General features: G+C 59.5%; 103 protein-coding genes and 2 pseudogenes (2 of these 105 cut by a window edge). 52 read left to right on the top strand and 53 right to left on the bottom strand.

Annotated elements, in window-relative coordinates; all coding sequences use genetic code 11:
* From glmS to JOE39_RS19515, 6 genes and pseudogenes are all read left to right on the top strand, one after another.
* Nucleotides 1-1,144 carry the 3' portion of a glutamine--fructose-6-phosphate transaminase (isomerizing) gene (gene glmS, locus JOE39_RS19540; RefSeq protein ID WP_010422860.1) on the top strand. It extends 692 nt beyond the left edge of the window, so only the last 1,144 of its 1,836 coding nucleotides appear in the window; its start codon lies off the left edge, out of view; the stop codon is at nt 1,142-1,144.
* 765 nt (nt 1,145-1,909) lie between these two features.
* On the top strand, nt 1,910-2,890 hold the full coding sequence (locus tag JOE39_RS19535) for a hypothetical protein (RefSeq protein ID WP_046722318.1): 981 nt from the start codon (nt 1,910-1,912) through the stop codon (nt 2,888-2,890).
* A gap of 290 nt (nt 2,891-3,180) precedes the next feature.
* Nucleotides 3,181-3,597, top strand: coding sequence for a hypothetical protein (locus tag JOE39_RS26395; RefSeq protein WP_236640214.1), 417 nt, complete (start codon nt 3,181-3,183; stop codon nt 3,595-3,597).
* 34 nt (nt 3,598-3,631) lie between these two features.
* Nucleotides 3,632-5,488: a type VI secretion system tip protein TssI/VgrG gene (gene tssI, locus JOE39_RS19525; RefSeq protein WP_210078412.1), complete on the top strand. Its 1,857-nt coding sequence runs from the start codon at nt 3,632-3,634 to the stop codon at nt 5,486-5,488.
* 354 nt (nt 5,489-5,842) lie between these two features.
* Entirely contained in the window at nt 5,843-6,115 is a 273-nt protein-coding gene (gene tnpB, locus JOE39_RS19520) for an IS66 family insertion sequence element accessory protein TnpB (protein WP_025388905.1), read from the top strand.
* 18 nt (nt 6,116-6,133) lie between these two features.
* A pseudogene (locus JOE39_RS19515) lies at nt 6,134-7,667 on the top strand (IS66 family transposase).
* Nucleotides 7,668-7,711: 44 nt separating this feature from the next.
* Here JOE39_RS19515 and JOE39_RS19510 read toward each other — a convergent pair.
* From JOE39_RS19510 to JOE39_RS19445, 14 genes and pseudogenes are all read right to left on the bottom strand, one after another.
* A pseudogene (locus JOE39_RS19510) lies at nt 7,712-8,122 on the bottom strand (isocitrate lyase/phosphoenolpyruvate mutase family protein); the annotation flags it as partial.
* A gap of 101 nt (nt 8,123-8,223) precedes the next feature.
* Entirely contained in the window at nt 8,224-8,949 is a 726-nt protein-coding gene (locus tag JOE39_RS19505; RefSeq protein WP_210078414.1) for an NAD(P)-dependent oxidoreductase, read from the bottom strand.
* Nucleotides 8,950-9,298: 349 nt separating this feature from the next.
* Complete coding sequence (locus JOE39_RS19500; RefSeq protein ID WP_210078416.1) at nt 9,299-10,279, bottom strand: SdiA-regulated domain-containing protein; 981 nt, start codon at nt 10,277-10,279, stop codon at nt 9,299-9,301.
* A 41-nt stretch (nt 10,280-10,320) separates the two neighbouring features.
* Complete coding sequence (locus tag JOE39_RS19495; RefSeq protein WP_210078419.1) at nt 10,321-11,850, bottom strand: glycosyltransferase family 39 protein; 1,530 nt, start codon at nt 11,848-11,850, stop codon at nt 10,321-10,323.
* The gene (locus JOE39_RS19490; RefSeq protein ID WP_003316004.1) at nt 11,847-12,131 is read right to left on the bottom strand and encodes a lipid-A-disaccharide synthase N-terminal domain-containing protein; all 285 of its coding nucleotides are present in this window, start codon (nt 12,129-12,131) and stop codon (nt 11,847-11,849) included. The genes JOE39_RS19495 and JOE39_RS19490 overlap by 4 nt, the downstream gene beginning before the upstream one ends.
* Nucleotides 12,128-12,871 (bottom strand): glycosyltransferase family 2 protein, encoded by a 744-nt coding sequence (locus JOE39_RS19485; protein WP_210078421.1) that lies wholly within the window; start codon nt 12,869-12,871, stop codon nt 12,128-12,130. The genes JOE39_RS19490 and JOE39_RS19485 overlap by 4 nt, the downstream gene beginning before the upstream one ends.
* 11 nt (nt 12,872-12,882) lie before the next feature.
* Nucleotides 12,883-13,878 (bottom strand): NAD-dependent epimerase, encoded by a 996-nt coding sequence (locus JOE39_RS19480; protein ID WP_210078423.1) that lies wholly within the window; start codon nt 13,876-13,878, stop codon nt 12,883-12,885.
* Nucleotides 13,875-15,203, bottom strand: a complete 1,329-nt coding sequence (locus JOE39_RS19475; protein ID WP_210078425.1) for a UDP-glucose/GDP-mannose dehydrogenase family protein — start codon at nt 15,201-15,203, stop codon at nt 13,875-13,877. Before JOE39_RS19475 ends, JOE39_RS19480 begins: the two co-directional genes overlap by 4 nt.
* A 183-nt stretch (nt 15,204-15,386) precedes the next feature.
* Nucleotides 15,387-16,430 carry an iron ABC transporter permease gene (locus tag JOE39_RS19470; protein WP_210078427.1) on the bottom strand — a complete coding sequence of 348 codons (1,044 nt, stop codon included), beginning with the start codon at nt 16,428-16,430 and terminating at the stop codon, nt 15,387-15,389.
* Nucleotides 16,427-17,377: an ABC transporter substrate-binding protein gene (locus JOE39_RS19465; protein WP_003432756.1), complete on the bottom strand. Its 951-nt coding sequence runs from the start codon at nt 17,375-17,377 to the stop codon at nt 16,427-16,429. Before JOE39_RS19465 ends, JOE39_RS19470 begins: the two co-directional genes overlap by 4 nt.
* Nucleotide 17,378: 1 nt before the next feature.
* Complete coding sequence (locus JOE39_RS19460) at nt 17,379-18,158, bottom strand: ABC transporter ATP-binding protein (RefSeq protein WP_046266555.1); 780 nt, start codon at nt 18,156-18,158, stop codon at nt 17,379-17,381.
* Nucleotides 18,159-18,432: 274 nt separating this feature from the next.
* Nucleotides 18,433-18,846: a VOC family protein gene (locus JOE39_RS19455; protein ID WP_004403352.1), complete on the bottom strand. Its 414-nt coding sequence runs from the start codon at nt 18,844-18,846 to the stop codon at nt 18,433-18,435.
* Nucleotides 18,847-19,005: 159 nt separating this feature from the next.
* Complete coding sequence (locus JOE39_RS19450) at nt 19,006-19,953, bottom strand: class I SAM-dependent methyltransferase (protein WP_004403351.1); 948 nt, start codon at nt 19,951-19,953, stop codon at nt 19,006-19,008.
* On the bottom strand, nt 19,950-21,401 hold the full coding sequence (locus JOE39_RS19445; protein ID WP_245227493.1) for an iron-containing redox enzyme family protein: 1,452 nt from the start codon (nt 21,399-21,401) through the stop codon (nt 19,950-19,952). The genes JOE39_RS19450 and JOE39_RS19445 overlap by 4 nt, the downstream gene beginning before the upstream one ends.
* A 140-nt stretch (nt 21,402-21,541) precedes the next feature.
* On the opposite strand from JOE39_RS19445, the gene JOE39_RS19440 reads away from it, so the two are divergent.
* Nucleotides 21,542-21,745, top strand: coding sequence for a hypothetical protein (locus tag JOE39_RS19440; RefSeq protein ID WP_139218901.1), 204 nt, complete (start codon nt 21,542-21,544; stop codon nt 21,743-21,745).
* Nucleotides 21,746-21,795: 50 nt separating this feature from the next.
* Here the strand turns inward: JOE39_RS19440 and JOE39_RS19435 are convergent, their stop codons facing one another.
* From JOE39_RS19435 to JOE39_RS19425, 3 genes are all read right to left on the bottom strand, one after another.
* Nucleotides 21,796-22,293, bottom strand: a complete 498-nt coding sequence (locus JOE39_RS19435) for a ferritin-like domain-containing protein (protein WP_032659628.1) — start codon at nt 22,291-22,293, stop codon at nt 21,796-21,798.
* A 105-nt stretch (nt 22,294-22,398) separates the two neighbouring features.
* Nucleotides 22,399-22,596, bottom strand: a complete 198-nt coding sequence (locus JOE39_RS19430) for a hypothetical protein (protein WP_003432767.1) — start codon at nt 22,594-22,596, stop codon at nt 22,399-22,401.
* A 36-nt stretch (nt 22,597-22,632) separates the two neighbouring features.
* Nucleotides 22,633-23,514 carry a manganese catalase family protein gene (locus JOE39_RS19425; RefSeq protein ID WP_010422832.1) on the bottom strand — a complete coding sequence of 294 codons (882 nt, stop codon included), beginning with the start codon at nt 23,512-23,514 and terminating at the stop codon, nt 22,633-22,635.
* Nucleotides 23,515-23,941: 427 nt separating this feature from the next.
* Here JOE39_RS19425 and JOE39_RS19420 point away from each other — a divergent pair, with 427 nt between their 5' ends.
* The 7 genes from JOE39_RS19420 to JOE39_RS19390 all read left to right on the top strand — a co-directional run bounded on the left by JOE39_RS19420 (nt 23,942) and on the right by JOE39_RS19390 (nt 34,038).
* Nucleotides 23,942-24,166, top strand: a complete 225-nt coding sequence (locus JOE39_RS19420; RefSeq protein WP_003316018.1) for a DUF6555 family protein — start codon at nt 23,942-23,944, stop codon at nt 24,164-24,166.
* A gap of 425 nt (nt 24,167-24,591) precedes the next feature.
* The gene (locus tag JOE39_RS19415; RefSeq protein WP_122220468.1) at nt 24,592-26,622 is read left to right on the top strand and encodes a methyl-accepting chemotaxis protein; all 2,031 of its coding nucleotides are present in this window, start codon (nt 24,592-24,594) and stop codon (nt 26,620-26,622) included.
* A 181-nt stretch (nt 26,623-26,803) separates the two neighbouring features.
* Nucleotides 26,804-28,726, top strand: a complete 1,923-nt coding sequence (locus JOE39_RS19410) for a methyl-accepting chemotaxis protein (protein ID WP_057444965.1) — start codon at nt 26,804-26,806, stop codon at nt 28,724-28,726.
* A 473-nt stretch (nt 28,727-29,199) separates the two neighbouring features.
* A complete protein-coding gene (locus JOE39_RS19405) occupies nt 29,200-30,954 on the top strand; it encodes an ABC transporter permease subunit (RefSeq protein WP_210078432.1) in 1,755 nt (584 codons plus the stop codon).
* Between the two features lie 22 nt (nt 30,955-30,976).
* Entirely contained in the window at nt 30,977-32,281 is a 1,305-nt protein-coding gene (locus tag JOE39_RS19400; protein WP_174208910.1) for a nitrate/sulfonate/bicarbonate ABC transporter ATP-binding protein, read from the top strand.
* A 51-nt stretch (nt 32,282-32,332) separates the two neighbouring features.
* Complete coding sequence (locus JOE39_RS19395) at nt 32,333-33,400, top strand: ATP-binding protein (protein WP_003421480.1); 1,068 nt, start codon at nt 32,333-32,335, stop codon at nt 33,398-33,400.
* Nucleotides 33,400-34,038 (top strand): response regulator transcription factor, encoded by a 639-nt coding sequence (locus tag JOE39_RS19390; protein WP_029572713.1) that lies wholly within the window; start codon nt 33,400-33,402, stop codon nt 34,036-34,038. Before JOE39_RS19395 ends, JOE39_RS19390 begins: the two co-directional genes overlap by 1 nt.
* Nucleotides 34,039-34,137: 99 nt before the next feature.
* Here JOE39_RS19390 and JOE39_RS19385 read toward each other — a convergent pair whose 3' ends face one another.
* From JOE39_RS19385 to JOE39_RS19375, 3 genes are all read right to left on the bottom strand, one after another.
* Nucleotides 34,138-36,021: an acyltransferase family protein gene (locus JOE39_RS19385; RefSeq protein WP_029572712.1), complete on the bottom strand. Its 1,884-nt coding sequence runs from the start codon at nt 36,019-36,021 to the stop codon at nt 34,138-34,140.
* Between the two features lie 95 nt (nt 36,022-36,116).
* A complete protein-coding gene (locus JOE39_RS19380; RefSeq protein ID WP_029572711.1) occupies nt 36,117-37,400 on the bottom strand; it encodes a membrane protein in 1,284 nt (427 codons plus the stop codon).
* Between the two features lie 376 nt (nt 37,401-37,776).
* A complete protein-coding gene (locus JOE39_RS19375) occupies nt 37,777-39,396 on the bottom strand; it encodes a glucan biosynthesis protein D (RefSeq protein ID WP_003316030.1) in 1,620 nt (539 codons plus the stop codon).
* Between the two features lie 528 nt (nt 39,397-39,924).
* On the opposite strand from JOE39_RS19375, the gene JOE39_RS19370 reads away from it, so the two are divergent.
* From JOE39_RS19370 to cfaB, 5 genes are all read left to right on the top strand, one after another.
* The gene (locus JOE39_RS19370; RefSeq protein WP_057444961.1) at nt 39,925-41,871 is read left to right on the top strand and encodes a protease modulator HflK; all 1,947 of its coding nucleotides are present in this window, start codon (nt 39,925-39,927) and stop codon (nt 41,869-41,871) included.
* An 11-nt stretch (nt 41,872-41,882) separates the two neighbouring features.
* Entirely contained in the window at nt 41,883-42,920 is a 1,038-nt protein-coding gene (locus tag JOE39_RS19365) for a protease modulator HflC (RefSeq protein WP_011269416.1), read from the top strand.
* Nucleotides 42,917-43,987, top strand: a complete 1,071-nt coding sequence (locus tag JOE39_RS19360; protein WP_024649891.1) for a protease modulator HflK — start codon at nt 42,917-42,919, stop codon at nt 43,985-43,987. The genes JOE39_RS19365 and JOE39_RS19360 overlap by 4 nt, the downstream gene beginning before the upstream one ends.
* Nucleotides 43,984-45,948, top strand: a complete 1,965-nt coding sequence (locus tag JOE39_RS19355; RefSeq protein ID WP_210078434.1) for a heavy metal translocating P-type ATPase — start codon at nt 43,984-43,986, stop codon at nt 45,946-45,948. The genes JOE39_RS19360 and JOE39_RS19355 overlap by 4 nt, the downstream gene beginning before the upstream one ends.
* A 237-nt stretch (nt 45,949-46,185) precedes the next feature.
* Nucleotides 46,186-47,373, top strand: a complete 1,188-nt coding sequence (gene cfaB / locus JOE39_RS19350) for a C17 cyclopropane fatty acid synthase CfaB (RefSeq protein ID WP_210078436.1) — start codon at nt 46,186-46,188, stop codon at nt 47,371-47,373.
* 46 nt (nt 47,374-47,419) lie between these two features.
* Here cfaB and cls read toward each other — a convergent pair whose 3' ends face one another.
* Nucleotides 47,420-48,859, bottom strand: a complete 1,440-nt coding sequence (gene cls, locus JOE39_RS19345) for a cardiolipin synthase (RefSeq protein WP_210078439.1) — start codon at nt 48,857-48,859, stop codon at nt 47,420-47,422.
* A gap of 169 nt (nt 48,860-49,028) precedes the next feature.
* On the opposite strand from cls, the gene JOE39_RS19340 reads away from it, so the two are divergent.
* Nucleotides 49,029-49,550, top strand: coding sequence for a DUF3617 domain-containing protein (locus tag JOE39_RS19340; protein WP_003316040.1), 522 nt, complete (start codon nt 49,029-49,031; stop codon nt 49,548-49,550).
* Between the two features lie 200 nt (nt 49,551-49,750).
* Nucleotides 49,751-50,977 (top strand): N-acetylmuramoyl-L-alanine amidase, encoded by a 1,227-nt coding sequence (locus JOE39_RS19335; RefSeq protein ID WP_003340262.1) that lies wholly within the window; start codon nt 49,751-49,753, stop codon nt 50,975-50,977.
* A gap of 5 nt (nt 50,978-50,982) precedes the next feature.
* Here JOE39_RS19335 and JOE39_RS19330 read toward each other — a convergent pair whose 3' ends face one another.
* On the bottom strand, nt 50,983-51,366 hold the full coding sequence (locus tag JOE39_RS19330) for a hypothetical protein (protein ID WP_024649894.1): 384 nt from the start codon (nt 51,364-51,366) through the stop codon (nt 50,983-50,985).
* Nucleotides 51,367-51,506: 140 nt separating this feature from the next.
* Between JOE39_RS19330 and zigA the strand changes: the two genes are divergently transcribed.
* On the top strand, nt 51,507-52,715 hold the full coding sequence (gene zigA / locus JOE39_RS19325) for a zinc metallochaperone GTPase ZigA (RefSeq protein WP_004403269.1): 1,209 nt from the start codon (nt 51,507-51,509) through the stop codon (nt 52,713-52,715).
* Nucleotides 52,715-53,365 carry a DUF1826 domain-containing protein gene (locus tag JOE39_RS19320; RefSeq protein WP_210078441.1) on the top strand — a complete coding sequence of 217 codons (651 nt, stop codon included), beginning with the start codon at nt 52,715-52,717 and terminating at the stop codon, nt 53,363-53,365. The genes zigA and JOE39_RS19320 overlap by 1 nt, the downstream gene beginning before the upstream one ends.
* Nucleotides 53,366-53,368: 3 nt before the next feature.
* Here the strand turns inward: JOE39_RS19320 and JOE39_RS19315 are convergent, their stop codons facing one another.
* Nucleotides 53,369-53,743: a hypothetical protein gene (locus JOE39_RS19315; protein WP_010422769.1), complete on the bottom strand. Its 375-nt coding sequence runs from the start codon at nt 53,741-53,743 to the stop codon at nt 53,369-53,371.
* A 52-nt stretch (nt 53,744-53,795) separates the two neighbouring features.
* On the opposite strand from JOE39_RS19315, the gene JOE39_RS19310 reads away from it, so the two are divergent.
* A complete protein-coding gene (locus tag JOE39_RS19310; RefSeq protein WP_210078443.1) occupies nt 53,796-54,767 on the top strand; it encodes a CobW family GTP-binding protein in 972 nt (323 codons plus the stop codon).
* Nucleotides 54,768-54,896: 129 nt separating this feature from the next.
* Here JOE39_RS19310 and JOE39_RS19305 read toward each other — a convergent pair whose 3' ends face one another.
* Nucleotides 54,897-55,289 carry a DUF3301 domain-containing protein gene (locus JOE39_RS19305; protein ID WP_003316050.1) on the bottom strand — a complete coding sequence of 131 codons (393 nt, stop codon included), beginning with the start codon at nt 55,287-55,289 and terminating at the stop codon, nt 54,897-54,899.
* 118 nt (nt 55,290-55,407) lie between these two features.
* Between JOE39_RS19305 and pdxY the strand changes: the two genes are divergently transcribed.
* Nucleotides 55,408-56,274: a pyridoxal kinase PdxY gene (gene pdxY / locus JOE39_RS19300; RefSeq protein ID WP_003340274.1), complete on the top strand. Its 867-nt coding sequence runs from the start codon at nt 55,408-55,410 to the stop codon at nt 56,272-56,274.
* A 46-nt stretch (nt 56,275-56,320) separates the two neighbouring features.
* Here pdxY and JOE39_RS19295 read toward each other — a convergent pair whose 3' ends face one another.
* Entirely contained in the window at nt 56,321-56,806 is a 486-nt protein-coding gene (locus tag JOE39_RS19295) for an acyl-CoA thioesterase (RefSeq protein WP_003316052.1), read from the bottom strand.
* A gap of 291 nt (nt 56,807-57,097) precedes the next feature.
* Here JOE39_RS19295 and JOE39_RS19290 point away from each other — a divergent pair, with 291 nt between their 5' ends.
* Entirely contained in the window at nt 57,098-58,861 is a 1,764-nt protein-coding gene (locus JOE39_RS19290) for a cation:proton antiporter (protein ID WP_096115543.1), read from the top strand.
* A 38-nt stretch (nt 58,862-58,899) separates the two neighbouring features.
* On the opposite strand, the gene JOE39_RS19285 is transcribed toward JOE39_RS19290, so the two are convergent.
* From JOE39_RS19285 to uvrD, 3 genes are all read right to left on the bottom strand, one after another.
* Nucleotides 58,900-59,307 carry an SMI1/KNR4 family protein gene (locus tag JOE39_RS19285; protein ID WP_003316056.1) on the bottom strand — a complete coding sequence of 136 codons (408 nt, stop codon included), beginning with the start codon at nt 59,305-59,307 and terminating at the stop codon, nt 58,900-58,902.
* Between the two features lie 131 nt (nt 59,308-59,438).
* Nucleotides 59,439-60,284, bottom strand: a complete 846-nt coding sequence (locus JOE39_RS19280; RefSeq protein WP_003421439.1) for a Tim44 domain-containing protein — start codon at nt 60,282-60,284, stop codon at nt 59,439-59,441.
* Nucleotides 60,285-60,484: 200 nt separating this feature from the next.
* Nucleotides 60,485-62,668, bottom strand: a complete 2,184-nt coding sequence (uvrD, locus tag JOE39_RS19275) for a DNA helicase II (RefSeq protein ID WP_003367943.1) — start codon at nt 62,666-62,668, stop codon at nt 60,485-60,487.
* Nucleotides 62,669-62,976: 308 nt separating this feature from the next.
* On the opposite strand from uvrD, the gene hexR reads away from it, so the two are divergent.
* Together hexR and JOE39_RS19265 are read left to right on the top strand one after the other, a co-directional pair.
* Nucleotides 62,977-63,843, top strand: a complete 867-nt coding sequence (gene hexR / locus JOE39_RS19270) for a transcriptional regulator HexR (protein WP_003316059.1) — start codon at nt 62,977-62,979, stop codon at nt 63,841-63,843.
* 144 nt (nt 63,844-63,987) lie between these two features.
* Complete coding sequence (locus JOE39_RS19265; protein WP_003316061.1) at nt 63,988-64,173, top strand: hypothetical protein; 186 nt, start codon at nt 63,988-63,990, stop codon at nt 64,171-64,173.
* On the opposite strand, the gene JOE39_RS19260 is transcribed toward JOE39_RS19265, so the two are convergent.
* Nucleotides 64,127-65,077: a LysR family transcriptional regulator gene (locus tag JOE39_RS19260; protein WP_096115544.1), complete on the bottom strand. Its 951-nt coding sequence runs from the start codon at nt 65,075-65,077 to the stop codon at nt 64,127-64,129. The two genes, JOE39_RS19265 and JOE39_RS19260, sit on opposite strands and share 47 nt — an antisense overlap.
* A 160-nt stretch (nt 65,078-65,237) precedes the next feature.
* Here JOE39_RS19260 and JOE39_RS19255 point away from each other — a divergent pair, with 160 nt between their 5' ends.
* Together JOE39_RS19255 and oadA are read left to right on the top strand one after the other, a co-directional pair.
* Nucleotides 65,238-66,653, top strand: a complete 1,416-nt coding sequence (locus JOE39_RS19255) for an acetyl-CoA carboxylase biotin carboxylase subunit (RefSeq protein ID WP_096115545.1) — start codon at nt 65,238-65,240, stop codon at nt 66,651-66,653.
* A gap of 100 nt (nt 66,654-66,753) precedes the next feature.
* Nucleotides 66,754-68,562, top strand: coding sequence for a sodium-extruding oxaloacetate decarboxylase subunit alpha (oadA, locus tag JOE39_RS19250; protein ID WP_210078445.1), 1,809 nt, complete (start codon nt 66,754-66,756; stop codon nt 68,560-68,562).
* A gap of 152 nt (nt 68,563-68,714) precedes the next feature.
* On the opposite strand, the gene JOE39_RS19245 is transcribed toward oadA, so the two are convergent.
* The 3 genes from JOE39_RS19245 to JOE39_RS19235 are packed head-to-tail and all read right to left on the bottom strand — an operon-like array spanning nt 68,715 to nt 70,480.
* On the bottom strand, nt 68,715-69,383 hold the full coding sequence (locus JOE39_RS19245) for a GNAT family protein (RefSeq protein ID WP_046271305.1): 669 nt from the start codon (nt 69,381-69,383) through the stop codon (nt 68,715-68,717).
* A gap of 15 nt (nt 69,384-69,398) precedes the next feature.
* The gene (locus JOE39_RS19240) at nt 69,399-69,845 is read right to left on the bottom strand and encodes a GNAT family N-acetyltransferase (protein WP_096133875.1); all 447 of its coding nucleotides are present in this window, start codon (nt 69,843-69,845) and stop codon (nt 69,399-69,401) included.
* Nucleotides 69,842-70,480 (bottom strand): FMN-binding negative transcriptional regulator, encoded by a 639-nt coding sequence (locus JOE39_RS19235; RefSeq protein WP_198710894.1) that lies wholly within the window; start codon nt 70,478-70,480, stop codon nt 69,842-69,844. Before JOE39_RS19235 ends, JOE39_RS19240 begins: the two co-directional genes overlap by 4 nt.
* An 89-nt stretch (nt 70,481-70,569) precedes the next feature.
* On the opposite strand from JOE39_RS19235, the gene JOE39_RS19230 reads away from it, so the two are divergent.
* The 3 genes from JOE39_RS19230 to JOE39_RS19220 all read left to right on the top strand — a co-directional run bounded on the left by JOE39_RS19230 (nt 70,570) and on the right by JOE39_RS19220 (nt 74,405).
* A complete protein-coding gene (locus JOE39_RS19230) occupies nt 70,570-72,132 on the top strand; it encodes a PLP-dependent aminotransferase family protein (RefSeq protein WP_210078447.1) in 1,563 nt (520 codons plus the stop codon).
* Nucleotides 72,133-72,186: 54 nt separating this feature from the next.
* On the top strand, nt 72,187-73,398 hold the full coding sequence (locus tag JOE39_RS19225) for a YeeE/YedE family protein (protein WP_024649904.1): 1,212 nt from the start codon (nt 72,187-72,189) through the stop codon (nt 73,396-73,398).
* A 119-nt stretch (nt 73,399-73,517) separates the two neighbouring features.
* The gene (locus JOE39_RS19220) at nt 73,518-74,405 is read left to right on the top strand and encodes a bestrophin family ion channel (protein ID WP_003316074.1); all 888 of its coding nucleotides are present in this window, start codon (nt 73,518-73,520) and stop codon (nt 74,403-74,405) included.
* Between the two features lie 55 nt (nt 74,406-74,460).
* On the opposite strand, the gene JOE39_RS19215 is transcribed toward JOE39_RS19220, so the two are convergent.
* The 3 genes from JOE39_RS19215 to aspA form a co-directional block, all read right to left on the bottom strand.
* Nucleotides 74,461-75,465 carry an asparaginase gene (locus tag JOE39_RS19215; protein ID WP_134942964.1) on the bottom strand — a complete coding sequence of 335 codons (1,005 nt, stop codon included), beginning with the start codon at nt 75,463-75,465 and terminating at the stop codon, nt 74,461-74,463.
* A gap of 29 nt (nt 75,466-75,494) precedes the next feature.
* Nucleotides 75,495-76,946, bottom strand: a complete 1,452-nt coding sequence (locus JOE39_RS19210; protein ID WP_024665744.1) for an alanine/glycine:cation symporter family protein — start codon at nt 76,944-76,946, stop codon at nt 75,495-75,497.
* Nucleotides 76,947-77,227: 281 nt separating this feature from the next.
* Nucleotides 77,228-78,652, bottom strand: coding sequence for an aspartate ammonia-lyase (aspA, locus tag JOE39_RS19205; protein WP_004419252.1), 1,425 nt, complete (start codon nt 78,650-78,652; stop codon nt 77,228-77,230).
* 314 nt (nt 78,653-78,966) lie between these two features.
* On the opposite strand from aspA, the gene JOE39_RS19200 reads away from it, so the two are divergent.
* A complete protein-coding gene (locus tag JOE39_RS19200; RefSeq protein WP_003316080.1) occupies nt 78,967-79,878 on the top strand; it encodes a LysR substrate-binding domain-containing protein in 912 nt (303 codons plus the stop codon).
* Between the two features lie 43 nt (nt 79,879-79,921).
* On the opposite strand, the gene JOE39_RS19195 is transcribed toward JOE39_RS19200, so the two are convergent.
* A complete protein-coding gene (locus JOE39_RS19195; RefSeq protein WP_004419251.1) occupies nt 79,922-80,557 on the bottom strand; it encodes a hypothetical protein in 636 nt (211 codons plus the stop codon).
* 353 nt (nt 80,558-80,910) lie between these two features.
* Here JOE39_RS19195 and purE point away from each other — a divergent pair, with 353 nt between their 5' ends.
* The 4 genes from purE (at nt 80,911) to JOE39_RS19175 (ending at nt 83,702) form a co-directional block, all read left to right on the top strand.
* Complete coding sequence (gene purE, locus JOE39_RS19190) at nt 80,911-81,402, top strand: 5-(carboxyamino)imidazole ribonucleotide mutase (RefSeq protein ID WP_003340324.1); 492 nt, start codon at nt 80,911-80,913, stop codon at nt 81,400-81,402.
* Between the two features lie 9 nt (nt 81,403-81,411).
* Nucleotides 81,412-82,494 (top strand): 5-(carboxyamino)imidazole ribonucleotide synthase, encoded by a 1,083-nt coding sequence (locus JOE39_RS19185; protein ID WP_016569335.1) that lies wholly within the window; start codon nt 81,412-81,414, stop codon nt 82,492-82,494.
* 336 nt (nt 82,495-82,830) lie between these two features.
* Complete coding sequence (locus JOE39_RS19180; RefSeq protein ID WP_002555896.1) at nt 82,831-83,076, top strand: GlsB/YeaQ/YmgE family stress response membrane protein; 246 nt, start codon at nt 82,831-82,833, stop codon at nt 83,074-83,076.
* Between the two features lie 83 nt (nt 83,077-83,159).
* Nucleotides 83,160-83,702 (top strand): DUF3299 domain-containing protein, encoded by a 543-nt coding sequence (locus tag JOE39_RS19175; RefSeq protein WP_003316084.1) that lies wholly within the window; start codon nt 83,160-83,162, stop codon nt 83,700-83,702.
* Nucleotides 83,703-83,722: 20 nt separating this feature from the next.
* On the opposite strand, the gene JOE39_RS19170 is transcribed toward JOE39_RS19175, so the two are convergent.
* Entirely contained in the window at nt 83,723-84,634 is a 912-nt protein-coding gene (locus JOE39_RS19170) for a D-hexose-6-phosphate mutarotase (protein ID WP_003316085.1), read from the bottom strand.
* 91 nt (nt 84,635-84,725) lie between these two features.
* Nucleotides 84,726-85,127 (bottom strand): acyl-CoA thioesterase, encoded by a 402-nt coding sequence (locus JOE39_RS19165; protein WP_003316086.1) that lies wholly within the window; start codon nt 85,125-85,127, stop codon nt 84,726-84,728.
* A 430-nt stretch (nt 85,128-85,557) separates the two neighbouring features.
* On the opposite strand from JOE39_RS19165, the gene JOE39_RS19160 reads away from it, so the two are divergent.
* From JOE39_RS19160 to JOE39_RS19125, 8 genes are all read left to right on the top strand, one after another.
* Complete coding sequence (locus JOE39_RS19160; protein ID WP_210078449.1) at nt 85,558-86,847, top strand: MFS transporter; 1,290 nt, start codon at nt 85,558-85,560, stop codon at nt 86,845-86,847.
* Nucleotides 86,848-87,013: 166 nt separating this feature from the next.
* Complete coding sequence (locus JOE39_RS19155) at nt 87,014-88,012, top strand: phosphate ABC transporter substrate-binding protein PstS (RefSeq protein WP_003316088.1); 999 nt, start codon at nt 87,014-87,016, stop codon at nt 88,010-88,012.
* A gap of 143 nt (nt 88,013-88,155) precedes the next feature.
* Nucleotides 88,156-90,441: an ABC transporter permease subunit gene (locus JOE39_RS19150; RefSeq protein ID WP_161421575.1), complete on the top strand. Its 2,286-nt coding sequence runs from the start codon at nt 88,156-88,158 to the stop codon at nt 90,439-90,441.
* Nucleotides 90,442-90,510: 69 nt separating this feature from the next.
* Entirely contained in the window at nt 90,511-92,127 is a 1,617-nt protein-coding gene (gene pstA, locus JOE39_RS19145) for a phosphate ABC transporter permease PstA (protein WP_168380327.1), read from the top strand.
* 66 nt (nt 92,128-92,193) lie between these two features.
* Nucleotides 92,194-93,027: a phosphate ABC transporter ATP-binding protein PstB gene (pstB, locus tag JOE39_RS19140; protein WP_003316092.1), complete on the top strand. Its 834-nt coding sequence runs from the start codon at nt 92,194-92,196 to the stop codon at nt 93,025-93,027.
* Between the two features lie 70 nt (nt 93,028-93,097).
* The gene (phoU, locus tag JOE39_RS19135) at nt 93,098-93,859 is read left to right on the top strand and encodes a phosphate signaling complex protein PhoU (protein WP_003340338.1); all 762 of its coding nucleotides are present in this window, start codon (nt 93,098-93,100) and stop codon (nt 93,857-93,859) included.
* Nucleotides 93,860-94,063: 204 nt separating this feature from the next.
* A complete protein-coding gene (locus tag JOE39_RS19130) occupies nt 94,064-94,954 on the top strand; it encodes a response regulator (RefSeq protein WP_003316095.1) in 891 nt (296 codons plus the stop codon).
* A 192-nt stretch (nt 94,955-95,146) separates the two neighbouring features.
* Nucleotides 95,147-96,049 carry a M23 family metallopeptidase gene (locus JOE39_RS19125; RefSeq protein ID WP_003316096.1) on the top strand — a complete coding sequence of 301 codons (903 nt, stop codon included), beginning with the start codon at nt 95,147-95,149 and terminating at the stop codon, nt 96,047-96,049.
* 60 nt (nt 96,050-96,109) lie between these two features.
* Here JOE39_RS19125 and JOE39_RS19120 read toward each other — a convergent pair whose 3' ends face one another.
* The 5 genes from JOE39_RS19120 to JOE39_RS19100 form a co-directional block, all read right to left on the bottom strand.
* Nucleotides 96,110-97,450 (bottom strand): hemolysin family protein, encoded by a 1,341-nt coding sequence (locus JOE39_RS19120; protein ID WP_003316097.1) that lies wholly within the window; start codon nt 97,448-97,450, stop codon nt 96,110-96,112.
* Between the two features lie 99 nt (nt 97,451-97,549).
* Nucleotides 97,550-98,836, bottom strand: a complete 1,287-nt coding sequence (gene phoR, locus JOE39_RS19115; protein WP_003316098.1) for a phosphate regulon sensor histidine kinase PhoR — start codon at nt 98,834-98,836, stop codon at nt 97,550-97,552.
* 96 nt (nt 98,837-98,932) lie between these two features.
* Nucleotides 98,933-99,622 carry a phosphate regulon transcriptional regulator PhoB gene (gene phoB, locus JOE39_RS19110; protein ID WP_002555882.1) on the bottom strand — a complete coding sequence of 230 codons (690 nt, stop codon included), beginning with the start codon at nt 99,620-99,622 and terminating at the stop codon, nt 98,933-98,935.
* Nucleotides 99,623-99,789: 167 nt separating this feature from the next.
* Entirely contained in the window at nt 99,790-100,680 is an 891-nt protein-coding gene (gene ubiA / locus JOE39_RS19105) for a 4-hydroxybenzoate octaprenyltransferase (protein WP_122220476.1), read from the bottom strand.
* Nucleotides 100,680-101,240, bottom strand: a complete 561-nt coding sequence (locus JOE39_RS19100; RefSeq protein WP_122220477.1) for a chorismate lyase — start codon at nt 101,238-101,240, stop codon at nt 100,680-100,682. The genes ubiA and JOE39_RS19100 overlap by 1 nt, the downstream gene beginning before the upstream one ends.
* Nucleotides 101,241-101,427: 187 nt before the next feature.
* On the opposite strand from JOE39_RS19100, the gene JOE39_RS19095 reads away from it, so the two are divergent.
* The 5 genes from JOE39_RS19095 to JOE39_RS19075 all read left to right on the top strand — a co-directional run bounded on the left by JOE39_RS19095 (nt 101,428) and on the right by JOE39_RS19075 (nt 104,508).
* Nucleotides 101,428-101,595: a rubredoxin gene (locus JOE39_RS19095; RefSeq protein WP_003316106.1), complete on the top strand. Its 168-nt coding sequence runs from the start codon at nt 101,428-101,430 to the stop codon at nt 101,593-101,595.
* Nucleotides 101,596-101,658: 63 nt separating this feature from the next.
* Entirely contained in the window at nt 101,659-102,807 is a 1,149-nt protein-coding gene (locus JOE39_RS19090; protein ID WP_016569328.1) for an FAD-dependent oxidoreductase, read from the top strand.
* A 191-nt stretch (nt 102,808-102,998) separates the two neighbouring features.
* On the top strand, nt 102,999-103,274 hold the full coding sequence (locus tag JOE39_RS19085; protein ID WP_003316110.1) for an HU family DNA-binding protein: 276 nt from the start codon (nt 102,999-103,001) through the stop codon (nt 103,272-103,274).
* Between the two features lie 247 nt (nt 103,275-103,521).
* The gene (locus JOE39_RS19080) at nt 103,522-103,965 is read left to right on the top strand and encodes a hypothetical protein (RefSeq protein ID WP_003316111.1); all 444 of its coding nucleotides are present in this window, start codon (nt 103,522-103,524) and stop codon (nt 103,963-103,965) included.
* Between the two features lie 165 nt (nt 103,966-104,130).
* Entirely contained in the window at nt 104,131-104,508 is a 378-nt protein-coding gene (locus JOE39_RS19075; RefSeq protein WP_003421390.1) for a hypothetical protein, read from the top strand.
* On the opposite strand, the gene JOE39_RS19070 is transcribed toward JOE39_RS19075, so the two are convergent.
* The 10 genes from JOE39_RS19070 to JOE39_RS19025 all read right to left on the bottom strand — a co-directional run bounded on the left by JOE39_RS19070 (nt 104,509) and on the right by JOE39_RS19025 (nt 114,291).
* A complete protein-coding gene (locus JOE39_RS19070) occupies nt 104,509-106,470 on the bottom strand; it encodes a DUF4105 domain-containing protein (protein WP_024665739.1) in 1,962 nt (653 codons plus the stop codon). It abuts the gene before it with no gap.
* Nucleotides 106,467-106,787 (bottom strand): DUF2388 domain-containing protein, encoded by a 321-nt coding sequence (locus tag JOE39_RS19065; RefSeq protein ID WP_003316115.1) that lies wholly within the window; start codon nt 106,785-106,787, stop codon nt 106,467-106,469. Before JOE39_RS19065 ends, JOE39_RS19070 begins: the two co-directional genes overlap by 4 nt.
* A gap of 38 nt (nt 106,788-106,825) precedes the next feature.
* Nucleotides 106,826-107,131, bottom strand: coding sequence for a DUF2388 domain-containing protein (locus JOE39_RS19060; RefSeq protein ID WP_003401226.1), 306 nt, complete (start codon nt 107,129-107,131; stop codon nt 106,826-106,828).
* 86 nt (nt 107,132-107,217) lie between these two features.
* A complete protein-coding gene (locus JOE39_RS19055; protein ID WP_003340363.1) occupies nt 107,218-107,535 on the bottom strand; it encodes a DUF2388 domain-containing protein in 318 nt (105 codons plus the stop codon).
* A 313-nt stretch (nt 107,536-107,848) separates the two neighbouring features.
* Nucleotides 107,849-108,064: a DUF1127 domain-containing protein gene (locus JOE39_RS19050; protein WP_003340365.1), complete on the bottom strand. Its 216-nt coding sequence runs from the start codon at nt 108,062-108,064 to the stop codon at nt 107,849-107,851.
* 319 nt (nt 108,065-108,383) lie between these two features.
* Nucleotides 108,384-109,877 (bottom strand): acetyl-CoA hydrolase/transferase family protein, encoded by a 1,494-nt coding sequence (locus tag JOE39_RS19045; protein WP_057444942.1) that lies wholly within the window; start codon nt 109,875-109,877, stop codon nt 108,384-108,386.
* Nucleotides 109,878-110,056: 179 nt separating this feature from the next.
* Nucleotides 110,057-111,511, bottom strand: a complete 1,455-nt coding sequence (locus JOE39_RS19040; protein WP_210078451.1) for an NAD(P)(+) transhydrogenase (Re/Si-specific) subunit beta — start codon at nt 111,509-111,511, stop codon at nt 110,057-110,059.
* Nucleotides 111,508-111,831, bottom strand: a complete 324-nt coding sequence (locus tag JOE39_RS19035; protein ID WP_002555867.1) for an NAD(P) transhydrogenase subunit alpha — start codon at nt 111,829-111,831, stop codon at nt 111,508-111,510. Before JOE39_RS19035 ends, JOE39_RS19040 begins: the two co-directional genes overlap by 4 nt.
* A gap of 10 nt (nt 111,832-111,841) precedes the next feature.
* The gene (locus tag JOE39_RS19030) at nt 111,842-112,963 is read right to left on the bottom strand and encodes a Re/Si-specific NAD(P)(+) transhydrogenase subunit alpha (RefSeq protein WP_057444940.1); all 1,122 of its coding nucleotides are present in this window, start codon (nt 112,961-112,963) and stop codon (nt 111,842-111,844) included.
* A 404-nt stretch (nt 112,964-113,367) separates the two neighbouring features.
* Nucleotides 113,368-114,291, bottom strand: a complete 924-nt coding sequence (locus JOE39_RS19025) for a LysR family transcriptional regulator (RefSeq protein WP_004403167.1) — start codon at nt 114,289-114,291, stop codon at nt 113,368-113,370.
* Nucleotides 114,292-114,444: 153 nt separating this feature from the next.
* On the opposite strand from JOE39_RS19025, the gene JOE39_RS19020 reads away from it, so the two are divergent.
* Nucleotides 114,445-115,343: the 5' portion of an acyl-CoA dehydrogenase gene (locus tag JOE39_RS19020; RefSeq protein ID WP_003340378.1), read on the top strand. Its footprint extends 283 nt past the window's final position; the window shows 899 of its 1,182 coding nt (coding positions 1-899); it begins with the start codon at nt 114,445-114,447; its stop codon lies beyond the right edge, outside the window.

The raw sequence follows: 115,343 nt of genomic DNA, 5'->3' as shown, positions 1-115,343 counted from the left end.
CGAGCGCGAAGTGGTGCAATACCATGAAGGCGCCGAAGCCGCCGACAAGGGCGAGTACCGCCACTTCATGCTCAAGGAAATTCATGAGCAGCCCAAGGTCGTACAGCGCACCCTCGAAGGTCGTCTGGGGCAGCAGCAAGTGCTGGTCCACGCATTCGGTCCACAGGCTGCCGAGCTGTTCGCCAAAGTACGCAACGTTCAGATCGTGGCCTGTGGCACCAGTTACCACGCGGGCATGGTCGCGCGTTACTGGCTTGAAGGCCTGGCCAGCATCCCTTGCCAGGTCGAAGTGGCCAGCGAGTTCCGCTATCGCAAGGTGGTGGTTCAGCCGGACACCCTGTTCGTCTCGATCTCGCAGTCCGGTGAAACCGCCGACACCCTGGCAGCGCTGCGCAACGCCAAGGAACTGGGCTTTCTGGCCAGCCTGGCGATCTGTAACGTGGGCATCAGCTCACTGGTGCGCGAATCCGACCTGACCCTGCTGACCCAGGCCGGTCCGGAAATTGGCGTGGCATCGACCAAAGCTTTCACCACCCAGCTGGTCGCCTTGTTGCTGCTGACCCTGTCGCTGGGTCAGGTCAAGGGATCGCTGGAGCAGGGCGTCGAAGCGCAACTGGTCGAAGAACTGCGTCGCCTGCCGACGCGCCTCGGCGAAGCGCTGGCAATGGACGGCACGGTCGAGAAAGTCGCCGAACTGTTCGCCGAGAAGCACCACACCCTGTTCCTCGGGCGCGGCGCACAGTTCCCGGTGGCAATGGAAGGCGCACTCAAGCTCAAAGAGATCTCCTACATCCACGCCGAAGCCTACCCGGCCGGCGAACTCAAGCATGGCCCGCTGGCGCTAGTCGATGCCGACATGCCAGTCGTCACCGTCGCACCAAACAACGAACTGCTGGAGAAACTTAAATCCAACCTGCAGGAAGTGCGCGCACGCGGCGGCGAGTTGATCGTATTCGCAGACGAGCAAGCCGGCATGAAGAACGGCGAAGGCACCCACGTCATCGCCATGCCACACATCATCGATGCCTTGGCACCGATTCTGTACACCATTCCGCTGCAGTTGCTTTCGTATTATGTGGCTGTGTTGAAAGGGACGGATGTTGACCAGCCGCGGAATTTGGCGAAGTCGGTGACGGTGGAGTGAGTTATCCACAGGGGTGAGGGGGCTGATTTTTGTGAATTAAAATTGCGTAGTCCGGGCCTGGTTGAGAGGCCTTTGGCCCTGCGGAAAGGAGATGCAAAGCAGTCGTCATGACCCCGAACGCTGCTGCTAATCAAGATGCTCCGCGGGTATCCAGTCCACGCTGACCCTGTGCCTCAAGCGGGAGCGCTTCTGCGGTCCCATAACCGCTCGGTTAGTGAGAAGGGCTATGTACTGAACAGGTTGACGATTCTGCAAAGCAGATGATCCTTGGGTTGGTCGCGTTTGAGTTCTCTCAGAGTTGACCCGCAAGCTCAGTAGTATTTTCTCATTGCAGCCGATGGTGTAACGTTTAAGCAACAGCAGTGACCAGTTTCTATTTTTGGAAGCACTGATGGCACTTTCACGCCTTATGCATGTCTGAACGTGTTCTGATTGGTGCAGCAATCCAGATTGACTCTGGGCGGGACCTAAAGCAAAGGCGATTGCTGTAGTTTTTGTTCTACGAAATTTCAGGGCTTTTGGCAGTGTTCTCGCGTGGTAAAACGCAGGATTGACGTCACGCCGGAGCATAGTATTGCTCGGCGGGAGGTCTAAGCAGCTCCAAGCTGCGTTTCTGCCAAGTCGTGAAGGCATACTGGTTTCTCGATGATTTCGTGATGTTGGATGTCGGCGTGTTGCCGCTACGCGTCAATTGGCATCTAGCCAGCGTATAAAGGGAGGTTGGTCGTGAGAGATGGACTCTATCCATGTACAGCTGCAGATCCCATGGGAACAGGTTCCCAGCAAGGACTATTGGGCGAAGGGTCATTGCCATGGCCAAGTGTTGTTGCCGCTAGGGCCTTCCCCTCATCCTTGGACATCGCAGGCACTTATGCCACTGACGATCTAAGTGCTGCGGAATTTCTCATCAACGAGCTTAGCTCTCCAGAAGCTGAACTCTCTCCTGAGGAAACCGAAGACTACTACACGACGCTGATTTTCTTGTTTGGTAAGCTAAAAAAAGCCCCAAACGTCGCAGCAAAACAGTTTTTGGAGCTAAAGGAGAAGGCGGAAAAAATTCCGGTCATAGGCTCTCCGCTATTTTCTACGGCTAACCTGCCAGGCACACTCGCGAGTGTGGGAGGTATTCTCCATGCAGGTTCGAAAGCAACCAAGGTTGAAGACCTACTCGATCTTAGTAAGTCGACAAAGACGCAGCTTAAAAAATGGGCGGCCTCCCGTGGAAAGCCAGGAAGTGTCTCTGCTCATCGGGCTTTTCGTGGCAGGATCAAGCTCATTCGTGTAGGCGGTAATTTATACTTTGAAATACCAGCAACGGCCAAAGCCAGTATCTATCGAGTGGGCGGTAACGTCGTAGGCAATACGATTCATGTCCCAGCATATAATGCAGCTAAAACGTTAAGATCGACTGCGCATGTCGACGGCGACTTGTATGGTCAGCGGGGGGTAGGGAAGATGCTTGTCGGGAAAGCAGCCGGCCCGATTCTCGCGTTCGGCCCACAATTAGTTATGGATATAAACAGCGCCACTAGTGGTAGGGATTTTTTAAAGAAAACTGCCTATAGCCAGCCCACGAATGCTTTAGTTTTTGCAAGTGGAGTAGCGATTGGTGCGACCGTGAGTGCGCCTGCGGTATTAGTAATTGCGATTGGATTAGGTGTAGGCCTCGTAATACAGATTGTTATGAGCGATGATGTAAGCGGGTGGGGTACCTCATTGGGTAATTTGCTGACGGGAAAAGACTAATAATGTTCCATACTGAACCGCATCGATACTTAGCCACCATATGGGGAGCTTGGTTTTTGTTCACCATGCTGGCCGTGTTTTCGGCGGCTGTCGTACCGAGTATATTGACTATTCCCTCCGCCGTATTTGTGATATGGGTAACTTACTGGTGCGTTGACTGCGCGTACCGGACTGAAAGGTTTAGTAAGTATGCCAGTCTTAGGCTGTTTACGAATTTGGGTGTTGCCCCTGGATTCGCTTTTTTAATGGCGTTAGTCGCGACTTATAAGCAGTTTAAGGTGGGGCTTGGCATGTCGTTACTGATCAGTTGTATGCCGCTAGTTCTCTGCACGATTATCTATTCGCTATTATGTGTATGGCGGAGTCCTAGAAAGTCTCTGGTCGTGCGCTCGCAGCGCGTCGAAGTCGTTGAGCCAAAGCAGGAGAATCGTTGGGCACTCGGCGCTGTTGGGGGCGGCCTGGGAATATTGATTTATCCAGTTTTCCACGCTTACAGATCGCCAGCGATGCTGCTCGTCTTTCTATTTATAGTTATTGCCCTATTTATGCTGTTTTACCATCGCACCAGTATCTCATCCCTGCGTAATTTGAAGGATCAAGAGGCGCGAGAACATCAGGAATACACATTCATGAATGTGGAAGAGCTTCGTTCAAGGCGCGCGGCGTCTTGGATTGGCCGCATTTTCGCTACCAAGGTAGACCGATGAGTTTTGCCAGTAACCAGTTTTCAAGGAGCGCACAATGTTGACGGACCTTCTTTCCATGCTGAGCCCGCAGAATAAAAGGCTTTTCAAGCTAAATACATTTGCGTCCGGCGGTGAAGAGGAAATGCTGCTGGAGCATTTTTCTGGTTCAGAAGGCCTCTCCCGGCTTTTTGAGCTGGATTTGGCGCTGCTAAGCCAGCGCTCCGATGTGAAACTAAAATCACTCATTGGCCGCCCCGCGACCGTGGAAATCGAACTTGCCGATGGTTCTAAACGCTACATCAACGGCTACGTGAACCGATTCAGTACTCAAGGTAGCGATGGTGGGCTTTCTCGCTACAGTGCGGTGCTTGGGCCGTGGTTATGGATGCTTACCTGTCGATTTGACACGCGAATATTTCAAGATAAAACAGTTCAAGATGTGTTGACTGAGGTATTTGGCAGCTATGGAGCATTTCCAAAATTTGAATTTCGCCTGAGCAAGTCCTTAAAAAATCATAGTTATGTCACCCAGTACCGCGAGAGTGACTTTAACTTTGTACAGAGACTACTTGAAAATGAGGGGCTTTTTTACTATTTCGAGCACACTGCCGACTCGCACGTGATGGTTTTGGTTGATGACTCCAGCACATTAGTACCTTTGGCGGAGCAGCCACAGATTCGTTTTCATACAGCCTCAGTGACCGAGACAGCTGACTCGATTACCCAATGGAGTGCGACACGCCAACTGCAGTCTGGCAAAGTTTCCGTACGTACCTTTGATTACCGCCAGCCAAATAATGCGCTGCCAGTCACCATGCAGAGTATGAATCAGCAGGGAGACATCGATAGCTTCGAGATATACGATTTCCCTGGGCAGTATACTCATGGAAACTATGAGGATGGTGAGGCAATGGTCCGTAACCGGATTGAGGCCTTGGAGTTATTGGGTAAAACATTTTATGGCGATAGCAACTGTCGTGTCATGAAGCCGGGCTATACGTTCGAGCTGACCCAGCACTATGAGCACGATGCTGGAACCGCTGAGAACCGGCAGTTCTTAATTATATCGGTTGACCATGTAGGTAGTAATAACTACTTGACTGGTGATCAGGCCGGTTACCTCAACAAATTTGTATGTGTTCGCAAAAAAATTGCTTATCGGCCTCAGTTAGCAACTCGCAAACCCTCAATTAACGGCCCACAAACCGCCATTATCGTTGGCCCCCCCGGTGAGGAGATCTACACCGATGAAATGGGCCGCGTGAAAGTGCAGTTCCACTGGGATCGCAGCGGCCAGTTCGACGACAAAAGCTCTTGCTGGGTACGCGTCGCCCAGTCCGGTGCAAGTGGCGGCTTCGGCAGTATTCAGATACCCCGTGTCGGCGACGAAGTCGTCGTTGTATTTCTTGACGGCAACCCTGACCGTCCGCTGATCATGGGCAGCCTCTACAACAGCCAGAATACCCCGCCATGGTCGCTTCCGGCGAACAAGACTCAGAGTGGTTTCTTGACCCGGTCGATGAAGGGCGACGGCGGTACGGCGAATTTCTTCCGGTTCGAAGACAAGGCCGGCGCCGAGCAACTCATCATGCACGCTGAGCGCAACATGGATACCGAGATCGAGCTCGACGAAACCCATAAAGTCGGCAACAACCGCACGATGACTGTCGATGGCAGGCAAACCGAGATCATCAAGAAAGACACTATGATGAACGTTCAGGAAGGCTCACTGACGATTCAGGTGGATAACCAGTTCATCCAGGTCAACGCCAAGCAACACATCATTCTCCAAGTGGGGGAAAGCAGCATCACCCTCACGCCGGATGGCATTGAGATCAAGGGCAACGCCATTACCACAGTGAGCAAGGGTACGACTCAAATAACCGGTGCGCCGGTCAGAGTCAATGACTGAGGTAAAGGGCTGTTAACGCTGATATAGAAGTGACCCATCTGCCGACTTGGCGATGCTCCATAAGTATTCAGTCTCAAATCAGACCTGCTAGCGCTGTATGAAGTAGAAGTTTGAGTCAGCGAAGCTTCGGCAGTAGGGTCAATTCTGTATCAGCGGCAGCGAGCTGCGGTCTGGCGCTTACGTCGTAAGCGCTCCATAAACCCCACATTCAAAGTGCTTAGCTGATCCCGGAAGCTGTGATCCCGATTCCCTCAGGAGCCAGCTCGCCATGATGCGACCCGATGCCAAAGTCGAAAAAGTGTATCTGTACCCAAGCCCGTGGACTTCCGAAAGTCTATCGACGGTCTGGCGGCATTGGTCGAACTGGACATCAAGGTCGCCGTCTTTGATCCAGTACTTTTCGTCTTCCTCAACAAGCCACGCAATCGCGTGAAGATCTTGTACTGGGAGCGCAACGGTTTTTGCCTTTGGCTCAAGCGTCTGGAGTCCGAACGATTCAAAACATCGCCAGACGCCACCGACGAAGCGATTGTACTGACGGTTCAGGAACTCAACTGGATGCTCGATGGCTTTGACCTCTGGCGCAACCGTCCTCATCAAGTTTTGACGCCGCGATTCGTAGCCTGATTCGGTATAATCCAGGGCATGAATTCCGTGCCCGAAAACCTTCCAGATGATCCCGTTCTGCTCAAGCAACTGCTTGGGCAGATGCTCGACGAGCGTCAGTTGGATAAGGGTAAGATTATTCGGCTAGAAGAACAGAATGCCCTTCTGCTTCAGCGTTTGTTCGGACGTAAGTCCGAGCAAACAGCTGATGCGGTAACGCCGCAACTGGCCCCTCTTCAATGAAGTAGAAAGCGTCGTCGAACCTGTGGACGAAGCCTCAGATGAAGAGGTCGTTGCTCCGACCAAGCGCCGTGGCAAGCGCAAACCTTTGCGTGCCGATTTACCCCGCGTCGAAGTCATCCACGAACTGCATGAGCACGAACTGACCTGCGTTTGTGGCTGCCGCAAACACACCATTGGCGAAGAAGTCAGCGAGCAGCTTGAAATCATGCCGATGCAGATCCGCGTGATCAAACACATCCGAAAAGTCTATGCCTGCCGCGACTGCGAAACAGCCCCGGTCACTGCTGATAAACCTGCGCAAGTGATCGAGAAGAGCATGGCCAGCCCTAGCGTTTTGGCGATGCTGCTTACCACTAAATATGTAGATGGTTTACCGCTTCACCGCTTTGAAAAAGTGTTGGGCCGCCACGGCATGGATATTCCTCGACAAACGTTGGCGCGCTGGGTGATTCAGTGCGGCGAGCATCTGCAACCCTTGCTCAACTTGATGCGGGATCGACTGCTGGAAAGTCGTGTCATCCACTGCGATGAGACGCGAGTGCAGGTTAATAAAGAGCCTGATCGAGAGCCCGCCAGTCAATCCTGGATGTGGGTACAAACTGGAGGCCCGCCTAATCAGTCTGTTGTTCTTTTCGACTACTCAACCAGCCGTGCGCAGGAAGTACCGACGCGTCTGCTAGAGGGCTATCGTGGCTACTTGATGACGGATGATTACGCCGGTTACAACGCGCTTGGCACGCAAGCCGGTGTCGAGCGACTGGGTTGCTGGGCGCATGCTCGTCGCAAGTTCGTAGAACCACAAAAAGTGCAGCTCAAGGGCAGAACCGGGCGGGCTGATGTTGCCCTGAATTTGATCAACAAGCTTTACGGTATCGAGCGGGCGTTGAAAGAAGGCAGCGATGAGCAGCGTTATGAAGCTCGCCAGCAAAACAGCGTACCGGTGCTGACTCAGTTGCACACCTGGATGGAGAAAACGCTGCCTCACGTCACGGCGCAAAATGCGCTGGGTAAGGCGATCAGTTATCTAGCCAACAACTGGCAAAAGCTGGTGCGCTATACCGAAGCTGGATTTTTGCCCATCGACAACAATGCGGCAGAGCGTGCGATCAGACCGTTTGTGATCGGACGCAAGAACTGGCTATTCAGCGACACCCCCAAGGGTGCCAAGGCCAGTGCTCAACTCTACAGCTTGGTCGAGACGGCTAAAGCCAACGGCCAAGAGCCCTATGCGTGGCTGCGCCACGCATTAGAACGGTTGCCACTGGCGACCTCGGTTGAAGATTACGAAGCTCTGCTGCCGTGGAACTGTACGCCTCGTTTGCATTCCTAGACGCACCGTCGTCTTTGGTTAGATGGGGTTTGTGGAGCGCTTACATTAATACCATGCTTGTCGGCCACTTCTCGGGCAACTTCGATTTTGCGCACAAGTACCTCCGGTGGTGCGGTACCGTCTTCGATGTTGATACCCACGGCACCTGCGGCGATAACCGCTTCGACAACGCTGGCGACGTGTTGGAGATCGTCGGAGTAACCTGCCTCAATGTCTACGGTCAGGGGGACGCGCAGTATTCGCGTCATAGATTCAACGCTGGCTGCCAGCCGCGTAAGGGGGAGCTGGTTGCCATCGGCGTAACCATGCGCCCACGCCATGCCCGCACTGCTGGTGGCGATCGCGGTGGCACCCAATGACTCTACGACTTTTGCCCCGCCTGCATCGCTGACATTGGCCAGGATCAAAAGACCATGGTTGTGTAACTCATGAAAAATATTGTCCAGTGATTTCATAACACTTTCCTGTCTGAAAAAAGTTGCCATCCATTGACCGTGGCAGGCAAGCGACTGGAGATAGAAAGCCTGCCTTCGTACGGAGTGGCTGCGTTGGGGCGTCAAGCCTCCACGGTAGGAGACCACCCCAGTATGCGCTTGGCTTTTTCGTTGCTGACGGTCGGGCTGTCGTGAGTGATATTGAAAATACCACTTTGCTCTGTTTGCAACGCCAGCAGTGCGGCGCGTGCAGCGTCTTGTACGTGCACAGGGCTGGTGCCGGTCGGCTCGTCAGTGCCAGTGTCGGGCCCGTATAACTGGCCATAGCGCAAGACGGTTCCGTTCAATGCAGGCTCGCTCAGCACTTGCTGTTCCAAGGCTGCCACACCCCCCACGCTGATGCCACGGCTGCCTTGTGCCTCGACGTCCAGAGGGCAGGTTTCCAGGTAAGGGGTGTCGCCTGAACGGTAGGCCCAGGCGATGCTTTGAGCTATCAGACGGGTAGCGCCAGCGGCTCGAGCGGCGGCTACCAGATTACGCGTTCCTTCTGTACGGATACGTGCGTTGTTCTCGACCGCTTTGGCCATCAATTCAGGACTCAGGCCACGAGGCAGATCTGTCAGTTGATGAACAACAGCCCATGGCTGTATGCGGACCAACTCTTCATTTAAACGCTCGGCGTCATAGACATCGACCACCACTGCCGTAGCACCTGTGGCCTCGATGTCCTTCACTTTTTCGGCGCGACGGGTAGCGCCATACACGGTGTAGTCCGCAGCCACCAATAGCTTGAGCAGGGCTCTGCCGATGACACCGGATGCGCCGGCTACAAAAACTTTACGCGACATTGCACTCATCTCCTTGAGGTTTCATTGCAGCGGAAGCAGTGCGCCAACTCGCCTGGTACTGTGTCAATACACTCTAACAAAAGCCGTGGGTTCTATCGGGTAGGTTATCGACTAGGCCTAGGAATAGGCCCAAGCTGACGGCACGCTTGAGGATGCTAGATTATTTGCTGTGATTAACTTTGAATCGAGTGACAATCAGGAGCACTTCATCATTGCAACCACCGCGAAAACCCGATCTGTCACGGCTCACGTTCCTGAGCAACTGGCACATTTTTCCGAATTCCGTAAGCTCTCCCAAAACAGACCCCACTCCCCGAAAGTCACCCTCAAGGCCTGGTTTCTTCACTACCTATTCCGGCACTTTCGAAAACTTGTAAAACAGATTCGGCTCACTGACGACGTACAGGTTGCCTGCGCGATCCATGGTCAGGCCTTCGGGTTGCGGGGCGCTGTGCTTGAGGTCGGAGAAGGTACCCAGCAGTGATCGAATGCTGACGAATCGTCCCTTGGTGTCCAGTTCCGTGATCGAGCGCGACTGGTCGCTGAGCAGCAGTAAATGGCCGGTTCGCGGATCGTAGTAACCGTCTGAAAGGTCGCGTGCGGAGACACTTTTCTCTATCCAGTCCAGCCGGTCGGCAATTTTGATCTGCAAGCGGCCCTGATCGATGGAGCGCAGGACGCCGGAAACCTCGAACATCTGGCGTGGATCGCGCTCTTTGATCGCGAACAGGCGGTCGTTGGCGGGATCGTAGGTTACGCCTTCGAATCCCTTGTTATGAATACTGGGGTTGATCAGTAGCGCAATGAACTGAGCTTCCTCGACGTGGATGGGGCGTGCTTGCGGCGGCAACGTGATGATTTCCAGTTGCTGGAGATCTTCGTCGCACAGCACGATGCGACCGTTGCCCAGATAAGCCACTCCTTCTGTGTCAGCGAAACCGATCAATGGGTAGCGGGCGATTATCTCGCCGTTCGCGTCCAGAGTCAGCAGTTGCATGGGGCCTTTGTTGGTCACTGCCAGCAGTCGGTCATTATCGTAGTCGTAGGTGATCCCGGAGATATTGGCGACGTCCGGGGCAAGTGGTTTGGCGTCGATAACGACATGGAAATCCGGCAGCCAGATATTCTTGTCGGCTGCCGTATTGCCCTTTAACCAGGTGCGACCGTACTGGTACAGCTGTTGGTGGACCTGAAAGTGTGTCGACACGGCATAGGCCAGGATCAGCAGCCCGAGAGCAGCTGCACTCAGCACGAGTTGTGCGAGTGATACCTGCCTTCGTGCGACGTTCGACCACGTCAGGCGCTTTGCCTTGATCGTTTCCAGCTGCATGGCTTCATTCACTCCCGCGTGTTGGGGGGCTGGGCGGGGGATTAATCAACATTCTGCTGCCAGGCGAAGCGATAGGCCTGCATCGGACTTTCCGGTTTACACAGGCCGTTGTCGGCATCGGCATCGACGATGAACCAGTCAGCTCTGGAGGTCTGACCCAGCGGCCGGGCTTTTTCCGGCAAGAAGCAATTGGCCAGTTGCTCGCCTGGCACCAGCGCAAAGGTGCCGGGGTGTTCTCTTAGCCAGCGGGCGGCCTGTTCGGTTGCCGACGGCTTGGCAAAACCGAAATGCACAATGGGTTGGCGTGCATAGAGCCAGTGCCCCTCGCGCCAGTTGACCAGCACCAGATCGGCGCCTTGCGTGACATAAGCGGCCTGTTCCATCAGTTCCTTGTGTGGGTTTTGGCCCTCTATGACGGGTTCGACGAACCCTCTGGCGAACCACAGACCAAGCCAGACAACCACCACCACCGGGACGATTTGCCGGGCCCTGACGCGGTCATGGAACCAGCGTTTCAACAACCAGGGCAGCAAGGGGGCAGCCACCAGTACCAGGCCGGGCAGCGCCGGAAAGATGTAGATCTTGCGTTTGCCACTGGAGAGGCTGAAGAACAGCAGCACCAGCAACACCCAGCCGAGCAGTACCAACACCCGGCCGTCGCGCTTGCTCAACTGTCGGCGCCAGGCCGGGATCAGCCAGGGCAGCACCAACACCAGCGGCAGCCAATACTGCGGGATGACTTTGACGAAGAAATACCAGAAGGGCTCGCGGTGGTCCCAGGCGCTGGCATAGCGATTGGCCGTCTGGTGCAAGAGTATTTCCTGCACGTAGGCGAAGCCTTCCGGGCCGCCGTCACGCACGACCGAGATAATCATCGGCACCAGCCACAGGCAGCAGGCCAGCAATAACACCAGCAGACCCAGCGCCCAGCGCGCGGCCTGTCCAGGCATGGCCACGACACCGTGCCAACCTTTACGCGCGGCATAGGCGTAAGGGATCAACATCAACGCGGGAACAAAACCGACGCCCTTGGTGATAATGCCCAGGCCCATGGCCGCACAGCTGAAATAGAACCAGCCCCAGGCCGGCCCGAGCAACACGTGGCGAACCAGACCGTAGAAGCCCAGCGCAATCCACAGGCACAGAAAACTGTCGATCTGCCCGGTGCGCAGGATGCTGTAGGTCTGATAGGTCGCCAGAAACAACAAGGCGGCGTACCGACCTATGCGTCGGTTCCACAGGCGGGTGCCCAGATCGTAGAGGACTGCGGTGGTCACGCCTGCAGAGAGCAGCCCGGGCAGGTAAAGCGCGATATTCGGGCTGCCCGTCAGCCAAATGAAGAATGCCGTCGCCCACATGAACAGCGGCGGTTTGTCGGCATAGATCTCCGCGGCCCGGTGCGGGACGAACCATGAGCCGTTCTGCAGCATTTCCAGGGCAACGCCGAGAAACCGCTCTTCATCCACGTTCTGCGGCAGACGCAAGCCCAGGCCGCCCCCGACCAGTAAAACGGCCAGCGCGACCAGTAGCCATCCCTCGAGGCGAGGCGAAAGGTGAGTTCGCACCGTCATTGCTCCTCGGATGTCTTGGCCTGTCTGCTGATCAGCTGCAGGTTGCGCATGTACACCAGCAGACCAAAGGCCTGGCCGGCGATGAAGACCGGGTCCTGTCGGTAAATGGCGTAGGCCAGCAGGATCGTGCTGCCCAGCATGCTCAGGTACCAGAAGCCCACCGGGATGATGCTGCGCTTCTTGAATTCGCTGTACAGCCATTGCAGGACAAAGCGGCCGGTAAATACCGCCTGCCCGACAAAGCCGAGGATCAGCCAGAAGGTCTCGTTGTCCGGCTTCATGACCGCAGTTCCTGTGCCTGAACATCCAGCCGAGTCCGGCGGATCAGCCACCAGACGCCGACCAGATCAAGAATGCCCACCAGCGCACGGTCCAGGTTGCCGTACTTGGACACACCGGCCTGGCGGTGGCGGTGGTTGACGGGGTGCGTGACCATACGGCCGTTATGTCGCTGAATCAGCGCTGGAATGAACCGGTGCATATGGTCGAAGTACGGCAGGCGCAGAAACGCGGCTCGCTCGATCAGTTTCAGGCCGCACCCTGTGTCTGGAGTCGCGTCCTTGAGAAGCCGGCTGCGCAGCCCGTTGGCAAAGCGCGAGGCCCAGCGTTTGCTGGCGGTATCGCGCCGATTCACCCGGTGACCGGCCACCAGCTGTATCGCCCCGGAGCCTGTTGCGTGAGCGCGTACCAGCGCCAACATCCCCGGAATGTCCGCCGGGTCGTTCTGACCGTCACCGTCCAGGGTCGCCAGCCAGGTGCCGTTGGCCGCCAGTGCTGCGTGATAGACCGAGGTGCTCTGCCCGAGCGATCGCTCGTGGTGCAGGATCCGCAACACGGTCAGCCCGCTGTCCTTGAGGTGCGTCAGCACTTTCAAGGTGTCGTCTGTGCTGCCGTCGTCAACGACCAGTATCTCGTAGCGCTCACCGTCCAGCGCTGTGCAAATCTCTTTTATCAGGCTGGGCAGGTTGTCGGCTTCGTTTTTGGCCGGGATCACGACGGAGAGAAAAGTGGGCGTGGTCATGGAAGTCCTTGTTATTGAAGTGGCTCGCAGATCCGGGCCTGATAGTGCTCCCGATACCAGTCGACGAAGGCCCTGACGCCAGTGTCGACCGAGACCTGTGGTTGAAAGTCGATCCATTGGCTCAGCGCACTGACGTCTGCCCAGGTTTGCAGCACGTCGCCCGCTTGCAAGGGCAGGTAGCGCCGCTCGGCGCGCAGGCCTAGCGCGGCCTCCAGGCAATCGACGAACTCCAGCAGCTTGACGGGCTGACCCCGGCCGATGTTGAAAAGCTGATGAGGCGGCTCGCTGCCAACCGCATCGGGCGGCAGCAGACGCAGGCGCAGGATGCTTTCGACAATGTCGTCGATGTAGGTGAAGTCCCGCGCCATTTCGCCGTGGTTGTAGATATCCACAGGCTGGCCGGCGAGCATGGCTTTTGTGAACTTGAACAGCGCCATGTCCGGCCGGCCCCAGGGACCGTAGACGGTGAAAAAGCGCAGCCCTGTGGCGCGCAGGCCGTACAAGTGGCAATAGCTGTAGGCGGTGAGTTCGTTGGCGCGCTTGGTGGCGGCATACAGGGACAGCGGCCGGTCGACGGCATCCTCTACCTGAAACGGCATGCGCGTATTGGCGCCGTACACCGAGCTGCTCGACGCGTAGATCAGGTGCGCCGGTCGATACTGCCGACAGGCCTCGAGCACGTTGATAAAGCCGACCAGATTGGATTGGGCGTAAACATTCGGCTGTTCAAGCGAATAACGCACACCGGCCTGCGCCGCCAGATGAATGACCTGTTCGAAGCCATTTTGCGCGAAGAGCGCGGACAGACCTTCGGCATCGGTAATGTCCAGCCTGTGGAACGTGAAACCTGGCAGGCGCTGGAGTATGGCAAGGCGCGATTGCTTGAGCTCGACGCTGTAGTAATCGTTGAGGTTGTCGATACCGACGACCTCCACACCGAGTTCGCACAGACGCCTGGCGACATGAAAGCCGATGAACCCCGCAGCACCTGTCACCAGCACCGTCATGCCGGAGTCGCCCGGCCACGACCAATGCCGTAGTAGGTTAAGCCCGCCTCACGCAGCTGCGACGGGTCGAACAGGTTGCGGCCATCGAACACCACGCGATCACCGAGCTTTTCGCCGAGCTGGTTCAGATCCAGCACCCGGTAGTCCTGCCATTCGGTCACCACCACCAGGGCGTCTGCGCCTTCCAGAGCATCATGCTTGCACTGCACCAGTTGCAGGTCGTTTCGCTCGCCGTAATGATGCCTGACCGCTTCTATTGCTTGAGGGTCGTGCGCTTGAACCCTGGCACCGGCTGCCCAGAGCGCTTTGAGCAGGGTATGGCTGGAGGCTTCGCGAATGTCATCGGTATTGGGCTTGAAGGCCAGTCCCCAGACGGCGAAGACCTTGCCACTGAGATCACCACGATAATGCGTATGGATATTTTCAAACAGGCGGTGCTTCTGGCGGCGATTGACCTGTTCGACGGCGTTGAGCAACGCTGTTTCCACGCCATGCTCGCTGGCTGTGCCGATCAGCGCCTGCAAGTCCTTGGGAAAGCATGAGCCACCGAAGCCGCAGCCCGGGTAAATAAAGTCATAGCCAATGCGCGGGTCGGAGCCGATGCCTAGCCGCACCTGTTCTATGTCGGCCCCCACCTGTTCAGCGAGGTTGGCGATCTCGTTGATGAACGAAATCTTGGTCGCCAGCAGGCAGTTGGCAGCGTATTTGGACAGCTCTGCGCTGCGCGCATCCATGACCACGAACTTCTCGCGGTTGCGACTGAACGGCTGATACAACTCGCGCATCTGCTCCAGCGCTCGCGGGCTGGCCCCGCCGATGATAATGCGATCCGGACGCAGGCAGTCACTGACCGCGCAGCCTTCCTTGAAAAACTCGGGGTTGCTGATCACTTCAAAGCCGTCATCGCGTCGCGCACTGGCAGCGATCTCAGCGAGCAGACGGTCAACGGTGCCCACTGGCGAGGTCGACTTGTTGACAATGATCCTGGCGCTCTCGGCGTGTCTGATAACCGAATGCAGTACGGCAAGCACCTGGCTCAGGTCCGCCTTGCCGTCGGCTTGCGCTGGCGTACCGACTGCGATGAATAGCAACTCTGCAAAGCGACTGGCGTGTACTTCATCGGTCGTGAAACTCAGTCTCTTGCAGTCCAGGCCATTGCGCAGGAGTTCGCCAAGACCAGGTTCGAATATCGGACATATGCCTTCGCGCAGCGCGTCAATGCGCTTGCTGTCGACGTCCATGCAACACACGGTATGGCCTACTTCAGCCAGACAAGCAGCAAGGGTAAGTCCCACATAACCGGTTCCGAACACTGTCACTCTCAAGTGTCGCTCCTTCTGCTTCATGCATGAATGGATGAGCCGGTTTGTATTCAGGTGCGTCGGCAGCCTTAAATAACCAGCGCAAAATAAATGTCATAAAGGTGTTAAGAAACGATGACACAAGTTTGTCATGTAGCCAGAAGGGCCGCGGGCAGTCCTGTTTGCCTGCAGCGAACTTGTTGCCGATTACTGACCGCGCTTCATCATGAAAATGAAAAACAGCCCTCCCAACAAGGCGGTCGTAATGCCTATCGGCAGGTCTTCGGGGGCGATCAGCGTGCGGGAGATGACGTCGACCCAGACCATCAACAATGCGCCCAGAAGGGTGGCGACAGGCAACAATCGTCGATGCTCCGAGCCCACCAGACGTCTGGCCATGTGCGGCACCATCAGGCCGACAAAACCGATGGAGCCGCACAGGGCGACCAGTACGCCGGTCATCAGTGAGGCGATCAGAAAAACCAGCAGGCGCACGTTGCGCACTTGCAGGCCAAGGCTCACGGCGGTTTGATCGCCGCCCATCAGCGCGTTCAGTGAACGACCCAGCCCTTGCAGCAGCACCCAACCGCACAGCACTGTGATAAACGGCACCGCAAGCAACTCCCAACGGGCCAGACCCAGCCCGCCGAGCATCCAGAACAGCACCGAGGAACTGGCGCGGTGGTCGCCCAGAAACAACGACAGGTTGGCGATTGCCATCATCACGAAGGACACGGCCACGCCGCCGAGCAGCAGGCGCTGGCTGTCCAGGCGGCCTTGGTGACTGGCCAGCCACAACACCAGGCACAGGCTGACCAGCGAGCCGACAAAGGCGGCCAGTGGCAATGTCAGCATGCCAAACACTTCGCCCACATGCATGACCACGATCACTGCGCCAAGCGTCGCCCCCGAGGTCGCCCCAAGCAAATGCGGATCGGCCAGCGGATTGCGGGTCGCGGCTTGCAGAACACAGCCAATCAGTGCCAGCCCTGCGCCTGCCAGCGCGCCCAGCAGTACGCGGGGCGTGCGTATCAGCCAGACGATGGTTTCCTGACCCGCTGTCCAGAGCGGTGAGTGTTCGGCAGTGCCTGAGACTTTGAACATCAGGATAGCCATCACCCGGCTCAAGGGCACGGGGGCCGCGCCGAAGGTGATGCACACCAGGCACGACATCAGCAGCAAAAGCGTCAGAGCGATCAACAGGCCCAGGTAACGACGCGGCCGTTCGGTCAGCCACTGCGCCAGCGTCATCGCTTCACGTCATGAAATGCCGCTGCAAGCGTTTCGATGGCCGTGACATTGTCGATGCCGGGCGTCACCGCCACATAGGGCAGCACGACATAACGCCGGTTGCGGATCGCGTCCACGGATTGCAGTGCCGGATTGTTTTCAAGAAAGTGCTGTTTCTGCGCAGCGCTGACTTCGCCGTAGTCAACGATCACGATCACCTCGGGATTGCTTTGCACGACCGACTCCCAGTTGACGTGGGTCCAGCTGGCCGCGACGTCGCCCATGACATTGCGGCCGCCCGCAGCGCTGATCAGCGCTTGGGGAATGGCCAGGCGCCCGGCGGTCATCGGCCGGTCTTCACCGCTGTCATACAGAAACACCCTCGGCGGCGATTTGCCTGCCACGCGTTTTTCGACGTCGCTCACGCTGCGGCGCATCTGTGCAACCAGCGTTTCGGCCCGGGTCTGCACATCGAATATCCGACCCAGATTGAGCAGGTCGTTGTAGACATCCTCCAGCGTCGCTTCGGTGCGGGGCATTATCTGGGCGCAGGATTCGGTCAGTTCGTAGGCCTGAATGCCCAGCGGGGCGAGACTTTGCGGCGTGACATCGCCACCCACGCGCATACCATAGTTCCAGCCGGCAAAATAGAAGTCGGCGTTGGCATTGAGCAGCGTTTCCAGAGACGGATATTTACTGGACAGCTCGGGCAGCTTGCCCAGGTCGCGCAACAGCGCCTGGTCGGGCTTGTTCCAGCCGGTGATGCCGCTGTAGCCGACCATGTGCGACTGCAAACCCAGGGCAACCATCATTTTGGTGAGGTTCACATCGTTGCTGACGGCACGCTGCGGCGCAGCCGTGAACGTCACCGAGCGGTCGCAGCTTTGCACGGTGACGGGGTAGGCGGCATGCGCCATCGGGCTGCATAGCAACGCGGCCAAAGCCAGGCGGGCGGACAGGCAGTTCATGTCAGGGTATCCAGGTGATGCGTGGGTAGTCACGCAGAGGGTGGCTGTCGACCAGCGCCTTGGCGCCGAACACGTTGAGCAGCATTTCCGGGGTCAGCACCTCCCGGGGCGTGCCTTGCGCAATGAGCCGGCCGTGATGAATGACACACAGGCGATCACAGAATGCCGCCGCCAGGTTCAGGTCATGGATACTGGCCAGCGTGGCCATGCCGAGCTGTTTGACCAGCCCGAGCAATTCCAGTTGATGGCGCGGGTCGAGGTGGTTGGTGGGTTCGTCCAGCACCATCAATCGGGGTTCTTGCACCAGCGCCCGCGCCAGCAGACAACGCTGCTTTTCGCCGCCGGAAAGCGTGTCGAACCGATGCTGCTCATAGCCCGCCAGCCCAACAGCGTTCAGCGCGTTTTGTACAATCGCGCGGTCGTGGTCACTGTCTGCGGCAAAGAACCCCTGATGAGGGGCGCGCCCCATGTTTGCCACATCCAGCAGCGTCAGGCCGAATGCATCGGGAAACTCCTGGGCAACCACTGCCACGTGCCGGGCGCACCAGCGCGGGCTGCAGGACCAGATATCGCGGGCATTGATGGCGACCTTGCCGCTGTGCGGGCGGCTGTAGCGGAATGCGCAACGCAGCAGGCTGGTTTTGCCGCTGCCATTGGGCCCGATCAGGCCGACGAACTCGCCTGCGGCGATCTGCAGGTCGATATCCTTCAAGGCAAAGTGTTCGTGCGTGCAGACTGACGTCTGTTCCGGTGCCCACGCGAGGCTTTCTAGCGCCAGCATCAAACACGCGTACCCACAGTGATGTTCCGCGAGGGCGGCTTACCCGGTATCCATTGCCAAGCGTGCTGACCGACCTGCAAGGCGTGCTTTGTGGTGACTGGAAAGGATTGGGAAACAGGCTTGATCATGGCGTGGGAAGATCGCTAGGGAAGGCTGAGTTAAAAACACTCAATTGTTATAACATAACATTTGAGGGGCAGCACACTCGCGTATCAACATTCGATTGCCCGCTTTATTGACCCACCTTTGCAGAACAACGCGTGACCTTGGCGATTCAGTAAATCGCCCAGCAGCCTGGCGTGAGGAGTTCGACGAGATTTTCGTCAGGGTCGCGGAAGTAGATACTTGATCCGCCCTTGGGCCATTCGGTGCGGCCTTCGATGGCGACGCTGGCTCTGGCAAGGCGATCAGCCCAGGGTTGCATCTCGTCGGCATTTATGGCGAAGCACACATGAATCCGGCCCTGTGCGTCGTGCGGTGGTATTTCTCCGCCGCTCAGGTGCTGCGTCTGCAGTGACGCGCCGCGCTTGAACAGCAGCAGGGTGCTCACGCCGCCGACATTGAAGGCCACCAATGTCGCGCTTTCGAACATCACTTCCAGTTCAAGGGTGCCGGAATAGAATTCACTGGCGTGCGCCAGATCTTCTACGTAGAGGGCTGTTTCGATAATCCTGTTCAGGCGTGGCATGTGTCGTCATCCTTTTCGGTGCGCTACGAGCCTGCATCGATCAACAGCAAGGTGTTGATCGATGGCTCGTAGCAAGTGTCACCGGGATGCTGACTGGCTGACCAATGCTCGGTTCTTATGTGCGCTATAAGCATGAACTATTGAAGATATTTCGGTGGGTCATGCGGACCGTCGGGTGACTACCAGCTCCACCGCTGCGATACGGTCCACGTCTTCATAACCCTCTTCAAGCAGCTCTTCGCCAAACACATCCGGGTCCAGCTCGCGGTAGGTCCATGCCAAGGCCGCATGATCGATATCGCCGCGCACCGCCTCGAAGAACGGATCGTGCTCGCCCACCATGGCCACGCCGGTGTAAAGCACCAGCGAGCCGCCCGGCGTGAGGCGGTCCAATGATTCGCGCACGATGCGCACGGACAGGTCCGCGCCCAATGCATCACCACCGTGGCGGTAGGCGCGGCGCTTGGTGTCTTTCATGTAGGGCGGGTTGGCGACGATCAGGTCGAAACTTCCACTCAGGCCCGAGAGAATATCGCTGTGGCAGCACTCCATATTCTTCAGCCCGGCGACCGTGGCATTGGTCTGCGCGAAATGCAGGGCCTTGGGGTTGATGTCGACGGCATGCACCTGAGCCTGCGGACGGGCGACCGCGATCAACATGGCACCGGCGCCCGTACCGCAGCCGATGTCGACGGCGCGGTTGATCGGGTGCGACGTGCCTTGCAGATGACGATTGATGGACTGCGCGAAGCGATAGGTATCCGGACCGAAAAATACCGAGTCTTCATCTGTGGTAGGAAACGCCGAATGCACCAATAGCAGATTATCCAGGCTGGAAAATCTCACCCGGCTTTTCAAGCCGTCTTCCTTGCGTTCCAGAATACCGGCAGCCAGCAGGCCTTGGGCCTCTTCTACCGGCAACATGGATTCCGGTATCAGCCGACTCCAGCCGAAGACATCGCGCAGTGACGCGGCAGTACGATTTTCCGGGCGTTGATTGACGTGTTGATGGGTCAGGGGTGTGGGCGTGATAAAGCGATAGCCACTGGTCTCAAGGCGCTGCGCCAAGGCAATCAGCGCGACGCTGTCGGGGAGGGGAAGACTCATGCGTGGGCTCCTGTCATACGCTCGGCCATGCTGCTCACAAACAGACGCGTCGCTTGCAGGCCGGCGGCCGTTGCGTGTCTTGCTGGCGACATGCTTTCGATCAACGTGGACATCTTCTCCGAGGCTGGCGCAGATTCCAGTTTCCTGTGCAGTTCGCGAACATCCGGATCAGCATCCGCCGAGGCAGGCACCGCAAGCGCGGGGGAGGGCTGAGCGCCGTCCTGCAGGTTGCGGAAGCGCGCGCGAAAGGCTTCCGGAAGCCGTTTGCCGACCGTGGGTTGAGCACTGCCATCCGACAGCCACTCGCCGGCGATCCAGTCGTGCACGAGTTGCTTTTCATAACCGTTGAAGACGCCGAACATCGGTGCACCGGCACCCTCGAACAGCTTCCAGAAACGGCTGTGCAGAGGGTCTTCGTGACGTTTGATCCAGCCCCTATTCTCCAGTACGGCAAGAAATTCCGGGATCTGATCGGGCTCGGCGAGCCACTCGTTGACGGTCTTGCCGTCGAGACGGCAGTAGTCGGAATGCATGTGCTGACCGAACGTGCGCTTGCGCTCAAGCATGGCGATCACTTCCTGCTCCAGGTCGAACGACTGGATCACCTGAGTTGATCCCATGCCCAGCTCATTGAGGCGGTAACCACTGGCGACACGACGATAAAACTCGTCGCGCTCCTGGCCGACAGGCATCAGTTCCAGGACGCTCTGCGCAGCCTTGCGCGCATGGCCGGTGCTGGCGTTGTCGATCGTCACATGCAGGGTGAAATAGTAAGGGTCAATGCCCAGTTCATTCAGCTCGAATGATGTGATGAGCAAGTGCAGTGGCAGCTGTTCATAGCCCAGGTTGTAACCAATGACCTCGGGAAGGTACTGCTCGCTCAACTGCCCCAGTGAGAGCTGAATGGCGCCTTGTAGGTAGGCGTCGTCTGTCAGTGGCGCGCTGGTGTCGCAGTCCAGATCCGCCAGCAGTTTTCGGTACAGAGAGACGTGATTCTGCGCCTGCTCGCCGTCACCGAGCTCTTCAAGGTACGTACGAATCAGGCCGTGAAAGCGGTAGTCTGCCCAGCGCGGCAGCAATCCGTATAGCCAGGCGCCGTCGACCATTTTGGTCGGTGCAACTTGCTGAATGAAATACATCGCGTGCGCTTTGCTTTTGAAAAACCGTCTCGGTTTTCCTGCGCGGCGTTGCTCAAGATAGAGCGCGTATTGATCAGCCACGACCCCTACGTTCTGCTCCATCCACTGTTCAAGCGCTTCAGGCTGGGCCGGAAGGTCGCAGTGTTCCCGCTCGGCCAGGGCCAGGCAGTGATTCAGAAACATGACCGCATCGTGTTGATGTTCGGGAGCACGTTCATTCATCCATGATTGATAGACGGTTTTTGAACGGGCTTCTTCAACGACGGTTTTGACGACGGCATCGCCTGTCATCACTTGAAGAGACGTCATGAAAATCGTACCTCGGCAGTTGAACATCACGATTGACGCAGTCATTCGAGACTTTCTGTTTTTCTGTGCAGCGTAGATAAGTGAGTGCCCCAGTACAGGGAAATTCAGCGTAATTTTCCGGGCACCGATAGGTGGCGATCGTGCTTACTCCAGCGGGCGATGGTTGCGCGGAAAAAATGCATTGCCGGTCGGGGTTTACATCTGCACAGGTGGTCACGCATCACATCGCCGCCAATGAGACGCTGGCTGCAATCGCAAAAAGCAAGCACCTTGAAGTGTCTGAAGACCCTATGCTGATGGACGAAGGCAAGGCACTGATTCTGGAGATCCATTGCACCGCATGACGGGATCCACACCCTGTAGACCGTCATGCGGCTGCCGCTGTGAACAATGATTACTTTTTCGAAGTGGCCGCCTGGGTTCCGCCCTGTTCGGCGATCGCTGTCAGCTTTTCGTCTGCGCCTTTTTCTTCTGCCAACGTGGCACTCAACAGAGCGGCCGCCTCTGTCATCTTCAGATGTTTGGCCATTGCGATGAGTGTGCCGTAACTGGCGATCTCGTAATGCTCGACCTTCTGGCATGCGCCGATCAACGCGGCATCGAGCACTGCGCCTTTTTCGATCTCTTCCAGCAATTCCTTGCTTTCTTCGATCAGACCTTCCATGGCCGCGCATTTCATGCGTTTCAGCTTCAGACCAGCGCCTTCCACCAGTTCATCGATACGATCGATCTGGCCTTGAGTTTCTTCAAGATGAGCCTTGAAGGCTTCTGCCAGCAGTGGATTGGTCGAAGCACGTGCCAGACGCGGCAGTGCTTTGGTAATTTGCTTTTCGGCGCTGTAGACGTCTGACAGTTCGTGAATGAACAAATCTTCTATCGTCGTGCGAGTCATATTCTTACCCTTTTCAGCGAAGAGGGACTTGTCCACAGGCAAGCTGATTATCTGCTGGCCTGTGGACAAGTCGGATGGAGCGCGTGCCGCTGATGATCCGTGGGATCATCGACGTGGCAGGTTGTTTTCAAGCAGGGTTCCAACGCCGAAACCCTTGGTCGCCATCACAACTTGAAAGCCTCGGCGTGCAAGCAGTGCCTGCGCCTCGAAAGCACGAAGCCCTTTTACAAATACCCTGTCGGTCAACGCGCTATCCAACTCGTCGCGAGGCGTGAGAGGTTGACGGGAGCTGAGTTTTTTCATGATTCCATTCTCCTGAACAAAACAAGGGTTGCCGTTTCAGGCATCTTTGCCCTGGACCAAACCAGAACCCAGGTCCGCACCGGTGATCGGGTTGGCGGCCGGGTCGGACTGGGTCCGTTCCTTCATCATTTCCAGCACCTCGGTGTCCTTTTCATCCAGCGTGACCGAGGCCGTACCATCGCCGCCATCGACAGCCGCTTGTGGGGATTCCACATACTCCCAGTCGTCGCCCTGATTCCAGGCGCCGCGTACATTGGGCTCGCCGGACATGTTGAAGTACTTGTTAGTGAATTCCGGCATGCCCGGCAGTTTCCCCTGCGGGAAGTTGGGCTGGATGGCGTGCAGGGCCTTTTCAAAAGACAACTGGTGTGCGATTTCCCGCGTCATGAGAAAGCCCAGCGCTTCTTTAACCCCCGGGTCATCCGTCACGTTCATCAAACGCTCGTAAACAATCTTGGCTCTGGATTCTGCGGCGATGTTGGAACGGAAGTCTGCTGTAGGCTCACCGATCGTATCGATATAAGCCGCTGTAAAGGGCACGCCGGCAGAGTTGGTCAATGGCGCACCGGAGCCGTACAGCAGGCTGGTGATATGTGAGTCATTGCCGTTACCGTTGATAGAGCGATATAACTCGCCCTCTTCTTCGATGCCTTCAGCCAATTGACCTTTAGCGCCCTTATTGAGCATGACAATAATGGAGCCCACAATTTCAAGGTGGCTCAGTTCTTCGGTGGCGATATCCATCAGCAGGTCTTTACGGCCTGGGTCTTCTTCGCTCAACCCTTGAGTGAAATAGCGTCCAGCGGCAGCCAGTTCACCCTGAGCCCCGCCGAACTGCTCAAGCAGAAGGTTGGCCAGTCCAGGATTGGGTCTTGCTACACGTACGGTATATTGAAGTCGCTTGTTATACATGAACATGTCGTATCCTCAGGCTTTGATCTCGCGGGAAGCGTCAACCCATGTGCATGGGCTCGATTCAACGCAGTCACAGGTTATGAGAGACTGAGGAACGCGATCGTTACTGCTAACTTTTTTAAAAAGGACCGACGGTGTTTAAACTGCAGTTCAATAGAAATTGATTATTCCCCCGGCGTCGCTGAATGGACGTTCATCGTGGCGGAGAAGCCTACTTGGACTGACTTGTAGGCGCTCACTGTTCAAGGTAGGAAACAGGGTGAAAAGCGCTGTTATAAACAAACTCTATCGTCAACTAAACCCTAGAGTTCAGTTATAAGGACACATAGCTTATGGCTATATGACATCATTTAAATGATGGTATTAATATTTTGAATTTTTTGAAACTGCTGTGATCTGTTTTGCGAGTCGACAAAGCAGGAGCACCCCAATGGCTGATGAAAAACACTACCGTATCGATTACCTGCTGCATGGCAGTTACAAGACGTTCTACATAAGGGCAGGTGCCATGGACAACAAAGAGGCCTGGCACTGGGCTTCGGTGGATGCCGGGTTCGGTGCGATCCCCAAGTACCGTTCCGACCCGGTGCCGAAGCTGAGCAAGCCTCAGGCGGAAAAGCTCGGTCTGTCGAACGTGGAGTGGGCGAGGGCTTGAATAGCCCTCGATCACCTCGATACGACGCTTACCGTCGTGCGTCACCGTGGCGCACGACGGTATTACCCTTTTGCAAAGTCTACGGTCGCCAGACTGTCAGATGAACGGTTGTTTCCCGCCTGATTCACCTGAATACCCTCATTCGGATCATGCCTGCTGCAAGCGTCTTAGCGGCAAATCGCTCTAGCCCGCCATCCTCCCGATGATCTTGACCTCACGTTAACCGTGGCTTGGTCGATAGCCCGAGTATCAGGCTATAGCACCCATTGAACTTCCTGATAGGCCATTGCTCTCAAGTGATGTCAATGTGCCTCTATCTGAATGGATTGCCGCGTTCAGCGCAGCACAGCCGGCCCGTATTACCCGTGATGCAAAGAAAGGAGCTTTTCCACCCGGATTGGACCCCTAATTAAAAAGAGAAAACTATGAACATCCTTTCGCCTGGTATCTACCTGACCAATCGCCTGCGCTTCCCTGCCAAGTTTGCCGTTTTAGCCATCATTATCGTTATCCCGCTGATCGTTCTCGGTCTGCGGGTTTTCAACAGCCTGAATGCAAGCATCGACACCGTCGCGCAAGAGCGCGTTGGCCGTGAGTACCTGCAACTGACCACCCCCGTTCTGCGACTCTCCATGCTGCAGCGTGCGGTCAGTAACCGTCTGCTGGCCGGCGATGCCTCTGCCGCTCAGGATATGACCAGCAACCGCGCTCAGCTCGAGACTGCTCTTGCTAACCTTGCCGACATGGATGCGCGACAAGGGCAGCAGCTGGAAACCGAGAACCGCGTACAGCGCCTGCGCGAAAGCACCCGTTCCCTGATGGACAGTATCAAGCCAGGCCTGTCGCAGGCTGAAGTGTTCGCCCAGTGGAACGAGCAACTGGCCCAGACACTCAACTTTATCTACTACGTCTCGGCTACCTCAGGCATGGTGCTGGACGAAGATTACGCCTCGCTGTTTCTGATCGACCTGAGCACCATCCGTATGCCCCGGGAAATCAACGTCGCCGGTCAGATCCGCGGTATTACGGCAGGTTTGATAACCGGTCAGGGGCTGAGTGTATCGATGCGTGGCTCGCTCGAGAGCCTGCTGAAGATCGAACTGCAATTTCGTGCGGAGCTGGAGCAAAGCATTCGACTGCTCAAGCGCCGTTCGCCAGAACTGGCCGCGCGAATCAGTGACCCGATCACTGCCTCTACTGCAGCGATGGATAGCTTTCGCGGCGACCTGCACGCGTACGTAAAAGGCACAGAGTTCTCGGTGCAGCAGGGGCAGGCGCTGAGTGCGCGCGGCAACGTCGTTGTTTCGGGCCTCTACAAGGCTCAGGACGAAATTCAGACTGCGCTTCAGGATGAGTTGAATACGCGCTACGACGCTCTGGTGCTGCAACGCGAAGTCGTGATTGCCATGTGTGTGATCATGGGCTTGCTGCTGCTCTACGCGTTCTGCAGCATCTACCGTGCCTTGCGCCTGACCATCGACAGCCTGCTGGGCGTTACCCGCCGTCTGGGCGAGGGCGATCTGAGTGCCCGCGTAGCGGTCGTCAGCAAGGACGAAGTGGCGGATATCGCCAACGGCCTGAACCTGATGGCCGACGCCTTCGCCAGCTCTATCTCGCACATGGACCGCACCTCTTACGAACTGACTGATGTGGCTTCCCGGTTGGGCGCATCCATCGGCCTGGCCAAGCAATCAATGAACGCGCAGCAGGCTGAAACGGAGCAAGTGGCGACCGCGATCAACGAGATGACCGCGAGCGTTGCCGACGTGGCGCAGAACACCGAAGGTGCTGCGTTGGCCGCCGATGAAGCGAACACTGCGTCACGTAACGGGCTGCGCATCATGCATCAGGCGCACTCGACCATTCAGGCGCTGGCCGAAGAAGTGGAACTCAGTGCCCAGAAGGTCCAGGCGCTGGCCCTGCACAGTCAGTCGATTGGTGGCGTTATCCAGGTCATCAGCACCATTGCCGATCAGACCAATCTGTTGGCCCTCAATGCTGCCATCGAAGCTGCGCGGGCGGGCGAGCAGGGTCGCGGATTTGCCGTGGTGGCTGATGAAGTCCGCACACTGGCTTCGCGCACCCAGGCGTCGACCGAAGAAATTCGCGGCATCATCCAGCAACTGCAAAGCGCCACCGACGCTGCCGTGCAGCAGATGCAGGCTGGGCAGCAGAAGGCGCATGCGTGTATCAGTGCCGCCAGCGATGCCTCGGGCAGCCTGTCGAGCATCAGTCAGGGCGTGGAGCGTATCGTCGAGATGAACACGCAGATCGCCAGTGCTGCCGTACAGCAGCATGCGGTCTCCGAAGACATCAACCGCAATGTCATGGAGATTCGTAACAGCTCCGGGACGTTGATGCTGGGTATCGATAACAATGCGGTCACCGCCGATGAACTGGCGCGGGTCGCCAGCGACATGCGCAATGTCGTGGCGCGTTTCAAACTGACTGCCTGATTGAATCGGGGGCTGTTCAGCCCCCGATTTCCCTCCCGAATCGGCGCGTTCGCGCGGATTGCCTTTTTTCGATCAAGTTTTGCTCTTCTGCGGCCGATAGCTCTGGCGCGCGGGTTTGCTGTCCATAAAAACAAATCTCGGCTCTTTCGTTGCGCACAAAAAAGCATTTTCAGGAGATTTTATGAACAGCAGATTTGCGAATATCAGCGTCAACATGAAGTTGGCATTGGGCTTTGGGACCGTTCTTTTCTTCACGGCTGTCCTCGCCCTTGTTGGCTGGACCAGCCTCGACAAGCTCATCTATCGCACCGACCGAATTGGCGATATCACCAGGCTGAGTGACAACCTGACCACTCTGCGAATCGCGCGTCTGCAATACATGCTGACGGACGGCGATGAAACCGCAGCGCGGAACATGCAAAGCAAGCTGGATGTGTTCAAGGCGCAGCAGCAATCACTGCTCGTCAGCTTCAACAATCCGGTCAACCTCAAGCCGCTGCGCGAACTGGCCGATGTCACTCGCGACTATGAAGCATCCCTGAACAGCATGCGCGCCGCGTACCAGGCCGGGGCCAAAGTGCGCGACGAGATGACCGCCAATGGCACAGCAGCGATGCAGGCCGTCGAGTCGTTGAACAATGCGGTCATGCAGATAGATCCTTCTGACCCGGCACGCTTCGATCTGGCCCAGTTGGCAAACAGCGCTCGGCAAGACCTGGTGCTGGTGCGTTATGAAGTGCGCGGCTATACCGGCAATCCGAATGACAAGACCGAGACAGCAGCTTTTCAGCAGCTCGATAGCGCGATCAGTCATCTGGACAGGCTCAAGGCCGCTTTTGGCACTGCCAACCGCGAACAGATCGCACAGTTTGAAAGCGCTTTACGCAATTACCGCAGCTCGGTCGATGCCTTCAAGGCGACCACTCAGACAGCTGCGAGCGTGCGCAAGGATCTGACCACTCAAGGCGCCACCATCGTCAAGCTGGGCGAAGAGTTGTATGGCCTGCAGATGCAGATGGGCAAGGAAGACACCGCTCACGCGCGCAGCCTGCAGATGGGATGTGTGGTGTTGGTCATGCTGCTGGGCATTCTCGCCGCTGTGGTCATCACGCGTCAGATCACTCGTCCATTGCGCGATACGCTGGCCATCGTCGAGCGTATTGCCTCCGGCGACCTGACCCATACCGAAGCGGTCACCCGACGCGATGAACTGGGCGTCTTGCAGCAAGGCATCCAGCGCATGGGTACGACGCTGCGTGAACTGATCTCTGGTATTCGCGATGGCGTCACGCAGATTGCCAGCGCGGCCGAAGAACTGTCGGCGGTCACCGAGCAGACCAGTGCAGGGGTCAACAGCCAGAAGGTCGAGACCGACCAGGTGGCCACCGCCATGCATCAAATGTCGGCGACTGTTCATGAAGTGGCACGCAATGCCGAGCAGGCGTCCGTGGCGGCCTCCGATGCCGACAAGCAGGCGCGTGAAGGCGACAAGGTCGTCGGCGAGGCGATCCAGCAGATCGAACGACTGGCCGCCGAGGTGGTTCGCTCATCTGACGCAATGAACGTGCTTGAGCAGGAAAGTGACAAGATCGGCAAGGTCATGGATGTGATCAAGGCGGTCGCCGAGCAGACCAACCTGCTGGCCCTCAACGCCGCCATCGAAGCCGCGCGTGCCGGGGAAGCCGGCCGGGGTTTTGCCGTGGTGGCCGACGAAGTTCGCGGCCTGGCGCAACGTACCCAGCAGTCCACCGAAGAAATCGAAGGGCTGGTGTCGGCATTGCAGAATGGCACGCGTCAGGTGTCGGGCATCATGCTTGGCAGCCGCACGCTGACCGACAGCAGTGTCGAACTGACGCGCAGGGCCGGTACGTCGCTGGAAAGCATCACCCGTACGGTATCGAGCATTCAGGCGATGAACCAGCAGATCGCTGCCGCTGCCGAGCAACAAAGTTCGGTGGCCGACGAAATCAGCCGCAGCATCGTCAATGTTCGCGACGTATCCGAACAGACCGCCGAAGCCAGCGAAGAAACCGCAGCCTCCAGCGTCGAACTGGCACGCCTGGGTGGCCAGCTGCAGATGATGGTCAGCCACTTCCGGGTGTGATCCACCTGACGGTCATGCCCACGCGGAGCAGACGGACACCTGTCGTTGCGCACGCTCCAGCGTGGGGATGCATGTCGTGACGCTGCGCGTTACATCTCCAGGCCGCACCGCTTCCTCAAGGGAGGACGCGGAGCGTCCAGAACGGCATGCGACGCGGAGCGTCGCACGATAGTCCAGCCGGCCACCTATCGTTCCTCACGCTCCAACATGGGCACGATAATGTTTTTTGCGCGACGCTAAACTGGCCTGAATAACGGGGCGATAGTTATATAACTATACGTTGGTATACCTCACTCATACTTACAGATAAACATGAGCTACTTTTGCAGGTTTTTACTGTTGATCGAAACGCTATAAGCTTTACCTCACTGTACGGCAACTATTAACTCACGGCCTTTATCTGTTATCGCTGACTGCCTGTTTGCTTATAAAACGGGTGGGTCTGCGTCTGCGCGGCCGGCTCGAGGTGAGCAATGCATTCGATATTTGAATTCGGTAAAAGCCTGCGGACGCCCCGTTTCGTAAAACCCGGTGCACGCACGCCTTATTGGGCCGATGGTATTTGCCTGGCCATTCTGACGCTGTTCATTGGCCTGTTCATTTATGGCCTTGGCCAGATGATGCAGCCGCTGACCGTGCTGAATTCCAGCCCCATGAGCCTCGACCCGGCGCGCCTGCCCGAATATGCCTTGCGCACCACGCTGCGTATGTTCATCGCGCTGGGCGCTTCGTTGATCTTCACTTTTGTCGTGGCCACGCTGGCAGCCAAAAGTCGCAAGGCCGAGCAGGTGATCATCCCGGCGCTGGATATTCTTCAGTCGGTGCCGGTGCTGGGTTTTCTGACGTTCACCGTGACCTTCTTCATGGGCCTGTTTCCCGGTCGGCAGATTGGCGTCGAATGCGCAGCGATCTTTGCCATCTTCACCAGTCAGGCCTGGAATCTCGCGTTCAGTTTCTATCAGTCACTGCGTACTGTGCCGAGTGATCTGAACGAAGTCAGCCGTCAGTTCGGGCTGTCTGCGGTACTGCGTTTTACACGCCTGGAACTGCCATTCGCCATTCCGGGGCTGGTGTGGAACATGATGATGTCGATGTCCGGCGGCTGGTTTTTCGTGGTCGCCTGCGAGGCCATTTCGGTCGGCGATACCACGGTCAATCTGCCGGGCATTGGGTCCTGGCTGGCGCTGGCCATCGAGCAGAAGAACCTAGCTGCGATTGCCTGGGCAGTGGGCGCAATGGCGCTGGTGATTCTGGCCTATGACCAATTGCTGTTCAGGCCGATCGTCGCCTGGGCGGACAAATTCCGCTTCGAGCAAACCGCATCGTCGAAGCGTCCGCGCTCATGGATGTACAGCCTGCTGGGCCGCTCCCGTGTGGCACCGATGCTGGGTTCGGTCCTGGCTGCACCGTGGAAATGCCTGATGCTGATCGACTGGCGTGTGTTCTCCCGGCTGTGGAAAGTGAAGCTGACCCCGGGCGTCGCCCGCGTGCTCGACTACGTGTGGCTGGGGCTGGTCATGGCTGCCTGCCTGGCTGGCAGTGTGTACCTGTTCAGGTTCATCGAGGCGTCACTGGGCGCCAGCGACATGGTCACGGCCTTTGGTCTGGGCCTGGCGACGATGGTGCGTGTGATCGTACTGATCGTCATTGCGAGCCTGATCTGGGTGCCCGTCGGTATATGGATCGGCCTGCGTCCGGTCTGGGCTGAACGCTTGCAGCCAATCGCGCAGTTCATGGCGGCGTTCCCGGCCAACGTTCTGTTTCCTTTTGCGGTGATCGCGATTGTCGGCCTGCACCTGAACCCGGACATCTGGCTGTCGCCGCTGATGGTGCTCGGCACCCAGTGGTACATCCTGTTCAACGTGATCGCCGGGGCCAGTGCCTTGCCGACTGACCTGCGCGAAGCGGCGACCATGTTCAACATGCGCGGCTGGCAGTGGTGGCGCCGTGTCGCGCTGCCCGGCGTGTTTCCCTACTACATCACCGGTGCGCTGACCGCGTCGGGTGGTTCGTGGAACGCCAGTATCGTCGCCGAAGCGGTTTCCTGGGGCGATCAGCATCTGGAAGCGGCAGGCCTGGGGTCATACATCGCCAATGCGACCCAGGCGGGTGACTTTCCGCGCGTTGCGCTGGGCATCGTGGTCATGTCGGTCTTCGTGATTGCGTTCAACCGGTTGCTGTGGCGCCCGCTGTACGGGTTTGCCGAGCGACGTCTGAGTCTTGTCTGATCTTGTGTAAGGGGAGGGCGCCATCATGATGGCTGTCGAAACGCGTTGCCTGGTAGATGTTCAGAAGGTCCGACATGTGTACGGCAAAGGCAGCAAAGAGCGCCTGGTGCTGGATGACGTGACCCTGACGCTCAACGAGAACGAAATAGTGGGCCTGCTGGGCCGGTCCGGCTCGGGCAAGTCGACCCTGTTGCGCTCCATCGCCGGGCTGGTGGTGCCCACCGAAGGTGAGGTGAATTTCCCGCGTCGTGCGCAAGGGCGGGCGATGTCGGTGGGCATGGTGTTCCAGAGCTTTGCGCTGTTTCCCTGGCTGACCGTGCTGGAAAACGTTGAAGTCGGCCTCGAAGCGCAAGGTGTGCCCGCCGCGATACGCCGCAAGCGCGCACTGGCGGCCATCGATCTGATCGGCCTGGACGGTTTCGAGAGCGCTTACCCCAAGGAGCTCTCCGGAGGCATGCGTCAGCGGGTGGGCATGGCGCGCGCGCTGGTCATTGATCCTGACGTGCTGTTGATGGACGAGCCGTTTTCCGCGCTCGACGTGCTCACCGCCGAAACCCTGCGCACTGACTTGCTGGACATGTGGAGCGAAGGGCGCATGCCCATCAAGTCGATCCTGATGGTGACGCATAACATCGCCGAAGCCGTGCTGATGTGCGACCGCATCCTGCTGTTCTCCTCCAATCCTGGGCGGGTAATCAGCGAGATAAAAGTCGACCTGCCTCAACCGCGCAACCGCCAGGACCCGATCTTCCGGGCGCTGGTGGAAGAAATCTACGTGCTGATGACCCAGGACAACGACGCCGGCGAGATTCGTCAGGGCGTGTTTCCGGGCACCGGGCTGGGAATGGTGTTGCCGCAGGTTTCCACCAACGCACTGGCCGGGCTGATCGAGGCGATTCACGCGCCGCCCTACAGCCTGAAGGCCGACCTGCCGGAACTGGCCGCTGCGCTGCACTACAACGCCGACGAGCTGTTCCCGATTGCCGAGGTGCTGCAACTACTGCGCTTCGCTGAACTGAAGGGCGGCGACATTCGCCTGCTGCCAGCCGCCAATCGCTATGCGCTGGCGGATGTCGACGAGCGCAAGCAACTGTTCGCCCAGCACCTGCTGAGCTTCGTGCCGCTGGTGGCGCACATTCGGCGGGTGCTGGATGATCGTCCCACGCACACGGCACCGGCACGGCGCTTTCGCGATCAACTCGAAGACTTCATGTCTGAAAGCGATGCCATGCAGACCCTCAACGCAGTGATTCAATGGGGGCGCTACGCGGAGTTGTTTGCCTATGACGAACTGGCCGATCAGTTCAGCCTGGACAACCCGTCCTAAGGTTTGTAGGACATACTCAACGGCCCTTTTGCAATCAGCGGGATGATGCGCATGCGTGAACCTGAATCCTACGGCAAGGCCGCTATGGCGGTGCGGCTGATCGCGTTGCTGATGCTGGCGCTGGTCATTGCGGTTGCCGACACCTTGACCGACCTGGAAATCGCCGTGGGCGTATTCCAGATTGTTGTGGTGCTGCTGGCGGTCAGGTTCCTGCCGGCCACAGGCGTTATCGCGATGGCGTTGCTGTGCATGGTGCTGACCGTGATCAGTTACGAGATGACGACCTCCAGAGGCAGTGAGGCGTCCGGGCTGATCAATTGCATTATCAGCCTGTCGGCCATCGCCATGACCACCTGGCTGGCGCTGCGCATGGCGCTGGCCATTCGCTCGGTACATGAGGCGCGCTCACAGCTGGCGCGGATCGCACGGGTCAATCAACTGGGTGAACTGACGGCCTCCATTGCCCACGAGGTCAATCAGCCGCTGTCGGCCATTGTCACCAGCGGCAATGCCTGCCAGCGCTGGCTGGCCACCGAGCCGGTCAATCTGGAAAAGGCCCGGCAGGCCGTCGACCGCATGATCAGTGACGCGAACCGCGCAGGCGACATCATCGTGCGGGTGCGCGCCCTGGCGAAGCGTTCGTCCACTCACAAGGAGTGGATCAGCGTGGCCGATACCGTCGCCGAGATCGTGGCGCTGGCACACAGCGAGATAGAGGGGCAGGGCGTCGCACTGCTGGTCGACGTTCCGGAGGGCCTGCCGCCGCTGCTGGCTGATCGGGTGCAGATCCAGCAAGTGTTGCTGAACCTGATGCTCAACGGCGTCGATGCGATGAAAAAGCTCGAGGCGGATCAGGCGCAACTGGAGATTCGGGTGGGCTGGCATGACGGCGGCGATATCGGATTTGCGGTCAGCGACAGCGGTATCGGCGTGCAGCCGGAAAACATCCATCGGTTGTTCGACGCGTTCTACACCACCAAGGAGGAAGGCATGGGGATCGGTTTGGCGATCAGTCGTTCAATCATCGAAGCTCATGGCGGACGCATCTGGGTCACGCCCAACCCTGCAATCGGTGCTACGTTTCACTTCACCCTGCCCACCGGAAAGATGGAAACCTGATGAGCACAGCCGCCACCGCCTCACCGACCGAAGAGCCGATCATCTACGTCCTCGATGACGACCTGTCGGTGCGCTCCTCGCTGGAGGACCTGCTGGCCTCGGTCGGGTTGCGCAGCATGCTGTTCGGCTCGACCCGCGAGTTTCTGGAGACCCCGCGCCCTGATGCGCCGGGCTGCCTGATTCTGGACATCCGGATGCCGGGCATGAGTGGCCTGGATTTTCAGGAGCATATGGCCAGGTCAGGGATTTCCCTGCCGGTCATTTTCATCACCGGGCATGGCGACATTCCCATGTCCGTGCGAGCCATGAAGGCTGGTGCGGTGGAGTTTCTGACCAAGCCCTTCCGTGATCAGGACTTGCTCGACGCCATTCAGCAGGGGTTGGCGCAGGATCGCAGCCGGCGCCAGAGTGCCGCCGTCGAAGCCGAATTGCAGCGCCGCCACGCCAGCCTCAATCTCGGTGAGCAGCAGGTGATGGAGCTGGTGGTCAGCGGCCTGCTCAACAAACAGATTGCAGCCCGGCTGAACGTGAGCGAAATCACCGTCAAGGTCCGCCGTGGCTCGGTGATGCGCAAGATGGAAGCCGATTCCCTCGCCGACCTCGTCAAGTTCGCCGAGCGCCTCAAAGAGCTGCACTGATCGACGACCCTATCTTTATGCACATGTCCCGTAGCGAACCGGGCGACGCTTCGCTTGTTCGCGAAGAGGCCGCTACAGCCTCCATAAACAGGACGTTTGTTAATTCATCAACTGCGGCAGTACGTAGTTGCGCACCACGTACAACGAGCCTTCTGCGCTCAAGTGCCCCGAGTCGATCTGCAGCAGAGAGCGGTTGTCTTCCAGGCGTACCCGGCAGGCATCGGCGATGCACAGTTTGTCGATCAGCGACACGAACTGGATGCCTGCCGATGCGGCCAGTGCGCGGGTTGCCTGATCCACCAGCATGACGCTTTGATCCAGAGCCGGATCGCGGATGTGCGATTCGCTCAGCCCCCAATGACGGTTGGCGATGACGCTGGGCAGCGACGGGTTCCACTGCGGGACCGGTCCGATCAGCACGATATGCTTCACGCCAAGGCCCTTGAGCCGGATCGCGATCTGCGTCCAGTCGGTCTTGTCATGCCCGTCCTTCTGCGCGATGACCACGATGTCCGGACGCAGCTTTTCGATGCCCTGCAGGGCCGTTCTGTTGGAGTAGTCACAGGCCCTGCTGGTCGCAGAGGTACGTCCTTGATGGTCACTCAGAGCGGGGCGGCAACTGGCTGAGGCGACTTGATAGAAGGGCGTGCTGTGCGTCAGCAAGGTACGCAAGCCGAGCGACAGCGCCTGCGCGTGAGAGTCGCCCCACAGGAACACGCCGCCCGCACCTTGCTTGCGCGTGCAGGCTTCGTCGATGGCTGATTGGCCGCGTTGGGTCAGGGCAGAGAAGGCATCACATTTCAGCCAGTAAGGCTCGTACAGGTTGTGCTGACGATCAGCGTATTCCTGAATGAAACGTGCCTTGTCCGAAACACTCACAGGTCGCAGTGGCGATACCACGCCGCCGGTCGCACTCACCAGTGCTCCGCAGACGAATACCAGAGCGATCAGCGTGCCGAGCGTGGCATATCTGCTGCGCTGATCAGACGACGGCCTGCTGGCGGGCTGCTCGATCAGCCACCATGAGACCAGACCCAGCGTCACGGCCATGCCGATGCCCACCAGCACTGCGCGGGTCTCGCCCAGTAACCCGGCGTCATTCATCCACACCACCACTGGCCAATGCCAAAGGTACAGCGAGTACGACCGTGTGCCGGTCCATTGGGCCAGCGGGTTACAGGTCAGCAGCGAGTCGTTGCGTGCGGCGACGATCACCGCGAACGTCCCCAGCACCGGCATCAGCACCAGATAACCCGGCCATGTGTCCTGCACGGACAGCAGAAAGAAACCGGCCACGATCAGCGTCAGTCCGATATGTTCCAGAACGCGCTGCTGCAGGGCCTTCAATTGCAGCGGGAACAGACAGGCGACGCCACCTGCCAGCAACTCCCAGGCGCGGGTCGGCAGCAGGTAAAACGCCGCCTCCGGCCATTGCGAGGAGGCAGACACGCACGCTACAAAGCCTGTCAGGCTTGCGCCCAGTACCCACCAGCGCAGGTTGTGCAGCGCGACGAAGCGACTGAGCATCAGCAGCGCAATCGGGTACAGCAGGTAGAACTGCCATTCCACCGACAGCGACCAGGTGTGCAGCAGCCATTTCTCATGGGCACTGGCGGTGAAATACCCCGCCTCACGCCAATAGACAATATTGGAAACGAACCCCAGGCTGCTCGCCACATGCGTGCCCAGCGTGCTGTAGTCCAGCGGCAGCAGAGCGAACCAGCCCAGCAGCAGCAAGGCAAAACACAGCACAGCGAGGGCCGGGACGATGCGCCTGGCCCGTGACGTGTAGAACGCCGCCAGCCTGAATTTACCGCTCCTCAAGCCGCGCAGGATGATCCCGGTGATCAGATACCCCGAGATCACGAAAAACACGTCTACACCGGCAAAGCCACCAGGCAGCCAGTCGGGGTGAAAGTGGAAGAGCAGTACCGCAATCACTGCGATGGCGCGCAGGCCATTGATGTCTTTTCTGAAGTCCATTTGAGAAAGCCATCCGTTGGCTGATCGTGAGGAAGAGGCTGCCGGTGATCAGCCGAAACGTGTCGGCGGCCAGCGCGGTGATGATGGGGTGGCGGTCAGCGTGCAGTCGACGACAGTCCGGGCGCATGGCTCGCAGACGGTTCTCTGCCGGCAATCACATGACCAATGGCCAGGCCGATGAACAGGTTGGCAACAGCGACCTCGAACATGTCGGTGGTCCAGCTGATCAGACACCAGCAGAAGCTGATTGCCAGCAGCATATGGCCGACACGGGTCTGATCATCGATCAGTCGGAACAACAGCGGAATCTGCAGCGTATACAGCAGCAAGCCGAGCACGCCCAGCATTGCCCAGAGGTACAGGGCGGAGCTGTCCATACCGAGAAAGACTCCGGCACCGTCCACCGGAAACAGCCCCATCGTGCTGCCGACCATGCCGAAGCCTGCGCCGCTGATCATCCAGCCTTCGCGACTCATCGCATTGATCAGGCCGGGCCAGGTGTTGATCATGCGGTCATACAGCGAGGCCAGAGAGCCGCCGCTGCTAACCGTGTAGGCATCAGGACTCACGATCAGCCCAAGCGCCGGCAACAGCAGACCGATGCCCACCACCACGGTGCACACTGTCCTGCAGGTCCAGCTCATCCGCCGCAACAACAGCAGCACGATGGTCAGCGCGAAGGCCGCGGCTGGCGCTTTGCTGGTGGTCAGCACGATGGCGTAAAGCGCCACCGCACTCAGCAATAACATCATCAGGCGCGAGCGCAGGAACATGATCAGGTACAGCGTGTAGAAGGCGATCATGATCGACAGCACGTTGGACACCCTGGCGAAACCGGCAATGCGATCCACCTCGTCCGCACTCCATGAGGTATTGGCGCTCAACTGGGTTTCACCGACGCTGTAGCTGTAGCCCTTCCACGGCACGGAGGTGAGCTTGTCCAGAGCAATCCCCAGCAGCGAAGCCAGCAGGCAGAAGCCAATGGCGCGGTACAACAGCTTGCGGCGATACAGCAGGTGCCGGCCACATACCAGGCCGAACACCAGAGGGCTCAGCGCGAACAGGCTGAACGCCAGGTTGTGCACGCTGGCGCGATGCAGCATGGCCAGCAGCCCGGAAAGCAGCCACAGAATCATGAATGTCCAGAACAGCCTTCCTGCCCTGAAGGTGCGCAGTTCGAGCGCAAACAGCAGAATGCAGGCGGCTTTGGGCAGATAGAGCAGGGGACTGAGACCTGCCTGATCGAAGTAGAAGCGCAAGGCTCCGGAAAAGGTCTCGACCAGCATCAGGCTGATGGCGACCCACACCACCACCGTGGACTTGTCAAAGGACATTAACGACGACCTGGCGTCGACGCCGTTCGCAGTATTCAACGCCATGCTGGCTGCCTTGTGAAATACGTCAGGGGAATTGCGCGGACAAAGCTACCGCCCGACGATCACGGGAACGTGTCGACACAGGCAGGCTTTGGGAGATGGGGGTCTGGAGCGGACGCTCGCAACGGCATGACAACAGGTATATCAGTCGCAGTTGGGGCACCTGTCAATTAATTAGTCAGGATTAATGGTTATGCGCTGCACGACCCGTGCCCGGGACAGGACGCGGAGCATCCAGGACGGCGTGCCCACGCTGGAGCATGGGCACGATAGTGTTCCTGAGAACCCCTGTCGTTCCTCACGCTCCAGCCCAGACACTTATCGTTCCTCACGCTCGTGGGAATGCCCTTCCTGACGCTCTGCGTCACCCATCTGCGGACTACGGGTATTTACGTTTGTCCGGTGCAGGCGGGAAGTACTGATAGAGCCAGGTCTCGCTCAGCGTACGGTCGCCAGTGCGGATGAACATGCGCATTTCAACCGGCTCGACCGAGTCGCTGTCCGGTACCCAGTCGAAGGTGACGCGGTAGCCCTTGATGTCCGGCAGCACGAGGATGTTGAAGTCCTGCACCTTGCCATGAGTGACCGTGACGATGGGTTCGATTCCGGTGCCTTCCGGCAGGCGATCCAGACCGCCGCCGTTGAAGTCCACCGCGAAGCGGCGTGCCCAGGTTGTCGGGTAGTGCTCGCCCGGTGCCCAGCCTTCGAGGAAACCGCCCATGCCTGAACGCGTCGCGTGGACCTGCGCCAGCGGCGTGCTCACCGGTGGCAGCGGGCTCCAGAACAGCTTGTAGCCGAAGTTCATCGAATCCCCGGCCTTGACCGGCGTCTTCGGTGTCCAGAACACCACGATGTTGTCCATCGTCTCGCCGGTGGTCGGCAGTTCCAGCAGGCTGACCTCGCCTTCGCCCCACGCCGTGATCGGCTCGACCCACAGGCTTGGACGGCGGCTGTACCAGACGACCGTGTCCTGATAGCTGGAGAATTCATGATCGCTCTGTACCAGCCCGAAACCTTTCGGATCGGTGTCGGAGAACGCACTGAATTGTGGTTTGGCCGGGTTGTTCAGCGGACGGCAGATCCACTCACCGTTGCCACGCCACATCGACAGGCGATCCGAGTCGTGGATTTGCGGGTGGATGGTGTCGCACATGCGGCGTTCGTGAGTGCCGCAGCTGAACATGCTGGTCATCGGTGAAATGCCCAGCTGCTGGATATCGGTACGCGCATTGACGTGCGCGTCGATTTCCATGACCACCTGGCCAGCCTGACAGTCGATGTCGAAGCGGTAGGCACCGGTCGCGCTCGGCGAATCGAGCAGTGCGTAAACCACGAAGCGCGTCGCGTTCTTGTCCGGTGTTTCAAACCAGAACTTGGTGAAGTCCGGGAATTCTTCCTGACGCTTGGCGTAACTGTCGATGGCCAGGCCGCGGGCCGAGAGGCCGTATTGCTTGTTGCTGTCCACGGCGCGGAAGTAGCTGGCGCCGAGGAACGAAACGACGTCATTGATGGCGATTTCAGGCGCCTTGAACAGCTTGAAACCGGCAAAGCCCAGGTCGCCCTTGACCTGGTTCTTGTCGATGCCGCTGTTCTCGTAGTTGAACAGGTCATGGCGGAAGTGCACTTCGCGCGCCTGCTTGCTCTGCGGATCGACGCTGTACATGCGCACGGGCGTCTTGAAGCCCATGCCGACGTGGAAGAAATGCACGTCGAGCTGGCCGTGGACGTCTTTCCACAGTGAGTGATTCGGGTCGTAGCGGATGGCATTGAATTGCTGCGGCGTCATGTTCGCAAGTACCGGTGGCAGCACCTGCTTGTTGCTCACATACCCTTTGCTCGCAAGCTTCTTGGCATGCGCCTGCAACTCTGCAAAATCGAAGTGTTCGATCTCGCCATCGGCTGCGGCGGCCAGTGCCCGCGCAGCAAAAAGCCCTGAGGCCGATACGCTGCCGTAGGCGGCCAACGCCATGGACGCTTTCAGGAGATTTCTGCGATTCATAAAGGTGAAGCCTCTGAGTAATTCTGTGCGTCCTGCACAAAAAATGGCGCGCCAACGACTCCTTGCCGAACGCAAACTACCCACAACAGATAACAAAGACGAGATACGGTTCGGAAATCGGCCAAAAAAAAACGCCGATCATGGGTAATGAATCCGGCGTATTGACGGCTATGACGCTGTTTTTTTCCTCGCTTTAGACTAATCGATTAAGCGCATCGCCGCTTGGCGCAAGGCTTTCAGACGATCGGGGCAAGAAGCGCGGATCAACTCGATGCCTTCGGCCGACGCTAAAAACTTTTTTGCCAAGCAATATTCAGCAATCATTTTGCTGATGCACGGACTCGCCACCTGCACAACTTCCGGTCGATTTTCCCGTTGGGCAGCGCCGCTATCGCACATTCGTTCAGCTAATAGTCCTGACGAAAGTTTCACTCCGCGTGTTATATCGTAACGCTATGATTCACTGGCATTCAGATGCCAATGCAGGGCTCTCCAAAGGGCGATAAATAAGCGGGTGCCGGGGTAGTGATGCGGGTTGATTTGGATGAGCACGAAGGCCTTGAAGGCCTGCCGCGTTTTCAAATGGCGGTGCAACAGGTTCGGCGTCTGGGACGATTGATGTATGTGACCGGTGGGGCAGGGGCGTTCGGGCTGCTGCTGGCGTTGTCCATCGATCTGTTTTCCCCTGGCTCTTTGTGGATGGCGGTGCTGTGCAACGCCTCGGCGGCGTTGTTTCTGCTCACAGCGGGCTTGCAGTCGGCGCGGCATGTCGCGCTGTGGCGGGCTCGCGCGCTGCGTTTGCCGGATGCAGATACGCTCGACGAAAACCTCTCTGCTGGCGACGAGAGCGGTTGGTACGAGCGCCTGCTTGAACGGCTGAGTGACTCCGGCAAATCGCTGGTCAGGCACGTGGGCAGCTCGGCCCTGTGGCTTGCCGGTTGGGCGGTGCTGGCGTTGATCGTCGTTCGCGCCTTCTGGAACCTGGCGCTGTCCGGCGCCGACCTCTCCACCGCCGGTAGCCTGGCCGGCAGCGTTATGCTGCTGTTGGCGTTCGGGCTGCTGGTCATCGAGCGACAGTTGAGCAGCGAGTCCGACAGTCAGTCGCCGGAGGCCGGAGCGCTGGCGCAACTGGTGCGCATGACGCTCATCGTTCTGCTGATTGGCGCGCTGTGCCTGTTCTTCTCCAGTGCAGAGCGTGTCTGGCCTGCGCGGCTGGCGGTGTTGATCGGCCTGCTGCCGCTTGGCGTGGCGCTGGAGTTCCTGCTGCGCGCTGTGCTGTCGGTGTTCAGCCCGCGCAACCCACGTAGCGAACCGCGCCTGCTGGCCGCCAGTTTCATCGCTGACCTGTTGCGCTGGCCGCCGCGCCCGCTGCTCGCCCTGCAGCACGAACTGCACAACCGTTTCGGCATCGATCTGCGCCAGATCTGGGCCTTTACCTACATGCGTCGCGCCTTTTTGCCGGTGCTGGCGGTGGTCGCAGCGCTGGGCTGGGTGCTGAGCGGCGTGCATGAAATCCCCATGCAGGGGCGGGGCATTTATGAGCGCTTCGGCAAGCCGGTCGATGTATTCGGTCCCGGTCTGCATGTGGGTTTGCCTTGGCCGTTCGGGCGCGTGCTGGCGGTTGAAAACGGCGTGGTTCATGAGCTGGCGACCAGCGTTTCTGCCGCCGACACCTTCGAGCAGACGCTGGACCCGGCCGAAGGCCCGCCACCGGGCAGCGCCAACCGTCTGTGGGATGCCAGCCATATCAACGAAAAATCCCAGGTCATTGCCAGCAGCGCCGGCGACAAGCAGAGCTTTCAGATCGTCAACATGGATGTGCGATTCGTCTACCGCATTGGTCTGACGGATGCCGCAGCCATGGCGTCGACCTATAACAGCGCTGACATTCCGGCCTTGATTCGCAGCACGGCCAGCCGGGTACTGGTGCATGATTTTGCTTCGCGCACGCTGGATGAACTGCTCGGCGAACAGCGTAGCGAGCTGGCCGATGACATCGGCAAGGCCGTGCAGGCCGACTTGCAGCGTCTGGACAGCGGCGTCGAATTGCTCGCCACGGTGGTTGAAGCCATCCACCCGCCCGCCGGTGCTGCCAACGCCTATCATGCTGTTCAGGCTGCGCAGATCGGTGCACAGGCGCTGATCTCCCGCGAACGCGGCGCGGCCAGCGACAAGGCCAATCAGGCGCAGCTCAATGCCAGCGTGGCGCGTGATCAGGCCAGTGCCGCCGCCCGCGAGATTCTGGCCGGCGCACAGGGTGCAGACCTGCGCTTCAGTGCTGAACGTCAGGCCTATGCCAAGGCAGGCCAGGCGTTTTTGCTGGAGCAATACCTGGCCCAACTGACCGAGGGCCTGGGCAATGCGAAGTTGCTGATACTGGATCATCGTCTGGGCGGCGACAGTGCGCCGACCATCGACCTGCGTACCTTCACCCCACCGGCAGACCCAACGGCGCCGCGTAAAGCCGTTCAGTAAGGAGTCGTCCCTTGAGTCTGTTCCATCATCATCACGATCACGCCGACCACGATAGCCATGACAGTCACGGCCATGGCGGCCACGGTCATCACCACCATCATCATGGCGCGAGCGGCCCGGCAGCGTTCCCCTGGCGGCGGGCAAGCCTGGCTGCGCTGCTGATCGCGTTTGCGATTGCAGCAGCGAGCCTGGTGCAGGTGCGTTCGGGCGAGGCGACTGTCGTCACGCGCTTCGGCAACCCGTCCCGGGTCCTGCTGGAGCCGGGCCTCAACTGGCGCTGGCCGGCACCGTTCGAGGCGACCATCCCGGTGGACCTGCGCCTGCGCACCACCTCCAGCGGTCTGCAGGACGTCGGTACCCGCGATGGCTTGCGCATCATCGTTCAGGCCTACGTGGCGTGGCAGGTGCAGGGCGACGCCGACAACGTGCAGCGCTTCATGCGCGCAGTACAGAACCAGCCCGACGAAGCGGCGCGGCAGATCCGCACTTTTGTCGGCTCGGCGCTGGAAACCACGGCGAGCAGTTTCGACCTCTCCAGCCTGGTGAATACCGACGCCAGCAAGGTGAATATCACCGCCTTCGAAAATCAGCTGCGCCAGCAGATCGATCAGCAACTGCTGGCGACTTACGGGGTGCGTGTCTTGCAGGTCGGCGTTGAACGACTGACCCTGCCGTCGGTGACGCTCAACGCTACCGTGGACCGCATGCGCGCCGAGCGCGAGACCATCGCCACCGAGCGCACCGCCGTGGGCAAGCGAGAGGCGGCGCAGATTCGTTCGGCCGCCGAGCGCGACGCACGGATTGTCGAAGCCGATGCCACGGTCAAGGCGGCCGATATCGAAGCACAGTCGCGGGTTGAAGCCGCGCAGATCTATGGCCGTGCCTATGCGGGCTCGCCGCAGCTCTACAACCTGCTGCGCTCGCTGGACACGCTGGGCACCATCGTAACGCCCGGCACGCGTCTGATACTGCGTACCGACGCCGCGCCGTTCCGCGTGCTGGTGGACGGCCCGCCGACGCTGGATGGCAAGAGCGGAACGCAGCCATGAGCCAGCCGGTCGACGAAGCCGTGGCGCAGCGCCCGCCGGTGAACAGCCCCTGGTTGCAGGCGAGTCGTCTGGCGTTTATTGGGCTGTATGGCGTGACACTGCTCGCCGCGCTGGCCTGGGCGACGTCCAACATACGCCAGATCGATCCACAGAACCGCGCGGTGGTCATGCACTTCGGCGCGATCGAACGGGTTCAGAACGCAGGATTGCTGGTCGCCTGGCCGCAGCCGTTCGAACAGGTGGTGCTGCTGCCTTCGGCTGATCGGGTGATCGAGCGGCGCGTGGAAACCCTGCTGCGTTCGCCTGCCGCGTTGAAGGCCGATGAAATCGCGACCCTGTCGGCACCCATGAGTGATGCACTGGCAGGCTCCGGTTTTCTGCTGACTGGCGATGCCGGTGTGGTGCAACTGGACGTCACGGTGTTTTACAAAGTGACTGACCCCACTGCCTTCGTGTTGCAAGGCGAGCATGTATTGCCCGCGCTGGACCGACTGGTCAATCGCAGCGCTGTGGCGCTGACGGCAGCGCGGGACCTGGACACCATTCTGGTTGCCCGTCCCGAGCTGATCGGTGCTGACAGCCAGGCTGCCGAGCGCCGTGAGCGGCTGCGTGGCGATCTGGTGCGCGGCATCAATCAGCGTCTGGCCGAGCTCAAGGCGACCGGCATGGGCATCGGTGTCGAGGTCGCTCGGGTGGATGTGCAGTCGAGCCTGCCGACCTCCGCAGTCAATGCGTTCAATGCCGTGCTGACGGCGAGTCAACAGGCCGATCAGGCCGTGGCCAATGCACGCACTGATGCCGAAAAGCTGACCCAGACCGCCAATCAACAGGCCGACCGAACCCTGCAAGTGGCGCACGCACAGGCGTCCGAGCGTCTGGCCAAGGCGCAGGCGGCCACTGCAACGGTCGTCAGCCTGACGCAATCAGCCGAAACCCGCAGCGACCCCGGCCTGATGCAACGCCTCTACCGTGAACGCGTACCGGCCATTCTGCATCAGGCAGGTTCGGTGACCACGGTCGACCCCAAAGACGATTCCCGCCTGATCATTCAGGGAGCACCACAATGAGTGGCGAAGCCGTTCACACCCACGATGCCGACCAGCCGCAAGCGCCTGGCAGTTTGCTGAGCAGCTCAGAACAGCGCAGTGCCGCCCGGCAACTGACCCTTGCGATGCTGGCCTTGGGCTTGCTGGGATTGGGACTGGTCTGGCGTTTTTTCGCCCCGGAGCAGGAAGGTGTCAGCCAGTTGCTCTTGGGCGCTGCATCACTGTTGGTGGCGATACCTGTGATCAGCGCCGGCTGGCACAGCTTGCGGCATCCGAGCCTGCACGGCATCACCGACCAGTTGATCGCGCTGGCGATGCTCGGTGCCTGGGCCACCGGTGACCTGATGACCGCCGCCTTGCTGCCGATCATCATGATCTTCGGCCATGTGCTGGAAGAGCGCAGTGTGATCGGCTCGCAAGAGGCCATCGAAGCGCTGGGACGCCTGACCCGCAGCCAGGCGCGTTTGCTGGGCGCCGACGGCAGCGTGCGCGAGGTCGACAATGCGACGCTCAAAGCCGGCGATCAGGTGGAAGTGCGAGCGGGCGACCGCGTTCCGGCGGACGGTCGGGTGCTGTCCGGGCAAGCCAGTCTGGATACGTCGTCGATCACCGGCGAATCTGTCCCGCTGGAAGCCATTGTCGGGGTCGAGGTGTTCGGTGGCGCCATCAATCTGGACGGCCTGCTGCGCATTGAAGTGACCCGCATCGGCGATCAGTCCACGCTGGGCAAGGTCATCGCGCTGATGCAGAGCGCAGAGCGTTCCAAGCCGCCTATCACCCGTCTGCTGGAGCGTTATGCAGGCAGTTACATGGTGCTGGTCTTGCTGATCGCGGCGCTGACCTGGTTTATCACTCAGGATGCCCAGGCGATGCTGGCGGTGCTGGTTGCGGCCTGTCCCTGCGCGCTGGTGCTTTCGGCACCCGCCACTGCCATTGCTGGTATTGCGGTTGCGGCACGGCACGGAATTCTGATCCGCAGTTCGGCGTTTCTTGAAGAACTGGCTGACCTCAACTCACTGGTTGTGGACAAGACTGGCACCCTGACCTACGGTCGTCTGCGCCTGCAGTCTGTGCAGGCTGACGGTCCACAGCATCCGCAATTGCTGGAGCTGGCCGCGAGCCTCGGGTCGGCCAGCAGCCACCCGGTGAGCCGGGCGTTGGCCGGGCTGGTGGACAACGCCCGACTGTTGCCGCTGACCGATACCCGCGAGCGCCAGGGCCTGGGTGTCGTGGCGTCGACGGAGCAGGGCGATGCGGCATTGGGCCGCCCGGAGTTATTCGCACAGATGGGCATCGTCACGCCTGCCGTCCCTGCACATGACGGCCCGCTGGCCGGGCTGTCGCTGGACGGTGTTTTTCTCGCCTGGCTGTTGTTGGCCGACAGCGTCAAACCCGAAGCCCAGGCGGCACTGTTTGAGTTACGCGGGCTGGGCCTGGGCCGGCAATTGTTGTTGACCGGTGATCGGCAGAGCGTGGCCGACAACCTGGCGCACGATATCGGCATCGCTGACGTGCAGGCGCAGGCGCTGCCTGAGGACAAACTCAACCGCGTCATGGGCGAGATTGCCAGCGGGTTCCGGCCGATGGTGGTGGGCGACGGGGTCAACGATTCGCTGGCCTTGAAGGCGGGCGTGGTCGGCGTGGCGATGGGCGCGGGTGGGGCGGATATCGCGCTGGCGTCCGCCGACATCGTGCTGATCGGCAGCGACCTGCGCCGCCTCGGCACCTGCGTGCGACTCAGCCGCCAGTGTCGTCAGACCCTGCAGGTCAACGTCATCATCGGGCTGGGCTGGACGCTGGCGATCGTGGCACTGGCCGCCTTTGGTCTGCTTGGTGCTGCGGGTGCGATGGTCGCAGCTATCCTGCACAATCTAAGCACCCTGTTGGTATTGGGCAACGCCGGACGTTTGCTGCGCTTTCAGGAGCCATTGCTCAAGCTTGAGGACGCGGGTGTGCAGCATCAGGGCTCACGCCTGCGCTGATGATCAGCGCGGTAAACGGCTTGAGCTTTGACTAGTTCTGTTACAGATTAAGCGCTATGTTTCATTGCGTGATCCAAATTCAGGCTGACTCTCGGCTCGAATCAGAGGGCACAAGGCTGTTCCCCCGCAGTTGATTCATAGCAGTTTTGCCGTCGCCAATGCCTTTTCGGGCCCTTTTGCGGGGCCCTTGCTGGATTACTCTTTTTTTGAGTTTCTGGATAAGGGGGTGATTTTGAAATGCTTACACAACTTCCAACGGCCCTGCAGAATCTCCATCTGCCGTTGCGGCTAAAGCTCTGGGACGGTCATCAGATGGACCTCGGGCCTTCGCCCAGCGTCACGATAGTCGTCAAGGATCCGCAACTGGTCTCCGACTTCAGCCACCCCAGCCTGGGCCTGCTCGGCAGCGCGTTCGTGGAGGGACGGCTGGAGCTGGAGGGTTCAATCAGCGAAGTGGTCCGGGTCTGCGATGAACTGACCCACGCGCTGGTGGACGATGACGACAGCGCAGGCAATCCGATCCGGGTCGAGCATGACAAAGACACTGATGCGGCCTCGATTGCCTATCACTACGATGTTTCCAACGACTTCTACCAGCTCTGGCTCGACAGGGAGATGGTCTACTCCTGCGCGTATTTCAAGGCCGGCGACGAATCGCTGGAGCAGGCGCAGCAGGATAAATTCCACCACCTGTGCCGCAAGCTGCGGCTCCAGCGCTGTGAGTACCTGTTGGACGTCGGCTGCGGCTGGGGCGGGCTGGCGCGTTTTGCTGCTCGCGAATACGGCGTGAAGGTCTTCGGTATCACCCTGAGCCAGCAACAATTGGCGCTGGCTCGCGAGCGGGTTCAAGCCGAAGGTCTGCAGGACAAGGTCGACCTGCAACTGCTCGATTACCGTGACCTGCCGCAGGATGCGCGCTTCGACAAGGTGGTCAGTGTCGGCATGTTCGAGCACGTCGGGCATGCCAACCTGCCGTTGTATGCGCAACGTCTGTTCGGTGCGGTGAAGGAGGGCGGCTTGGTGATGAATCACGGCATCACCGCCCGGCATACCGACGGTCGTCCTGTCGGGCGTGGTGCCGGCGAGTTCATCGATCGCTATGTTTTCCCCAATGGCGAGCTGCCGCACCTGGCCATGATCAGCGCCCAGATCAGCGAAGCCGGGCTTGAAGTGGTCGACGTCGAAAGCCTGCGCCCGCACTATGCGAAAACCCTCGAGCACTGGAGCGCTCGACTGGAAGCCCGGCTCGACGAAGCCGCGCGCATCGTGCCCGAACAGACCCTGCGCATCTGGCGGCTGTACCTCGCAGGCTGTGCCTATGGATTCACCAAAGGCTGGATCAACCTGCACCAGATACTCGCCGTAAAACCCTTCGCCGACGGCAAGACCGGGCTACCGCTGACGCGTGAGGATATTTATGGGTGACGTCCCGTTCGTCCTCTCAAGGCAAGCAGCGTAGCGCGCACAGGCCTCACAGAATCGGTGAAATCAGCCGCGCCACGCGCATACCCAGTTGATGCAGACGTCGCGTTTCGTGGCTTTCCTGCACGGAGATTTCGCGGGCGAGGTTGAAGTCGGCGGTGAGCATGGATTCCACCTGGCTGGAGAAGTCGCTGTCGACCGTTAGCAGCATCAATTCGAAGTTGAGGCGGAACGAGCGGTTGTCGAGGTTGGCGCTGCCGATTGCGGTAATCTCGTTGTCGACCAAGACGACCTTCTGATGCAGGAAGCCCGGTTCGTAGCGGAACACGCGCACTCCGGCACGCACAGCATCGAAGGCGTACAGACTTGAGGCGGCATACACCACGTAATGGTCGGGGCGCGACGGCAGCAGCAGGCGCACGTCCACGCCGCGCAACACTGCCAGGGTCAGCGCAGCGGTGACGGCTTCGTCAGGGATGAAGTAGGGGCTGGTGATCCATACGCGCTCTTCGGCAGCGTGGATGGCTTCCACGAAGAACAGCGAGCAGGTTTCCTGCGCATCAGCCGGGCCACTGGTCAGCAACTGGCAAAGCACACCGTCTTCGGGAAATTCATCAGGCAGGCTGAGCGGTGGTAGTTCGCGGGTGGCCCAGAACCAGTCCTCAGCGAACGACTCCTGCAAGCAGGCGACCACCGGGCCGATGACTTGCACATGAGTATCGCGCCATGGGGCCAGCGGCGGCTTCAGGCCCATGTATTCATCACCCACGTTATGACCGCCTATATAGCCTTTCAGGCCATCGACGACGACGATCTTGCGGTGGTTGCGGAAGTTGATCTGAAAGCGATTGAGCCAGCCGCCGCGTGTGGCGAAGGATTTTATCTGCACGCCACCGTCGCGCAGCTTATCGATATAGGCACCTGGCAGAGCGTGGCTGCCGATGCGGTCGTAAAGTACAAAGATCGCCACGCCTTCGGCGGCTTTTTCCAGCAGCAGCGATTGCAGCTCGCGCCCGAGTTTGTCGTCATGAATGATGAAGAACTGAATCAGGATGGTCTTTTTCGCTTCACGGATGGCCTGAAAAATGGCCCCGAAGGTTTCTTCGCCATTGATCAGCAACTTGACCTTGTTGTTGGCCAGCGCCGGCATGTTGCCCAGCTTGGGCATTGCACGCAGCGCCGCATACGCATCTGATCGACGCGCAGCCACAGCTTCTTCCATCCATGGGCGCCAGTTGAGGTCGCCGATCGCGATCCGCATTTCCTGGTTGGCCTGGCGGCGCGCCTTGATGTACGCGTCGAATGAGCTTCGGCCGAACACCAGATAAGGCAGCAAGGTGAAATAGGGAATGAACAGCAGCGGCATCGCCCAGGCAATGGCGCCTTGGGAAGTCCGCACCGTCAGCAATGCATGGATGGCGGCACCTGTACCAAGTAAATGAATGAAACCCAGGACGTAACCGAAAAAGTACGGGTCGTGATAATCCATGTGGAACAATGCTCCTCGCCTTTGCTGCCTAACAGACCACAGCTGAACAGGAATGTCGCTATTTAATTCCGGGTGCAACTGGGCGACATGTGTGCCGTCTAAGGTTTATCTTTTGGCTGGATTATTCCAGTCTCGTTTTCATCCGCAATGCCCGATCAGGAATCTTGAAATGAACAAACGCATGTTGGCTTGGATGTTTTGTCTGGCGGCTCCTTTGGCTCAGGCGCAGATGCTGCAACCGGGGTTGTGGGAGCTGACGTCCAGCAATATGAAAGTGGACGGACAACAGCTACCGGACATGCAGTTGATGCTGGGGCAGTTGCAAAACCTGCCGCCCGAGCAGCGCGCGATGATGGAACAGATGATGAAGAAGCAGGGCGTCACCCTGGGCGGCAAAGGTGTGAGGGCTTGCCTGACTCAGGCGCAAGTACAGTCGGACGACATTCCGCTGACTGACCCGGCATCCGGATGCACGCAAAAAATTACTGCGCGTAACGGCAAGACCTGGAATTTCCAGTTCAGCTGCCCGAAAGCCAAGGGCACCGGGCAGGCGCAGTTCCTGAGTGATCGTGAGTTCACCACCAATGTTGTGGGTACATTCAATGCTACCGGTCAGCAACAGAACGGCAGCATGGACACCCGTGCAGTGTGGCTGGGGCCACAATGTGGCAACGTCGCCCCGCGTACCTGATCAAATTCATGGAGTTATGTTCCACGTGGAACACGCTGCCTAGGGGTGATGATTTCTTGTCGCCTCTGGCAGCGTTTCAGATGACTTAATCTTCATGAAGGGCCTCATCTTTCGCTCGTAACTGCATGTTATATTGTTACTAATGATGTGGATGAACCCTTCGTGAGCCGGGATGCTCAATTTGCTCTTTGAGACGTTCCATGCACCGACGCCAAGTGTTGCTCAATATGCTGCTGGCCAGCGCGGCCCTGACGTTGCCGTTGGGTGCCTTCGCCACGCAGATCCGTAACGCCCGCCTTTGGCGTACCAACGACAAGCTGCGACTGGTCCTCGACCTGAGCGGCCCGGTGCAATACAAGACTTTCACCCTGACAGCCCCCGACCGCCTGATCATCGACGTCAGCGGTTCACGGCTGACCGGCGACTTCAGCCAGTTGGCGCTGGACCGTACCGTCATAAAATCGATTCGCTCCGGGCACTACGGCCAGGGCGACGACACACGCATCGTGCTGGACCTCACCGCACCGGTACAGCTCAACAGTTTCCTGCTTGGTCCGGAAGGCGGGCAGGGGCATCGGCTGGTGCTGGACATGAGTTCCACGGCCCATGCGCCTGTGCAGATGGCTGAGCTGCCGCCGCCGGTGCCTGTACCGATCCCGACCAGCAAGGCGCACACCGGGCGCGACATCATGGTGGTGGTCGATGCCGGTCATGGTGGCAAGGATCCTGGCGCCGTGGGTTCGCGGGGTGAGCGCGAAAAAGATGTGGTGCTGTCCATCGCTCAGTTGCTGGCCAGACGCTTGAAGCGCGAGAAAGGCTTCGACGTACGTCTGGTGCGCAACGATGACTTTTTCGTACCGCTGCGCAAGCGTGTCGAGTTCGCGCACAAGTCCAACGCCGACATGTTCATCTCCGTGCACGCCGATGCTGCGCCTCGTCTGACGGCCTCGGGTGCTTCGGTGTTCGCTCTTTCCGAAGGCGGTGCAACGTCGGCAACGGCGCGCTTCATGGCTCAGCGGGAAAACGGCGCGGACCTGCTGGGTGCCACATCGCTGCTCAATCTGAAGGACAAGGACCCGATGCTTGCCGGGGTGATTCTCGACATGTCGATGAACGCCACCATTGCGGCCAGTCTGCAACTGGGTCACACCGTCCTGGGCAGTCTGGAAGGCATCACCACGCTGCATCAGAAGCGTGTTGAACAGGCCGGGTTCGCCGTTCTCAAATCACCGGACGTGCCGTCGATTCTGGTCGAAACCGGTTTCATCTCCAACAGCCGCGATAGTCAGCGTCTGGTCACTGCGCGTCATCAACAGGCCGTTGCCGATGGCCTTTTCGATGGCCTGCAGCGCTATTTCCAGCGTAACCCGCCAGTGGATTCGCACATGGCCTGGCTGCAGGCGCAGAAGCAGGAACAGCCGGTCTGACCGGCTTAGCGGCAGCCGTTCAAGCGGCTGCAGGTGATCTTGCTGCGCGTACCGCTTGAGCTGGATACCCGAGTGATTGTCGTCCAGCCTACGCGCTGCACAGTGCCTGCCCAGGCTTCGCCGTCGGAAGCCAGCCCGGTAAAAAACGTCAACTGGCCATAGCGACTGTTGGTCTGCGCCCAGCGGCGCTTGTCGAGCACTTCGTATCCCTTCAACCAGGTTGTTGATCCGGCAGTGGCCACGCTGTAGCTATTGCCGTGCGCATCGTTGCACGCCAGCAGCGTCGCACTGCGCGTGCAGGTGGCGAGATCGGCGGAGGGTCTTGGTGGTGCAGCCATCAAATGCGCGCTGATCAGCAGCGCCATCAAGCCTGTTGAAACCCGTCTCATGAAGATCCCTTCAGCAAGGCCATAGCTATTTACGGTTGTTATACTATAACATCCCGTTGTGATTAGAGTTGGCTGCCAGAGGGATTCGTCGCAGCCGACATGAACAAGGTTCAAACCTTGCAGCTGCCTGGAGAATCCTGATGGCAAATCTTCTACCCGTTACCGTACTGTCCGGTTTTCTCGGCGCCGGAAAAAGCACTTTACTCAATTATGTGCTGCGCAACCGCGAAAACCTGCGGGTTGCGGTGATCGTCAATGACATGAGCGAGATCAACATCGACGGCAGCGAAGTTCAGCGTGATGTCAGCCTGAACCGTGCCGAAGAAAAGCTGATCGAGATGAGCAACGGCTGCATTTGCTGCACCCTGCGCGAGGATCTGCTCGAAGAGGTCAGCCGTCTGGCTCAGGACGGTCGTTTTGATTACTTATTGATCGAATCCACAGGAATCTCCGAGCCGTTGCCCGTGGCTGAAACCTTCACCTTCCGCGACGAGGCCGGCAAAAGCCTGATGGACCTGGCGCGCCTGGACACCATGGTCACCGTGGTCGACGGCGTGAACTTCCTGCTCGATTACGAGGCGGCAGACGGCTTGTCCACACGCGGTGAAACCATGGGTGAAGACGATGATCGCTCGATTACCGACCTGCTGATCGAGCAGATCGAGTTTGCCGACGTCATCCTGCTCAGCAAGATCGACCTGATCAGCTCCAGTGAGCGTGAAGAGCTGATGGCGATCCTCAAGCGCCTCAACCCGGAGGCCGAGATTGTGCCGATGGTGATGGGCCAGGTGCCGTTGGCGACGATTCTCAACACCGGGCGTTTTGACTTCCAGCGCGCTTCCCAGGCACCGGGCTGGCTCAAGGAAATGCGCGGCGAACACCTGCCGGAAACCGAAGAGTACGGCATTGCATCAACGGCCTATCGTGCTCGCCGACCGTTCCATCCGGAGCGCTTTTTCGATTTCATCAATCGTCCCTGGAGCAACGGCAAGCTGTTGCGCTCCAAAGGCTTCTTCTGGCTGGCCAGTAAATACAAGGATGCGGGCAGCTGGTCGCAGGCAGGCGGTTTGATGCGCCATGGTTTTGCCGGGCGCTGGTGGCGTTTCGTGAACCGCGACAGCTGGCCCGACGACAAGGAAAGTGTCAGTTCCATTCTGGAGAACTGGACAACTGAAACCGGCGACTGTCGGCAGGAGCTGGTGTTCATCGGCCAGAACATTGATTTTGCGCAGCTGACTGCCGAGCTGGACAACTGCCTGCTCACTGATGCGGAGATGGAGGCGGGCGCCGACCGCTGGCGTGCGCTGGCCGATCCGTTTGGCGATTGGCATGAAGAGGTGGCTGCCTGATGCTGGCTTATCGTTTTAAACCTGAAACCGCAATCCGACAGGCACAGGGCGATACGCCCGACGTGTTGGGCGATATTCTGCAGGATGGCGTCAACCTGGCGCTCTGGAAGCGTCAACTGCCTGCGCACATAGAAGACTTCGGTGCCTTGCTGCTGTCGATGGGTGAGCCTTTAGCCGAATCCATGACCCTGGAGGTGCAGGGCGGCGAGGTCGAGCCTGACCTGAGCGCGCTGGCAACGGGGTATTCCGACCTGCTGGGCTATCAGGGATTCATTGCCGACGTTTCCTGGGTGGTCGGCGCCTATGCCTGTCTGTTGGGTGCCGAATGCGTTGGCCTGCGCTTGCGGGTGCTCGACAAGGCCATGTGCCCGCGCTTCCATGTCGACCACGTGCCGGTGCGTCTTATCACCACTTACGGCGGGGTTGGCAGTCAATGGCTGCATGAAGGGGTGATGGACCGCAAACAACTGGGGCGTCTGGACGCTGAGCCGACGGATGCTGCCCATATCCAGCAGATCAACAGCGGTGACGTGGCGCTGCTCAAGGGCGAGCGCTGGCACGGTAATGAAGGTTTTGGCCTGATCCATCGCTCGCCGCAGCTGCTGCGCAATGAGCGCAGGTTGATTCTGACGCTGGACTGGCTGGCGTGATGCTCAGTCAGGCGTTATCCACTGCCCCTTGCTCTGGCCTTCGCAAAAGGGTTTGAGGTACAGCGCGTCACCGGCGACGCCGTAATAGTGGATGTGCTCGCGATACGGCATATTGGCAACCTGCGCATTGCGGCAAACGCCGAATGCGCCTGCCGGGCATTGTTGCGAATAGGTGGTCTCGGTCTTCTGCCCGGCCAGTTGCGGCTGGCAGAAGCTGTCGTGAAACAGGTTTGCCGGAATGTTGATATTTTCCTGGCAGACCTTCACGTCGAGCCTTTCGGCCTGGCTGTGGACCAGACACGCTTCGGCCCACGCCGAGCCGCAAGACGCTGTCAGCAGCATCAACGCCAGACGGGCAGACAGCCGCATTACTTGCATCGGTATCCTTCCTTGCTCTTCAATGAACAACGCATTCGCCAAAAGTGATCTCATGCTGCAAAACATACCGACGCATGTCATCGGTGGCCCGTTGGGCGCCGGCAAGACCAGCCTGATCAAGCGTCTGCTGGCGCAGAAACCTGCCCATGAGCGCTGGGCCATATTGATCAATGAGTTCGGGCAGATCGGCCTGGACGCCGCGCTGCTGACCACGGATGCCGATGGTATCGCACTTGGCGAAGTGGCTGGCGGCTGCCTGTGTTGCGTCAATGGCGTGCCATTTCAGATCGGCCTGGGGCGTTTGTTGCGCAAGGCGCGGCCGGACCGTCTGTTGATCGAGCCTTCGGGGCTGGGCCATCCCGCGCAACTGATGACGCAATTGCGCGAAGCGCCGTGGCGCGGCGTTCTGGATGTTCAGCCCGGCGTGGTGGTGCTGGATGCGCAGGCAATGCTCGCCGGACAACCGTTGCCGAGTACTCAGCAGGAAGCCCTGGCGCACGCCGGGCTGGTGGTCATGAACAAGTCCGAGCAACTGGATGATGTCGCTCGTCAGGCATTGACCGAACAGTTAATGCCGCATGCCTTGATCTGGACCCGACACGGCGAGCTGTCCCTGAGCCGTGTGCCGGGGTTCGCCAGTGGCACCGCTGTGGATAAACAGACTGTGGATAAGCTGATGCTGCCCAACGGCGTCGGCCACTTGCCCGCGCTATGGACCGACCCGAAGGTGCCGATCTGTCTGAGTCAGGTGAGTGCTGACGGCTGGAGCATCGGCTGGCGCTGGCATCCCTCGCAGCGCTTCGATCTGCAGCGCATCCTGCACTGGCTGGAAAGCCTTGATTGGCGGCGGGCGAAGATGGTTATCCACAGCGAGGGCGGCTGGTATTCCGGCAACGTGGTCGACGGGGCTCCGCTGGCCTGGCAAATCAGCGAATGGCGTCAGGATTCTCGCCTGGAGTTGATCTTTTCCACTGCGCAGGATGTGGATAAGTTGCAGGCGCAGATGGCGGAGTGTCTGGCGTGACAGGTGATAGCTGAGGGCAGCACGCAGAGCGTCCGCGACGGCATGCCAACCCGGAGCCTTGGCACGATAGTCAGTCGGATTTACGCATGGACATGAGCGCTGAATCGCGGCAACAAGAGTCGTGCGCGGCTACTGCTTCCATTTCTGATGCGATTGACGCCATTCGCTCATCTGAATAACTTCAGCGCTGGGCGGTGGTGTTTTGATTTCAAACGGGTAGGGTGCCAGTTCGATCTGCGCAGTGTGCGCGCCGAACATAGTGATCGTGCCAGGGTGACGTTGCTCGCCGGTCACCGTGAACTCGAAGCCATACACGCGGGCCAGGCGTTTGCGGCCCTGAGCGTCGCGGGCGAAGGTCAGGCGGCGCAGGGCAACCGCGTCATCCAGCAATTGCAGCTCAAGGCGTTCGCAGTGCTGCTTGACGCGTGCCAGCGCCTTTTCGCGCAGACCATGGGCGTGCCACCACCAGGCCGCGGCGCTCGCGAACAGCATCAGCACGAAGATGTTTCCCAGGGTCAGCATGACGGAGTGCTCCAGCGTAGGAGTCGTCAGCTTAACTGTCCTGAGTGATTTACAGCCATACTGCGCGACTTATATTTCTCATTATTGCATTTGCATCGTGTTCAGGATTCCGCCCCCCATGAAACGTACGCCTCATTTGCTCGCTATCCAGTCCCATGTGGTATTCGGCCACGCCGGCAACAGCGCAGCGGTGTTCCCGATGCAGCGTATCGGGGTCAACGTCTGGCCGCTCAACACGGTCCAGTTCTCCAACCACACGCAATACAAGCAGTGGACCGGCGAAGTGCTGGCTCCGCAGCAGATTCCTGCGCTGATCGACGGGATTGCCGCCATCGGCGAGCTGGGCAACTGCGATGCGGTGCTGTCGGGGTATCTGGGCAGTGCGGCGCAGGGCAGGGCGATCCTCACGGGCGTGGCACGCATCAAGGCGGCCAATCCGAAAGCGCTGTACCTGTGCGACCCGGTGATGGGCCATCCTGAAAAAGGCTGCATCGTTGCCCCCGAAGTCAGTGATTTCCTGCTGCAGGAAGCGGCGGCCATGGCGGACTTCATGTGCCCCAATCAACTGGAGCTGGACAGCTTCTCGGGGCGTAAGCCCGAATCACTGCACGACTGCCTGGCGATGGCGCGTGCCTTGCTGGCGCGTGGTCCCAAGGCGATTGTGGTGAAACACCTCGATTACCCCGGCAAGGCCGCCGATGGTTTTGAAATGCTGTTGGTCACTGCCGAGGCCAGCTGGCATCTGCGCCGCCCGTTACTGGCATTTCCGCGTCAGCCGGTCGGCGTGGGTGATCTGACCTCCGGGTTGTTTCTGTCGCGTGTGCTGCTCGGCGACGATCTGGTTGCAGCGTTCGAGTTCGCTGCGGCCGCCGTCCACGAGGTGCTGCTGGAAACCCAGGCCTGTGGCAGCTATGAGCTGGAACTGGTGCGCGCTCAGGATCGCATCGCGCACCCACGGGTAAAGTTCGAAGCCGTGCGTTTGTAATAGATCTGCTATCAAAGGCTCGGGCATCGATGCCCGAGCCGGGTAATTACAACGCTTCTTCCTTGATGTCCTGATAACGCTTTTCCAGTTCCTGACGAATCTGGCGGCGTTGCTGCGCCTGGATGAAACGCCGTTTGGCATCGGCCGATTCGGGCTCCAGGGGCGGGACGCTGGCGGGCTTGCGATTGTCGTCCACGGCAACCATGGTGAAGAAGCAGCTGTTGGAGTGACGTACCGAGCGTTCGCGGATATTTTCGGTGACAACCTTGATGCCCACCTCCATGGAGGTGTTGCCGGTGTAATTGACCGAGGCGAGAAAGGTCACCAGTTCACCGACGTGCACCGGCTCACGGAAAATCACCTGGTCTACCGACAGCGTCACCACGTAGCGTCCGGCGTAGCGGCTGGCACATGCGTAGGCCACTTCGTCCAGGTACTTGAGCAATGTGCCGCCGTGTACGTTGCCAGAGAAGTTGGCCATGTCCGGGGTCATCAATACAGTCATCGACAGCTGGGCGTTTCCGGGTTCCATAGCGTACTCACACGGTCATGGTGTTCAAGGGGCGCCTATGCTGGCGCTCAAGGGGCTTGCGACAGTTATCGGGACGCTGGCCAGCAGGCGGCCGTCACGCGTCATAACTATCTGTTTCCATATATTGCACCGCCTTTATGTCGAAGGGGGCGGTGTTAACCTGCAAAAACCTGTGGATCGGGTTTTTTCCTACGTCTTTATCGGATTTTAGTGACGAAAAGGATAGCTGTCGCCCTGAAGGGCGCGGCGATATCGGCTTGCAACGTCATCATCACAAGGAGCTTCGCCATCATGCATGCCATCAATTTCATTCAGGATCTGGCAGTGATCATGCTGGTGGCCGGTGTGGTGACCATTCTGTTCCATCGCCTCCGGCAGCCGGTCGTGTTGGGCTATATCGTTGCCGGGTTCATCATCGGTCCGCACACCCCGCCATTCAGTCTGATCCACGACGAAGACACCATCAAAATTCTGGCCGAACTGGGGGTGATCTTCCTGATGTTCTGCCTCGGGCTGGAGTTCAGCCTGCGCAAGCTGTTCAAGGTCGGCGCCACGGCGTTCATCGCGGCCTTTCTGGAAATTGCCCTGATGATCTGGATCGGTTACGAGATCGGGCAGTTCTTTGGCTGGAAAACCATGGACTCGCTGTTTCTCGGCGCGATTCTGGCGATCTCTTCCACCACCATCATCGTCAAGGCGCTCAACGACCTGAAGATGAAGAACCAGCGCTTTGCCCAGTTGATTTTCGGCGTGTTGATCGTGGAAGACATTCTCGGTATCGGCATCATTGCGCTGCTGTCCGGGATCGCCGTCAGCGGCTCGGTCAGTTCCGGGGAAGTGTTCTCCACCGTCGGCAAGCTGTCGCTGTTCATGATCGTGGCGCTGGTGGTCGGCATCCTTGTGGTGCCTCGACTGCTGTCCTACGTCGCCAGATTCGAAAGCAACGAGATGCTGCTGATCACCGTCCTGGGCCTGTGTTTCGGCTTCTGTCTGCTGGTGGTCAAGCTGGAATACAGCATGGTACTGGGCGCCTTCCTGATCGGCGCGATCATGGCCGAGTCGCGTGAGCTGCTGAAGATCGAACGCCTGATCGAGCCGGTTCGCGACATGTTCAGCGCCATCTTTTTCGTGGCCATCGGTTTGATGATCGATCCGGGCATCCTGCTGCAATATGCCTGGCCGATCGCCGTCATTACCGTTGCCGTGGTGCTGGGCAAGATGCTGTCCTGCGGCCTGGGCGCCTTTATCGCAGGCAACGATGGCCGTACCTCGCTGCGCGTGGGCATGGGACTGTCACAGATTGGCGAGTTTTCCTTCATCATCGCAGCGCTGGGCATGACGTTGCAGGTCACCAGCGACTTTCTGTACCCGGTGGCAGTCGCCGTATCCGCCATCACCACCCTGCTGACACCGTACCTGATTCGCGGCGCAGACCCGTTGTCGCTCAAGCTGGCGGCGATCATGCCCCGGCGCGTTGCACGTGTGTTCGGCATGTACGGCGAGTGGCTGCGCAGCATTCAGCCGCAAGGCCAGAGTGCAGTGCTGGCCGGGATGATCAGGCGGATTCTCTTGCAGGTCGGCGTCAACCTGGCACTGGTGATGGCGATCTTTTTCAGCGGTGGCTATTTTGCCGAGCGTCTTGGCGGTTACATGAGCGAGTGGGTGGGCGATGTCAGCCACCAGAAAGCCTGGATCTGCGGCGCGGCGCTGTTGTTGGCACTGCCGTTTCTGATTGCCGCGTACCGCAAGCTCAAGGCGCTGTCGATGCTGCTGGCCGAGATGGGCGTGAAGCCCGAGATGGCGGGCCGTCATACCGTGCGCGTGCGCAAGGTCGTGGCCGAGGTGATTCCGCTGTTATCGCTGATGGTGATTTTCGTGATGCTGGCGGCGCTGTCGGCAAGCATTCTGCCGGCCAACGAACTGCTGCTGGTGGTTGCTCTGGTTGCTGCGCTGGTCGCTGCATTGCTGTGGCGCTGGCTGATCCGTGTGCATACCCGGATGCAGATTGCGTTACTGGAAACACTGGGTAACCATCAAGAGAACTCCGGGCACTGAGGCCCGGAGATTCTTGAATACTGCGCAGCAGAGGTGTCTCAGCTTTCCAGCCAGACATCCCGAGCCCAGTGCCAGACCGATTCCCAGCTGTCTTCGGTGACCAGTTCTTCCTCGGCGGACCACAGCAATACAGTGCCGTCTTCCTCGACGCAGTAGTAGTCGTCACCGTCCTGACAGATCGGGATCAGCTCGCGTGGCACGCCCAGATCCCAGGCCGTAGCGGCCACGTCAGGCAGGTAAGTGTGCGACTGCGGGTCGGTCACAGTGACGGGTTCAAGGCTGCCATACACCACATCGCTGACTGTCAGGAGAAATTCCTTGAAGACAAACGGAATGTTGATGAACAGCTGTTCCTCGATCTCTACCAGTTGGTCTTCGTCAGGCAGCTCAAGCGGAACCGGAACCGGTTCATTTGCTTCACGCAGTTGTTCAATGACTTCTTCCACGACACAGATCCTCTCACTTGATGGCGCGGGTTATACAGTAGCGTAAAGCCTTTCTCAAAATAACTATCCGAACGGATAAACAAAAAACCCCGGACATGTCCGGGGTTCTGAACGCGAGAACGGGTTCTGGTTCAACCGTTCTGGCGAATTCCTGCCACCAGCCAGGGCTGGTTATCGCCTTGCGGGCGTTCCATGTTCCAGCTTTCGCTGAACACTTCGCCCTGGTCGAAACGCGACGTCTTGGACACGCCCGAGAACGTCAGCGTGGCGATGGTCTTGTCGGCACGATCATCCACACCGTCCAGCTGGACCTGAAGGTTTTCGATGTAGGTCGACTGGAAGCCGTCGCCCAGGTCCGCACGTTCCTTTTTCAGGAACTGCAGCATTTGCGGGGTGACGAACTCGGCGATCTTGTCCATCTCGTTGGCGTCCCAGTGCTGCTGCAGCGACTGGAAGTGGCCGCGAGCAGCGTCCAGGAAGCGCTGTTCATTGAACCAGGCAGGTGCGTTGATCACTGGCGCAGTGGAGGCCGGGGAAGAACTGCCGAAGATCGGGTTCTGCGCAGGCTGGCTGGTTTCGCGCTGGTACGGTGGTGCACCGGCAGCGGCCATTTTCGGCTGTTGCTGCTGCCGACGACGCGCAATGAAGCGGAAGATCAGAAAGGCGATGAGGCCCATGATCAGGATGTCGAACAGTTGCAGGCCGTTGAAGCCGTCCCCCATGAACATCGACGCGAGAAGGCCACCGGCAGCGATACCGGCCAATGGGCCCAGCCAGCGCGAAGCACCGCTTGGCGCAGCGGCAGGACGACCCGCAGCGTTAGGCGCTGCCGCAGGTGTGGAAGGCGCGGCCTGACGAGTCTGATGCGTAGGCGCCGAGCCCATGCTCTTGCCGCCACCGAAGCGCGCTGCGTTCACATCCAGGCTCATGGTGAGCCCGATGCACAGCGCCATCGCGATGCTTAGAAAACGTTGCATAAGGGTATTCCCGTTTTGTGATTGCACGCGCGCCATGTTGCACAGCGGATGGCGACATGACCAGCGCGTTAGTGTTTCGGACTTTTACATAAACAGCGTAGGACTTTTCTACGCGCTTCGTAAGATGTGTACGAGGATTATCGTTCCTCACGCTAGCGTGGGAACGATAGTCAGGGACGTATGGGCGATGATCGACCGGCCTACAACGGCACCAGCTTCGCGTAGCCCATCATCAGCCACTTGCTGCCCTCGGGGAAGTTGACCTGCACCCGGGCCTGGGCGCCAGCGCCTTCGAAGTTGAGGATCACACCTTCGCCGAATACCGCATGCTGGACGCGCTGGCCCATGGTGAACTCGGTTTCCGGAATGCCGGTGCCGTTGAACAGGCTGCTGCTGTTGAATTTCGGCGTGCCGCCGAACGGACGGTTGACGCTGTTGGACAGCCGGACTTCCTGAATCAGCGCCGGCGGGATTTCGCGTACGAAACGCGAGACCTTGTTGTAGGTTTCGCTGCCGTACAGACGACGCGTTTCGGCGTAGGTCATCACCAACTGTTTCATGGCCCGGGTGATGCCGACATAGGCCAGGCGCCGTTCCTCTTCAAGACGGCCCGGTTCTTCCAGACTCATCTTGTGCGGGAACAGCCCTTCCTCCATGCCCACCAGGAACACGTGCGGGAATTCCAGGCCCTTGGCGCTGTGCAGGGTCATCAGCTGAATGCTGTCTTCATGCTCCTGCGCCTGGGTGTCGCCTGCTTCCAGCGAGGCATGCCCCAAAAACGCGGCCAGTGGCGTCAGGTCTTCTTCGCTTTCGTGATTCTCGAAAGCACGGGCAGCGCTGACCAGTTCCTCAAGGTTTTCTACCCGCGCCTGACCTTTCTCGCCTTTTTCCTGCTCATGATAGGTAATCAGCCCGGACTGTTCGATCACCGTCTGGGTCATCAGGTGCAGCGGCATTTCCATGACCTTGGCCGCGAGGTTCTCGATCAGCTCGATGAAACCGCCCAAGGCAGTGGCGGCGCGTCCGGTCAGGCCCTTGTTGGCAACCAGCAGGCGCATGGCTTCCCACATGGAGACGTCGGCATGACGCGCATGCTCGCGAATCGCTTCGACGGTTTTTTCACCGATGCCGCGCGCCGGAACGTTGATCACCCGCTCCAGTGCCGCATCGTTGCCACGGCCTTCCAGCAAGCGCATGTAGGCCATCGCGTTCTTGATTTCGGCACGTTCGAAGAAGCGCTGTCCGCCGTAAATGCGGTACGGAATGCGCTCACGCAGCAGGGCTTCTTCAAGCACCCGCGACTGGGCGTTGGAGCGGTACAGAATGGCGATGTCGTTGCGCGAAATACCGGTTTTCAGCGCGCTTTCGATGGTCTCGACCACGTAACGCGCTTCATCGTGCTCGTTGAACGCGGCGTACAGATTGATCAGCTCGCCATCGCCAACGTCGGTCCACAATTCCTTGCCCAGGCGACCACTGTTATTGATGATCAAGCCGTTGGCGGCCTTGAGGATGCTCGCTGTGGAGCGGTAGTTCTGCTCCAGGCGGATGACTTCGGTGTCCGGAAAGTCCGAGGAATACTGGTGGATGTTCTCGATCTTCGCGCCGCGCCAGCCGTAAATGGACTGATCGTCGTCGCCGACCACCATCAGGCTGTCGCCCCCCTGGGCGAGCAGGCGCAGCCAGGCGTACTGCACGGCGTTGGTGTCCTGGAACTCGTCCACCAGGACGTGACGGAAGCGGCGCTGATAATGCGCCAGCAAGCCCGGGTTATCGCGCCACAGGTCGAGAGCGCGCAGCAGCAGCTCGGAGAAATCGATGACGCCGGCCCGCTGGCAGGCGATCTCGTAGGCTTCGTAGACGCTTTTCATGGTGGTCAGGAACAGGTCGCCGCTTGCCTGAATATGTTTCGGGCGCAGGCCTTCGTCTTTCTGACCATTGATGAACCACTGGGCCTGACGTGCAGGCCAGCGTTGTTCGTCCAGACCCAGCTCGCGCATCACGCGCTTTACCAGACGCTGCTGGTCATCGCTGTCGAGAATCTGGAAGGTCTGCACCAGCCCGGCTTCCTGCCAGTGCGCCCGCAGCAGGCGATGGGCCAGCCCGTGGAAGGTGCCCACCCACATGCCAGCCGGGCTGATGCCCATTAGCTGCTCGATACGGTGGCGCATTTCGGCGGCAGCCTTGTTGGTGAACGTCACCGACAGGACCGAATGCGGGGAGGCTTGCTCGACCTGCATCAGCCATGCGATGCGATGCACCAGCACACGGGTTTTGCCGGAGCCAGCACCAGCCAGAACCAACTGACGACCCAGAGAGGCGGCTACGGCCTGACGTTGGGCATCGTTGAGGGAATTCAGAAGAAGAGAGAGATCATCGCGCATCAGCGCATTCTAGGGTGCCGCGCGATGACGGGCAAACCATGCTTTGCGTCAGCCAATAAAAATAGCGGGGGCGCTGACGACCGGTCGTCGCCTGTTGTCGGGCGCGAATGCGTTGCGTCTACCTTTATGGGTGAACAGGCAGGGTCTGACTGGCGAATGGGCCTAATGTAGGATTATTCCCACAATTGCCGCTGATAACGCCCGCACGGCGCGTTCCGGCTTCGTTTAACTGGGCGGCTGGCGGGTCATGTAGTATAACTACAAGAAAGCTACAACCATCCCATCTCTCTTTTTGCCGAGTCTGCCCCTTGAATCTGCTGCAACACATCGCCCAGTCACGTAATTTGCTGCGCAAATCGGAGCTCAAGGTAGCCGACCATGTGCTGCTCGACCCTGCGGCCGTGATGCACAGTTCCATGGCAGATCTGGCGCACAGTGTCGGTATCAGTGAGCCGACCATCGTGCGTTTCTGCCGCGCCATCGGCTGCTCCGGGTTTCAGGACCTCAAGCTCAAGCTGGCGCAGAGCCTCGCGGCGGGCGCAAGTTTTGGGCAGTTCGCGATTCACGAAGACGATTCGGTTGCCGACTACAGCCTGAAGATTTTCGACACCACGCTGCACACGCTCATGGAAGTGCGCGAAAACCTCGACCCCCATGCGTTGCAACTGGCAGTCACGGCCATGGCCGGGGCCAATCGGGTCGAGTTCTATGGGTTTGGCGCGTCCGGCGCAGTGGCCGCTGATGCGCAGCACAAGTTCTTTCGTCTACTGCTGACCGCTGCGGCGTATTCCGATCCGCACATGCAGGCGATGTCGGCCGTTACGCTCAAGCCGACGGATGTCGCGGTGTGCATTTCGCAGTCAGGGCGTTCGAAGGATTTGCTGATCACCGCCAATCTGGTCCGCGAGAGCGGCGCGACGCTGATCACGCTGTGCCCCAGCCAGACGCCACTTGCCGAGCTGTCTTCGGTCAACCTGGCCATCGACGTGCACGAAGACACCGAAATCTACACGCCGCTGACTTCCCGTATCGCACACCTGGTGGTCATTGATGTGCTGGCAATGGGCGTCGCCATGGCGCGCGGCCCCGGTCTGGTCAACCACCTCAAGAGCGTCAAACGCAGCCTGCGGGGCTTGCGCCTGTCACCAAAATCGATCAAGACCCACGAAGACTGAGCCGATCCCGTTACATCAAATTTCATCGATCTGTCACCTGCGTGCCGCCTGACTGTCACTGTCACGCTCCATTCTGGTGCTCCCACAAAACGTATTGGGAGACAGGATATGGCTCGGCATTACGATGATTTACCTACCAGCACCGTGAAAACCCGCCGTCAGCAGGAAGATCAGCGTCGCATGGAGTTTCGTCGGGCAATTGAAAGCTACAGCGAGGCACGTCAACTCAATCAGGAGTTGTGTGACTACATGGATGGCATGGATAACGCCGTCTGGCAGACGATCAAGTTGCCCGCGGTCGACCGTCGAAACGCTCGACAAGCTGGCTGATCTGCGCACGTTCGGTGCGGATGAACGCAAGAAACGCATGTGCCACGGGTGAAAGGCGTTTGTCCCTGGCCTGAGCCACGCACCAGCTTCGATACAGTGGCAACTCCGCCACGGGCAGCTCGACCAGGGCGCCTGTGGCGAGTTCCTGGCAGACCGCGTGTCGGGTCAGCATCGCCAGGCCCAGCCCGGCTACCACGCATTCACGTTGTGCTTCGCTGGAAGAGACTTCCAGCGTCTGCGTGAAGTGCACGCGCTTCTCCTTGAAAAACTCCTCGCAGGCCCGACGCGTGCCCGATCCTGTTTCCCGGGTCAGCAACGGCCATGGCTCCAGATCTTTCAGGTTCAGCGTCGCGCGGCTGCTCAGCGGATGGTCAGGCGGCGCTACGGCGACAATCGGGTTATTCAGGAACGGCAAGAACTCCAGGCCCATGTCCAGTGGCACTGCCGACATCACCACTAGATCATCGCGGTTATCCGACAGGCGTCTGATGACTTGGGCGTGATTGACCACCATCAGGCTCAGGCTGACTTCCGGGTGCTGGCGCTTGAAGGCGGCGAACAGGTGAGGGATGAAGTACTTGCAGCTCGACTCGACGGCCAGCTTCAACTGGCCCTGCAGCGAGCCCTGCATGTCGGAAAGCTGCATGTCCAGGCTTTCCAGGCGCCCGAAAATATCCCGGCTGGCCTGTTGTAGCGCTTGCGCCGCTTCGGTCAGGTAGAGCTTTTTGCTGACGTATTCGAACAGCGGCTGGCCGATCAGCTCTTCGAGCTGCCGAATCTGCAGGCTGACAGCGGGTTGTGTCAGCGACATCTCTTCGGCAGCACGGCTGTATGAGCGCAGATCGCACACCTCATTGAAAATGCGCAGTTGACGCAATGTCATACGCATCAATGACTTACGCATTTATAAAGGCTCCGCGATCCGACTGAAGCGCCAACTATAAGCTTTTACTTATGCACCTCCCAACTTTTACTCATTTTTGTTAATCCTTGATTGGGCATAGGGTGGGCCTGCGACATTCAGTCACATACACGGTTACAAGTGTGGGTCGAGGGAAACGCCAGTGATAACAAAAATTCTGATCGCCAACCGCGGGGAGATTGCCGTTCGCATCGTGCGTGCATGCGCCGAGATGGGCATTCGCTCGGTAGCGATCTTTTCCGAAGCGGATCGGCATGCCTTGCATGTCAAACGTGCCGACGAAGCCTATGGCATTGGTGCCGAACCTCTGGCGGGTTACCTGAACCCGCGTAAATTGGTGAATCTGGCAGTGGAAACCGGTTGCGATGCGTTGCATCCCGGCTATGGCTTTCTTTCCGAGAATGCCGAACTGGCCGATATCTGCGCCGAGCGAGGGATCAAATTTATCGGCCCCTCAGCAGAAGTCATTCGTCGCATGGGGGATAAGACCGAGGCCCGGCGCAGCATGATCAAGGCCGGCGTACCGGTCACGCCCGGTACTGAAGGCAACGTGGCAGATATCGACGAGGCGCTGGCCGAGGGCGAGCGTATCGGTTACCCGGTGATGCTCAAGGCCACCTCCGGGGGCGGCGGACGGGGTATCCGCCGCTGCAACAGCCGCGAAGAACTCGAGCAGGCCTTCCCGCGCGTGATTTCCGAAGCGACCAAGGCCTTCGGTTCGGCAGAAGTCTTTCTCGAGAAATGCATCGTCAATCCCAAGCACATTGAAGCGCAGATTCTGGGCGACAGCTTCGGCAACGTGGTGCACCTGTTCGAGCGCGATTGTTCGATTCAGCGACGCAACCAGAAACTCATCGAAATTGCTCCCAGCCCGCAGTTGACCCCCGAACAGCGCGCCTACATCGGTGATCTGTCGGTACGTGCGGCCAAGGCAGTCGGTTACGAGAATGCCGGCACCGTGGAGTTTCTGCTCGCCGAGGGTGAGGTGTACTTCATGGAGATGAACACCCGGGTGCAGGTCGAGCACACCATCACCGAAGAAATCACCGGCATCGATATCGTTCGCGAGCAGATTCGTATCGCCTCCGGTCTGCCGCTGTCGGTGAAGCAGGAAGACATCATCCATCGCGGTTTTGCCCTGCAGTTCCGGATCAACGCCGAGGACCCGAAGAACAACTTCCTGCCCAGCTTCGGCAAGATCACCCGTTATTACGCGCCCGGCGGGCCTGGCGTGCGTACCGACACGGCGATCTATACCGGCTACACCATTCCGCCGTTCTATGACTCGATGTGCCTGAAGCTGATTGTCTGGGCGCTGACCTGGGAAGAGGCCATGGACCGCGGCCTGCGTGCGCTCGATGACATGCGCCTGCAAGGGGTCAAGACCACGGCTGCCTATTACCAGGAAATCCTCCGCAACCCGGAGTTCCGCAGCGGTGAGTTCAATACCAGCTTTGTCGAGAGCCATCCCGAGCTGACCAATTATTCGATCAAACGCAAACCCGAAGAGCTGGCCCTGGCCATCGCCGCCGCCATTGCCGCCCATGCAGGCTTATGAATAAGCAGCTGCAAGTTTCAAGCTACAAGCTGCAAGTAAAAGCCGAGTCGCTCTTACTTGAAGCTTGCAGCTGACAACTTGCAGCTCGAAAGGACTACCCATGACCAAGAAGATCTTTGTAACCGACACCATCCTGCGTGACGCTCACCAATCGTTGCTGGCGACGCGCATGCGTACCGAAGACATGCTGCCGATCTGCGACAAGCTCGACCAGGTCGGCTACTGGTCGCTGGAAGTCTGGGGCGGCGCTACCTTCGACGCCTGCGTGCGTTTTCTCAAGGAAGACCCGTGGGAACGTCTGCGCCAGCTGCGTGCGGCCTTGCCCAATACCCGGTTGCAGATGCTCCTGCGCGGCCAGAACCTGCTGGGCTATCGGCATTACAGCGATGACGTGGTCAAGGCGTTCGTCGCCAAGGCGGCGGTCAACGGTATTGATGTGTTCCGTATTTTCGATGCCATGAACGATGTGCGTAACCTGCGGGTTGCCATCGAGGCGGTGAAAGCGGCGGGCAAACACGCGCAGGGCACCATCGCTTACACCACCAGCCCGGTGCATACCATCGAGGCCTTCGTGGCGCAGGCCCGGCAGATGGAAGCCATGGGCTGTGACTCGGTGGCGATCAAGGACATGGCCGGTCTGTTGACGCCTTATGCCACGGGTGAGCTGGTCAAGGCGCTGAAGGCCGAGCAGTCGTTGCCGGTGTTCATCCACTCGCATGACACGGCCGGTCTGGCCGCGATGTGTCAGCTCAAGGCGATCGAAAGCGGCGCGGACCATATCGACACGGCGATCTCCAGCTTTGCCTGGGGCACCAGCCATCCGGGCACCGAATCGATGGTGGCCGCGCTCAAGGGCAGCGTATTCGACACCGGCCTGGACCTGGAGCTGCTGCAGGAAATCGGTCTGTACTTCTACGCGGTGCGTAAGAAATACCATCAGTTCGAAAGCGAATTTACTGCAGTCGACACGCGGGTACAGGTTAATCAGGTGCCGGGCGGGATGATTTCCAACCTGGCCAATCAGTTGAAGGAGCAGGGCGCACTCAACCGCATGAGCGAAGTGCTGGCTGAAATTCCGCGTGTGCGCAAAGACCTCGGCTATCCGCCGCTGGTAACCCCGACCTCGCAGATCGTCGGTACTCAGGCGTTCTTCAATGTGTTGGCCGGGGAGCGTTACAAAACCATCACCAATGAAGTGAAGCTTTATCTGCAAGGCGGCTACGGCAAGGCGCCGGGTCAGGTGGATGAAAAACTGCGCCGTCAGGCGATCGGCAATGAAGAGCTGATCGATGTTCGTCCGGCCGACCTGCTCAAGCCGGAGATGACCAAGCTACGGGCCGATATCGGCGCGTTGGCCAAGTCCGAAGAGGACGTGCTGACGTTTGCCATGTTCCCGGACATTGGCCGCAAGTTCCTCGAGGAACGTGCAGCCGGGACACTGGCGCCGGAAGTGCTGCTGCCGATTCCCGAAGCCGGAAGCGTGGCGAAGGCAGGCGGTGAGGGCGTACCGACCGAGTTCGTTATTGATGTGCACGGCGAAACCTATCGGGTCGACATCACCGGTGTGGGCGTCAAGGCTGAGGGCAAGCGCCACTTCTACCTGACCATAGACGGCATGCCGGAAGAGGTGGTGTTCGAGCCGCTCAACGAATTCGTCGGCGGCGGGGCCAGCAAACGCAAACAAGCCCACGCACCGGGTGACGTCAGCACCACCATGCCCGGCAACATCGTCGATGTGCTGGTCAAGGAGGGCGATGTGGTCAAGGCCGGTCAGGCAGTGTTGATCACTGAAGCGATGAAGATGGAGACCGAGGTTCAGGCATCGGTAGCGGGCAAGGTCGTCGCCATCCACGTCGCCAAAGGCGACCGCGTCAATCCGGGCGAAGTGCTGATCGAGATCGAAGGTTGAGCTGACGCCTGAGCATCATCCAAAGGTTTACCTCAGGGAAGCACTCGTGGCTTCCCTTTTTTTATTCTGTGTAGGCGCGGCCAGTGGTCACGACTATCGTTCCGCACGCTCCAGCGTGGGAATGCCGTTCTGGACGCTCTGCGTCCTCAGGATTACCGAAACGCTTCAAGCCCCTTGATCTGTTGCCCTTCTTTAAAGTTATCCACAGCCAGCCAGCGCTCAAAGGCGTTCTGCCGCTCAGGCCATTCGCTGTCGAGGATCGAATACCACTCGGTATCCCGGCTCTGGCCTTTGACCACCATGTGCTGGCGGAAGGTGCCTTCGTAGCTGAAGCCGAATCGCTCGGCAGCGCGTTTGGAGCGGGCGTTGTTGGCGTTGCACTTCCACTCCAGACGACGATAGCCCAGTGCGAAAATCTCTCTGGCCAGCAGGTAAATGGCTTCGGTGCCTTTGGGCGTGCGTTGCATGGCCGCGCTGAAGGTGACATGACCTATCTCGATGCGCCCATGGGCAGCGACGATCGACATCAGGCTGATGACGCCTTCGGCCTTATCGGTCTGCTGATCGACCACGGTGTAAAACCACGGATCGGTGGCCGCCTGATGCCCGGCCAGCCATCTATCGAAGGCGCTACGGTCGCTGAACGGCCCGTAGGGAAGATAATCCCACAGCTTTGGGTCCGCATTCGGGCCTTCGAGTGCCGCCCACAAGTCATCGGCGTGACGCGCGGCATCAAGTTTTTCCAGGCGTATGAAACGGCCTGTCAGTGTATGGGCCGTGGGCAGTGCAGCGGCTTGCCAGTCCAGCAGGGTGTCGGACATCAGTCACTTCCTGTTTCAGAGTGCTTTACGAAATTGTATGAGGCCGGGCCGTTCGGCGATTCGCTCGTACAACTGAATGGCCGTGGCGTTGGTTTCGTGGGTCAGCCAGTGCACCTTGTCGCAACCGTCTGCCTTGGCCGTGGCGTAGACAAACTCGATCAGCTGCCTGCCGATGCCTGTTCCGCGTTGTTCGGGCGCGACGATCAGATCTTGCAGGTAACAGGCGTTGTTGATGCTCCAGTTGGAGCGATGGTAGATGAAATTCACCATGCCCACCGCCTCGTCACCCCGCCAGGCGAGCGCCGAGTGAGTCGGTTCGCTCGGGTCCACAAGGCGTTGCCAGGTGATGTCGCTGACGCCTTCGGCCAGTTCGGTGTTGTAGAAGCGCAGATAGGCCTGCCACAGAGGCAGCCACGCGTGATGGTCGTCGACGTTAACGGGGCGAATACGCACATCGGTCATGAGCTGCTCCCTTCGCTCATCAAGCGAGCGACGTGTTGGTCATTTGCATCCTGGCTTGCGGCGAGGCCGTCGCGCACACCGGCCATGTCCGCAGCGCTGCGATTCTGACTGAGTTTACGTTTGCCCTGCAGCCGTTGCACCGGAATGGCGAATCCGACAATCGCCCCGAGCATTTTTGCGATGTAGTCCGCCGGCGCGTCGTCAATGGACCAGGGTTGCGCTCGGTCGGATTCATGGCGATGGGTCAGGTCAGCCAGCAACTGATGCAATTGCGCAGCATCGGTAAAAACCTCGGCCTGCCCATAAGCATGCACGGCCACATAATTCCACGTCGGTACGACCTTGCCGTGCTCCCTCTTGCTCGGATAGAACGACGGGCTCACGTAGGCATCGCCGCCAGGAAAAATCACCAGTGCCTCGGCGCCGGAGCTAAGTTGCTGCCACTGTGGATTGGCTTTGGCCAGGTGCCCGTAAAGCGTGCCATACGAACCTTCATCGCGGCGCAACAGCAGTGGCAGGTGGGTGGCTTGCAATCCTTCTGCGCCGTGCGTGACCAGAATCGCCAGGCGCGTCTGCTCGATCTGCTCGTGCAGGCTCGGTGTGTCGTTGTTCTTGAAAGCGGCAGGGATGTACATGGGTAATGTCCTTGGCTGATAACAGGATCGTAGGCAAGGTATTGGTCTGATGTAAGATCCATTTTTGATCATTTTAACAGGGCCAATACATGCCTGATCTCAGTGTTGCGTTTCCGCCCACACTCACCGGTATCGCGCTGGACCCGAATCAGGGCCTGAGCAAGCAGCTTTATGGCCTGTTGCGCGAGCAGGTCCTCGATGGGCGTCTGAGCAGTGGCACGCGCCTGCCAGCCAGTCGCGATTTGGCGCATTCACTGGGCATCTCCCGTAACAGCGTGATACGGGCCTATGACCAGCTGTATGCCGAGGGTTTCATCGAGGGGCGCGTTGGCGACGGTACGTATGTGGCGCAGCTCTCTGAATCAAGCGCCGCGCCTCGGCGGACCGGTCGCAAAAAACTATCCACCAACTTACCCACAGGTGTATCCACAGGGTTATACACAGGTTTGTCCACAATCGGGTCTGAAATACCGTCAGATTCCTCCTGTGAAGTTATCCACAGCCCGGTGCTCGCGCTGCTGGAAAAACATCATCTGCATGAACCACCGACGGGTCGTCCGCGGGCCTTTCGGGTCGGCGTACCGGCGTTCGATCTTTTCCCCTTTGCCTTGTGGGGCAAGCTGTATGCCGCTTTTTGGCGCAGACCTGATCTTGCTCAGCTCGGTTATGGGTTGGCGGCGGGAGACTCGCGGTTACGTGAGTTGATTGCGGTCTACCTGCGCTCATCGCGTGGGCTGCATTGCAGCGCTGAGCAAATTGTGATCACCAGTGGTGCACAACACGCGATCAGCCTTTGTGCACAGTTGCTTCTTACCCCGGGCGAGGGCGTTGCTGTGGAGAATCCGGGGTATCGGGCGGCCGGTCATGCGTTTGCCCTGGCAGGTGCTCGATTGCACGGTGTGGCTGTGGATAACGAAGGCATGCGTTGCGCAGACCTTGAGCAGGCAGACTGCAGGCTGGCCTACGTGACGCCTTCACACCAATACCCGACTGGCGTGGTGATGAGCCTGGCGCGGCGTCTGGAATTGCTGGCCTGGGCCGAGAAACACCAGGGCTGGATTGTCGAGGATGATTACGACGGTGAGTATCGCTACAGCGGTTCACCCTTGGCGCCCCTGGCTGCGCTCGACCGCAACGCGCGGGTGCTCTACGTCGGCACGTTCGGCAAAATCGCCTTTCCGGCGCTGCGCCTCGGGTACCTGGTTTTGCCAGAGCCACTGGTGCCGGTGTTCAGCCAGCGCAAGGCCGTGGACATGCGTCACACCGAAATAGGGGTTCAGGCGGTCATGGCGCAATTCATTGCGTCGGGTCATTTCCAGCGACACATACGTCGCATGCGCCGCGCGGCGCTCAGTCGTCGCAATGTGCTGCTGGATAACTGGCCGGCCGATATTCCAGGATGCGCGGCAATGCCCAGAGTGGTTGCCGGGCTGCATGTCATGGTCAAGGTCGACAGCGTGGCGCGTGAGCAGGCGCTGATTGCCAAGGCCAATGGTGTCGGGGTCGAAATGAATGCCCTGAGTGATTACTGGCTGCCTGATTCCACCGAGCCTGTGGATAACCGCGCCGGGCTGGTGCTGGGGTTTGCCGCAGTGCCCGAGGACGAGATGGTCGAGGCATTGAACAGGCTGCGCGAGGTCTGGTCCGAGTAGACCCGTTGGCAGGCGTATAATCTGCGCTTTCTGTTACCTGTCCTTGAGATACCCATGAACAACTCTCTTACTGCAACACCCGGACGCAAGTTCGGCGCGCCGCTGGCCGCGCTGTTCCTGCTGCTGATGGGCGCCCAGTTCCTTCTGCTCAGTGTCGGCACCCGCCAGGTAATGCTGTGGATCGTCGGCGCGGCGTTGGGCGTAACGCTGTATCACGCGGCATTTGGTTTCACCTCGGCGTGGCGGGTGTTCATCCGCGAGCGACGGGGTGCTGGCCTGCGCGCGCAAATGGTCATGCTGGCGGTCGCCGTGGTGCTGTTTTTCCCGGCACTGGGTGCGGGCACGCTGTTCGGCCAGCCAGTCACTGGCCTGGTTGCCCCGGTCGGGATTTCGGTCGTCGTCGGCGCGTTCATTTTCGGCATCGGCATGCAGCTGGGTGGCGGCTGTGCGTCCGGCACATTGTTCACTGCCGGTGGTGGCAACGCGCGGATGCTGGTGACGCTGCTGTTTTTCATCCTCGGCTCACTGATTGCCACCCATCACGTCGACTGGTGGTTTGCCCTGCCTTCGTTCCCGGCGGTGTCGGTGGTCAAGACCTTCGGCGTGCTGCCTGCGCTGCTGGTCAATCTGGCGCTGTTCGGCTTGATCGCGCTGGTGACCGTCAAGCTCGAAAAGCGCCGTCATGGCCAGCTTGAAGCGCCGCCAGTCACGGATCATCGCGGCATGAGTCGCGTGCTGCGCGGGCCGTGGGTTCTGGTCTGGGGCGCTGTCGCGCTGGCGCTGCTCAATTACGCAACGCTGGCGTTGGCCGGTCGTCCGTGGGGCATCACCTCGGCGTTCGCGCTGTGGGGCGCGAAAGCGGCCAGCGGGCTGGGCGTGGACGTCGGCAGTTGGGTGTTCTGGCAGAGCGCTGCGAACGCCAAGGCGCTGGCGGCTCCGGTGTGGGAAGACATCACCAGTGTGATGGACATCGGCATCATGCTCGGTGCCTTGCTGGCGGCAGGTCTGGCAGGTCGTTTTGCACCCAGCCTCGATATCCCCACGCGCTCGCTGGTGGCGGCGGTCATCGGCGGCTTGCTGCTGGGCTACGGCTCGCGCCTGGCCTACGGCTGCAACATCGGTGCGTACTTCAGCGGCATTGCCTCCGGCAGCCTGCACGGCTGGCTGTGGCTGGTGGCGGCCTACGCCGGTAACGTCGTCGGTGTCCGCCTGCGGCCGATTTTCTTCACCGGCGAGCGTCCGCAGGTGGTTCTTAATGGCTGCTGAAAACGTCTGAAACCCCGAGATAAGCGGGCCGCTTGCGAACCAACTGCCGGTTTCGTATTCAAAGGCCATGCGGTAACTGTGCGTATGCGGTTCGCTTATTTTTCGATGGGGTGGTTCTTTTGCAGCAAACGATCATTTCGAAAATCCGTTTTCTCGGCAAGACCATCGGTTATGTAGGATGGTCGCTTTTCTGGCTGTTGATCTGGGACGTGATTGTCACGGTCGACTTCATGCTCTATCTGGAGCGCAAGATCACCTTGCCGTCCATGCCGTTGACCCTGCTGGGCTCGGCGCTGGTGGTGCTGACCAGCTTCCGCAATTCAAGTGCCTATAACCGCTGGTGGGAAGCCAGGACGCTATGGGGCGCGCTGGTCAACAGTTCACGCAGCTTCGCTCGGCAAGTGCTGACGCTGGTCGAGGATGACGACGGGATCAACCCGGTCAAGGCCACACTGTTGCGTCGCCATGTCGCGTATGTGAAGTGCCTGTCTGCGCACCTGAAGGGCGCCAAGTGTGGTGATGAAGTTCAGATGCTGATTCCTCGCGAGGAATTCGAACGTCGTCACGATACCAACAACTTTCCCAACGACCTGCTCAATACGTCGGCTGCGCTATTGGCCAAGGAGTATCAGGCCGGGCGGCTGGACAGCATTCGTCTGGCGCGGCTGGAGTCGACCATGGTGGATATCTCCAATTGCCAGGGCGGCATGGAGCGTATTGCCAATACACCGTTGCCTTATCCGTACGTGGCTTTTCCGCGCCTGTTCATCACGCTGTTCTGCCTGATCGTACCGATTGGCCTGGTGGAGACCCTGGGCTGGTTCACGCCTCTGGCGTCGACGGTGGTGGGTTTTATGTTGTTGGCGATCGAGAAGATCGGTACCGACCTGCAGAGCCCGTTCCGTGCCAGTGAACATGAGATTCAGATGACGGCGTTGTGCGAAAACATCGAGCGCAATCTGGATTCGATGCTCAGGGGCGCGCAGGAGGAATGCAAGGCTTCATGAAGGGGTGAGGCGTCGCGCGATTGCGTGACGCCTCGGGTAAAGCAGAGGCAGCCGCTTAACGCAGCTCGCCGCACAGGTCCAGTTCGACCAGGCGCCGTACCTCCTCGGTCGTCAGGTCTGCGCCCAGCAGCGCATGCAGTTTGCCCAGCGCTGCTTCACGGGTCATGCCACCACCGGAGAGTACGCCTGCACTTCGCAGACGGCTGCCCGCTTCGTAGACATCCAGCTCGACACCGCCCTCATGGCACTGGGTAATCGCGACCACACAGATACCCAGCGCTCGCGCGTTCTCCAGACTGGCCAGAAATTGCGGATCGTCACTGGGGCCCGTGCCGCTGCCGAAGCATTCGAGCACCAGACCGCGGATACCACTGTTGATCAGACCGTCCAGCTGGGCAGCACCGACACCGGGAAACAGCGGCAATACCGCCACCTCTGTAAGTGTCTTGGTCTGGCGATAGTTCAATGCGTCAGGGAGCGAAACCACCGCATGGCCGCCGCGTGAGCGTTGCAGCGGTGCGAACGGCTGACGACCGAAGCTGCGAATTTTCGCGCAGCGTACGGGCGCCATCAGTTGCCCGTGAAAATACAGCTGCACGCCTGACACCAGACCCGAACCCAGCGCCAGCAGGGCGCCGTTGACGTTTTCCCAGGCATCGCTGTCCTGCACGCCGGCAGGCAGCATCGAACCGGTGAACAGTACCGGCGCGCTGAAACCCAACAACTGGAAACACATCGCCGCTGCGCTGTACGCCAGGGTGTCGGTGCCATGCAGGACCAGCACCGCATCGCAGCCATCGACCTCAACCGCCTCGATCACCGCCTCGCGCAGGCGCAGCCAGTAGGAAGGGGTCATGTTGGCGCTGTCGATCAGCGGCGACATCTCGCGAAAGCGCCACTGCGGCATCACCAGTTCCGGGTGCTCGGCCAGTTGCCCGGCCATTCGCGCCTCGAAACCGGAGGCCGGAGCCAGACCATTGGCGCTGGCCTGCATGCCGATGGTGCCGCCGGTGTAAAGAACCATCACGCGTTGTGCGGGTTGTTGTGCGTCATGCGGCATGGCTCTTCTCCGGCGTAGTGTCGCGGTGATTATCGTGCTTCGGGTACAGACTTGGCTGCCGCTTCGGCATCCTGTGTCGACTGACGGGTCGGATTGGCCGGCCATGCGGTGCGATCCAGGTCCAGATCAGGGAACTGGCTGGAATCGAACACCGGCGTCTTGACCCCGGCCCGACGTTGCGCATCGTAGTCATTCAAAATGCGTTTGACGACTTTGAACAGCATTGCAAGGGCGATCAGGTTGACGAACGCCAGCATGGTCATGGTGATGTCGGCGAACGCCAGTACGTCTTTCAGGTCGACGACCGCACCCCACATGATCAGTACCAGCACCGCGATGCGGTAGATGATGATGGTCTGGATCTTCTCGCCAAACAGGAAGCGCAGGCTGTTTTCGCCCAGGTAGTAGTTGTAGAGAATCGAGGTGAAGACGAACAGTGCCAGCGCTACGCTGATGAAGACTCTGCCCCAGTCACCGACCACGGCTGCCAGCGAGTTCTGTGCCAGAACGATACCGTTGCCGTCGTAGCCGATGTCGTAGATACCGGACAGAAGAATCAGCAAGGCGGTGCAGGTGCAGATCACGAAGGTATCGAGGAACACGCTGAACGCCTGAACCACGCCCTGGGCCACCGGGTGCTCGACCTGTGCCACGGCAGCCACGTTGGGCGCACTACCCAGGCCGGCTTCGTTGGCGAAGACGCCACGCTTGACGCCCATCACGATCGCGCTGCCGATCAGGCCGCCGAATACCGGATCAAGGCCGAAGGCGCTTCTGACGATGGTCATCAGCATGCCGGGAACGTGGTCGATCTGCAGGGCGATCACGTAGATGGTCACCGCGATATAGATCAGGGTCTTGACCGGAACCAGCAGGTCGGAAATGGCCGCGATACGCTTGATGCCGCCAATGAAGGCCAGGCCCAGCAGTACGACCAGGCAGATGCCGGTGGTGCGGGTGTCGACGTTGAACGCGCTTTTCAGCGAGTCGGTCACAGCGTGCGATTGCAGGCCGTTGAAGGCAAAGCCGAAGGTCACCAGCAGCAATACCGCCATGACCATGCCCAGCCAGCGCTTGCCCAGGCCGTACTGAATATAGAACGCCGGACCGCCACGGAACTGGCCTTCGGAATCCTTGCGTTTGTAGAGCTGAGCGAGGGAGCACTCGATGAAGCTGCTGGCCATGCCGACCAGTGCGGTCACCCACATCCAGAATACGGCACCCGGACCACCGAGCGTCACGGCAATGCCGACGCCTGCGATGTTACCGGCACCGACGCGGCCCGCCAGGCTGAGCATCAAGGCCTGAAACGAACTCAACTGGCCGGCGCTGCTGCGCAGACTGTCGCGAAAAACCGAGAACATGTGGAAAAAATGTCGAAACTGAACGAAACGCGAGCGGATCGTGAAGTAACTACCCAGGCCTACGATAAGTACGATCAGTACCTTACCGGAGAGAAAGTCGTTAATCATTTCCAGCATTTTTGTTATTCCTCGCTACTTTTGAGGGGGCGCACTATACCGGTGCAAAGTTTTTACGTCTGTAGTCGCTTTCTTGGACGGCTGATTCTTCATTCGCGACGATGAATGAATACTTCCACGGGTTGCTCCGCAAAAGTGGGGTGCCGAAGGCTCTGGGTCCAGTGTCGGAGCCCTTTGCTGCAGGCAAAAAAAAGGGTCTGGAGAATCACTCCCAGACCCTCAAAAAATTGAGGGGTGTCTAGGCCCTCAATCTGGTGAGCAGGTTGCGCAGGTCATTCCTGTCAGGCCTTCAAGGGCGCCAGACGCGGAGCGATCATGTTTTCCGGGCGCAGGATGTCGTCGAGCATGGCGTCGTCGAGCAGACCTTCCTCACGCACCAGTTCCAGCACGCCGCGGCCGGTTTCCAGCGCGATGCGGGCGATACGGGTGGAGTTCTCGTAACCGATGTAAGGGTTCAGGGCGGTGACCAGACCGATCGAATGCTCGACCAGCTCGCGGCAGCGCTGTTCGTTGGCTGTGATGCCGACGATGCAGTGCTCGCGCAGCATGTCCATGGCGCGCTGCAGCAGGCGGATCGAGTCGAAGATCTTGTAGGCGATCAGCGGCTCCATCACGTTGAGCTGCAATTGTCCGCCTTCGGCTGCCATGGTCAGCGACAGGTCGTTGCCGATGATTTCGAAGGCAACCTGATTGACCGCTTCCGGGATCACCGGGTTGACCTTGCCGGGCATGATCGAGCTGCCTGGCTGGCGTGCCGGCAGGTTGATTTCGTTGATGCCGGTGCGTGGGCCGCTGGACAGCAGGCGCAGGTCGTTGCAGATTTTCGACAGCTTGACCGCAGTACGCTTGAGCATGCCCGAGAACAGCACGAAGGCGCCCATGTCGGAGGTCGCTTCGATCAGGTCGGCTGCTGGCACCAGAGGCTGGCCGCTGATGAGTGCCAGACGATCGACTGCCAGCTTCTGATAGCCAGGGTCGGCGTTGATGCCGGTGCCGATGGCGGTTCCGCCGAGGTTCACTTCGGTCAACAGCTCTGGCGCCAGGCTGCGCAGGCGGTTCAGGTCTTCTGTCAGGGTGGTGGCGAAGGCGCGGAATTCCTGACCCAGGGTCATTGGAACGGCGTCCTGCAACTGGGTGCGGCCCATCTTCAGCACATGGTTGAATTCTTCGCCCTTGGCGGCGAAGGCCTGAATCAGGCTGGAAAGGCTGGCGAGCAGAGCGTCGTGACCCAGCAGCAGACCCAAGCGGATCGCGGTGGGGTAGGCGTCGTTGGTCGATTGCGCCATGTTGACATCGTTGTTGGGGTGCAGGTGTTTGTATGCGCCTTTCTCGAAACCCATGGTTTCCAGAGCGATGTTGGCGATGACTTCGTTGGCATTCATGTTGGTCGACGTGCCAGCGCCGCCCTGGATCATGTCGACCACGAACTGATCGTGGAAGTCGCCGCGGATCAGGCGGGCACAGGCCTCGCTGATCGCCGCATGCTTGGCGTCATTGAGGTGTCCGAGCTGATGGTTCGCATCCGCTGCCGCCTGCTTGACCATTGCCAGCGCGACTACCAGTTTCGGGTAGTGCGAAAGCGGCACGCCGGAGAGGTGAAAGTTGTTCACCGCTCGCAGGGTCTGGATGCCGTAATACGCGTTGGCAGGTACTTCGAGAACACCAAGCAGGTCTTTTTCGATGCGCGATGATGCAGGCGAGGACATGATAAAAAAAGTCTCAAAAGGCACGGACAATGCCGGAACGCCACGAATAGTGGGCTTGCCGCCTTCGATTGACCAATGCTGTTAAACGCTGACCTATGCAATAACGGCATAATCAAGGCGTGACCTGGATTCCGTTCAGTGCGTAAAGGGGGCAAAATGTCGCACCGGTGCGTTTCTTCGGTCGCTGCTGCTGCGCCGCCCGGGCATGTATCCGCGCTGCTTCGACGGGCGTCCCACTGTGACGCTGCAAATCGGTGCCACTGGGCATGCGCAATTGCCTGTCGAAGCCGTCATCCATTGTCCGGGAGGACCTGATGAATCTGGAAAGCAAATGGCTGGAGGATTTCAGCGCCCTGGCGGCTACCCGCAGCTTTTCTCAGGCCGCCGAGCGTCGCTTCGTGACCCAGCCGGCATTCAGCCGGCGTATTCGCAGTCTGGAGTCGGCACTGGGGCTGACGCTGGTCAATCGCTCGCGTACACCCATCGAGCTGACCGCTGCCGGACAATTGTTTCTGGTCACGGCCCGGACGGTGGTCGAGCAGTTGGGCGAAGTCGTGCGCCATCTGCATCATCTGGAAGGCGGGCAGGGCGAGGTCATGCAGGTGGCTGCGGCGCACTCCCTGGCGCTGGGCTTCTTTCCGCGCTGGATCGCCCAGTTGCGCAACGAAGGGCTGAACATTGCGACCCGGCTGGTGGCGACCAACGTCGGTGATGCGGTGCATGCGTTGCGTGAAGGTGGCTGTGATCTGATGCTGGCGTTCTACGATCCCGATGCCGCGCTGCAGATGGACGCCGAAATCTTTCCCTCGCTGCATCTGGGGCATACCGAGATGTTGCCGGTCTGTGCCGCTGATGCCGAGGGGCGGCCGTTATTCGATATGGAAGGCGAGGGCAGTGTGCCGCTGCTTGCCTATAGCACCGGGGCGTTTCTCGGACGCTCGGTGAACCTTTTGCTGCGTCAACGCAATCTGCGCTTCACCACGGTCTACGAGACGGCCATGGCCGACAGCCTGAAAAGCATGGCGCTGGAAGGATTGGGGATTGCCTGGGTGCCACAACTGAGCGTGCGCGCCGAACTGGCGCGCGGTGAACTGGTGGTGTGTGGCGGGCCGCAGTGGCATGTGCCGCTGGAGATCCGCCTGTACCGCTGCGCATTGGTGCGCAAGGCCAACGTGCGCCTGTTGTGGCGCAAGCTTGAAGGTGCGGCGGCGCCAGATTCCCGGTGACAAGGGCCGCTCCTGGCGATGCCGGAGAGCGACCCTGGCCTGCTCAGGGAAATCTGTTCAGATGCTCAGCCATGATTTGCTTGTTCGCGTCGCTGTAGACATAGCAGTTGGAGCGTATTTTTTCGTGGCTTTCGATGATGTTCGTCTGGCACCACCATCCACCCTTATAGAGCACCTCTGCGGCCTCATGAGTGCCGCCGAGCATGTGACCCAGTTCGTGCGCGGGGATCGCGAACGTTTCCAGTGAGGCTATGCCCGTGTAGCTCTTGTCCTCACTTGCCCCCAGAGTCTTCGAGTTGATCTTGTTCTGAGTCAGCAACAGGTACTTGGTGGTCGCATTGCGTTCCATGTCGTTGTCGATGACATAACGATCCATCGTGTTTTTCCAGGCGTAGTAGGTTTCGTCCACATCATCATTCTGATAAGCGAAATCCGTAAGGCCCGGGACGTCGCGAATGAACGCCAGTCGCACATAACGATCCGTGAAACTTTCCAGATCCTTGATGAGCCAGGCGAAGTAATCCTGGCGTAATTCGAGGGTGTTGTGATGCGAAAGGTCGTCGTGCAGAACCAGGTAGAGGGTCAACGGTTGTCTGGAGGCGTTATCGTTGGCCCACGCCGTATGACTGAGCGCCAACGCGCAGAGCAGCAGCAGACCGCTTGTATATTTCTTGAGCATCGTACTCTTCCTTGAGTAGGTGGATTATGGCCAGGCGTGCTTATCCCGACGCCAGATATCTAATAGCAACGGGCGTTGACAGGAAATCAGGATCGACTTCTATCGCAGTAGCCCTTGTTTGATTGATGTGCAGTACAAGTGCCGATCCTCTGCCGGATTTTTCCGTGCCGCCTCCCGCCATAAAAACCTGGACGGTTGAGCGTATGGGGGCTGTCATCCTGGCGCTTTGCGGTATACTGCGCGGCCTTTGGCCGGTTAAATCGGTCATTATTCGTACAACAAGCCACGCCGGTTCCCCTGCGTGGCTTGTTGTTTTCAGACGCGCCTGCGGGCGCCCGATGAGAGGCACGACGATGAGCGCACTGGTTGGCGTGATCATGGGCTCCAAGTCCGATTGGTCCACCCTTAGCCACACCGCCGATATGCTGGAAAAGCTCGGCATCCCTTTTGAAGTCAAGGTGGTGTCAGCTCACCGCACACCGGACCTGCTGTTCCAGTACGCCGACGAAGCGGAAGGCCGTGGCATTGAAGTGATCATCGCCGGTGCTGGCGGTGCCGCTCACTTGCCGGGCATGTGCGCTGCCAAGACCCACCTGCCTGTGCTGGGCGTTCCGGTGCAGTCTTCGATGCTCTCGGGTGTCGACTCGCTGTTGTCGATCGTGCAGATGCCGGCCGGTATCCCGGTCGCGACCCTGGCCATCGGCAAGGCGGGTGCAATCAACGCAGCGCTGCTTTCAGCAAGCATCCTCGGCGCAAAGCACCCGCAATTCCACGCAGCGCTGAAGAAATTTCGCACTGAACAGACAGACAGCGTCCTGGACAATCCAGACCCACGCCACGCCTGAGGTTTTTCCATGAAGATCGGTGTAATCGGTGGCGGCCAGCTGGGCCGCATGTTGGCATTGGCAGGTACGCCGCTGGGCATGAACTTCGCCTTTCTCGATCCCGCGCCGGACGCCTGTGCTGCGGCACTTGGTGAGCATCTGCGTGCCGATTACGGCGATCTGGATCATCTGCGTCAGTTGGCGGATGAAGTCGATCTGGTGACCTTCGAGTTTGAAAGCGTTCCGGCCGAGACCGTGGCGTTTCTGGCACAGTTCGTACCGGTCTATCCGAGCGCCGAAGCGTTGCGCATCGCGCGTGATCGCTGGTTCGAAAAGAGCATGTTCAAGGACCTGGGTATCCCGACGCCGGCATTCGCCGATATCCAGTCGCAGGCCGACCTGGATGCTGCAGTAGCCAGCATCGGTCTGCCTGCCGTGCTCAAGACCCGAACCCTGGGTTATGACGGCAAGGGCCAGAAGGTCCTGCGTTCGGCGGCCGATGTAGTCGACACATTCGCCGAGCTGGGCAGCGTGCCCTGCCTGCTGGAGGGCTTCGTGCCGTTCACCGGTGAAGTGTCGTTGATTGCCGTGCGTGCGCGTGATGGCGAGACCCGGTTCTACCCACTGGTGCACAACACGCATGACAGCGGCATCCTGCGTCTGTCCATCGCCAGCACTGATCATCCTTTGCAGGCGTTGGCCGAAGACTACGCCGGCCGCGTCCTGAAGCAGCTGGATTACGTGGGCGTGCTGGCATTCGAATTCTTTGAGGTCGACGGTGGCCTGAAGGCCAACGAGATCGCGCCGCGCGTCCACAACTCCGGTCACTGGACCACCGAAGGCGCCGAGTGCAGCCAGTTCGAAAACCACCTGCGGGCGGTTGCCGGTCTGCCGCTGGGCTCCACAGCCAAGGTCGGCGAAAGCGCCATGCTCAACTTCATTGGCGAAGTGCCGGCAGTGGACAAGGTCGTCGCCGTCGAAGACTGCCACCTGCATCATTACGGCAAGGCGTTCAAGGCTGGCCGCAAGGTCGGACACGCCACGGTCCGCAGCTCTGACCGTGCCACGCTGGATCGTCAGGTGAAGCTGGTAGAGGCGCTGATCAAGGGCTGATCAGGCTCACGGCTAGCGTGCTGATGCTCCGCGTTGGCACGCAGTTTCAGGACACTCCGCGTCCTTTTGCGACGCGGAGCGTCGAGAACTGCATGCCCACGCAGAGCGTGCGGAACGAGCGCTTCTAACTGTCGTGCCTATGCTTCGCGTTGAAGCACTGTTCGAGACGCCTGGCCTCAGTTCAGGTAGGTTCAGCCCCGTCATTCATGAAGAATTTTCCACCCCGAAGCAAACTGGCCACTTCGCCGGAACCATTCCCTGTCGCTGTTCTCAGATAGCAGTAGGTCGGGGCTGCTATTAGCCCGGGCATATTCACTTAATACAGAGGGAAATGGCATGGGTATCATTGGAACCATCTTTATCGGCCTGATCGTTGGTCTGTTGGCTCGCTTTCTGAAGCCGGGCGACGACAGCATGGGCTGGATCATGACCATCGTGCTGGGTATCGCCGGTTCGCTCGCAGCCACTTATGGTGGTCAGGCGCTGGGTATCTATCAGGCAGGCGAGGGTGCAGGTTTCCTCGGCGCGCTGGTAGGTGCAATCATCCTGCTGGTTATCTACGGCATGATCAAAAAGAAATAACGCTTATGCGTCAGCCCTCTGTTTTACAGTGCGCAGAGGGCTAGAATGCTCGGCAACTGTCCACCCCTTTGCCGAGCTTTATCATGCGTCGCTTCCTGTTGATGACTCTTCTGCTGTTATCCGCGCTCTCCGGTCCCGCACACGCCCAGTTGCCGGAAACCGACTGGCTTGAGCTGATGCCCAAGTCCGATCAAAAAGCCCTCGAAGCCATGCCCGAGATTGACCACAATTCTCCGGAAGCCATGGGCACGTTCGACAGCAAGGGTGGGCTGAAGCAGAGCAAGGGTCTGCCTGCAGTCATGTATTCGACCAAAACCGTCCCGGCAATGAACGGCAAGACGATTCGTCTCGGCGGCTACCCTGTGCCTCTCGAAACCGACGCCAAGGGTCGCAGCACGCTGTTCTTCATCGTGCCTTATCCAGGCGCCTGCATCCACGTGCCGCCACCGCCGCCCAACCAGTTGGTGCTGGTGCGTTACCCCAAGGGGCTGAAACTGGATGATATCTACACACCACTGTGGGTAGAAGGCACCCTGAAAATCGAGAAGGTCAGTAACGACCTGGCCGATGCGGCGTATGCGATGGATGCGTCAAAGGTCCGTGTGGTGGTTGAGTCGGACCTTTGATGGGCTCGATCAATTGCTGATCAGAGCGCCTCGCTCCAGATACTCACACCCAGAACATGCATCTGGTCCGGAGCCAGCGTGACCACGTCGTCCAGCACGTTGGCGGTTTCGACGCAGACCATGCGCTGCCAGCCGTCTGCTGCCATGTCGGTGAACCTGGCGGTCTTTTCGATCCACGGGTTCCACAGAATGGCTGAGTTAGAGCCCGTGCTGCGGATGTGGATGCGTCGCTGCCACTCCGGATCGACGATGCTGAGCACGCCTGGCGTGTCCTTGTAGATGCGGTCGGTTTCGCCTGTGAAGGTCAGGTCGCCGCTCTGCTCGCGTTCTTCCCAGTTTGCCAGGGTTTCGATGTAACGCAGGCCGTCGAGCCCTTCGACGCTGACCTGACGTACATCGCTGACGGCGAAATAGGTGTGCAGCGCCTGGCTGATCACCACAGTGTCAGTGCCGCAGTTGTAGCTGACCAGACTGACATTCAGTGCGTGGTCCAGACGAATGCTCAGTTTCAGGGCGACGTTGTGCGGCCAGCCCGGCAAGTGGCCTTCGGCCTCGGGAAGCACGAATTCCACCAGCAGTGCGTCGCCATCTGCGCCAATACCCAACAACTGCCAGTCCAGCGCTCGCACCTCGCCATGCGCCTTGGCAGGCTCGCTGCTGTCGCGCATCGCCTGCACGCTTTGCGGGTTGCGCTCCAGATTGCCGAACCACGGCCAGCAGATCGGCATGCCTGCACGAATGGGTTTGCCGCGTTTAAAAACGGCCTCTTCGTTCAGCCACACCAGCGGCGGCTGCCCGGCTACTTGATAGCTGAGGATGTGTGCGCCTTGTTGCGCAACCAGCAGCTCAGCTTCGCCGTGGCAAATACGCCAGCAGTTCAGCTCATCGTAAAGGATGGATTCAACGGTGGGTTCAACCGGGGATGTTGGCATGCAAAGTTCTCACTCAATGACCGTGACGAAAATAGACCGCTTCATGCAGGGCGAGTTTAACCGGGCAGCCAACCTGTGACCGAGCGACAAATTACCGTCGCGCGGGAACCGAGCGCGTCCGGCCGCTGGCATCTATGGCGACGAACACGAACGCAGCCTCCGTGACCTTGCGCCATTCGCTGGTGAGCGGGTCGTCGCTCCACACTTCGACCATCATCTTGATCGAGGTGCGTCCGACTTCCAGGGTGCGGGTATAGAAGGAAAGCTGTTCGCCGACCGCTACCGGGACCAGAAACGCCATGCGATCGATGGCGACGGTCGCCACACGGCCACCCGCGACTTTGCTGGCCATCGCCGTGCCTGCCAGGTCCATCTGGGACACCAGCCAGCCGCCAAAGATGTCGCCAAAGCCGTTGGTTTCGCGGGGAAGAGCGGTGATTTGCAGTGCAAGGTCGCCTTGCGGGGTTGGATCTTCTTGTTCGAGCTCGATCATGCCTAGGGTGCCTCTGACCCATGACTCTCATTATTGTATGTCGCGGTTAACAGGTGCCATTCAAAACCATGAGCATGAACATTATGTGTTCAGCGCCGGTGTGGCCCAAAGGGAAACTCTGCGAAACCCGCTGATTCAGACGTTTTCGCACAGCTTCCCAAGGCTGTTGACGACTTGCGAGTATATCGGGCGTTGCGTCATAGAACGACCGTGGGTCTTCATTTTGTGTCAGTGGCAGTTCTGCCATGTGTTTTTTGTAGCAATTTGCTATCTTGCTGGACCTCTACAGGTGACAAGACTGCCTGTACACGCAATTTTGGTGCCTATCTGCGCCGTTGCTCCCGACAATCGCTTCTGCACGGCACCCCGCAGCAGCCAGCGTTGCTGTCGCTCGCCCCTTTTCAAAGAACAAGCAAAGAGAAGCCTTGTCATGTCATCTGTTCCTCCAAGTTCCACGCAGCCTGCGCGGCCTCTGACTCGCAGCGATTACAAAACCCTTTCGCTGTCGGCCTTGGGTGGTGCGCTGGAGTTCTACGACTTCATCATTTTCGTGTTTTTCGCGGCGGTGGTGGGCAAACTGTTTTTCCCGGTGGACATGCCCGACTGGCTGCGCATGATGCAGACGTTCGGCATTTTCGCCGCCGGTTATCTGGCGAGGCCTCTGGGCGGCATTATCATGGCGCACTTTGGCGATCTGCTGGGGCGCAAGAAAATGTTCACGCTGAGCATTTTCATGATGGCGGTGCCGACGCTGATCATGGGTCTGCTGCCGACCTACGCGCAGATCGGCATGTGGGCGCCGATTCTGCTGCTGTTGATGCGCGTTATTCAAGGGGCCGCCATTGGCGGTGAAGTGCCGGGCGCCTGGGTGTTCGTGTCCGAGCATGTGCCTGCACGTCGTGTCGGGTATGCCTGCGGCACCCTGACCGCCGGCCTGACAGCGGGTATCCTGCTGGGCTCGCTGGTCGCTACGGCGATCAATAGCATCTATACCCCGGTCGAGGTATCGGATTACGCATGGCGTATCCCTTTCCTGCTGGGTGGCGTGTTCGGCCTGATGTCGGTGTATCTGCGCCGCCTGCTGCATGAAACGCCGGTGTTTGCCGAGCTGCAACTGCGCAAGGCACTGGCCGAGGAGGTGCCGCTCAAGGCGGTACTGCGCGATCATCGTGGCGCCGTTGCGCTGTCGATGCTGATGACCTGGTTGCTGTCTGCCGGCATCATCGTCGTGATCCTGATGACGCCGACCATCCTGCAAACCATTTATGGCTTTCCGGCTGCCACGGCGCTGAAAGCCAATAGCCTGGCCATTGTCTTCCTGAGCGTGGGCTGTATCGCTGCGGGCGCACTGGCGGATCGTTTCGGCGCAGGCTGGGTGTTCCTGCTGGGCAGCGCAGGTTTGCTGATCAGTTCGTGGACGTTCTATCACATCCTCGGCAGCCATCCGGATGTGCTGTTCCCGCTGTATGCGGTGACGGGCCTGTTCGTCGGTACGATCGGCGCGGTTCCTTACGTCATGGTCAAGGCATTCCCGCCTGTGGTGCGCTTCTCGGGGCTGTCGTTCTCCTACAACCTGGCGTACGCGATTTTCGGTGGCCTGACGCCGATGGTTGTGACCTTCATGCTCAAGAGCAGTCCGATAGGGCCGGCGTGGTACGTCGCGATCCTCTGCGGCCTGGGCATGGCCATCGGCGTGTTTCTGCTGAGCCGAAAGCGCTGATCATCATCCGCTGTTGAATCGCTCGGGCACCGCTACAGCCAAAGGCTATCTACCTGCACAGGTCGATAGCCTTTTCATCTTATTGTCATAATCAATTCATAGAGTAGTCACAAGACTGGCCGAAAAAGGCTCGTGGACACCTACACACCCTGCCAGGAGCGCAAGGATGACACTCAAGCGTTTGATGACTGCACTGACCTTGGTTGCCGCCGGAGTGACGGCAGCCAATACGCTGGCTGCGGTCGACCCTGCCATCCAGGCCTATACCAAGACCTCCGGTGTGTCAGGCAATCTCTCCAGTGTCGGCTCCGATACCCTGGCAAATCTGATGACCCTGTGGGCCGAGGCCTACAAGAAAGAATACCCGAGCGTGAACATCCAGATTCAAGCCGCGGGTTCCTCTACAGCGCCACCCGCGCTGACCGAGGGCACGGCCAATCTGGGCCCGATGAGCCGCAAGATGAAAGACGGCGAGCTGTCGGCTTTCGAGCAGAAGCATGGCTACAAGCCGACCGCCATCCCGGTCGCGGTGGATGCCCTGGCGGTTTTCGTGCACAAGGACAACCCGATCAAGGGCCTGACCCTGCAGCAAGTGGACGCGATCTTTTCCGCGACCCGCCTGTGCGGTGCCAAGGCAGATGCGAAAACCTGGGGTGATGTCGGTGTGACCGGCGATCTGGCAGGCAAACCGATCCAGTTGTTTGGTCGTAACTCGGTGTCGGGCACTTACGGTTACTTCAAGGAAGAAGCCCTGTGCAAAGGCGACTTCAAGGCCAACGTCAACGAGCAGCCCGGCTCCGCTTCGGTGGTCAGCGCGATCAGCAATTCGCTTAACGGCATCGGTTACTCGGGCATCGGTTACAAGACATCCAACGTCAGGACGGTCCCGCTGGCGAAGAAGGAAGGGGGCGAGTTTGTCGAAGACAGCGAAGCCAATACCCTGAACGGCAGTTATCCACTGTCGCGCTTCCTTTATGTGTACGTGAACAAGGCGCCGAACCAGCCCCTGGCGCCGCTGGAAGCCGAATTTGTGAAACTGGTGCTGTCGAGACAGGGCCAGGAAGTGGTGATGAAGGATGGGTACATCCCACTCCCTGCCCGTGTCGTGGAGAAGACGCTGGCCGATCTTGGCCTGCAGGGCGCGAGCGGCGTGGCGTTAAAATAGTCACGCACGCGTTGCGAGCGAGGCTCAATGGACTGGCCTGCACACAAATTGAACAGTCCGCCGCCGGTTTCGCAGGCGGTGGGCTTTCTTGCGTCACCTTGCTGTAATGTTTCTGTCATACAAGGCGTCTACGGTGTGTGCGCATGAATGAGCTGTTCAAATCGACGATGGACCAGAGCTCGCCTCCAGCGCGTATTGATTTCAATACGCCCGCGATGGTGCGAAAGCGTCGTGTCCGCGCGCTGAAGGACCGGCTCACTCACTGGTACGTCGCCATTGGTGGCCTTGCCGTGCTGGCGGCCATTACGCTGATCTTCTTCTACCTTGCTTATGTGGTTGCGCCGCTTTTCAAAGGTGCCAGCCTGACCGCCAACCCTGCGTTGAATGCCGCCTGGCTGCCGGACGCCGGTGCGCCAATGATGATCACCATCGAAGAGCAGAACCAGATCGGCATGCGCATCTCCGACAAGGGCGAAGTGGTCTTTTTCAACATCGATGACGGCGCAGAGCTGCAGCGCATTGCCTTGCCGCTCCCCGCTGGCGTTTCCGTCGCGTCCATCGGCAAGGATCAGCCCGGTGCGCCATTGATAGCCCTGGGCTTGTCCAACGGTCAGGTGCTGGTGTTCAGGCACTCGTACTTGACGACCTACCCTAACGATCAAAAAACCATCACCCCGAGCGTGGCCTGGCCCTACGGCGAGGCACCCTTGGTGCTAGATCAGGCCGGGCGTGCGGTCGAGCATGTCACTGTCAGCTCCGATGGCGACAGCCTGAAGCTGGCAGGGGCGACCGGCACTCAGTTGCACGTCATCTCGCTCGAACAGAAAGAAAACATGATGACCGGCGAGATGACCCGCGAGCAGACGCGTGTCGAGTTGCCGCAGATGTCCGCTGCGGTCAAGGCGATCTACATCGACCCGCGCCAGCAATGGTTGTATGTCATCAACGGGCGCGCGCAGGCGGATGTGTTCAGCCTGCGCGATCGTAGCCTCAACGGCCGCTATAAATTGCTGGAAGACGGCAACGCCGAGATCACGGCGAGCGCTCAACTGGTTGGCGGCATCTCGCTGATCATCGGCAACTCCAAGGGCAGTATGTCCCAGTGGTTCATGGCCCGGGACACTGACGGCGAGCAGCGCCTGATGCGCATCCGCGATTTCAGCCTGGGCAGCGCACCTGTCATGCAGATCAAGGCCGAGCAGCGCCGCAAGGGCTTCATCGCTCTGGATGCTTCCGGCAAGTTGGGCGTATTCCACAGCACAGCGCACCGCACTCTGCTGATCGACAAGGTCGCCGAGGGGCCCGGCATTCTGGCGTTATCGCCACGCGCCAACAGGATTCTGATTGAAAGCGCTGGCAAACTGCTGCCGCTGACGCTGGATAACCCGCACCCGGAAGTCTCCTGGAGTTCGCTGTGGGGCAAGGTCTGGTACGAGAGTTACGACGAGCCCAAGTACATCTGGCAGTCCACGGCGTCCAACTCCGATTTCGAGCCCAAGCTGAGCCTGGCACCGTTGACCTACGGCACACTGAAAGCGGCGTTCTACGCCATGCTGTTGGCCGCGCCGCTGGCCGTGGCTGCCGCGATCTATACCGCCTACTTCATGGCCCCTGGCATGCGCCGCAAGGTCAAGCCGGTGATCGAGTTGATGGAAGCGATGCCGACGGTGATTCTCGGCTTTTTTGCCGGACTGTTTCTGGCTCCGTATCTGGAAGGGCATCTGCCCGGCATCTTCAGCCTGTTGCTGCTCACGCCGATCGGCATTTTGCTGGCAGGCTTTTTCTGGACCCGCCTGCCTGATTCGCTTCGCTTGCGTATTCCCGATGGCTGGGAAGGCGCGATTCTGATTCCGGTCGTGCTGTTGGTGGGCTGGTTCTCGCTGAGTATGAGCCCGCACCTGGAGAGCTGGTTCTTCGCCGGGGACATGAGCACCTGGATTCGCGACCACCTGGGTATCACCTACGATCAGCGCAACGCATTGGTGGTCGGCATCGCCATGGGGTTCGCGGTGATCCCCAACATTTATTCGATTGCCGAAGACGCCGTGTTCAGCGTGCCGCGCAGCCTCACGCTGGGTTCGCTGGCACTGGGCGCGACGCCGTGGCAGACCCTGACGCGGGTGGTGATCCTGACCGCCAGCCCGGGCATCTTTTCCGCTTTGATGATCGGCATGGGCCGGGCCGTGGGGGAAACCATGATTGTGCTGATGGCGACCGGCAATACGCCGATCATGGACATGAACCTGTTTGAAGGCATGCGCACGCTGGCGGCCAACGTCGCGGTGGAGATGCCGGAGTCGGAAGTGGGCGGCAGCCATTATCGGGTGCTGTTTCTGGCGGCGTTGGTGCTGTTGATGTTCACCTTCGTGATGAACACCCTCGCAGAGCTGATTCGTCAGCGTCTGCGCAAGCAATACTCGTCGCTGTAAGGAAGGTAGGCGTTGGTGAAGCGGAACTCCCTCAGGAACTGGTTCAAAAGTGGCGCCCCCGGCGTCTGGATGAGTGCGGGCGCCGTATCCATCGCTGTGATCATGACCATCGGCCTGTTGGCGGTGATCGCCGTGCGTGGCCTTGGGCATTTCTGGCCCGCCGATCTGGTGAGCGCACAGTATGCAGTCCCCAATCAGGAGTCGAGCGTTCTGGTCGGTGAGCGGGTCGAGCAGGAGCAAGTACCTCGTGCGCGCCTGAAAAGCGCGGGCCTGCCGGTGCCTGATCAAGGGCCGGAGTTCATGACCCGCGAGCTGTTCAAGGTCGGCAATCGCGATCTCAACCCCAGTGACTTCAACTGGGTGGTAGGCGAATGGCTGACCGGGCAGAGCCTGCCTGCAGACCTGATGACGCTGGAGCGTCGCGAGTGGGGCAATTTCTACGGCTATCTGGTCAATGTCAAGGAAGGCGGGCGTGTCGTGGCCGAAGGCGACGCGGCCTGGCCGGTCCTGCAAGAGCGCATCAAGCGCGTCGAAAAGCTGGCTGACGAACTCTATACCCTGGAAAAGAAAGACATTGGTGCCATCAATCACGCTATCGAGCGCTTGCGTTTACAGGCCCGCAAGCTGGAACTCAATGGCCGGCTGGATGCCGCCGCGCAAGCGGACATGGCTGCCGAGCGGGCCGAGCTGGATGCGCGTTACAAGGTTATCGAGGCGCGTCTTGACGGGCTGCACCAGGCCTTTGATCGCGACAGCCTGACCGCGCGTGATGGCAACGGCAAAGAGATCGAACTCAGCCTGGGCAAAGTGGTGCGTGCCTATCAGCCCAATGCGATGGGCACGGTGACCAAGCTTGGCTTCTACTTCGAGAAGCTGTGGGAGTTTCTCAGCGCCGACCCACGCGAAGCCAACACCGAAGGCGGTATCTTCCCGGCGATCTTCGGCACGGTGATGATGACCCTGATCATGGCCGTGATTGTCACGCCGTTTGGCGTGCTGGCGGCGGTCTACCTGCGTGAGTACGCGCGCCAGGGTCCGGTTACCCGGTTGATTCGCATCGCGGTGAACAACCTCGCCGGTGTGCCTGCGATTGTCTACGGTGTGTTCGGTCTGGGGTTCTTCGTCTATGTACTTGGCGGCTCGGTGGATCGGCTGTTCTTTCCTGAAGCGCTGCCTGCCCCGACGTTCGGTACGCCGGGCCTGCTATGGGCTTCGCTGACCCTGGCACTGCTCGCCGTGCCGGTGGTGATCGTGGCGACGGAAGAAGGGCTGGCGCGCATTCCGCTGACCCTGCGTGAAGGTTCGCTGGCACTGGGTGCAACCAAGGCCGAGACGCTGTGGAAAATCGTACTGCCGATGGCCAGCCCGGCGATGATGACCGGGCTGATCCTCGCGGTGGCGCGTGCCGCCGGCGAGGTTGCGCCTTTGATGCTGGTGGGCGTCGTCAAGCTGGCGCCGTCGCTGCCGCTGGACGGCAACTATCCTTATCTGCACCTCGATCAAAAGATCATGCACCTTGGCTTCCACATTTACGACGTCGGCTTCCAGAGCCCCAACGTCGAGGCCGCACGCCCGCTGGTGTATGCCACCGCGCTGCTGCTGGTACTGGTCATCGCCTTGCTCAATCTGTCAGCGGTGAGCATCCGTAATCATTTGCGGGAAAAGTACAAGGCGCTCGACAATTGATCCCGAATTCGCCCTTTGGCAAACGCGGCCGTTCGCTGACGCGAACCGTTCGCACAGGAGCAATCCATGCAGCATGAAAGCCCGACGAGTGGCATGAACATGTCGGCCCTGAGGCGTCACAAGCACAGCCTGGATCTGGCCGACGAAAGCGTGGCCATCGAAGTGCCGGGCCTGAATCTGTTCTATGGCGACAAGCAGGCGCTGTTTGATATCGCCCTGAATATCCCGAAGCAGAAGGTGACCTCGTTCATCGGTCCGTCCGGGTGTGGCAAATCGACGTTGTTGCGCTGCTTCAACCGCATGAACGACCTGGTCGATGGTTGCCGGGTCGAGGGCGCGATTAACCTGTACGGGCACAACATCTACACCAAGGGCGAGGAAGTCGCCGAGTTGCGTCGCCGCGTAGGCATGGTGTTTCAGAAGCCCAATCCGTTCCCCAAGACGATTTATGAAAACGTGGTCTACGGGCTGCGCATTCAGGGGATCAACAAGAAGCGCGTGCTCGATGAAGCTGTCGAGTGGGCGCTGAAAGCCGCTGCGCTTTGGGATGAAGTCAAGGATCGACTGCATGAGTCGGCATTGGGTTTATCCGGGGGGCAGCAGCAGCGTCTGGTCATTGCCCGAACGATCGCCGTGGAGCCGGAAGTCCTGCTGCTCGACGAACCCTGTTCGGCACTCGATCCGATTTCGACCCTTAAAGTCGAAGAACTGATCTACGAACTGAAATCGAAATACACCATTGTGATCGTTACCCACAACATGCAGCAGGCGGCTCGGGTGTCGGATTACACCGCGTTTATGTACATGGGCAAACTTGTCGAGTTCGGTGATACGGATACCTTGTTCACCAACCCGGCAAAAAAACAGACAGAAGACTACATCACCGGTCGTTACGGGTAGTACGTGCTTCGTCAGCCCTGAACCACCGCTGCGTTTTCGCAATTAACCGGACGTTCCAAGGACACCCAGCATGATCCACAAAGACAGCCATACGCATCACATTTCCCAACAGTTCAACGCTGAACTCGAAGACGTTCGCAGCCATTTGCTCGAAATGGGTGGCCTGGTCGAGAAGCAGGTGAACGATTCGGTCACGGCGCTGATCGAGGCCGACTCTGGCCTTGCCCAACGTGTTCGCGAAGTCGACGACCGGATCAATCAAATGGAGCGCAGCATTGACGAAGAGTGCCTGCGCATTCTGGCGCGTCGCCAGCCTGCAGCGTCCGACCTGCGCCTGATCATCAGCATTTCCAAGTCGGTGATCGACCTGGAGCGCATTGGTGATGAAGCGACCAAGATCGCGCGCCGTGCCATCAAGCTCTGCGAAGAGGGCGAGGCACCACGCGGTTACGTCGAAGTGCGTCACATCGGCGATCAGGTGCGCAACATGGTGCGTGATGCGCTGGACTCGTTCGCCCGTTTCGACGCCGAGCTGGCCCTGTCGGTTGCGCAGTACGACAAGACCATCGACCGCGAGTACAAGACGGCCCTGCGCGAGCTGGCGACCTACATGATGGAAGATCCACGCTCGATCTCCCGGGTCCTGGACGTCATCTGGGTGCTGCGCTCTCTGGAGCGAATCGGCGACCATGCACGCAACATTTCCGAGCTGGTGATCTACCTGGTGCGCGGGACCGACGTGCGGCACATGGGTCTCAAGCGCATGAAGGAAGAAGTGCAGGGTATATCGAGCGAAACCGCTAATGTTCCGGGCAACGCTGACGATAAGTAAGATTGCCTGCGAGAAAAACGCCCAGCACGCGCTGGGCGTTTTTCGTTGCGCAGATCAGTATTTCCCGTCGCCTGCGGATTAAATGCCGCGGCGCAGTCAATCAATATGGCAGTTGGCTATCAGTCAACGCTATGCTTGCCGAAACAAAGGGCGTGTTGGCATACCGCAGTTCGCCTCCAGGTGAACACGCCCGCAGGAGCGTCGATGAGTAAGGTCAGTGTATTGGTGGTGGATGACGCGACTTTCATTCGCGACTTGGTCAAGAAAGGGCTGCGCAATTATTTCCCCGGGATTCATACCGAGGACGCGGTCAATGGTCGCAAGGCTCAGACGTTGCTGGGCAAAGAGGCGTTCGACCTGATTCTGTGCGACTGGGAAATGCCCGAAATGTCCGGCCTGGAGCTGTTGACATGGTGCCGTGAGCAAGACAATTACCTGAGAACCGTCCCGTTCATCATGGTGACCAGCCGTGGCGACAAGGAGAACGTCGTGCAGGCCATTCAGGCCGGTGTGACCGATTTTGTCGGCAAGCCGTTCACCAATGAACAGCTGCTGACCAAGGTCAAGAAAGCGCTGGCAAAAGTCGGCAAGCTCGACGCCGTCATGTCCACAGCCCCGGCACGCATGAACTCGCCGCTCAATGACTCACTGAGTGCATTGACCGGTGGCAAGGCCGAAGTGGTTCGTGCCGCGCCTGCTGCAGCCGCGGCCGCAGCCCCCAAGCCCGCCCCTGCACCCGTCAGATCGGCACAGCCGACCGGTCGCGGCCAGGGCCAGTTGCGCCTGCCCAACGGCACTCAGTCATGCGTGATCAAGGCCCTCACCCTGAAAGACGCCACACTGGTGATTCGCGTCAGCGAAAACCTGCCACAGGTACTCGACAGCGCGGTGCTGGACCTTGAGCAGGGCGAGGACAACGAGGTTGCACGCCTGAACGGCTATCTGCACTCCGTCGCCGCCTTTGAGCAGAAGCCGGACAGCGAATGGCTGCAAGTGACCTTCCGCTTTGTCGATCACGACGCGCAGAAGCTCGATTACCTGTCGCGTCTGATTGCTCGTGGCACGGCGCAGAAGCACTTCATCCCGGGCGCCTGATACCTGCCTGCGAGCTGAATGGCATGCCCACGCGGGTCAGCCCTTGCGCGGTGTTACTCGACACCGCGTACCGGGCCTCTGGCGTGCCTTCCTTGACGCTTCATTCATGTCCGATTGATACCCTTGCGTCCTCTTCTGCCTGCAAGGCTGCTAGGCTTGGCACCCAGTGCCCTTGAACCCGACCCATCCCCGATGCTTGAACGCCTGCTTATCCTGTTTGCCCTGATGTTGACTGTGCAGTCGGCCGGGGCTGTCACGATTTATAAGTTCACCGATGCCGATGGCGTGGTGTCCTTTTCGGACCGGCCGACGCCCGGCGCATCGGTCATGGTGTTTCGCGACCGCATGGTCGAGCGTATCGACGGCCAGGTGCATTTGAGTGTCAGGCGTGAAAAGGGCGTACACAGCCTGTACGTGCGCAACGATCTGTACGCCCCGGTCGAAGTTGAACTCAAGCTCTCCAGTGTGACCAACGTGCTGGGGGTGTCTGGCTCGTCAGCGACGCTGCGCCGCACGATCCCTGCGCGCAGCAACCAGCGCGTGGTGGTCTTGAGCCCCAAGGTGGGGAGCAAGCCGATGAACTACGCCTCGGTGCTGAGTTCAACCCTGGGTGATCCCAAGGGCTCGGTGCAGGCCTATAAATACCCGCTGCCGTGGATTGGCGGGCCGTTTCGCCTGACTCAGGGACCGAATGGCAGATACAGCCATTACGGCGTCAAGGGGCGCTATGCAATGGACATCGCCATGCCGGAGGGGACGCCGATCATTGCCGCGCGCGGCGGTACGGTGGTGAAGATCGAAAACAGCCAGTCAGGGCGGGGCTCGAATGCGTCAGGCAACTTTGTGCGCATTCTGCACGAGGACGGCACGATGGGCGTCTACCTGCACCTGATGCGCGGCTCAGTGAGTGTCAGGGAAGGTCAACGGGTCAGCGTCGGAACAGCACTGGCGCGGTCGGGCAACACCGGCAACAGCACCGGCCCGCACCTGCACTTCGTCGTGCAGCGCAACTCGGGCAATGAACTGATCTCGATCCCCTACGAATTCGCCACCCCCGTGCAGAGCCTGCCCAACTTCGCCGTCGGCGGGAATTGAGGGGGAGCCATTCATAGCTCCACGCCCTGCGTCCGATCCTGAAAAGGCGGCGCTGATCGGTCAGTCCAGCTTCAGCACCTTGGCCAGGACGATTTTCGGGCCTTTCATCTTTTTGATGATGATGCGCAGGCCTTCGACTTCCAGTTGTTCCTCTTCTTCCGGCACACGCTTGAGCGTGTCGTAGATCAAACCGGCCAGTGTCTCGGCTTCAATGTGATCCAGGTCGATGCCCAGCAGGCGCTCGATCTTGAACAATGGCGTATCACCGCGTACCAGCAGTTTGCCCGGCTGATAGGCAAGAATGCCGCGTTCCACCTTGCGGTGTTCGTCCTGGATGTCGCCCACCAGTACTTCGAGCACGTCTTCCATGGTCAGGTAGCCCACGATCTTGCCGTCGGCTTCTTCCACCACGGCGAAGTGCGCGCCACCCTTGCGGAACTGCTCGAGCAACTGCGACAGCGGCATGTGCCGGGAAACACGTTCCAGCGGGCGGGTCAGCTCGGCGAGGTTGAACGACTCCGGAATATGGTCCAGCGCTGCCAGCTCCAGCAGCAGGTCCTTGATGTGCAGCAGGCCGACGAACTCGCCACGTTCAGCGTCATACAGCGGATAACGGCTGAATTTGTGACGGCGGAACAAGGCAAGGATTTCCTTGAGCGGCGCATTGAAGTCCAGCGACACCATGTCTTCGCGGGAGTTGGCCCAGTCGACCACTTCCAGCTCGCCCATTTCCACCGCCGACGCCAGCACGCGCATGCCCTGATCGCTGGGGTCCTGGCCACGGCTGGAGTGCAGGATCAGTTTCAGTTCGTCGCGGCTGTAGCTGTGTTCATGGTGCGGGCCGGGCTCACCCTGGCCGGCGATGCGCAGAATGGCGTTGGCACTGGCATTGAGCAGGTAGATGGCCGGGTACATCAACCAATAGAAGAAGTACAACGGCGCCGCTGTCCACAGCGACAGCAGCTCCGGCTTGCGGATCGCCCAGGATTTTGGGGCCAGCTCGCCGATCACGATGTGCAGATAGGAAATGATGAAGAAGGCGGTAAAGAACGACACGCCCTTGATCAATTCCGGAGTGTCTACGCCCACCGCTGCGAGCAATGGCTCCAGCAGGTGCGCGAAGGCCGGTTCACCAACCCAGCCCAGGCCCAGAGAGGCGAGGGTGATACCCAACTGGCAGGCCGAAAGGTAGGCATCCAGCTGGCCATGGACCTTGCGCAGAATGTGCCCGCGCCAGCCGTTCTTGTCGGCAATGGCTTCAACCTTGGTCGAGCGCAGTTTGACCATGGCGAACTCTGCCGCAACGAAAAAACCGTTGAGCAGGACCAGGAACAAAGCAAACAGAATCATGCCGAAATCGGCGAAGAGTGAAGACAGGTTAAAGCTAGGGGAAGGGTCCATGATGGGGTTTTGCAGGGTCCGTATTAACAGGAAGAGGGTCGTGTCACGCCAGAGAAGACGCTATGAACCCGGCAATGTAGCGGCTCGAAGCAGGATTGCCTAGTAGTCTGAATCGTCGCTCGCGGGTTTGGACAACTGACCGCTGGCAAAGTGACAGGTAAAAACACTGCCCTTGCCAAGAACACTGTTGATCTCGAGATTGCCGCGATGGCGCAGCAGCACGTGTTTGACGATGGCCAGCCCGAGCCCTGTACCGCCGGTATTGGAGGCGCGGCTGGTATCGACCCGGTAGAAGCGCTCGGTCAGGCGCGGCAGGTGTTTGGTCTCGATGCCGATCCCCGAATCCTGCACGCTCAGGTGCGCGCCCCGTTCGTCGGCCCACCAGCGAACACGGATCACGCCCTCGGCCGGGGTGTATTTGACGGCATTGAAGATCAGGTTGGAAAACGCGCTGCGCAGCTCGCTTTCGCTGCCCTTGAGGCGCATGTTGCTTTCCAGGCTGAGGTGGATCTGCTGGTTTTTGCTGCCCGACAGCGCGTTGGCATCGGCGGTGATGGTCTTGAGCAGGGAATTGACGATCACCGGGTGGTTGTCCGAGGGGTAATCGGTGGCCTCGAGCTTGGCCAGCAACAGCAGGTCATTGAGCAGCGTCTGCATGCGCCCGCCTTGCTGATGCATCTGTTGCAGCGCACGGACCCAGCGTGGATTGACCTCGTCCACGTTATCGAGCAGCGTTTCCAGGTAGCCGAAGATCACCGTGAGCGGCGTGCGCAGCTCGTGAGACACGTTGGCGACGAAGTCTTTGCGCATCTGCTCCAGCTGATGAATGCGCGTCACGTCGCGCACCAGCATCAGATGCTCATTGTTGCCATAACGGGTGATCAGCAACTGAATGCGCAGGCGATCGTTGGTCGGCGACGGGATTTCCAGCGGCTCGCTGTAGTCGCCCAGCGCAAAGTATTCCTTGAAGCGTGGATGCCGCACCAGATTGGTCACGGGCTGCCCGCTGTCTTGCGGCGTCTTCAGACCCAGCAGGGTTTCAGCGGCACGGTTCCACCACTCCAGGTTGCCGTCGCTGTCGAGCATGATCACGGCATCACGCAGCGCGGCGGTGGACTCCTGCACGCGATCAATAACGGCTTGAAGGCGACCACGAACGCGTTGGTCCCGGCGCTGCAGGTGGTAGATGCTGTCGAAGACTTCGCCCCACAGACCGTAACCGTCCGGAGGCGGCTCGTCGGCCTTGTGGCTGCTCAGCCAGTCGTGCAGGCGTAACAGCTGCTTGAGGGTCCAGGCCAGGTACAGTCCCAGCCCGGCGGCCAGGCTCCAGGCATACTGCCCACTGATCAGGCCGACCAACAGGCAGGCGGTGACCAGCAACAACATGTGGCGTATCAGAGTGCCATGCCAATTTTGATTCAATTAGGGGTAAATCCTTGTCTGGTCTGCACTGGCCATTGCCCTGCGTCGACGCAGCGGTTTTCAGCTCTTGGTCGAGAAACGATAGCCCGTGCCGCGCACGGTTTGTACCAGATTTTCATAGGCATCCCCCAAAGCCTTGCGCAGGCGGCGGATGTGAACATCGACGGTGCGTTCTTCGACGTAGACGTTGCCGCCCCACACTTGATCCAGCAACTGACCGCGTGTGTAGGCGCGCTCCTGGTGGGTCATGAAGAACTGCAGCAGACGGTATTCGGTCGGGCCCATTTCGGCGGGTTTGCCGTCGATGGTGACCCGGTGGCTGATCGGGTCGAGCAGCAGGCCGCCGACTTCGATGGGCGCTTCGCCGTCAGTCGGGCCAGCGCGACGCAGCACGGCCTTGAGGCGTGCCACCAGCTCGCGCGGCGAGAAAGGCTTGGTGATGTAATCGTCGGCGCCCACTTCCAGGCCCTGGATCTTGTTGTCCTCTTCGCCCTTGGCGGTGAGCATGATGATCGGGATGTCCCCGGTCAGTTCGTCACGCTTGAGGCGCCGGGCCAGTTCGATGCCGGACGTGCCAGGCAGCATCCAGTCGAGCAGAATCAGGTCAGGCTTGCGGTCCACGATGATCGCGTGGGCCTGCTGAGAGTTTTCGGCTTCAATACAGTCGTATCCAGCCATTTCCAACGCAACGGCGATCATTTCGCGAATTGGCGCTTCGTCGTCAACGATCAGGATGCTCCTGCCAGCCATGCTCGAACCTCTTGTCATTTAACTGTCTTGGAGCGCATTAGATAACGGAATTATTGCAGTCGTGTGACAGGTCTGAATGAGGCTAGCACGCTGACAGGTCGCGGGGGCCCGCAAGCCTCGCGATCCGGAATTTATTTCAGTCGTGCGCAGGCTGGCGGTGGCTGTACTCAGCGCACCGCGTAGTCAGCGACGATGCCCAGGAATATCGCCAGTCCGGCCCAGTGATTGTGCAGAAAGGCCTTGAAGCAGGCGTCTCGCTCGCGCTCACGGGTACTCCAGAATTCCCAAGCGAAGCAGCCCGCCGCTGCCAGCAGGCCGATGTAGAAGCACGCGCCCAGTTCGAAGCGCGCACCGGCCAGCATCAGACAGCCCAGCGCCAGCCCCTGCAGGGTCAGGATGATGACCCGGTCGGCATCGCCGAACAGGACGGCCGTGGATTTCACGCCGATTTTCAGGTCGTCATCGCGATCGACCATGGCGTAGTAGGTGTCGTAGCCCACAGTCCACAGCAAGTTGGCGATGTACAGCAACCAGGCTGCAGCGGGCAGCTCGCCGGTTTCGGCAGTGAAGGCCATCGGCATGCCCCACGAGAACGCAGCACCCAGCACCACTTGCGGGTAATAGGTGTAGCGCTTCATGAACGGATAGCTGGCTGCCAGGGCGAGACCGCCGACCGACAGCCAGATGGTCGCCGCGTTGGTAAACAGCACCAGCACAAAGCTCAGGCCGACCAGCAGCGCAAACAGCACCAGCGCTTCCCGGGAGCTGACTTTGCCGCTGACCAGCGGACGCTGCTCGGTGCGTTTGACGTGGCCGTCCACCTTGCGATCGGCGAAGTCATTGATTACACAGCCTGCCGCCCGCATCAGAAAGACGCCGAGCACAAAAATGAACACGGTCTGCAGCGACGGCGCGCCCTTGCCTGCAATCCAGACCGCCCACAGGGTCGGCCACAGCAACAGGTAGACGCCGATGGGTTTGTCGATGCGTGTCAGCTGGATGAAGTCCCAGGCGCGTGGGCTCAGACGATTGAGGGATTTGAGGAGGGACAGGTACATCAGACGTGGTCCTTGTCGTGGATCGCAGTGCACAGGGCGGGCAGGAAAACTTCGGCGACCAGCACGCTCAATGCGCCTCGATCGAATCGCGAGCGGCGGGCCCACAGCTCGCGCGCTGCGTCGGCAGCGGGCAGCCAGGCCTCGGGGTAATGACACACTTCAAGCGTGCCGCGCACGAACGCCGGATCGCTGAAGAGCAATTCACCCAGCGACCGAGTGCCCAACTCATCCATATTCAGGCCGCCATCCAGCAGCGCGCTGCGGGCGGCGACACTGCGCGCGAACACCCAGTTGTTGCCGTTACCGCGCAGGTACACCTCGCGCACCCAGCCTTCGCCAGCCTCTGGCAGGCCCAGCGCCAGGCACTCGTCAGGGCGCAAGGGCTGCCAGCCTTCAAACTGCGGAAATACGCTGAAACGACCGTCAGACAAACGGTCCAACCGACGAGTAAGGGACTCCTTATTGAACAACCAGTCGAGCATTACCGGGTCCGGCGCGTCGATCAATTGCTCGCGCCCGAGCCAGGCAGGGCCAATGAATGCGGGGGATTGCTGGGTCACGGTAAGCCAGTTCCGGCAGCCAACGAGGCCGCGAGCTTAGCATGATTGCCGGCCTCGACCGACGGTCGGCAGAACGTCGGGTCATAGATCAGACTTGCATCCGCGCCTGCCGATCAGTACAACGCCCTTCAGAAGACGGCAACTGACCGTCGTACGCTATTGAGCCTGATAAACGAGAGAACCTGACATGAAGAAGTGGCAATGCATCGTCTGCGGCCTGATTTATAACGAAGCCGATGGCTGGCCGGATGACGGAATTGCGCCCGGCACCCTTTGGCAGGATGTGCCGGAAGACTGGATGTGCCCGGATTGCGGCGTGGGCAAGATGGACTTTGAAATGATCGAAATCGGTTGATCGCTGCCCGCAAACAAGAGCTGGCAACAACGGGCACCAGGCACAGTGAAATAGGGAAGAACAATGAGCGCACCTGTCGTCATCATCGGCACCGGCCTTGCGGGGTATAACCTCGCTCGAGAGTTTCGCAAGCTGGACGCTGACACGCCGCTGCTATTGATTACGGCCGACGATGGCCGTTCCTACTCCAAGCCGATGCTCTCTACCGGCTTTGGCAAAAACAAGGAAGCCGACGGCCTGAGCATGGCTGAAGCCGGCGCCATGGCCGATCAGCTAAAGGCCGAGGTCCGCACGCATACGCGGATCAGCGGCATTGATCCTGGCCACAAACGCCTGTGGATCGGCGAAGAGGCGGTGTATTACCGTGATCTGGTGCTGGCCTGGGGCGCCGAAACCATTCGTGTACCGGTGGAAGGCGATGCAGGCGACGCGATTTTCCCGATCAACGATCTTCAGGATTACGCTCGTTTCCGCGCGGCTGCGGCGGGCAAGCGTCGGGTGTTGATTCTCGGCGCAGGGCTCATTGGCTGTGAGTTCGCCAACGATCTGATCCTGGGCGGCTATGAAGTGGATCTGGTTGCACCGTGCGAACAGGTCATGCCGACCCTGTTGCCCCCTGAGGCCGCGGCTGCGGTGAAGTCCGGTCTGGAAAGCCTGGGCGCACGTTTCCATCTGGGGCCGGTGCTGACCCGCCTGAACCGCAATGGTGAGGGCCTGCAAGCGCACTTGTCGGACGGGCAGGTGATGGACTGCGATCTGGTGGTGTCAGCCATCGGCCTGCGTCCTCGCATTGAGCTGGCCGCTGCTGCCGGCTTGCAGACCGGGCGCGGCATTCTGGTCGACCGCCTGTTGCAAACCTCCCACGCCAACATCCACGCGCTGGGTGATTGCGCTGAAGTCGATGGCCTGAACCTGCTCTACGTGATGCCATTGATGAGCTGCGCTCGTGCGTTGGCCCAGACGCTGGCCGGAAACCCGACTTCCGTCAAATACGGGCCCATGCCGATCACCGTGAAGACGCCCGCCTGCCCGCTGGTGGTTTCGCCGCCGCCGCGTGGCAGCGATGGCCACTGGAGCGTCGAAGGGCAGGGCGCTGATATCAAGGCGCTGTGTCATGACGCTGACGGCCATCTGCTGGGCTATGCCCTGACCGGCGCTGCGGTTATGGAAAAACTCGCACTCAACAAGGTGCTACCTGCGTTATTGGCGTGATTTCACGTCATTTTGTCGGATTGACCCTGCATTTCTGCCAATAAACCGCATTCATGCACTGGCGCGGGTCAGTTCGGCATGCCATTCTCGACCTCGTCTGCCGCTACGTAGAGCTGTCGCGGCGCCTTGTTGCCGTTTTTTACAAAAGCGGCGCGGGACATAAAAACAAAAAACCGTAAAAGAGGCTTCATATGCGTAAACCAGAAGTTGCAGCCGCCATCGCTGAAAAGGCGGATCTCACCAAAGAACAATCCAATCGCGTTCTCAATGCCATCCTTGAAGAGATTACTGGCGCACTGAACCGCAAGGACAGTGTCACGCTGGTAGGTTTCGGTACTTTTCTGCAACGCCACCGTGGCGCCCGCACTGGCAAGAACCCACAGACCGGGGAGCCGGTTAAAATCAAGGCAAGCAACACGGTCGCCTTCAAACCGGGGAAAGCCCTGAAAGACAGCGTCAATCCTTGACACCCTGTTGTGCGCCTCGGCGCGAGACGCACAACCTACAGGCGGGCACACCAATCGGATTGGGTGCCCGTTTTTCGTTTCTGTCGCATGACGCCGATGCTGCCTCTCGCTTCCTGTGAGAATTGTCCTACTCCATTCCGTGTAATTGCCTTCCAAAGCCCCAGCTTTGCCTGACTTTTTCTTGCTGTTGATTGCCTTAGAGTGCCGCCCCTGCTGCACCCCTTCAATTACTCTTGGGAAATCCAGAATGAAAAAGCCATGGAAGTTTGCTGCTGTTGCGGCTCTGATCGCCACGACCAGCGGTTGTGTGAGCTACAACGTCAGCCAGCCAAGCGCGCCGCTGGAAGGCACGGTCAAAACCGACCTGAAAGCTGACGTCAAGGTTGGCGGCACCATCAGCGGCGAGTCGTCCACCAACGTGCTGTTCAATTTCCTGAGCTTCGGCGGCGATAATCAGTTCGCCGACGGCGTGACCTACGGTGGCGCAAGTGGCGGTGGCGGCCTGGGTCTGGCGTTGCCTGATCCTGTCTCGACGACCAAAGCGGCAGCCGCCTTCAAGGCGGTTAAATCCTCCGGTGCCGATCTGATCGTCGCGCCGCGCTACGAAGTCAGCGTCAAAGACTACTTCATCTTCAAGAAGGTCGATGTAAAGGTCACGGGTAACAAAGGCAGCATCAGCAGCATTCGTTGATGTCAGTGTGATGCTGCTTCCCACGCGGAGCAGCATCCTCTGTTCGGTAACTGTTTTGTGCCGATCTCCCTCGAAATCCTTTCTTGTCCTACAGGTTTTGCGCCGATAACACGCTACACTGCCACGCTGATTCCGAGTCGGAAACCGCGTGTTCAGAGGCCGTGTATGAAATTTCGTTTTCTTTTGTGGATGCTGGGCCTGCTGATGGCCCGCGCCAGTCGTAACAACCCGGCGTTCCAGCAGCAATTGGCTGGCAAAGACCTGACCTTTCAGCTGCAGACCGCCGATGGCAAGGTTGCGCGTCACTTCGTGGTCAACGATCAGCGGATCCGCAGTGCAAGTGGCACGGTTGCAGAGCCGGCCTTTGCCATCGTGTTTCGTGATGCAGCCTTTGGTTTTGATACCCTTCAGGCGAAGAACAAGCAGCTGGCGTTCATGAAGGGCATTCAGGACAAGGATATTCAGATCAAGGGCAACCCGGCCCTGGTGATCTGGTTCCAGGGCCTGGTCAAATATCTCAAACCGAGAAAGAAAACGGCCTGATCACGGCAACTGCAGCCCGCCTGCAGCCTTGTGCAACGCCCTGAGGTGCTCCGACACCTGTTTAAGATTGGCTTCGTTGGCGGCAATCTCTTTGGCACGCTCAGGCTCCAGCAGGGCTCGCACTTCCTTGTCGAGATCGCCGGTCAGGCGCTTGAGCTGTTTCTGGCGCTGACTGCTTTCTGCTTCAAGACGCTGCCATTCACCCGCCTGTGGCAAACCGTACCCGTCGCTGCCCAGCAGCTCGGCAGGCCGGCTGAGGAACCCGCTGCTGGCGAGGATTTCCTGCAGCGTTTTGGTGGCGTTGGAGACTTTGCCGTCTTTCAATTCCCGCGCACCCAGGTAGCTCTGTTTCACTTCGTCCTGAGCCAACAACAGTTGCCTGCGCAGGCTGGCCTGCTCCAGCAGCAGAATCGCAGCGCTGGTGCGCAGATCGGCTTTGCCGAACCACTGGCTGCGCTCACTGGCGGGTAGCGCCATCCAGTCTTCCACGGTGTTCTGTTTGATCGGCAGGTGCTTCTTCAGCACTTCGAACATCGCCTGATAGCGGTCGCGGTAGGAGTCGAACCGATAGCCCAGACGCAGCGCCTCCTTGGGATCGTCCAGTACGCTGGTGTCAGCCAGCCCACGGCCTTCGAGGACTTCAAGCAAACCGTTAGGCAAAATGCTGTCCAGGCCGACGAGCTTGGGGTTGTGCGTACCGGCGCGCAGCAGTTTGAGATTTTCTACGGCGCAGTTGTTCGAGAGGAAGTAATAGTTGCCGTCGTAACTCCAGTGCATCTCGGCGGCGTGCTGCACCAGCCCTTCTATTTCCGGACGCGACAGCTTGATTGGTACCGACGCCAGGCTGCGCAGTTCGGTCTTGGTGTATTCATCGATGACCTGCGCCAGTGGCAGAACGAACAGGCGCGACGGGTAGGCACCCATCAGGCCGTCCCAGCTGGACAGCTGTACGTCGCCAACAAACGCCCGGTACGACAGCACCAGGTGCTGATCGAGGTCCAGTCGGCAATCCGGACCACGCGGGCGGCCGGGTTTGCAGATCACCAGGCGCAACATGCTGTGGCCCCAGCGGCTTGCCCAGTTCTGGTTCGCTTCGGCCAGCAGATAATCCACCGCATAGACCCGCTCCGGGTCCAGCTTGCCCAATGGCTCTCGGCCGAAGTCGCTGCCGGCGTTCAGGTAGGGGTAAAACTTCGGGCATTCGTTATGGGCTGCAGGTGCCCAGCCGAAACGCTCCTTGTAATACGCATACAGGGCAGGGCGACGGCAGGCGTAGGCCGGGTCGAGGAGGAAGTACTCCATGTTCACCGCCACGAATTCCAGCGGGCTGGTGGTTTCGTAGATGTCCGGGCTGCGGGCGACCTGGCCGTTATGTTCCTCGCGGTCGCCGCGACGTCCGACATATTGCTGCCAGCCCGCCAGGTCCAGCAGGCGTGGATCGTCACTCAGGGTGAAGCGTCGCTCGGTCTGGCCGCGGCAGTTGTCAGGCAGGCCGACCTTGCCCAGCGAACTGCTGCGTGAGGTACAGCGAAAAATCGCCGCTCGCTCGCTGGGCGACCACAGGCGGGCGCGGTCGTAGACGTGGGTCAGCTCATGCAGGACAGTGGCAAGCAACTCACGACGCACCGTACCATGTGGCCGGCCCGTCTGGGCCGTGGCTGCCGAGCCGTCCGTCAACGAGGCCAGCAGGTGGCTGTTGAGGTACAGCTGATAGGGACCTGCAGCCTGACCGTAGGCGTTCTGCGGCATGTCAGCGGACCAGTTCACCTCGACGGTGCGGTCCAGTGCTTCGACGAAGCTGGGCGGTAGTGCGTGCAGGGCTTCGTCGAGCAGCGCCTGGCTGGCTTGCTGTTGCGGCGCATCGAGGCCGTCGGTGTGCAGTTCCAGCTTCAGGCTGGCAAAGGCATGCGTACCGACCAGCGACAGCGCGCCAGCAAGCAGCCAGGCGCGAAACCGCCTCACAATGCGAGGATTGCTTCAGCCAGGGTCTGATCGCTTGCACCGCGCGCTTCCGGTACGCGGGTACGCAGCGTGTCGAAAGCAGCATCCAGTTGGGCTCCGTGGATATCACCACCGGTGGCAACGTAACTGGCAGCATCGTCCTTGGCCTGGAGAACGACCTTGGAGTCGCGGATCGATGTGGTGGTGTCGGAAGTGAAATCGATGGTACGGCCGAACGCACGAACGATGATGTTGCTCGTAGCCACAACAGTCTGGGCCTGGGCAAAATCGGCCAGCAATAGCAGGCCAAGGGAAGCAGCAATCAGCGGGGTACGCATGTAGTGACGTCTCCAGTTACGCGAAGAGGGGAAAGTGGCTATTGGACGAGGATTGCCTGCGCCAGTTCAAGGTCGCTGGCATGAAGTTTTGCATCTGCCTGACGCAGGGCATGCAGCGCTGACTCAAGCCGGGCGCCACGCATTTCTCCGCCGCTGGCGATGAATGCAGCAGCATCGTCACGGGCAGCCATGATCAGTTTGTTATCGAACGGTCCTGTCGAGACCTGACTGGTGGCATAGCCGGTCTTGACCAGGCCTTGCGTGGTCGTATCGAACGCTTGAACCTGACTGACGTACATCAGGCTGGCAAAGGGAGCGATATACAGAAGGTGCACTAGACGCATGACTTTCACGAACCGGCAAAACAGGCTCCAAGGCTAGCGCAATGCGCGGGCCAGAGCTACCCCGGCACGTAGCCGGGGCGCAGCGGTCAGATGGCCAGAATGGCCTGAGCCAGTTGGCTATCGCTGGCTTGCAGTTCAGGCAAAACCTGGCGGATGTGCTGCAACGCGCCTTCAAGGCGAGCGCTGCGGATGTCGCCGGAGCTGGCCACGAAGCTGGCGGCATCGTCACGGGCGGCAAGAACGATCTTGTCGTCTTTCAGAGAAGAAGAAACGTTGGAGGTCGCGCGCGTCGCTGCATTGACGGCATCGACCACTGCGTCGGTGGTGACAATGAAGCTGGAGGCGTTTGCACCGGCTGCGGCGGTCAACAGAAAGACAGCGCCAAGGTTACGTAGCAGAGACATGATCGAATTCCGTTTTGGACAAGTGGGCACAGACTGCCTGCGAAGCCGAAGGGCTGAGGTAGAGCGCTAGACTATCCCACCGATGCTGCAGTTGTCATGAAGGTCGACGGCTTCGGCTTACACAGTTTGCAATATTTGGTAACTGTACCTGCCATAATTTTAGATTACTCAATCTGTACTGCTTTCGCACACCCCCTCTGAATCCGCCCCGTGAAATGACAAAACCCGTCTCAGTTGCCTGAGACGGGTCTTGTATGAAGCAATTCGGGTTGCTGGCAGGAGACCTGACGGTCAAGGACCAGCGGGCGCATGTTTAGCGCCAGAACGGCTTGCTCAGCTCTTCGTAACGCTGGGATTCGCTGATACCGGCGTCAGCCAGCAGACGTGCATCCAGACGGGCCAGCTGGTGGCGGCTGGACAAGCGACGCTGCCAGAGCATCAGATTGGCGAACGCGCGCAGAGGCAGAGAAGTTTTTGCGGTGTTAACGGTGCTTTCGCTGAAAAGATCGGAACTGATTGTACGTTCCATGGTGTGACTTCCTTCCGCTTGTGGCGGGATAAGTGAGTTGCTTGACTGGTGCCCATTTTCCTCGTGCGCGTCCAGCTTCCATAGACACAGTTCACCTGTATTGTGAGGGTTCAGTTAACTGTGATTAGGCACTGTTTTGTTCATAAATGGGGCAACTGTACCGGTCTGCACTGTATGAGTGCGTTTTGTGATCGATTGTGGTGATTTTAGTGTTTTAAGGCACTTTTATGACCGGTACAGCAGTACAGTTTTTCGATAAGCCCTTGGGTGCCAGCTGGGGTGAATCAGGAAAGCGCTTGCTCACTTGCAACTGTCCTGTTCAAGCCGGCAGCATGCGTCCGGTCTCTTCCAGGTTGATGTGCCAACTCAGTGCTTCGCGCAGGATGTGCGGGGTATGCCCGCCCACGGCGCAAGCGGCATTGAAATAGGCGTTCAGCGCGCCGCGATAATCCGGATGCACGCAGTTATCGATGATCACTCTGGCGCGTTCGCGAGGCGCCAGACCGCGCAGGTCCGCCAGGCCCTGTTCGGTGACCAGGATGTCGACGTCGTGTTCGGTGTGGTCGACGTGGCTGACCATGGGCACAACGCTGGATATCGCGCCACCTTTGGCGATCGATTTGGTGACGAAGATCGCCAGGTGCGCGTTGCGCGAGAAGTCTCCGGAACCGCCAATGCCGTTCATCATGCGTGTACCGCAGATGTGGGTGGAGTTCACATTGCCGTACAGGTCGAACTCCAGCGCAGTATTGATCCCGATGATGCCAAGGCGACGGATTACCTCGGGGTGGTTGGAGATTTCCTGGGGGCGCAATACCAGCCTGGACTTGTAACGATTGAAGTCGGCAAACACCTCGGCGTGCTTGGCCGCCGACAAGGTCATGGAACTGCCCGAGGCAAAAGTCAGTTTGCCTGCGTCGAACAGGTCAAATGTCGAGTCCTGCAGCACCTCGGAGTACATTGTCAGGTCCGTGAAGGGCGACGCGAGCAGGCCGTGCATCACGGCGTTGGCAATGTTGCCGATCCCGGCCTGCAATGGCATCAGCTTGTCGGTCAGCCGGTCTTCGCGCACTTCTTTCATGAAGAACTCCACCAGATGATTGGCGATGGCCTGCGTGTCCGCGTCAGGTGGTGTGACCGTGGAGGGCGAGTCAGGCTGGTTGCTGATGACAATGCCGACTATTTTTGCCGGGTCGATCTTCACCGCGTGGCTGCCGATGCGCGAATCTGCCTCCAGGACCGGAATCGGCAGGCGTGTCGGTCTGTAGCTGGGTATATAGATGTCGTGCAGGCCTTCCAGCTCCAGTGGCTGGGACAGGTTGATTTCCACGATGACCTGTTTGGCCAGGATGGCGAAGCTGGCCGAGTTGCCCACGGAGGTGCTCAGCACCAGATGGCCCTCTTCGGTGATCGCCACGCATTCGATCACGGCGAGGTCCACAGCCTTGATCTGTCGATTGCGCAGCAGCTCGACGGTGTCGGACAAATGCTGATCGATGAACATCACCGTGCCATTGTTGATCGCCTTGCGCAGCGTGCTGTCGACCTGAAAGGGCATGCGCCGGGACAGTACGCCGGACTCGGTCAGTTGCTTGTCCAGGTCATTGCCCAGACTGGCGCCGGTCATCAGGCTGATTTTCAGCGGCGTCACTTTGGCGCGCTCGGCCAGCGCGTGGGGTACGGCCTTGGCTTCGCCTGCACGGGTGAAGCCACTCATGCCGACGGTCATGCCGTCTTCAATCAAGGCGGCAGCGTCGGCTGCGCTCATAACCTTGCTCATCAGGGAGGGCCGGCGGATACGGTCACGGTACATGGGTCTGTCTCGTAGATAGAAGCGAACGACAAGTCTAGAGCCTTGGTCGAACTTCGTCCTGCTACCAAGGTCGCATTTGACCGCTCTAATTAGCGGGTTCCAGCGCAAAACACTGTTACGCGGAATGTAAAAAGCCCCGGTCGCCAAGCGATCCGGGGCTTCAATGGCACGGGGTCAGGCTAGGCGTTTTCGACGGCCTTCACCATGTCCTCGATCACCTTTTTGGCGTCTCCGAAGACCATCATGGTTTTATCCAGATAGAACAATTCGTTATCCAGGCCTGCGTAACCACTGGCCATCGAGCGTTTGTTGACGATGATGGTCTTGGCCTTGAACGCCTCCAGAATGGGCATCCCGGCGATAGGGGATTTCGGATCGTTCTTGGCGGCCGGGTTGACCACGTCGTTGGCACCGAGCACCAGCACCACATCGGCCTGACCGAATTCGGAGTTGATGTCGTCCATCTCGAACACCTGGTCGTAAGGCACTTCGGCTTCGGCCAGGAGCACGTTCATGTGCCCGGGCATGCGTCCGGCCACCGGGTGAATGGCGTACTTCACGGTGACGCCGTGGTGGACGAGCTTCTCGGTCAGCTCCTTGAGCGCATGCTGCGCACGAGCCACTGCCAGGCCGTAGCCGGGCACGATGATCACGGTGTCGGCGTTGGTCAGCAAAAAGGTCGCGTCCTCTGCCGAGCCGGATTTCACCGGGCGTGCTTCGCGTGCGCCTGCAGGGCCTGCCGAGTCCGTTGCGCCGCCAAAGCCACCGCCGATCACGTTGAAGAACGAGCGGTTCATCGCCTTGCACATGATGTAAGAGAGGATCGCGCCCGAGGAGCCCACCAGTGAGCCCGCGATGATCAGCATCGAGTTGTTCAGCGAAAAGCCGATGCCGGCCGCTGCCCAGCCTGAATAGCTGTTGAGCATCGAGACCACTACCGGCATGTCGGCCCCGCCAATCGGGATGATCAGCAACACACCGATGACGAAGGCCAGCGCCAGCATGATTGCAAAGGCAGTGAGGCTGCCGGTGAACATGAAGGTCAGGCCGAAGAACAGTGTGGCCAGGCCAAGGACCAGATTGAGCGTGTGCTGGCCGGCAAACTGTACTGGTGCGCCTTGAAAGAGGCGAAATTTGTACTTGCCCGAGAGTTTGCCGAAAGCGATGACCGAACCCGAGAAGGTGATCGCCCCGATGGCGGCCCCGAGGAACAGCTCCAGACGGTTGCCGGCCGGAATCGCATCGCCCAGATTGCGAACGATGCCCAGTGATTGAGGCTCGACGACCGCCGCGATAGCGATGAACACTGCCGCCAGGCCGATCATGCTGTGCATGAACGCCACCAGCTCCGGCATTTTGGTCATTTCGACGCGCTTGGCCATGATCGAGCCGGCGGTTCCGCCCACCAGCAGGCCGACCACGATGTAGCCGATGCCTGCGCTGGTCCCTTCAGCGGTAGACAGCGCCGCGAGCTTGAACACCAGACCGATTGTGGTGATGACCGCCAGGCCCATGCCGAGCATGCCGAACAAGTTGCCACGGCGCGAGGTGGTCGGGTGCGACAAGCCTTTGAGTGCCTGGATGAAGCAGATCGATGCGACCAGGTACAGCAGGGTAACCAGATTCATGCTCATGACTTGGGCGCCTCATCCTTTGCCTTGGGGGCCTTTTTCCTGAACATTTCCAGCATCCGCCGAGTGACCAGAAACCCGCCAAACACGTTCACGGCCGCCAGTGCGACCGCCAGCGTGCCCATAGTCTTGCCCAGCGGGGTGACCGTGAGCGCGGCGGCGAGCATGGCGCCGACGATGACGATGGCGGAGATGGCATTGGTGACCGCCATGAGCGGCGTGTGCAGCGCAGGCGTGACATTCCAGACCACGTGGTAGCCGACATAAATCGCCAGTACGAAAATGATCAGGTTGTAGACGCCGGGGGAAATCAGCTCTTCCATTGGTGTGTCCTCAGCCGTTCTTGCGGACAACTTGCCCGTCGCGGCACATCAGGCATGCGGCGACGATGTCGTCTTCGAGGTTGATCGAGAATGTGCCGTCCTTGTCGAACAGCAGCTTCATGAAGTCCAGCAGGTTGCGGGCGTAGAGCGCCGATGCATCGGCGGCGACCAGAGCGGGCAGGTTGGTGTGGCCGACGATCGTCACGCCGTGCTCGACAACCACTTGATCGGCAACGGTCAGCGGGCAGTTGCCGCCCTGTGCAGCGGCCAGGTCGATCACCACCGAGCCGGGCTTCATCTGCGCCACGGTTTCTGCGCCGAGGAGCACCGGGGCTTTGCGGCCGGGAATGAGCGCGGTGGTGATGACGATGTCCGACAGTTTCGCACGCTCATGCACAGCGGCGGCCTGGCGTTGCATCCAGCTGGCCGGCATGGGGCGTGCGTAGCCGCCAACGCCTTCGGCGCATTCACGCTCTTCGTCGGTCTCGTAGGGCACATCGATGAATTTCGCGCCCAGCGACTCGATCTGCTCCTTCACTGCCGGACGCACATCCGAGGCTTCCACCACTGCGCCCAGCCTTTTGGCGGTGGCAATGGCCTGCAGACCGGCAACGCCGGCGCCCAGGATCAGCACCCGGGCGGCTTTGACGGTACCGGCGGCGGTCATCAGCATGGGCATGAAGCGCGGGTAGTGATGCGCGGCGAGCAGTACTGCCTTATAGCCCGCAATGTTGGCTTGCGAAGACAGCACATCAAGGCTTTGCGCCCGGGATGTGCGCGGCGCGGCTTCCAGGGCGAACGCGGTAATGCCACGTGCAGCCATTTTGCCGATCAGTTCGTTGTTGAAGGGGTTGAGCATGCCGACGACGACCGAGCCACTCTTGATCAGGCTCAGCGCCTCATCGTCAGGTGCGACGACCTTGAGAATCAGTTCGGCCGCATAGGTCTCGTTGGTGTCACCGATCACTGCGCCGGCAGCCTCGTAATCGCTGTCCGGAACGCTGGCATGAAGGCCCGCGCCGCTTTGCACCGTAACCCGGTGACCCTGGCTGATCAGCTTTTTGATGGTTTCCGGGGTAGCAGCTACCCGGGTTTCGCCCGCTTGTGTTTCGAGAGGAACGCCAATGTGCACGACAAATCTCCTGCGCGATTTTTTATCGTTCGTATGTAGGCCAGTGCACTACGGCTGGTGCGTCTGGCTTGGCCAATCAGCACCCCCTTTGCAGCAGGGGCGGGGCATTTTGCAGGCGAAGTTTGCGGGCTTCAATACATTCTGTAACGAAACTATAAATGAACTACAAGTCACACTGTGACCTATTGTCGCACTGATCTGGCGAGGACCTTTATCTGTAAGGCTTGTGGCGCTATTCCTCACAAAAGACAGGTGATAGAAAATTTCTAGCGGAAAACCGGGCAAAGCGGCGAATAGGCCTAAAGACCTTATGAATAAAGGGTTATGCCGGTTTTTTTTGTGATCAGCGAGAAGTTGCTTCATGGCGACATAAGGTTATATCTGTAGGTTATTTCAGATATGTACTACCTGATAGCGGGTTCAGGCGTTTCCTGGGGCAACTGATAGGCGCAGGCCTGTCCCACCAGCCAGTCACGAAACGCAGTCAGCGATGCCGATTCCACTTTGCGCTCCGGAATCATCAGGTGATAGGCCTTGCTGCCGGGCAGTGAGCGAGGGTTTGCGATCACCAGACGCTTTTCCTGCAGTTCGCGTTGAATGAGGAAGGGGGGAATCAGAGCAACGCCCATGTCGTGCATGGCCGCCTGCGCCAGCATGGAGAACAGTTCGTAGCGCGGGCCGGTCATATCGCGCGCGACATCCAGATCCTGCGCATTGAACCATTGGCGCCAGGCGTAGGGCCGGGTGGTCTGTTGCAGCAGCGGCAGTTCGGCCAGCTCGCGTGCCGTCAGGCTGTCGCGACCTTCAAGGAAAGAGGGGCTGCAGACCGGCATGGAGTTTTCGCCCATCAGCCGATGCGACTGGGTGCCGGACCAGTCGGCATCGCCAAAATAGATGGCGGCGTCGAAGTCGGTGTCGGCAAACAGGAACGGGCGGGTGCGGTTGGTCAGGTGGACCGTGACGTCGGGGTGCTTGTGCTGGAAGTCCTTCAGGCGCGGCAGCAGCCATTGAGTGCCGAAGGTCGGCACCACGGCGAGTTCGATGGCGTTGGCACCTTGCTGGCCCATGACCGACAGTGTGTCGCGCTCGACCGCGTCCAGTTGCTGGGACACACGACGACTATAGGACAGCCCGGCTTCCGTAAGCTTTACGCCCCTGCGCGAACGCCGGAACAGCTCAACGCCGAGAAACTCTTCCAGTCCGCCGATTTGCCGACACACAGCGCCTTGCGTGAGGGAGAGCTCATTAGCGGCCTTGGTGAAGCTCTCGTGACGGGCGGCTGCCTCGAAGCTGACCAGTGCAGTAGTGCTGGGTATCTTGCGTCTCATGTACTTTCTTCTCACTGAAATTTTTGTTTTAGAGCGCAGTTATGTGTCACGGAGTGAGAAATTAGCACACGTGCTTGATAAAACCTCGTTTGTCGCTGGCATAGGCCAGGACTAGGATCGCTGCAGGATTTCATCTGAACGCGAGGAACTGGCATGAGCGGTAAGGCAAGCTTTAACTGGATTGATCCCTTGTTGCTGGATCAACAGCTCACTGAAGAAGAGCGCATGGTCCGCGACACGGCCGAGCAGTTCGCCCAGAGCAAGCTCGCCCCGCGCGTGCTGGAAGCGTTCCGTCACGAGAAAACCGACCCGGCTATCTTTCGCGAGATGGGCGAGGTGGGGCTGCTGGGCGCGACCATCCCGGAAGAGTTCGGCGGCAGCGGCCTGAATTACGTGTGTTATGGGCTGATCGCGCGTGAAGTCGAGCGCATTGATTCGGGCTACCGTTCGATGATGAGTGTGCAGTCCTCGCTGGTCATGGTACCGATCAACGAGTTCGGTACGCAGGCCCAGAAAGAGAAGTACCTGCCCAAACTGGCTTCGGGCGAGTGGATCGGCTGCTTCGGCCTGACCGAGCCCGATCATGGGTCCGACCCCGGAGCGATGATCACCCGTGCCCGGAGCGTCGAGGGTGGTTACCGCTTGAGCGGCAGCAAGATGTGGATCACCAACAGCCCGATCGCCGATGTGTTTGTGGTGTGGGCCAAGGACGATGCCGGTGATATTCGCGGTTTCGTTCTCGAAAAAGGCTGGGCAGGCCTGAGCGCTCCGGCCATACACGGCAAGGTCGGTTTGCGCGCATCGATCACTGGCGAGATCGTCATGGATAACGTGTTCGTGCCCGAAGAGAACATCTTTCCCGATGTGCGCGGTCTGAAGGGGCCGTTCACCTGCCTCAACTCGGCACGATACGGCATCTCCTGGGGCGCGCTGGGTGCCGCAGAGTTCTGCTGGCACACCGCGCGGCAATACACCCTGGATCGCCAGCAATTCGGGCGTCCTTTGGCGGCCAATCAGCTGATCCAGAAGAAGCTGGCAGACATGCAGACCGA

This window comes from Pseudomonas sp. PvP100 (assembly GCF_017833055.1).
Taxonomy (GTDB): Bacteria; Pseudomonadota; Gammaproteobacteria; order Pseudomonadales; family Pseudomonadaceae; genus Aquipseudomonas; species Aquipseudomonas syringae.
This window is presented reverse-complemented; position numbering and strand designations above follow the sequence as displayed.

Bases quoted from the DNA above. Each gene is read 5' to 3' on its own strand.
- JOE39_RS19535 (WP_046722318.1), top strand. From the start codon at position 1,910: ATGGGAACAGGTTCCCAGCAAGGACTATTGGGCGAAGGGTCATTGCCA.
- JOE39_RS26395 (WP_236640214.1), top strand. From the start codon at position 3,181: ATGTCGTTACTGATCAGTTGTATGCCGCTAGTTCTCTGCACGATTATC.
- tssI (WP_210078412.1), top strand. From the start codon at position 3,632: ATGTTGACGGACCTTCTTTCCATGCTGAGCCCGCAGAATAAAAGGCTT.
- JOE39_RS19505 (WP_210078414.1), bottom strand. From the start codon at position 8,949: ATGTCGCGTAAAGTTTTTGTAGCCGGCGCATCCGGTGTCATCGGCAGA.
- JOE39_RS19500 (WP_210078416.1), bottom strand. From the start codon at position 10,279: ATGCAGCTGGAAACGATCAAGGCAAAGCGCCTGACGTGGTCGAACGTC.
- JOE39_RS19495 (WP_210078419.1), bottom strand. From the start codon at position 11,850: ATGACGGTGCGAACTCACCTTTCGCCTCGCCTCGAGGGATGGCTACTG.
- JOE39_RS19490 (WP_003316004.1), bottom strand. From the start codon at position 12,131: ATGAAGCCGGACAACGAGACCTTCTGGCTGATCCTCGGCTTTGTCGGG.
- JOE39_RS19485 (WP_210078421.1), bottom strand. From the start codon at position 12,871: ATGACCACGCCCACTTTTCTCTCCGTCGTGATCCCGGCCAAAAACGAA.
- JOE39_RS19480 (WP_210078423.1), bottom strand. From the start codon at position 13,878: ATGACGGTGCTGGTGACAGGTGCTGCGGGGTTCATCGGCTTTCATGTC.
- JOE39_RS19470 (WP_210078427.1), bottom strand. From the start codon at position 16,430: ATGACGCTGGCGCAGTGGCTGACCGAACGGCCGCGTCGTTACCTGGGC.
- JOE39_RS19465 (WP_003432756.1), bottom strand. From the start codon at position 17,377: ATGAACTGCCTGTCCGCCCGCCTGGCTTTGGCCGCGTTGCTATGCAGC.
- JOE39_RS19460 (WP_046266555.1), bottom strand. From the start codon at position 18,158: ATGCTGGCGCTAGAAAGCCTCGCGTGGGCACCGGAACAGACGTCAGTC.
- JOE39_RS19455 (WP_004403352.1), bottom strand. From the start codon at position 18,846: ATGCCACGCCTGAACAGGATTATCGAAACAGCCCTCTACGTAGAAGAT.
- JOE39_RS19450 (WP_004403351.1), bottom strand. From the start codon at position 19,953: ATGAGTCTTCCCCTCCCCGACAGCGTCGCGCTGATTGCCTTGGCGCAG.
- JOE39_RS19445 (WP_245227493.1), bottom strand. From the start codon at position 21,401: ATGACGTCTCTTCAAGTGATGACAGGCGATGCCGTCGTCAAAACCGTC.
- JOE39_RS19435 (WP_032659628.1), bottom strand. From the start codon at position 22,293: ATGACTCGCACGACGATAGAAGATTTGTTCATTCACGAACTGTCAGAC.
- JOE39_RS19430 (WP_003432767.1), bottom strand. From the start codon at position 22,596: ATGAAAAAACTCAGCTCCCGTCAACCTCTCACGCCTCGCGACGAGTTG.
- JOE39_RS19425 (WP_010422832.1), bottom strand. From the start codon at position 23,514: ATGTTCATGTATAACAAGCGACTTCAATATACCGTACGTGTAGCAAGA.
- JOE39_RS19420 (WP_003316018.1), top strand. From the start codon at position 23,942: ATGGCTGATGAAAAACACTACCGTATCGATTACCTGCTGCATGGCAGT.
- JOE39_RS19415 (WP_122220468.1), top strand. From the start codon at position 24,592: ATGAACATCCTTTCGCCTGGTATCTACCTGACCAATCGCCTGCGCTTC.
- JOE39_RS19410 (WP_057444965.1), top strand. From the start codon at position 26,804: ATGAACAGCAGATTTGCGAATATCAGCGTCAACATGAAGTTGGCATTG.
- JOE39_RS19405 (WP_210078432.1), top strand. From the start codon at position 29,200: ATGCATTCGATATTTGAATTCGGTAAAAGCCTGCGGACGCCCCGTTTC.
- JOE39_RS19395 (WP_003421480.1), top strand. From the start codon at position 32,333: ATGCGTGAACCTGAATCCTACGGCAAGGCCGCTATGGCGGTGCGGCTG.
- JOE39_RS19390 (WP_029572713.1), top strand. From the start codon at position 33,400: ATGAGCACAGCCGCCACCGCCTCACCGACCGAAGAGCCGATCATCTAC.
- JOE39_RS19385 (WP_029572712.1), bottom strand. From the start codon at position 36,021: ATGGACTTCAGAAAAGACATCAATGGCCTGCGCGCCATCGCAGTGATT.
- JOE39_RS19380 (WP_029572711.1), bottom strand. From the start codon at position 37,400: ATGGCGTTGAATACTGCGAACGGCGTCGACGCCAGGTCGTCGTTAATG.
- JOE39_RS19375 (WP_003316030.1), bottom strand. From the start codon at position 39,396: ATGAATCGCAGAAATCTCCTGAAAGCGTCCATGGCGTTGGCCGCCTAC.
- JOE39_RS19370 (WP_057444961.1), top strand. From the start codon at position 39,925: ATGCGGGTTGATTTGGATGAGCACGAAGGCCTTGAAGGCCTGCCGCGT.
- JOE39_RS19360 (WP_024649891.1), top strand. From the start codon at position 42,917: ATGAGCCAGCCGGTCGACGAAGCCGTGGCGCAGCGCCCGCCGGTGAAC.
- JOE39_RS19355 (WP_210078434.1), top strand. From the start codon at position 43,984: ATGAGTGGCGAAGCCGTTCACACCCACGATGCCGACCAGCCGCAAGCG.
- cfaB (WP_210078436.1), top strand. From the start codon at position 46,186: ATGCTTACACAACTTCCAACGGCCCTGCAGAATCTCCATCTGCCGTTG.
- cls (WP_210078439.1), bottom strand. From the start codon at position 48,859: ATGGATTATCACGACCCGTACTTTTTCGGTTACGTCCTGGGTTTCATT.
- JOE39_RS19340 (WP_003316040.1), top strand. From the start codon at position 49,029: ATGAACAAACGCATGTTGGCTTGGATGTTTTGTCTGGCGGCTCCTTTG.
- JOE39_RS19335 (WP_003340262.1), top strand. From the start codon at position 49,751: ATGCACCGACGCCAAGTGTTGCTCAATATGCTGCTGGCCAGCGCGGCC.
- JOE39_RS19330 (WP_024649894.1), bottom strand. From the start codon at position 51,366: ATGAGACGGGTTTCAACAGGCTTGATGGCGCTGCTGATCAGCGCGCAT.
- zigA (WP_004403269.1), top strand. From the start codon at position 51,507: ATGGCAAATCTTCTACCCGTTACCGTACTGTCCGGTTTTCTCGGCGCC.
- JOE39_RS19320 (WP_210078441.1), top strand. From the start codon at position 52,715: ATGCTGGCTTATCGTTTTAAACCTGAAACCGCAATCCGACAGGCACAG.
- JOE39_RS19315 (WP_010422769.1), bottom strand. From the start codon at position 53,743: ATGCAAGTAATGCGGCTGTCTGCCCGTCTGGCGTTGATGCTGCTGACA.
- JOE39_RS19310 (WP_210078443.1), top strand. From the start codon at position 53,796: ATGCTGCAAAACATACCGACGCATGTCATCGGTGGCCCGTTGGGCGCC.
- JOE39_RS19305 (WP_003316050.1), bottom strand. From the start codon at position 55,289: ATGCTGACCCTGGGAAACATCTTCGTGCTGATGCTGTTCGCGAGCGCC.
- pdxY (WP_003340274.1), top strand. From the start codon at position 55,408: ATGAAACGTACGCCTCATTTGCTCGCTATCCAGTCCCATGTGGTATTC.
- JOE39_RS19295 (WP_003316052.1), bottom strand. From the start codon at position 56,806: ATGGAACCCGGAAACGCCCAGCTGTCGATGACTGTATTGATGACCCCG.
- JOE39_RS19290 (WP_096115543.1), top strand. From the start codon at position 57,098: ATGCATGCCATCAATTTCATTCAGGATCTGGCAGTGATCATGCTGGTG.
- JOE39_RS19280 (WP_003421439.1), bottom strand. From the start codon at position 60,284: ATGCAACGTTTTCTAAGCATCGCGATGGCGCTGTGCATCGGGCTCACC.
- uvrD (WP_003367943.1), bottom strand. From the start codon at position 62,668: ATGCGCGATGATCTCTCTCTTCTTCTGAATTCCCTCAACGATGCCCAA.
- JOE39_RS19260 (WP_096115544.1), bottom strand. From the start codon at position 65,077: ATGCGTAAGTCATTGATGCGTATGACATTGCGTCAACTGCGCATTTTC.
- oadA (WP_210078445.1), top strand. From the start codon at position 66,754: ATGACCAAGAAGATCTTTGTAACCGACACCATCCTGCGTGACGCTCAC.
- JOE39_RS19245 (WP_046271305.1), bottom strand. From the start codon at position 69,383: ATGTCCGACACCCTGCTGGACTGGCAAGCCGCTGCACTGCCCACGGCC.
- JOE39_RS19240 (WP_096133875.1), bottom strand. From the start codon at position 69,845: ATGACCGATGTGCGTATTCGCCCCGTTAACGTCGACGACCATCACGCG.
- JOE39_RS19235 (WP_198710894.1), bottom strand. From the start codon at position 70,480: ATGTACATCCCTGCCGCTTTCAAGAACAACGACACACCGAGCCTGCAC.
- JOE39_RS19230 (WP_210078447.1), top strand. From the start codon at position 70,570: ATGCCTGATCTCAGTGTTGCGTTTCCGCCCACACTCACCGGTATCGCG.
- JOE39_RS19225 (WP_024649904.1), top strand. From the start codon at position 72,187: ATGAACAACTCTCTTACTGCAACACCCGGACGCAAGTTCGGCGCGCCG.
- JOE39_RS19215 (WP_134942964.1), bottom strand. From the start codon at position 75,465: ATGCCGCATGACGCACAACAACCCGCACAACGCGTGATGGTTCTTTAC.
- JOE39_RS19210 (WP_024665744.1), bottom strand. From the start codon at position 76,946: ATGCTGGAAATGATTAACGACTTTCTCTCCGGTAAGGTACTGATCGTA.
- aspA (WP_004419252.1), bottom strand. From the start codon at position 78,652: ATGTCCTCGCCTGCATCATCGCGCATCGAAAAAGACCTGCTTGGTGTT.
- JOE39_RS19200 (WP_003316080.1), top strand. From the start codon at position 78,967: ATGAATCTGGAAAGCAAATGGCTGGAGGATTTCAGCGCCCTGGCGGCT.
- JOE39_RS19195 (WP_004419251.1), bottom strand. From the start codon at position 80,557: ATGCTCAAGAAATATACAAGCGGTCTGCTGCTGCTCTGCGCGTTGGCG.
- purE (WP_003340324.1), top strand. From the start codon at position 80,911: ATGAGCGCACTGGTTGGCGTGATCATGGGCTCCAAGTCCGATTGGTCC.
- JOE39_RS19185 (WP_016569335.1), top strand. From the start codon at position 81,412: ATGAAGATCGGTGTAATCGGTGGCGGCCAGCTGGGCCGCATGTTGGCA.
- JOE39_RS19180 (WP_002555896.1), top strand. From the start codon at position 82,831: ATGGGTATCATTGGAACCATCTTTATCGGCCTGATCGTTGGTCTGTTG.
- JOE39_RS19175 (WP_003316084.1), top strand. From the start codon at position 83,160: ATGCGTCGCTTCCTGTTGATGACTCTTCTGCTGTTATCCGCGCTCTCC.
- JOE39_RS19170 (WP_003316085.1), bottom strand. From the start codon at position 84,634: ATGCCAACATCCCCGGTTGAACCCACCGTTGAATCCATCCTTTACGAT.
- JOE39_RS19165 (WP_003316086.1), bottom strand. From the start codon at position 85,127: ATGATCGAGCTCGAACAAGAAGATCCAACCCCGCAAGGCGACCTTGCA.
- JOE39_RS19160 (WP_210078449.1), top strand. From the start codon at position 85,558: ATGTCATCTGTTCCTCCAAGTTCCACGCAGCCTGCGCGGCCTCTGACT.
- JOE39_RS19155 (WP_003316088.1), top strand. From the start codon at position 87,014: ATGACACTCAAGCGTTTGATGACTGCACTGACCTTGGTTGCCGCCGGA.
- JOE39_RS19150 (WP_161421575.1), top strand. From the start codon at position 88,156: ATGAATGAGCTGTTCAAATCGACGATGGACCAGAGCTCGCCTCCAGCG.
- pstA (WP_168380327.1), top strand. From the start codon at position 90,511: ATGAGTGCGGGCGCCGTATCCATCGCTGTGATCATGACCATCGGCCTG.
- pstB (WP_003316092.1), top strand. From the start codon at position 92,194: ATGCAGCATGAAAGCCCGACGAGTGGCATGAACATGTCGGCCCTGAGG.
- phoU (WP_003340338.1), top strand. From the start codon at position 93,098: ATGATCCACAAAGACAGCCATACGCATCACATTTCCCAACAGTTCAAC.
- JOE39_RS19130 (WP_003316095.1), top strand. From the start codon at position 94,064: ATGAGTAAGGTCAGTGTATTGGTGGTGGATGACGCGACTTTCATTCGC.
- JOE39_RS19125 (WP_003316096.1), top strand. From the start codon at position 95,147: ATGCTTGAACGCCTGCTTATCCTGTTTGCCCTGATGTTGACTGTGCAG.
- JOE39_RS19120 (WP_003316097.1), bottom strand. From the start codon at position 97,450: ATGGACCCTTCCCCTAGCTTTAACCTGTCTTCACTCTTCGCCGATTTC.
- phoR (WP_003316098.1), bottom strand. From the start codon at position 98,836: ATGTTGTTGCTGGTCACCGCCTGCCTGTTGGTCGGCCTGATCAGTGGG.
- phoB (WP_002555882.1), bottom strand. From the start codon at position 99,622: ATGGCTGGCAGGAGCATCCTGATCGTTGACGACGAAGCGCCAATTCGC.
- ubiA (WP_122220476.1), bottom strand. From the start codon at position 100,680: ATGTACCTGTCCCTCCTCAAATCCCTCAATCGTCTGAGCCCACGCGCC.
- JOE39_RS19095 (WP_003316106.1), top strand. From the start codon at position 101,428: ATGAAGAAGTGGCAATGCATCGTCTGCGGCCTGATTTATAACGAAGCC.
- JOE39_RS19090 (WP_016569328.1), top strand. From the start codon at position 101,659: ATGAGCGCACCTGTCGTCATCATCGGCACCGGCCTTGCGGGGTATAAC.
- JOE39_RS19085 (WP_003316110.1), top strand. From the start codon at position 102,999: ATGCGTAAACCAGAAGTTGCAGCCGCCATCGCTGAAAAGGCGGATCTC.
- JOE39_RS19080 (WP_003316111.1), top strand. From the start codon at position 103,522: ATGAAAAAGCCATGGAAGTTTGCTGCTGTTGCGGCTCTGATCGCCACG.
- JOE39_RS19075 (WP_003421390.1), top strand. From the start codon at position 104,131: ATGAAATTTCGTTTTCTTTTGTGGATGCTGGGCCTGCTGATGGCCCGC.
- JOE39_RS19065 (WP_003316115.1), bottom strand. From the start codon at position 106,787: ATGCGTACCCCGCTGATTGCTGCTTCCCTTGGCCTGCTATTGCTGGCC.
- JOE39_RS19060 (WP_003401226.1), bottom strand. From the start codon at position 107,131: ATGCGTCTAGTGCACCTTCTGTATATCGCTCCCTTTGCCAGCCTGATG.
- JOE39_RS19055 (WP_003340363.1), bottom strand. From the start codon at position 107,535: ATGTCTCTGCTACGTAACCTTGGCGCTGTCTTTCTGTTGACCGCCGCA.
- JOE39_RS19050 (WP_003340365.1), bottom strand. From the start codon at position 108,064: ATGGAACGTACAATCAGTTCCGATCTTTTCAGCGAAAGCACCGTTAAC.
- JOE39_RS19045 (WP_057444942.1), bottom strand. From the start codon at position 109,877: ATGTACCGTGACCGTATCCGCCGGCCCTCCCTGATGAGCAAGGTTATG.
- JOE39_RS19040 (WP_210078451.1), bottom strand. From the start codon at position 111,511: ATGAGCATGAATCTGGTTACCCTGCTGTACCTGGTCGCATCGATCTGC.
- JOE39_RS19035 (WP_002555867.1), bottom strand. From the start codon at position 111,831: ATGGAAGAGCTGATTTCCCCCGGCGTCTACAACCTGATCATTTTCGTA.
- JOE39_RS19025 (WP_004403167.1), bottom strand. From the start codon at position 114,291: ATGAGACGCAAGATACCCAGCACTACTGCACTGGTCAGCTTCGAGGCA.